Here is an 88715-nt window from a genome sequence, read left to right as displayed (position 1 = left end):
AATCTGATATCTTTCTGTCTCGGTCAGTTGTGTATAGGCCATAGCGCATTCTCCTGTGGCGGGAAAGATGCCTACTATAGCAACTGACCGCCTTTCTGAAAAATTGCGCTTATTAGTCGAATCCGCCCCTTAAAATAATAATATTTCTATAATCATAGAATTCACTTACTTTTTCAATTGTCAAACAATTAATAAGATATAATTTTGAATAATATAAAAGTGGCCATGAATTATAAATTTCAGGCCACCATTTCATTAAATTTTATTTAAATTGACATTAATACCAAACACTAATATCAAATTAATAGATTACAAGTCAACCCTGGCAAAACCGATATCCTATTACTCCTGAATTGGAGATGGATTGGCAATACTTTTCAGTGAATCTGGAATAGTTTCGCTGAGATACATGTCGCTGATTTTTGGTAAATTCTTAACATAGAGATCATATGGCATCCAGAATGATTTCCCCTCAAATCGGCTATTCTGGAATATATTATTTTGCACGTCTTCTGGAATATTTTCCCATTCAGCAGAACCGGGAGAATATGGACCTTTATATTTAACGACATTCCACGGATTATGCAGTCGTACTAACTTAATATCATTCCATTGCTGAGCATCTAATATTAAATAAGCATGGCCTGATACCAAATCCGTAGAGGAACCCGTTCCTTGATAAGTCACATGATGTTTTACTTTAAATATATCGACAAATTTCTCATCCCAAATATGATCTTTATTATTCTGATTAATACTCGTATTTGCTGTCGATTCTATACCAAAATAGATTTCATTACCACCGCCTAAATTCTCATAGCCTCCATGCAATTTTGCAAATGCTTTTTCAATCAGGTAATACCAAAACTCATTTTTATCTTCCATAGCAGAAAAATTAACTCGCGGCAGATCATCGTCAATCAATAAATAACCAATCTTAGATTGATTGATGATTCTGATCGAATAAACGCCCGTTGAATTATAAACTGGCGGATAAATGGAAGAGAATAACAAATTATGCCCCTCAGGATGGGAAGCAATTGCCCCAATGGTGCTAACAAAGCCGCAATTGCCAAGATAAAGCTGCCCCATATCGATCATCTCTATCCCTTTAATAAACATACTGGGAGATTCAATAAAATCTTTAATACGGCTATGCTTATCAACTCCCCCACTTTGCCATTGTTCAGGAGGATATGAATCATCCAACAAATAACCATTTTTCTCTGATAATGCTTTAATTAAGGCCAAGACCGGATCTTTTGCATATAAAGTGACGCCGTTAAAGTCAAAAGGTTCACAGGTGGCCAGAATATCATTTAACTCACTTAATTTTACCGCCTTATCAGGTTCCCCGTTCAATGCTTCTTGCACTGATTTTTCAGCATATGCGTCACGTCCACATGCGATTAAATCCCTATCTGGTGATTTTGGCCATGTATAAACATTAACGACATCAACTGGTTTATCGGAGAAATTAACAACTGACATTTTCAATATCCCTTGATTTTATAATGAATGGATAACCTTACGCTGTTATTTATATTAAATATCCAGCCAGAAGGCTTTATACCTAATAGTATGATCAAATAATGAGTGAATAAACTTACCTTAGGTGAGGTAAATATTTCCTTATTACGTCATTAAAATCAACTTAATTATTAAATAGATGATGGTTCTATTTTATTGAGTCAGTATTAATAATTCGAAATAATAATAACCGTTTCGATTCAATTAAAAAATCAAAAATATAAAGCCTGCATATAATATACAAGCTTTATATAAATTCCGAAAATAATTACTGCGGAGCTTATAAGAATGGCGTGATATTGCCAGCCCCTTCCCGTATGACAACCGGCGTATCCTCAGTTAAATCGATTACGGTTGTAGGCTGTTGCCCTAAATAACCCCCGTGAATAATCAGATCAACCAATTTTCCCAAATTATCTTTAATTTCTTCAGGATCAGATTCAGCAAAATCATTGCCCGGCAAAATTAGGCTAGTAGACATCAATGGCTCGCCCACTTGTTCAAGCAGCGCCAAGGCAATTGGATTGGATGGAACACGTAACCCGATAGTTTTTCGCTTATCATTCATCAAACGACGAGGTACTTCTTTCGTCGCACGCAAAATAAACGTGTAATTGCCTGGCGTATTATTCTTAATCAGACGAAAAGCTGAATTATCGACATAAGCATAGGTCGATATTTCTGACAAATCCCGGCACATTAAGGTGAAATTATGATGACTCTCTAACTGACGGATACGGCATATCCGAGTCATCGAATCTTTATCTTCCAGACGACAACCAATCGCATAACCGGAATCAGTTGGGTAAACAACCACTCCACCCTTTTTAAGCACATCCACACTTTGCCCTATTAAACGCGGCTGCGGATTATCAGGATGAATATAAAAAAACTGGCTCATAAATTACCTCTTAATTTTATGCAGCCCCTACAGTGACCAGTTACGCCATATTGGTACCACATCACCGGGCAACCACAATTTACGCCCTAACTCTATCCATGAACAAGGCTGGTGAAAATCAGAACCTAACGAAGCCATCAAATCATATTCCCGCGACAATTGACCGAGATATTGCCGCTCGTTAGGCGCCTGCTGGCACTGTGCAACTTCCATTGCATCACCACCATGTTGTTTAAACCAGACAATCAGACGCTTCAACCATTTGGTCGATAAATCATATCGTCCCGGATGAGCAATGACTGCTTGACCACCTGATTGATGAATGGCATCAATAGCTTGTTCAATTGTACACCATTGAGGTGGAACGTATCCGATTTTTCCTTTTGCCAGATACTTTTTAAATATTTTCGCCACTGTTGGCTCTTTGCCTATTTCAATTAAATAACGGGCAAAATGGCCTCGTGTCACCTGCCCGCCATTTGCTAACCGATTAGCCCCTGTCCAAGCATCGGGAATACCCACCTTTGCCAATTTACGACCTATCTCAATTCCTCTCTCTTTTCTGAGTTCAGCTTGCTTTCCGAGTAATGTGACCATTGCATTTGACTGAATATCAATGTTTAAACCAACAATGTGAATCTCCATATTCTGCCACAGAGTAGATATCTCAACACCTGATATCAATTTTAATGGCAAGTTGTGCTGGCTGATATGTTCATTGGCGGGTAAAATAGCCTCCGTTGTATCATGATCAGTCACTGCCAATACATTAACACCCATTGCCACTGCCCGTTCAACCAACTCTGATGGTGAAAGTAAACCATCCGATGCAGTCGTATGGCTATGCAGATCATAAATTGTCACCCATTCAGTCGTTGAATTTGTCATTATTCCGTTCTCTGATTAAATAGCTTAGGTACAGCTTAGCGATAAACGGTGACATTTTACAGAATATAACCCTATTCAGCCCTAAAATATCAGGCTGAATAAGATTATTTTAAGAACGAAGAAATTTACGGATGAGAAACGCAATATCCCTCTTTATTGACAAAGACGAATTAATCAGCGTTTTTCTTCATTTCGCCAATAGATTTTAAATAATAGGGCTTACCCGGATTATAGAGTGGCCCCATGTCGATGGTCTCATCATTAGATTTGGCAATATACCCCATTCCTTCTCTGGCTGCATTCGCCAACAAGCCACAATCCTGATCGCCTGACCAAGAAAATATACCGCCCAGTTTATTTTTAGCGACATACTCCGCTTTCTGCTTCACCGTACGTGGTGTATCTAATGAGATAAAGTGTCCTTCCGTTTCACTAAACAAGAAATCGGCATCAGCATTAGTATCCGTCATTAGCACAAAACCATTTTTCCCGGTCGCGAGGGTGTGTTCGCTATCCAGATAATTATTAACAATATCAAAGAATTCAGGTGAACCTTTTTCCATTGTTCCTAACGCATTGCCCGTTTTATTATATTCGCGCGTTTCAAGATTTGCCCCTTTACCTGCACGACCATAGTTAGCATAACCTAAATGAATTTTCTCCAAAGGTATGCCAAGCTCCTGATGTAAGTAATTGATAGCAACTTCCGCAGATAAATCAGACGCATCTGATGGATCAGGATCTTTTGGCGAATAGAGATTAGTATGATGGCCGATATAAGGCGCCCACCCGGTGCCAAAATAGTCGTAACTCATTAAATAAATATTATCCAGACCATTCTTAACTAATTCGGCAATATTGGATGTTTTTAATTTCGCTTTTACACCACTACAAGCAATGGAGATCTCTTTTCTATCCCCTCGCCCAAATCGGCTATCCAAAGATTCACGTAATTCTTTAATTAACAGAGCGTAATGTTCTCCATCTTTATCACTAATAACATTACCTTCCTCGCCCGGACTTCCGGGATATTCCCAGTCAATATCGACACAACTAAACATAGGAAAGCGCTCAAAAAAATCAACAATACTGTCAACAAAAACGCCACGTTTTGTTTCATCAGCCGCCATCACGGAGAAATAACCGGACATACTCCAGCCACCAATACTAAAAGCCAGTTCAAGTTTATGACCCGCTAAACGCGCCGTTTTCTGTAATTCGCGTAATCCACCTAATAAACCGGATGCTTTCTTTTGTTGGTAAAAAGGCAAAAATGTTCCTGCATTAATATCCGTATTAGCACTTTCCTTAGGTAATCCCACATTACGGGCAGTACCTAAATCACCATAAGGATCAAGAGGAACAATATGGCCTTCGGTAATTTTGATTTCACTCTGGCTATTCCAGCCATCGGCAACTTCTGTAATCTTCTTCCCTTTTACACCAGTATCACCGTAAATACCCAAGAAGCTGAATATTAATTTATCATAGGCAGTCACATTGATAGTGCTTAAATCAAATCCTCTTCCCCGCTGATCAGCGTCTTCATTTTTACCATCTAAGCGCGCATCATATTGACACCAATCAGTAATATAAGCAGAAAGCTTTGGTCTGGATTTATCGCTTTCATATTCATTATACATCGGGCGACAAACACGCGTCGCAGTATAAGAAAGGTTGCCCGCTGAACCATCAGGTTTAAAATTAACATCCGGCCGTTGATAGGTCTGTTCTGTAATAGCATCCGGTTGTAAAACCGGTGAAGGAATATCTTCTGTCGGATCAACGCGCCCATCGGTAGGGTTTCCGTGTTGTTTTATCTCTTCTTCCGTCGCTTGACGAATATATTTCCAGGCATTATGAGGTGTTCCCTCTTTAACAGTAGGATCGGGAATATGCCAGCGCTCAACCCAATAGGTATTGGTATAAACACCGCCATTAAAAATAACATTATAAACTTGGCCGCCTGCCTGATTATTCCATGCGGTTAATGGTTCACCAATAATATCACTTATGTCGGACATGGATTTCGATGAGGTATAAGTATATTTGTTTACCATTTATAAACTCCAATGAAATTTATATTTAGCCTCCACATGGATAGAAGAGGCTAATTTGAATGTTAATGATAACGAGTAAGAATTTTAAATTCAGATGACTGATTCATTTAATTCTTAATTCTCGTCATACCAAATCTGGGTATTCCTTGTTCAATAATGCTTTAACAGCCGAGCCAAATGATGCAGACCCTTCTTGCGCGGTATATCGAATATGAAGAATCACATCGGTTAGACTTTCTAAATCCTGCGATGTATTGGTAAATTGGAAATTCCAACTCGATCCTACCCCCATTCCCTCAAAGGGTAAGAAACGTTCATCATCGAAATTAAGCGTAAACATTCCGCTGTCATTAATCCCCGTAGATAAAGCGATTTGTTGATTGGGTTGTATGCTGCGGACCATATAAGGCGTTTCCGCACGAGTTCCCTCTTTCAACATTTTTTCAACCGTTTTAAGATCCGCTTTTGTCGTATAACTACTCACACCCGACAAACTTAATTTAGCGCAAATATCTTCATAAGGACCAATTAACATCGGCAGCGTCACTGAAACAGATTTAATCCGCCGATTAAATAAACCCGGATAATCCATACCAAATTGTTTTAATTCATCCAAATTAAAGGTAATTACGTTATGCGCTTTTAAGGCTTTGAGATTATCTTCCCAAGACTCACCCAATAAAGATTTAAGCGAAATCGTTTTGATAATTTCCAATTTACGTGAATTTTGCTCAACATAAGTGCGTTCCATGCGTTGCAACGCTAATTTCAGATTTTCGCCGACTAACAACCCTTGATAGAGATCATTCCAACTCGCGCCATCAATAAAATTCTGTTCGCCTAGCCCAAGCTCATATTGTAAAGAGGCTTGTGCAGATAAACACAACGAAGAAACAGCATCATAAGCCTGCAAATAGAGGCTTGAGATCTGGCTAATCATCCAAGTATATAAACTTTCATTAGTAAAACGGCTAGAGAAATACGCCAACAGTGCCTGAGATTGTTGCTGCTGCGCTTCAACTTGCGCCAAACGCTTACGTGCGGCGCTAACCTGCAACTGCTGAATATTAATTTGCTGATCAATAGACTTTACTTCCCATTCAGCTTGTTTATATTGCAGTTCCCACTCCTGTCGGCGGCGACGATAAGATTCAGAAACACTGAGGCTATCAGCTTTAGTACTATCGGACTGATGTTTCAAAGTTGCTATTTCAGCAACAGCATTTAAAGCCGCTCCCCAATGTGATCCCCCAACTGCCAATCCATAAATATTGGGAACTAAATCCAGTGCTGCCGCAGCCGTTCTTGACACTTGTGAAGCTAACAGAGCAGAAGATGCCTGAGCCTGTAATTCAATAACCTGCTGTTCCGTGGACGAAATATTTTCATCATAAAGACTTTTATAATGTTCGTACCGCTCCTGAGCAGATTGTTTGCTCACCTGCAATGCATCAAGACTGGCCTGATTAATATTGATATCTTGTTGCTGGAGGTCAACCGCAAAACGGTAGAGATCATTATTCTGAACCATCTGGAATGATTCAAAACTTAAATTATCTTTCCGTTCCAATAGACTTAACAACGTGCTGCCAAATTGTATCAACGTATCGACACCCGATTTCGCTCGCGCCAACATCGGTTCAAAACGATAATTGGGTACTCTGAAATTCATTCTGCTGGCATTTCTGGCAGCAACAACCCGCTGATAACGCTGATCCATTAATCCACGAGGAGAAATTTTCGAATCATAAAGATCCATCGAAATTTCTTTACCATCCAGCGTTAAATTATGCCGTAAATTGTAAATCCGGTTTTCTATTTTATCCCACAGTGCCGTTAACTCTTCATTAATCGGTTTCATAAAGAGATCATTATCCAGCGCACGAATAGTTTTATCATGAACCACCGGGGCATAAGGCAAAGGATAACTTATCATCTCCAATGCACGTACTGCGCTACTCTTCTTATATGATGCATCCTCAAGAGTTATTGGCTGCCAGGAACTGGCTAATTGGAGATCAGGACGCGCACCTAATAATGAACTTGCCGTTGCATAACTCAGACGTGCTACCGTTCTGGCAGTAGGCTGTAACTTGCGATACTCCATATCACCTTGATCGATAATATTCTTAACGTAGAAATTAAAAATCGCTTTACGATAATGAATAGGTTCACTGGCAGAAATTGCATCAGGATCAGCCGGTTCTACCAGACTACGTAATCTCTTAGGTTCGTCAATTATTGGACGACTATTCCAATAACGTGGCTTATTTTGTTCCAGAGCCGGTTCGTCATTACTTTCAAAAGGATTAAAAACAAACTTAATCCAGCGACTGGCTTCCTCATAACGCTGTTCCACATTAAACCGCCAGGCCACCATAAATGGCATATGGAAGAATAATTCCCAAAAATAAATACCATTTGCCCCTTTAAGGTCGATAGGTTTTGAAACATTGTCGGTAATCGGCTCTTCATGAATATTTTGCGTTTCCCAACTGAGAACTTTGTCCAGTTTTTGACTCGCCTTACTAATTAACTCTTTCGCAAAAAGGGTATTTAAACGAATCGCCTTATCAGAATACCAACTTTCTAATGGTTCCTCTGGTTGATCTTCTTTTGGAAATTGCAAATACTGAGTTTGTTTAGTCTGTTTAATTTGTATCTTGTCACGAAGTAGTTTACCTACACTGAGTTTAGTTTTAATTCTACCAGCAACATCTCCCGTTTCTGACGGCAAACTGAAACCCGTAACAACCGTTACATCATTTCTATCACAACGGTTCAATGTGACACTCAGTTTTGGATCATAATCTTCTGGAGTAAGTATCTTATAATCAAGCCAACACCGCTCACCCTTGCTATCTTCCAGCCAAATACAATAAAGGATATTTTTACTTCTGCTAAAATCATATTTATACGTTGAAGTGGACGTAAGATACATATTTAATGTCCCGTCAACATAAGTCGCATCCAACTTGAAATCGTCTATTTTACCCAGTTGTCCTTCAAATGTTGGTGGTTCGGCTATCGGCCATTTCATATTATTATTAACGGGATAAAGCACCAATTGCTTATATTCTTCCGGCCCGCCATTTGCAGGTTCCCGGAAATAGAACCAGACTAAAGCAGCGCCATATGCATCCAAATCAGATAACGTCGAAGTGGATTTGGGCAAATCCGTGGCTTCCATTAATAAGTTGTCACAAACGTAGGTGAAAACTTCATCATAATCGTATGGTTTTTTATCATTATCTGTACTTTGCATACGAACAAATGCGACCAAAGCCAGGCGTTCAACGTCTCCGGTACGATCGAGAACCGCAATCAATTCTTTCATGGCGTGGTCAAGTAAATCTTCTCGAACGGTAGTGCCTGTACTCCAGGTACCATCAAACGCTAAATGAGCCAGATTAAGTTTGGTACGATACTTAATACTATTATCTTTATCTTGTTTTTCTTCAGAAACTTCAAACCAACTAATATATAACCGGTTATTTAGGATAATTGGACGAACAACACCGTTATACGCATTTTCTAAAGGAACATTAATCAGCTTCCACTCACTCCAGGCGGTAGGATAGAGTTCGTCAGTCTGATTATTACGCTGTTTAGCATCTAATGTTCGCCAAAAATAACGGTAAGGTTGAGTTCGTGTTTTAGCAATGAAATAGATCTTATCATCGGCAATATCAATACCATCTTCATAACCAGCAATAACCTCTAAATTACTGACCTCTTCGAAGTTATTCAAATATCCCAATATCGCTTTCTGAGCAACATCATCGGTGAGCTTACCTTGATTAAGCGCACTTTCCAATTGGAAAAAGAATTCGGTTTTGGTTAAACGTAAGGTAGGATCAACATAGACCTCTGGATAAATAGCCAGTTGTTGATTTGCCGCCCAATAACCATAACGATTAGCAAACTCCTGCCAATTATCTGCCTCTTCCTGAGTCATCGATAAACCTGACTCTAAATTCAAAACAATACGGTTAATATATTGTTGTACAGACTGAGTAACATGTGCGACACGAGCTGTTTTTACTTTAGAAGAAACCTGAGTATCTAATAATAGAAAATCATATAAATCATCTACATTTTGAATTCTTTCACGCAAGGATTGAAAAGCGGTATCATGCGGAACAATCTGACCAAGATAATAATCAACTAATGCATCCCGCAAATTTTCCTGTAATTTTGCTTCAATTAAATTAGACATTCTCATCATCTCCTTGCGCTTTTAATGCAGCCATTACCGCTTCCCCGATATTTTGGAAAGCTTCAAAATCTGAATTAACGTCAAGTGCGCCAGCACCTAATAAAGGCTCAACAGACAAATTGGTTTTTACAGAAAATTGTTGCAATCGTCGTATCCAATCTATTTGAGATAAGGTCATTGCCCGTTCTTTATCTAATCCTCCTTTTTTGCAAGCAAGATAAATTTCATCAGGGTCCCAATCTAGAATTTCAGCCAATAATTGCGCACATTTATAATTGTCATCATCCTCTTCTCTTGTCTTCGGTGAAGTTTCACTGTTAGCAAAAGTAAAATATTCTTGAATTTTATCTTCATTTTGCTTCGCATTTTCCAGTAAATCCTGATAGCGATTCAGCAGGAAAATTTCATCTAATGATAATGATATTTCCGTTGTTTCTTCCACGCTTAACCCCAACCATTTAGGATTAGTCAGACGCAATAACAACAAATTATTACTTACGCTCAATGTATTGATTAATTGAGTATAAACTAACAGACTGTAGGTCAAGTCCAGAAACTCTTGTTTAATATCTTCAACTTTTTCTGGCGTATTATCTAATACCAATTTCAGTACTGAATAGACACTACTTCCTAACCAACGCAGTTGTAATGGAACAATATCCCTTGATACTCCATATTCTCCCGCAATAGCGCTAGATAATAGACTCTCCTGTGCGGTTTTAGCTTGCAATATGATCTGCACAACAATATTAATTTGATTATTATCTGGACTTATCCCTTTCTCCTTTACAATATCTTCAATCTCTTTCCTTAGAGATTCTTCATCTGTTTTCCCCCATACTAATGGAATATCTTTGATTAAACCATTTTCCTTATCGAAAACGCCATTTTCATCTGACAGAACGTTCCACCAATCTATATTATTTATTTCTTGCCGATTAAAATCAGATTCTTGTAAACGTACATTATCAGTCAAACCGTCAGAAATTCCCTTATAGAAACTTAACATGCCACTTGTTGGCACCACTGGGAGCTGAGTTTTAGCTAATAATAAGGAAAGTTTGATAGGAGTCAGTTTTGTTTTAGCCAACCAAGAAGTCAAAACTTCCATTTGAGTAATAACACTGAGAATGTCATCTTTCTGCTCATCTTTTTCTCTAAAAATGGGTATATCTGCCAAATATCCCTCTTCACCTGTTAAAATATCCGCCAGAATTAATCCATCTTCCGCAGAAAAACCAAATAATCGTGGAATAGTTACCAGACGATAAAGACTAGACACGACATCAAGATTACGCACCAATTTGCCAGAAGAAAGTTTCAGTGCTGCCTCAACGATAGGTGCAATCACTTGAAACGTGGATAAAGAAATAGCTAACCCTGCACACAATTGTTTAACTGTTTTCGCGCCTTCTCCTTGATTTTCTTTATAACTAAATTCTTTCCCATCCAAAATTAAAGGCTGATCAAAAAGTTTAGACTGATTAAAAATTTGATCAAAAAATGGAATATTATTACTGATAGTAAATGGCGTAATTTGATATATCCATCCAGCAAACGTCTCCGGTAATACTTTATATTGTGTTGATAAATGGCGGAATAAACCTAATGCTCTTAATGTATTATTGGATATAGTCAGATCGGTATTATTTGGCTCAGCTTTTATTGCTGAAATTATTAATAAGTCAAGCTGATGATAAGGTAACGCTAACCAACGCTGTAAACGAATAAAACGATTCATTCGATCATAACGGAAATCAGAAACTGCGTTTATTTCGCGTCCATTATCCGTTCTCACAATGCTTAATGCATCTAATTGCCCCGCATTTATATAAACACCACCATAGTGATAAGGTGCAGGAAAGTGTTCTGACGTTTGCCCACTATCGAAGATAGGGTTAGAAAATAGCACATTTGGCGAAACTAAAGGCCGGAAATCGCCACTACTAAACAAGTGTTCGAGATCTGTCACTTTCGATCCTGTCTGCTGACCAAAAGATAGAATCCCTTTTAATTTCACACTTTCATCCGCAGAAACACCATAGTTATCCTGGAAAAATTGTTCCGCTTCCGGCAATAACTCCGATTGTGCAGTACCTTGTTTAGCAATAGCGAAGCGGTAAGTCATAGTGAGGAAGTTAATACCTTCAATATTTACCGAAATACTATTTTCGCTCTCTTTTGGTATCGCCGCATAAACTGTCATTTCACCAAAGAAAGGACCATTATCTAAATTACCAATTTCACTATTATCACTTTCTACATAAGTTAACTTTAATTGTCGACTAAATGGTGATGAATTATTAAAAGGCTCCATCCTCGCTTTTACGCGATTGTAAGTCAGAACATTTTCACCACGAAGCTTAATCTTAATCGTCTCTTTAGCTTTATTTTCGCAAGTAATGACAATTTCATCATAGGCTTTATCATCATTATCACTCAATAATGTCGGGCCAGTAATATTTGCATCAGCATGAATAATATAAGCATGTTTTGCCACATCACGCTCAGGTAATACTTCTGTTGTGCTGGCACTGAAATAACTCTTAATCAGTTGCTCACGTGATAAAAAGTTTTGCGCAAACGGGCTTTTCTCTGTCAGTAAAGTCATTTGCTCCTGACTTAATTGAGCATAGGCAAGCAAAGCCTGATCACGTTTTTCAGTTAAGATATGCCAGGGAAATTGCTGATCCACTTGCTGAATAATCGTACCTAATTCAGTCTCTTTTTCGGCCAAGCCTTTATTAATCTGTTGAGAAGGCAAACTATAAGGTAATGTAAATGGAAAACGAGTCTCCCCCAAAACCTGATTAACCGGTTTTTCTGCATGGCCTGTTTGATCAATATATTCCCTGGCACTTTTCGACAAAACATCATTCACAATAGATATTGCCGTAATCTCTTTGTAAAGATTATCACTATTAAGTAATAAGTCAGGAATATCAGCACGCCTTTGCTCTAACCCTACGGCATTATTGGAACCATCTAACTCTATTTGTTGTACAAACTTATAAAGATCAAGCAGGTAATTTACCGGACTATCAAGAGCCTCAATCGCGTCTGGCTGACAGAAATCATCCCAAGGTTCAGGAAATAAGTTGCTATAATCAGGCAATTTTTCTTTTTCGTTGGTATTGTCACCACTATAAAAAGAATATCTTGCCTGATGACTCGCTTCTGTCAATGATGCGCTATCGTAATCTCTCAATTGTCTTTGCCGATAACTTTGTACCAATTGATTAGCCGCACTCACTGCTTTATCAAAAATTGCCTCGGCATGACCTGATAAAGATTCGTTATGGCGTTTAATAAAACGCTGTTTTGATACTTCAATAATATCAAAAATTGAGTGATACCCTAGGCGTTGGAGTGTATTAAGTAGCGTGACAGTAGAATGGTCTTCCTTCTGTTCTGAATTTGCCAACATATAAGGTGTAGGCAATATTGGCGATGCTGATGATTTTATTTCTGCCACCGCAGCTAATAATGGTGATACTTTTGTTATATCCTGTTTTTCACGAGAAATGCTTTTATATTTATCCATTGTATTATTCCCAACCTAATTAATCGGAAACACCTGAATAGCACAGTTATAGAAACTATAACCACTTTAAGTAGTGAGATTTTTAAAGCGTAAACTCAATTTAATTTAATTTACATGCTTCACACTGCTTCTCTTTCGGTTTATCGTAAGAAGGAAGGTCGCCTTCAAAATAAAACGGCTCCATGTCAATGACTTTTTTAATTGCTTTGCGGCCTAATCCTTCATGAGCAGCATTGGTTAATAAGCCATTATCCTGATCTCCGGTCCAAATAAATAAACCACCAAGTCCATTTTGTTTAACATAGCGGCCTTTTTCTCTGACTGAACGAGGCGTATCTAATGACATAAATACTTTAAGATCTTTATTGTAAATATAATCGGCTTTCGCAACCGGATCATGGAAAACTGTAAACCCATTACGGCCTATTTGATTTTCATAATCAACATAGTTATAGATAATATCTGTCCATTCAATGACGCTGTGTTCAAAACTCCCTACCGTGGATGTTCCATCAGTGTATCTCCCAACCAGTTGTTCATTATCCTTACTCTCTAACTCCGCAGTTTTGGCATTACGAGTATAACCAGAATAACCGATATAGATAAATTTCTTATTAATACCTAAAGAAATAAGATATTTAACTGCATCATCGACTGAATATTTAGAATACTGGTCATCCTTATTACGATAAAGATTGGTATGATGAGAAAGTTTCCCATCGCCCAATGTAAAGAAATCATAAGTCATTAAGTTGATTTCATTGACACCAGCAGCAATCAATTCTGGAATATGCGCTGCTTTCATTTTTTCTATATCAGCAGAAGCGGCAATACTAATTCCTTGCAAATTACTGATATTTGCATTTTTTAAATCCTTAATAAGCTCAGCAAAATGCTCATAATCATCTTCACCAAATTGATTACCTTCCCCCGCAGAACCAGGATATTCCCAGTCAAGATCAATGTGAGTTAGCATGGGGAATTTGGTATATAAATCTTTAACCCCCTCAACAAATCGCTTACGAAGATTCTCATTACGGCATACTTTATAAAAAGCACCACTCATTGACCAACCGCCAACACTGACAGAAATTTCCAGATCTGGATTTTCTTCTTTAAGTAAACGCAACCCTCCTAATACCCCTTGGGCTTTATCTTGATGATATAAGTCTACAGGCTCGCCCGCCCACTGAGTAAAACCACAATTAAGATAGGCTGCAACATCAGCCCAAGGATCTATTGGAATAGGTTTGCCTTCGTGATTCTCTAGAATATCTTGTTCAGCATCCCCCATTTGCCATCCATTTTTACCCGCAGCAGCAATGATAGTTGCTCTCTTCTCCCCGGGATCGCCAATAATTCCTGCAAAGCTAAAGATAATTCTCTTAAACGGCTTTCCTTTTTCTTTATCGCCTTTAAAGCGCATTAAATCAGCGCTTCTGCCGCCATTCTTTTTAAAATCATCTTCACTTGCTGTGTCAACCAAACGCGCATCATAGATTGACCAATCAGATAAATAACAGAAAACACCAAAATCATCTTTCTCCTCGTAAGTATTAAAAACAGTTTTAGCAAGCCTTGTCGGTGTATACGATAATAATCCATCGGTTGTTTTAGGATCAAAGCCATTTAACCGATAAGTTTTTTGCGCCGCACCTTCTTCCGAATCTTTAACCTTATGTGGATCAGTTTCATACACCAATTGGCTATCTGCTTTTGGTTTATTTTCACTCATATCTTACTCCACTAATAGTACAATTGTTTTAAACATCACAGAGTTTAATCATGACAACCTATGCCAGAATTAAGTAGAGCTTTAATAAGTATTCAGATTACAAATCGTTCCCCCTGGAATACTTATAACGTATTAGATACAAAATATTACATAGCTTTAACTTATAAAGATCTAATTTCTAGATAACACGATATGTTAGAGCCATGAATACTACTTCTCATAGTAACACTAGCTAAACCTCTTTTTTTCATATACAGATATAAAAATTAATAATCTCTTTTTTTCTCCCGCCTATTGACTCAAACAAAATACACCAAATTATTCTTCTTAACCAAAATTTTCTATCGCTAAATTCTCTTTTTATTAAATGTGATTTATATATTTAATATTATCAAATATATATCATAAAATGAAAATATGAGTTATTTATGACAGAAACATAATAATCTTATTAAATTTCAATAATCACTTTCTAACTATTAATTATTTTTTGTTACACCGTAACTAAGATATCCACCAATTAACTTTCAACTTTCTTTAGCCATATTAAACTAGGGTTAAAAAACGACCTTTGATCAGATTTTCTCAACTGGGTATGTGGGAAATTAATTATCTGTATGTTGATCGTTCTTTTTAGTACCACTTAGTGACTAAAGTTCTACCTCTAATTGCACAAATTAATAAACGTGCTAAAAAATACTTGACACACCAATTTCGTTCCAGTTTACTAGTACACAAGTGAGTGAGAATGCTATTACCTTGTATACCATCTATATCAATACTAAAGAGGCACTGAAAATGGCTGTATTTATGACGTCTATCCGTTGGTGGCATAACTTCCCAGTAAGGGCGGTATGGTCACGCACATAAATCAACAGTGCCAAATTACCAAAACCCGCCTAACAAGCGGGTTTTTTTATATGTGTAACTAATTGACAGGACGAAAAAATGACGGATAAACAACCCAAAATCACAGTAATTGAGCAGGAAACCGCTTATCAACCCGATCCTACTCTACTATTCAACCAACTCTGCGGTGAGCGACCAGCAACTTTATTGCTGGAATCGGCGGAAATTAACAGCAAAAAAAATTTAAAAAGCCTGCTGATTATCGATAGTGCCTTGCGTATCAGAGCCAACGGCAACCAAGTTACTTTCGACGCTTTGACAGAGAATGGCCGGAATTTATTACCCATTTTAGCCAACAAATTGGCCAGTAACGCCCAATCTGAAATGACACATGATGCTCTTCAAGTTACCTTCCCGCCAATCAATCACAATATAGATGAAGATAATCGCCTAAAAGCTGTATCCGTGTTTGATGCACTACGTGCTCTGCTTTCACTGGCGGAAGGGCTATCACCACACAATTCGTCAAGCGCAGAAGCGATATTCGTTGGCGGCCTTTTTTCTTACGATCTGGTGGCCGGATTTGAACCATTGCCAGCCGTAAAAACTGTTCAACGCTGTCCTGATTTCTGCTTTTATCTCGCAGAAACATTATTGGTGATCGACCACCAGAATAAAAATGCACGTTTGCAAATCTCTCTTTTCAGCAATTCTCAAGCAGAAGAGCAACGCCTTAAGCAACGATTAAAAACATTAGCGACGCTCATTACCGAACCCGCTGAACCCGTAAAACAAATCTCTCTGCCAACCATGAAAGTTTCATCCAATCGGGATGATAAAGCCTATGCAGAAATGGTGGCACAATTGCAGCAATACATCCGTCAGGGAGATATTTTTCAGGTGGTGCCATCAAGACGCTTCTTTCTGCCCTGCCCGGCACCGCTTCATGCTTATCAAAAACTTAAGTACTGCAATCCCAGTCCCTACATGTTTTTCATGCAGGACAAAGATTTCTGTCTGTTCGGCGCTTCTCCTGAAAGCGCACTTAAATATGATGCATCCAATCGCCAGATTGAAATTTACCCGATCGCCGGTACCCGCCCCCGTGGGCGCAATGCTGTCGGCGAGCTGGATGCCGATCTGGACAGCCGAACCGAACTAGAGATGCGCACAGATGATAAAGAATTAGCCGAACACCTGATGCTGGTTGATTTGGCCCGTAATGACCTGGCTCGCATTTGTGAACCGGGAAGCCGCTATGTCGCTGACTTGACAAAAGTTGATCGCTACTCCTTTGTTATGCATCTGGTTTCCCGCGTAGTGGGAACATTACGCCATGATTTGGACATCTTTCATGCTTATCAAGCTTGTATGAATATGGGCACCCTTACTGGCGCGCCGAAAGTACGCGCAATGCAACTTATCGCTCACTATGAAAGTGAACGCCGGGGCAGCTATGGCGGTGCGGTCGGTTATTTCACCGGCAAAGGGGATATGGATAATTGTATCGTTATTCGCTCTGCCTATGTGGAAGATGGTATGGCGACGATTCAGGTTGGCGCAGGTGTTGTGCTGGATTCCGAACCTTTAGCCGAATCCGAAGAGACTCGTAACAAAGCAAAAGCCGTCATTCGAGCAATTATTGAGGCTCATCAGGCCGAGGAGATTTTCTAATGGCAAATATTCTTCTACTCGACAACGTGGATTCATTTACCTATAACCTCGTCGATCAATTACGTAATCATGGTCATCAGGTGGTTATCTACCGCAATACTGTTGCAACTGAAATGATTATGCAGCGATTAAGTATGCTCTCTTCTCCGTTATTGATGCTTTCACCGGGGCCGGGTAAACCATCTGACGCAGGTTGTATGCCTCAATTACTGCAAAAAATCATCGGCAAAATCCCAGTAATCGGCATTTGCCTTGGGCATCAAGCCATTATTGAAGCCTATGGCGGAGAAATTTCCGCTGCGGATGAAATCCTACACGGTAAAGCTTCTTTGGCAGAACACGACAATCAGGCTATGTTCGCTAATCTGGAAAACCCTCTGCCGGTTGCCCGTTATCACTCTCTCGCGGGGAACAAAATTCCATCCGAACTGACTATTTCTGCCCGTTGTGGCGATACTGTTATGGCGGTTCGTCACAACAAACACAAGGTTTGTGGATTTCAATTTCACCCAGAATCGATTCTCACAACTCAGGGCGCTAAATTACTTGAACAAACTCTGGTCTGGGCACTAAATTAAAGGGAAGATGAAAATGCAGACTATTTTCAATAAATTGTTTAATGCGCAGACACTGACACAGCAAGAAAGCCAGCAACTATTTGCAGCTATTATTCAAGGAGAATTAAGTGAATCACTACTCGCTGCTGTACTTATCAGCATGAAATTACGCGGTGAACAACCCCAGGAGATCGCCGGTGCAGCCCAAGCATTACTGGCAAATGCCCTGCCATTTCCACGGCCGGATTACACTTTCTGCGATATCGTCGGAACAGGCGGCGATGGTACAAACAGTATCAATATTTCAACCGCCAGTGCTTTTGTCGCCGCGACTTGCCAGATTAAAGTCGCCAAACATGGCAACCGCAGTGTTTCCAGTCGGTCAGGTTCTTCTGATTTATTGGCTGCGTTTGGTATCACCCTTGATATCAGCGCGGAATGTGCCCGTAGCGCACTCGATGAAATCGGCATCTGTTTCCTATTCGCACCGCAGTATCATCTTGGATTCCGTCATGCAATGCCGGTACGTCAACAACTGAAAACCCGAACGCTATTCAATATACTAGGTCCTCTAATTAACCCAGCCCGCCCGCCACTGGCTTTAATTGGCGTTTACAGCCCTGAGCTCGTTGAGCCGATTGCCCGCACTTTACAGGTTCTCGGCTATCAACGGGCAGCGGTTGTTCACAGCGGCGGCATGGATGAAGTCGCACTACATGCACCGACGCAAGTTGCAGAACTTAATAATGGAGAAATTATCCATTATCAATTAAACGCTGAAGATTTTGGTTTACAACATCATCCAATATCCGCTTTAAAAGGAGGTTCTCCAGAAGATAATCGTGAAATGCTCAGTTTATTGTTACAAGGACGAGGCAAGAAGGCTCATGCTGATGCCGTTGCGGCTAACGTTGCCCTGTTAATGAAAATTCATGGACAGGAAAATTTACGTCATAACACCCAACAAGCTCTCGAAGCCATTCACAGTGGTCGAGCTTATGAACGAGTCATAGCACTTGCAACAAGGAGTTAATCATGCAAGCCACTATTTTACAGAAAATAGTTAATGATAAAGCCGAATACCTTATTAATCGCAAACAGCAACAACCATTGGAAAGTTTTATCGATGCCGTTGTTGCCAGCAATCGTCATTTTTATCAAGCGCTAAGCAGTCAACAGACGGTTTTTATTCTGGAATGCAAAAAAGCCTCTCCTTCTAAAGGCGTTATTCGTCAGGATTTTGATCCTGTTCAAATAGCGAAAATTTATCAGCCTTATGCTGCCGCCATCTCTGTATTAACTGATGAAAAATATTTTCAGGGTAGCTATGAATTTCTTCGTTTAGTCAGTGATGCCGTTCACCAGCCGGTATTGTGCAAAGATTTTATTATCGATCCTTATCAAATTTATCTTGCTCGTTATTATCAAGCCGATGCAATTTTACTAATGCTTTCTGTTCTCGATGATCAACAATATATTGCACTGTCTCAACTTGCGCATAGCCTGAATATGGGCGTACTGACGGAAATCAGCTCAGAGGAAGAGCGAGCCAGAGCGGTTGCGCTGAAAGCTAAAGTTATTGGCATCAATAACCGTGACTTGAGAGATCTTTCTATTGATTTAAACCGTACTAAACAACTTGCGCCACAATTACCGGAAGGAACAATTGTTATCAGCGAGTCGGGCATCCACCAGCATCAACAAATTCGTGATCTTAGTTATTATGCTAATGGCTTTCTCATTGGCAGTGCTTTAATGGCTCAATCCAATCTGGACTTAGCATTACGTCAACTGATTCTGGGTGAAAATAAAGTCTGTGGGTTAACTCGTCCACAAGATGCTAAAGCAGCATTACAGGCAGGTGCTGTTTATGGTGGTTTAATATTTGCTGAGCATTCACCGCGTAAGATTAATATCCAACAGGCCCAACAAATTATTAATGCAGCAAATCTCAAATATGTAGGGGTATTTCAAAATCAATCATCTGCATTCATCAGTCATATCGCCCGTATCCTTTCTCTGGCTGCGGTGCAATTACATGGCGCAGAAGGCGAAGTTTATATTGCTGAACTGCGAAAAACCCTGCCTGAAAATTGTCAAATCTGGAAAGCAGTTGATATGTCGAAAGATGACTTTCACGCCCAAGCCGGAAATATTGACCGTTATTTACTGGATAACGGCAAAGGTGGAACCGGCCAAAGTTTCGATTGGCAATTACTTGAAAAGCAATTACTCGCCAATGTCATGCTAGCCGGTGGGTTAAATGAAGAAAATTGCCAACAAGCAGCAAAATATGGCTGTTGCGGACTTGATTTTAACTCTGGCGTCGAAAACGCACCTGGCATTAAAAGCAGTCATAAACTAAATAAAGTGTTTCAGCTTCTACGCTGTTACCAGTAAGTAACAATTTTCCGATTCATATAAATGGACAAGTAGAACAATGAGTAAACTTAACCCTTATTTTGGCGATTTCGGCGGACAATTTGTACCACAGATCCTTATTCCAGCCCTTGAACAATTAGAAGCCGCATTTATTGCAGCTCAACAAGATCCCGAATTCCAGCAAGAATTTCAGGATCTACTGAAAAACTATGCCGGCAGACCAACAGCATTAACGTTATGTCGTAATCTGACGAAAGGCACCAAAACCCGCCTTTATCTGAAACGTGAAGATCTATTACACGGCGGCGCTCATAAAACCAATCAGGTACTTGGTCAGGCATTATTAGCGAAACGCATGGGTAAAAACGAAATTATTGCGGAAACCGGCGCTGGTCAACATGGTGTAGCAACCGCCCTCACCTGCGCACTTTTAAATATGAAATGCCGCATTTATATGGGCGCTAAAGATGTGGAGCGCCAATCCCCTAATGTTTTCCGTATGCGTCTGATGGGAGCCGAAGTGATTCCGGTTCACAGTGGTTCTGCTACTTTAAAAGATGCCTGCAATGAAGCATTACGTGATTGGTCTGGCAGCTACGATAAAGCCCACTACTTATTAGGGACTGCCGCTGGACCCCACCCGTATCCGACGATGGTTCGAGAGTTCCAGCGTATGATCGGCGAAGAAGCCAAATCCCAAATTCTGGCAAAAGAGGGACGCCTGCCCGATGCGGTGTTAGCTTGTGTCGGTGGAGGCTCCAATGCCATTGGCATGTTTGCTGAATTCATTCCTGAAACCTCGGTCCGCCTCATTGGTATTGAACCTGCCGGGCTCGGTATTGAAACCGGTAAGCATGGCGCTCCACTGAAACATGGCAAATTGGGCATCTATTTTGGTATGAAATCGCCAATGATGCAGACAGATGAAGGCCAGATTGAAGAATCTTATTCTATTTCCGCCGGTCTGGATTTCCCTTCCGTTGGCCCTCAACATGCCTATCTGAACAGTATTGGACGGGCTGATTATGTTTCCATCACCGATGATGAAGCATTAGCAGCATTCAAAACCCTTTCCCGTGAGGAAGGCATTATTCCAGCCCTCGAATCCTCTCATGCGCTGGCTTATGCTCTGAAAATGATCCATCAAGCTCCTGATAAAGAGCAATTACTGATCGTTAATCTATCCGGTCGCGGTGATAAAGACATATTTACTGTCCACGATATTTTAAAATCCAGAGGGGAAATCTAATGGAACGTTATGAGCAGCTATTTAAACAACTGGAAAGTCGTAAACAAGGTGCTTTTGTCCCCTTTGTCACCCTAGGCGATCCAAACCCGGAATTATCATTGGAAATTATTGATACTCTGATTGCAAGCGGTGCTGACGCTCTTGAGTTAAGTATTCCCTTTTCTGATCCGCTGGCTGACGGCCCAACTATTCAAAACGCTAATCTACGCGCCTTCTCCTCAAATGTGACCCCCACACTCTGTTTTGAGCTATTAACAAAAATTCGGGCAAAATATCCTGATATTCCTATTGGTTTATTAATGTATGCCAACCTGGTTTTTCATCATGGAATAGACGAATTCTATCGCCGTTGCAAAAATGCAGAGGTCGATTCGGTACTCGTTGCAGATGTTCCTATATCAGAATCACGGCCATTCCGTATCGCGGCCATGAAACATGGTATTGCCCCTATTTTTATTTGCCCACCCAACGCGGAAGATGAGCTATTGCGTGAAATTGCCTCTTATGGCCGCGGATATACCTATTTATTATCAAGAGCAGGAGTGACCGGTACAGAAAGACGAGGTGAAAAACCGTTAAATCATTTAGTCAATAAACTACGAGAATATCATGCGGCACCACCGTTACAGGGATTTGGGATTTCAGAACCTGAGCAGGTCAAAGAAACATTAACGAGTGGCGCAGCGGGAGCCATTTCCGGATCTGCCGTCGTTAAAATTATCGAAGAAAATCTTTCCCAGCCAGAAATAATGCTGAAAAAGCTGGCTGAATTTGTATCAAAAATGAAATCTGCCACTCAACTTTAATACAAAAAATGGGGCAAAATCTGCCCCATTTTTTTATTAAAAGTGATAACCAACCCCAAACATAAATACCCACGGATCTAGCCGGGTATCAATTTTATATTGCTGATCACCTGCTTTAAATTTCACATCCGTTTCAATGTTTACCCACCATACAGAGGCGTTCAACATCCAATTCTGATCTAACTCATAATCCAGACCAACCTGCCCCGCAACACCCCAGGAGTCCTTCAAGTCCAGACTATGCAAGTTATTATCTTTAACGGCCGAATTACCATTGAATTTTTCATTAAAGAAAGTGGTATAGTTCAGACCAACACCAACATAAGGGCGGAAACTACTTTCTTTAGAACCGAAATAGTACTGTGCCATTAATGTCGGCGGTAGATGTTTTACTTTAGCAATGTCACCAACACCCGGTAAACTTACCCGATGCTGGAAGGGTGTCCCTGCCAGTAATTCAAAACCAATATTATCAGTAATCATATAACTGAAGGTTAAACCCATCTGGGTATTATTATCCGCACTCAAAGAGCCCACCCCTAATACATTATCAGAACCCGTATTAGGTCTTACTGTTGCAGTACCTGTGCGGAAAATAAAATCACCTGCTTCATGCGCAAAAGCAAATGATGGTGCTAAAGTTGCCGCTGCTAATACAAATGCAGAAATTTTTTTCATTATTCATCCCATTACTGTGATTTAAAGTCAATTAAAATATACTCATATATTAGAATCTATGATCCAAGACAGATCACATCTTTCAAAGAATTTCAGTAAAACCGCATATTTATAATATTATTATTTCAATTAGGTATTATTTTAAATTGATCCAGATCAAAGTTTATTTATTATTAATCAGTTAGAAATCCTTTATTTATATACTCATTCCGATGTTTTATCTTTCCTTATCATTATATTTCCATTATGTTTTAATAAGGTTAATTTTATGTTTATTTTTATCTTAAGAATATAATGTGAAGAACTTTTTTCTACCATCAACAATCACTGTTAACCATCAATTTATCCGCATCATCTTGTTTCTACTATCCACGTTTCCCCATAACAAGGTACAATCATCCCCTATGCATTGTTGTTTAACCTGATAGGAGCTGTCTTCATGCCAATCACGGCGAATACCCTGTACCGTGACAGTTTTAACTTTTTCAAAAATCAACTGTTAAGTACCCTGACCCTAGCCGTTCTGGCGGCTCTAGTTACCACTTTATTGGGGCACCTGTTTATTCCTGACAGCGAACAGATGAAGTTGCTGACAGAAGCAGAATTCACGTTTGCCACTTCAGGCAAGGCCGGTATTCAGGAGCTGGTGTCTCAAATGACCCCAGAGCAACAGTCAATGATCATGCGGGCGGGAATCGGGACCATTTTCTCAAGTATGATTGGCAGCGTGCTGCTGGTCGGTGGTGTACTGACGCTAGTCGCGGCAGTTTCAGCGGGAAATCGTATTTCTTCATTACAGGCAATTGGTTTATCAGCAAGCCAATTACCGAAACTGTTCCTATTACTGCTTATCTGCACCCTGCTAATTCAATTGGGCTTGATGCTGATGCTAGTACCCGGCATTATTTTGTCGATCGCACTAGCTCTATCACCCGTTATTATGACTGCCGAGCGTTGCGGCGTTTTTGCTGCTATAAAAATAAGCTGGAAACTGGCATTTGCTAATATTCGTCTGCTGGTTCCGGCAATTCTTTTGTGGCTGACCGCAAGGCTGTTGCTGGTATTTATTATTGACCGCCTAACATTCATTCACAGTGAGATGGCAGGGATTATTCTTGGTGTGTTTAATAACCTCATCTCAGCCATTTTGCTGATTTACCTGTTCCGGTTGTATATGCTGGTTGCCTCTTCACAACAAAAATCAATATAAAACAAAACCCCATAGTGATAACACTATGGGGATAAACAGAATAAGCTGTTATATCTGGATTGATCTAAAATGCAAAAAAATTCCCTGTTTTTCAACAGGGAATTCTATAGAAAAGAGAGCTAATCAAATATTAATTAGCGAATTTAGATTAGAACCGATAACCTACGCCAACTACCCAAGTGCCTACTTTAGTTTCACCCAGTTTTGAATATTCATAGGATGTATCAATAGTCCAATTTGGCATAGGGTTAAACTGTAATCCGAGTCCGTAGCCAATAGATGTTTTACTATTACTTTCTGACTCTGAATGAACAAAATCAGAGACCTTAACCTTTCCACGTGCAGCACCAACCATACCGTATGCACTAACATAGTCATTAAAACGATATGTAGGACCCGCCATCAGAGAATAATAATCTATATCAGCTTTAGCTACTTTTCGGCCACCACTATAAAACTCGTAACCCAAATATGTATACGTAAACGAGCTGATAACACCCCAATTATTATCCAATTCGTAGCGATATTTTAAGTTGAGGCCCTTTGGATGATCATCAACCTTATCATCTCCAAACTTCATATGACTCTGAGCATAACCACCCGAAATTGTGTGTTCATCAGCATTTGCCGCAAATGCAAACACAGATAAACCTGCTGCCACCACTGAAGCTACCAATGTTCTTTTCATTAAAAAGCCCTAATTATTGTATAAAATATAGAAAAAACTTAATTGCGGGCCGTGATTATTTATCAAAAATCAATATAAAACAACTCAATTTTGTTTTTTGTTAAGTTTCTATTCAACAAGATCAAGTAATAACCACTTTCCATCCTGTAACAGAAGAATCTTTTCATCTTAATCGGATATTTTTTGTACTTATTAGCATTTCATCACTTCACTGCTGAGATAAAAGCAAAAAAATTCCCTGCCTTACAACAGGGAATTTTGTCTAGAATATAGTGATAACTAATAAAGGAATAATCTTCAGATTACATGGCTAAACATGGACTAACAATTTCAACTAAATAGACATATGGACACTAAACCAATAGTCAAAAACATATATCCGGTTTTAATAATCCCTGATGAAAATCCATACTCTCTATCTTCATTATTTCGACAGCCTTGATGAATAAACTATCTAATAAGCTAACAGAGAGGTTGGTGCTAACATTAATTTATTATCTTCAGTCACTTAATGAGATTACACAAATCGCAAAAGTTGGACTGAATTCCCTTTAAAGGAACGACTACACTAGAAAAACTATTTAGAATCGATAACCCGCACCAATTACCCAAGTGCCTACTTTGTAGTCACCTACTTTTGAATATTCATAAGATGCATCAATAACCCAATTTGGCATAGGGTTAAACTGCAATCCTAAACCATAAGCAGCAGAGGTCTTACTTTCTTTATATTCAAAGTTATAGCCATAGGCAGAAAATTCACTCTTGTCCTTTCCATGTGCAGCACCAACCAGACCGTATACACTCACGTACTCATTAAAGCGATATGTAGGACCCGCCATCAGAGAATAGTAATCTAAATCACCAGTACCAATCTTGCTACTACCATAATAGTAATCATAACCCTGATGTGTCATCGTGAATGAGCCAACAACACCCCAATTATTATCCAGCTCGTAACGATATTTCAGGTTAAAACCTTTTGGGTTTTCATCGAGCTTTTCACCATCATATTTCACATGACTCTGAGCATAGCCACCAGAAATCGTGTGTTCACCGGCGTTTGCTGCAAATGTGAATACAGATAAACCAACTGCCACTGCTGAGGCTATCAATGCCTTTTTCATTGGAACGTCCTAAATAGTTATTGTACAAGTAATAATGATTTGCTTTGTTAAAATATACTTATCGAAAAACAGAATGTAACGTGGTATTAAATACTTAATGCTTCAATCATATTGTTTTTTAACAAGAAATCTTAAAATAATACAGGTATTCAGGATCTGATATCTCAGTTAATAGAATAGCGACGGTCAATAATCATACGTTCGGGAATTAAGAACTATTTTCCTCAATTATAATTATCAATGTGATTATTTTATTTCTCACATTTATTTATTGATCTCAATAACGCGCTATTATAGCTGAATAATCGTTCAATCAGACCTCACAGTGATAAAACCATGAGGCTGAAAGTTATAAACAAGTTTACGTTGTATTCATTTACATGGTGTTAAATTTACTATTTCAAGCTGCTATATTTTTAGCCCCACAAGATGACATCACCCTTTCACTGATTTCCTGCTCAATTTTTATTTCAAAGTCAGTAAACAGCGCCTTTGGTTTTACACTTTTATTACTTTTTTCAAGCGTGACAAAACCATGTCGGCTAAGTGTCTTTAATGTGACTGACAAGTTGCTTGGTTTCCTTCCTGATAGATTAGCCAGCTCTGCGATTGTCTCTGGTTTGTGCTCATCGATAAGACGCAGAAGCGCAATATTATCACTGCTAAGTACTTGAGCAAGCGCAATCATGGAAGTAAACCAAATCTTAGGCTCATCAGGTTGAACAATATATTCACCCTTAATAATAGCCAATGTGCGCTTGCGTATAAGTTCTTCATTCATCACGCCAATGAGTGCTTTCATCGTATTACCCTCTTTTTTCGCGTTCAGCGATAATTTCATCAATTTTAGTAAAGAAATCCTCAATTAACTGATATGCAGAAGTAAATTCATACGGAACACCTTTATCTATGGAGTTTCTGTGAACATGGTCATACACCAATCGTCCTCGATACTGACTTCTCCTTGGTGAAATAATTGCGTGCGCATTATCCATGCCAAATACTCGCGTGTTGTATTTGTCATGTAGCGTTAAGTTATAACGAATACCATGTGGAATGAAATTCGTCGGCTTAACTGTCCATACCTCAATTTTCCACCAATAACCATCATCTCGATAAACTCTCTGACCATGCAACCCAAGCAAGACGTCCAAACCTGAATCAGATTGCATTACTAAAACCTCCTTGTTTATTATGATCTAATCATATGCTTTTATTCAACGAACTTCAAGTGAACAACCAACTGTAAATTATTATCTTTTAATGTAATTAGAGTACCATTCAGGCTTACTTTGGATCATTCGTACCGCAAAATAGAGATCAGGTACCACAATCAGATCGTCATCACTACTTTTCAGTTTATTCTGTCTTATCCAGCGAGTAAGTTCTGTCCGGCGCCCGGCAAGCACCAATGTGATATCTCTTACTTTCAATTCACTAATCAACTCATCAATCGCGGCAAATACGCTGACATCATCGTAGGTAAAACTCACAGCCGCATCGACAACCAACCAACCCGGACGTTTTTGCGTCTTGTTAAGTTTTTGAATCCTGTCAACATGCTGTAACACCCGCTTTTTAAAATAGCTGACATTGAAATAAGTCAATGGTGAATTAAACCGATACATCATCACACCATCTATTGGCTTAATATCATTGCCATGATTAATTGAATGAATCATTCCTTGGTCATTCACCCCTAAGAGCTGATCTGTCGGGCGGAATATAATCCGCAAAAACTGTAATAAACCAAGCAGAACGGCGAAACCAACACCATTAATCAAGCCAACCACCAGCACGGCAATTAATGTAAATAGTGATAAAGTAAATGCCTGATGATTTCTTTTCCTCAGTGACCAGATCCGCCGTAAGCCCAACAGTGACGATGCCGAATAAATCAGCACCACGCCAAGAGATGACAACGGGATATAAGCCAGGAAACTTGTCATAAATAACAAAACCAGCAAAATAATGGTCGCTGCGATAACAGAGACCAATTGCGTTTTCCCACCAATCGCATCATTAACCGCAGTACGACTACTAGCAGCACTAACAGCAAATCCTTGTGATAAAGCAGAAGCAATGTTCGCAATGCCTAAAGCTCTAAGTTCACAATCTGCATCAATCTGATAACCGTTTTTACTGGCAAAGCTACGGGCCGTCATCATAAAACTGACAAAACTGATAACAGCAAGGTTCAACGATGGGATAACTAGCTCACGCATAATGCCTGGCTGGAAATCGGGCATTGGCACAACAGGTAATCCCCCACCGCTGACACTACCAACAATCTGAATGCCATATTTCTCCAGACCAAATTGCCAGCTTACATACGTCGTTAATACCATTGCCAACAAAGGTCCCGGCCAAGTCGGACGCAAGAAACGCACAGCAAACAAAATCAACACCGTAGCAACAGACATTGCTAGCGTCGGTAAATGAGTACTCATTAGCTTAGCAGGCAATGCGATCACTCGTTCAATCAATCCCGCCGGAAAGCCAGCAAAACCAAAAACTTGAGCTAACTGATCCACAATGATTGTCAATGCAACACCGTTCATTAATCCTTTCAAAATCGGTTTGGAAAGAAAATCAGCAAACGCGCCTAATCGAAAGTGACTGGCGAGAACACACCATATTCCGGTCATTAAGGTCATTACAATCGTAAGCTGCCAGCGGACATCTTCATTATCAAACACCAATGGCGCGACAGCCGCGGCAATAACGGCACACGTTGCTGCATCTGGCCCGACAATCAATTGTCTTGAAGTACCAAATAATGCATAAGCAAACATGGGTAAAATGCATGCATAAAGACCGATAATTGCACTTATTCCCATCAATTCGGCGTAAGCAATAGCAACCGGTAGAGCAACCGCGGCGACAGAAAGCCCGGCTCTTAAATCATGACTAAACCATTCCTTGCGATAATGAGAAAAATTGCCCAACCCTGGCATCCAACGCTGTAGTTTTTTCCACTGCATCTGGTTTATGCCCTCTTATTTTTCAACGGGTTTTAGTTATAATGCTGCGTTATATGCCCACTGACAACCGGAAGTTAATTACGCCGCTCTTTATGATAGAATTATGCGAAACCGATCGATAAAAATCTTTTTTATTGAGAGATAAGACCATACTGTTGCTGCTAGTTCATTCAATGACTAAAGTCGGATGATCATTAAACGCCGGAATTACAATAGGTTCAAATATGAAACAACTTTTAGACTTTCTACCTTTAGTCGTCTTTTTTGTCGTATACAAAATGTATGATATTTTCTACGCTTCTGGAGCGTTGATCGCCGCCACCGGTTTAGCTGTCGCTATTACTTATTTCATCTATCGGAAAGTAGAGAAATCCTCTCTGATTACTTTTATCATGGTGGCTGTTTTCGGTACTCTAACTTTAGCTTTCCACAGTGATCTATTTATCAAATGGAAAGTGACAGTGATCTATGCATTATTCGCATTAGCCCTGCTAGGCAGCCAATGGTTTATGAAAAAACCTCTGATTCAGAAAATGCTAGGAAAAGAGTTAGTTTTACCCGATTTTGTTTGGAACAAACTCAATATGGCATGGGCTCTGTTTTTTACCGCCTGTGCACTGGCTAATATTTATGTCGCATTCTGGTTGCCACAAGATGTCTGGGTTAATTTTAAAGTATTTGGTCTGACTGCCCTGACTCTGGTTTTCACCGTGCTCAGTGTAGTATATATTTACCGTCACCTGCCACGCGAACAGAAGTAACCCCATTCAAATGGATACCTGCCTGCTATCGTCTGTAGGCAGGTATTGTTTTTTCATCAAATAAAGTAAAGTTTTCAATGACACAACAACAATTACCTAACGGAGAGTTAGTCCTCCGCACACTGGCTATGCCCGCTGATACCAACGCCAACGGAGATATTTTTGGTGGATGGTTAATGTCACAAATGGATATTGGTGGTGCAATTCTGGCAAAAGAAATTGCGGAAGGCCGTGTTGTCACTGTCAGAGTAGATGGTATTACTTTCCTCAAACCTGTCGCCGTTGGTGATGTCGTCTGCTGCTATGCACATTGTCTCAAAACCGGTAACAGTTCGATTACCATCAACATCGAAGTCTGGGTGAAGAAAGTCGCTTCTGAACCTGTCGGTCAACGCTATCGTGCAACCGAAGCAGTATTCACTTATGTTGCGGTTAATGAAGATAATACCTCTCGTCGATTGCCAGAAGGCAAAACCCACTTTCAACTCACCAGCAGCACTCGCGAATAAGGCCGATTATTAATGGAAAAAGGAGCGTGTTAATCAGGCTCCTTTTTTATTTGCATATCCCCGACAATCAGGATTGAGATATACCCGTAATTTTAAATTCGACGGTTGTGATATAACCAATCGCCGGTATTTTTTCAAAGCGCCATTTTCTCATGACTTTTTTCACCTCCCTTTCAAAAACATTGGGTGGATTAGCGCCAATGACTTCTATATTTTTTACCCGTCCATCTTCATCAATATCATATTTGACTTTTACATAGCCTTCGATACCCAATGCTGAAGCTCTGGATGGGTAGACAGGTAACGCTTTACTTAATGCCCTTGGCCCATTCTGCGGTTTAACCACCGGTTTATTCTGATTATTATCAGTACGGTTAGCCAACGCATTCTGATTAAACTGCGGTTTTTCCGGTTGTTCAGCTCTCTTTTCAATGGGTTCAGATTGCTTTTTAACAACCTTTTTCTTCACTTCCGGTTTCTTCACCTCTGGTTTTGGAATTACCGGTTCCGGAATAGGCTCCGGCTCCTCCGGCTCTGATTCAGGCTCAGGTGCTGCCGGCTCCGAAACAGGAGCTTCTTCAGCCGCTAACTGAATCATAGCGACAGACATAAATGCAATATCAGACTGCTTTTCCGGTATTGCAGAACAAAAAAGGGCAACAGCAACAGAAATGTGCAAACAAATTGATAACAGTATTGGCCAACGTATCCAGCGCATAAGGGAATTCTTGATTAGCAGCATAATAGTCAATCCTCGAATGACAGCTAGTTTAAATGCAAATAGCAATCATATTCAATAAAGATTGTAGGTGAGCGTGAATATAAGGCCAAAAATATTATTTTTTCAATGTATCCATTCGCCATGCTGAACAAACAATAAAGCTCGACGCTGTTTATAACCATTTAATTTACGTAGTGAATAAATACGTAAATTACGTCTTGATTGCCCTTCCAGCCAACGGCGCCGACGGTTAAGATTCTGGCGTAACATCCGCCACCGCCCTACTTCATTCCGACCACGTTTCATAAAGTCATACCTATAAAAACATCACGCTCATTATAAGCCTTTAAAAAAGATATCCAAGGCGTATCTGGATAGTACTTTTTATATCAATAATGCGAAATGACCAATATCAAGTATGATGCTTGCAGTATATTTGCCGATTTTTTGGTAAATTCATCGGGTTAATTAGATCGTTTATATCCCGTGTCTTGAGGAAACCGTGTCAAACGCCACCAAAGATGTTCGAACAAAACAGGATTGATTGCCGAATATGACAACCTTTTATTCCGTCCTAAGTTGGCTTGCTATTTTCTTTTATTGGCTGATTGTTGCCAGTATCACCTTACGCATACTGATAAAACGCCGGCCGGTCACTTCTGCTATGACCTGGCTGTTGATTATTTATATCCTTCCCTTAGTTGGAATCATTGCTTACCTGTCGTTTGGTGAGTTGCATTTGGGAAAACGCAGAGTTGAACAAGCAAAAGCCATGTGGCCTTCAACAACCATATGGCTTGAAGAACTGCGTAAATCTCGTCATATCTTCGCCACGGAAAATAGTGAAGTCGCGACGCCTTTATTCCAGCTTTGCGAACGACGGCAAGGGCTTGCAGGCGTTAAAGGTAACAAGATCCAACTACTGACAACCTATGACCATTCACTGAAAACCATTATCAAAGATATTGAGAATGCCAAACACAGCATTGATATGGTGTTTTATATCTGGCAATCCGGCGGCTTGGTTGAGCAAGTGACTGATGCTCTTATGGCCGCAGCACACCGAGGAGTCAGATGCCGTATTATGGTGGATTCAGCCGGTAGCTGGTTATATTGCCGTAGCCAATACCCGGATATCATGCGCCAAGCGGGAATTGAATTTGTTGAATCTTTGCCAGTCAACATATTCCGTCTATTTTTACGCCGAATGGATCTGCGCCAGCATCGTAAAATTATCTTGATAGACGATTATATTTCTTATGCCGGCAGCATGAATATGGTCGATCCGCGCTTCTTTAAACAAGATGCCGGCGTTGGGCAATGGATAGATATCATGGTGCGTATGGAAGGACCCGTCACCACGACGATGGGAGTTATTTACGCTTGTGACTGGGAAATGGAAACAGGTCAACGTATCTTTCCGCCATCACCAGATAACAATATTATGCCATTTGAACAGGCCAGTGGGCACACAACTCAGGTTATTGCATCCGGCCCCGGATTCCCTGAGGAATTGATTCAACAATCTTTAATGACGGCTATTTTCTCTGCCCGTAAGCAACTGATTTTAACTACCCCTTATTTTGTTCCCAGTGATGACCTGATACATGCTATTTGCACCGCAGCTTTACGAGGGGTTGAAGTCATTATTATCGTTCCACGCAGAAATAATTTCTTCTTAGTTCGTTGGGCAAGCCGCGCATTTTTTGCTGAACTGTTAAATGCCGGTGTTAAGATTTACCAGTTTGAAGATGGCTTACTACATACCAAAAGCGTTTTAGTTGATGGTCAACTCAGCATGGTGGGTTCAGTGAATCTCGATATGCGGAGCCTGTGGCTAAATTTTGAAATTACCGTAGTAATCGATGATGAAAACTTTGGTAATGATCTGACTCTGGTGCAATACGATTATATCGCCCATTCTACATTGCTGGAAACCAAGGAGTGGGAACAGCGCCCTTTGTGGCATCGTATAATTGAACGTATTTGTTACTTTTTTAGCCCACTACTGTGACCAACACCCTCGTCTTGTAAAGACGGGGGTACCAATCAACGCTGCAACATGTTTTAATTCTTCATCATGACCTACAAATAAATCAATATGGACAACAGATCCTCACAAACTATGGATTTAGACCTCAATAACCGAATGACAGAAGATGAAACCCTTGAGAAAGCCTATGACATCTTTCTTGAACTGGCTTCATCTAACCTCGATCCCGCGGATATTCTACTGTTTAGTTTACAATTCGAAGTACGTGGCGGCGCAGAATTACTGCCCCCTTCTGATGAGTGGCTTGGACTCGTGGATTTTTATCCGAATCCTGATTTTTTTGCCGAAGTGATTATCGGGCTAGCAGAATCTGAAGACGCTGAGATCAACGATGTTTTTGCCCGTATCCTCATTTGCCGGGAAAAATCTCACCCGATTTACCATATTTTGTGGAAAGAGTAAAAAATCAAAGTTAGTCACTCTCTATCAAGTTACCCCCTGTTGCCAATACAGAATATCATTACGGGACAAATCTTATTAGCAAAAAACTTCCTGATTACCATCGAATCTCAGCTAGCTTGAGTAAATACTCAGGTATAGGTGCTGTCCGGATACATGAATAAATAAGCTGTTCGAATGTTTTTTTAAGGTTAAAGCGCCAATTGAACTTGAAACAGAATTCGGCAAGATAACGAGGTAAATACTTTTTGCTAATCGAATGATATGTTCCGCGTATCGAATTTTTTACATTACTTATCATTGTGTTAACCCACTGAAAATAAGGAAGCTTAACACTCTGCGCTCCACCGCCAGTAACGAGGGGCAAATGGAAAGTCCCGGCTTGCTCAATCCCCCGAAAGCAAGCTAATCCATCTGAAATAACAAGAGATTCTGGTTTGAGATGCACTTTAGCCCAACGGGTCAGTTCCCCGGTCTTAAACCCTTTCACAACGCTGAAACGCATGAACATAGGGTGGCCCTTTTCATTCATTGAAACTGCCGCAACGAAAGGGCATTTCCCTTTTGCCCCTCGCCCTCGGGGGCCATGCTGAGCCCCTCCCCAGTATGCGTCGTCAAGCTGAATAAACCCGCCGAGAGGCTTTTCGTCATCCCGTTCTTTCATTGCTTTCATGAGCTTGTGTTTCAGACGCCATGCCACGTTGTAGGAAATGCCCAGTTGACGTGACAATTCAAGTGCAGAAATCCCATTTTTCTCCTGAGTCATGAGATAAATCGCCAAAAACCACACAGTTAAAGGTAATTTTGACGCAGAAAACAATGTGCCGGCTGTCAAAGATGTCTGATGATGGCATTGATTGCACTGATAAAGGAGACGAGATTTTAACTGGCAATACTTATCATGCCCACAATGAGGGCAGTGATACCCCGTAGGCCAGCGCATATCGAACACCTGTTTCTGGCATTGTTCTTCATGACCATATAATGAAATAAACTCATGAATAGAAATGCCTTTTTGGAATTGAATCTGATTTTTAGCCATTTTCATTTACCTCCACACAGACTTATTTTAAGTATACGCCTATGGGAGCTGAATTTAAGTGATAATCAGGAAAAACTTTCTACATTGTTCTTCAAAAGAATAAATATTAGCGAATAAAATGATAATATGAAAAATAATAAAAATGGTTATTATATTATTGTTAATTTTTAGAAATAAATTCATATTTTCGACGTGCATCACAAAAAATAATAATTATTGTTGATGCGTTAAAAAATAATATTTATATTTTCAACCGCAGTAACAATTAATAATCAATCAATCATAATGTATAACATTTAACCCACAAATAAATTAAGGAGTTGCTATGCAAGATTTCGAAAGTAAAGAATTTCGTTCTTATACGCCAAACTTGGCACAAGAAATTGATATGGATGTACAAGTTTCCTTCGAAAATATTCAACTTGCTGAAATTGAAATCGAGAATGATTTGTTACTAGCCGTCCATCGTTGTTAATAAATTAACTAAAAAATATGGTCATATCTAAAAATATGGCCATTTATCCATTTTAGAAGGTGAAGATATGAATATAGAAAATCCTAATATCATTGACATAAACTCCATAACCAGAGATAAATTCGAAGATATTTATTTCAATCAAACATTACCTGTCCAATTCTCTGGCATGAATATGGATATGGAAATATATAAAAAATGGTCATTCGATTTCTTTAAGGAAAAAGGAAGAGAAATTTTATGCCAGGTCAGCGATGATTTAAATGATCCAGCCAATATTACCAGAAAGATCCCCATTAGCGATTATATAGAAATAATACAAAAAGGTGAAGATTGCCCATATATGACAGGATGGAGCTATCAAAAAACTTTACCAGAATTAGACAATGATTTTATTCTACCGAACTGGCATCCAGAGGACTTTATAAATAAATTACCAAAGCACATGCAATTTCGCAGAAGATGGATATTCTTCGGTAAGAAGGGAATTAATTGTGATCTTCATATTGATTGTTTTTCTACTAGCGCCTGGATATTAATGGTCAAAGGAATAAAAATATTCAGAGCAATCTCCCCGTCAAGCAGACATAATATTAAAATGGGTGATTCTTTATTTGATGATAAAATTATCAAAAGATTACATAAAAAACAAATCAGAATATTAGAATTTATTCTAAAACCAGGAACTATTCTTTATATTCCAACAGGATGGGTTCATGAAATACATAACGCAGAAGATAATATTATGGTAACAGGTGGATTTACTGCAAAACAACACTCTATAAGATTTTTCCATAATTATCAAAGTTATATTTCAAAAGATACATATTCCAGTGAAATAGCATTCAAGAACTATATCAATGATATCTATCATCCAGAAATTGTTATATCTAAAGAAGTAAAAAATTCAATAGAAGAAGATCTAGAGTTTACCAAAAAACATATATCTTTACTTAATGAGAAAATGGAGCTTTACAATAAGATGCTCAATAAAAACATTGACTAAAATTGATTATCATACAATATAAAATATTATAACTGGAGTTAATATGAAAACCAGCATTAATATCGGAGTAGATAGCTTTCCATATAATCCAGAATTATTTTCCGTCAGTGATTACAGTGGTGAGCAAATATTTCTAAAAACTGCTTTGCCTCTATTTTATGAAAAAGGAAAAGAGATCATTTGTCTCGCCGCAAGGGATTATTTCATGAATAAAAGTGGTAAAATCATAACCATAAATATCCGGAATGATATTTATTGGAGTAATGGTGAAAAAGTTACAGCAGAAGATTATTGTCATTCAATAAGGACCATCTGTAGAGATAAAAACAATCGCTATAATAAATTACTTACAGCAATAAAAGGTTATGAAAAATTTTCTAATTTTGAATCAAATTACTTGGGAATCAAGAGCATAAAAAAATATACTCTAACAATAGAGCTTAAATATAAAGACGTCTTCTTCTTAAATTATCTATGTGTAATAAATATATCTCCAATGCACAAAAAACATAAAGATATTACTGCCGGCCCATATAAAATATCTGAAATTAACAACCAAAAATATAAATTAACAACAAATAGATTCTACAAGTTATGTGAAAATAAAAATATTATCAGCACTATAAATTACATGCTTATTGAGGATGATAAATATGCCGAGAGATTTCGAAAAAATGATATAGATGTTAGCTGTGATACAGGGCTTGACTTAAATTTTTATAGAAATAATTGTCATGATATTAATTTCAAAAAAAACGAAGAGAAATTAATTACATTACTCACGCCAGGCACTGAATTCTTCATTCTAGATGAAAATGTTAAACATATATTAACAACATGTATTAATAAAAAAGCTATAGATGAAAAGTTTAACAATATGTTAAACCCTATAGATTCATACCTTTATATCTATGATATTCCCTACATTGAAAATAAATCAACATCCGCTCAAAAATTAGATTTACCTTTTCATCTTAGTATAGCCTATGAGGATTTTTATCCTAACAAAGAAATACTATTATATCTAAAGAGACAACTTTCAGAGTTTAATATAATTTTAGAAATAAAGGAAGATAATTATGGTCAATGGGTATCTAGAACTCACCTACGATTTGAGATAAGAAAATCACTAAGATGCTCTCCTATACTATTAATAAAAACAGACATAAGTCGTGGTATCACCTCAGAAAAACACCTTAATAAGATAAAAAAATATTATTCACAACTCATATTCTGTAGTGACAGATTAATTCAAGAAAAGATATTTTCTTTGATTGATCTACATCTGAGACAACAATGCGCATATATTCCTCTTTTTATTTTTCCAACAGGATATTTCTGCACAAAAGATCTATCCGAAGAAACTCTCATGACTATAGGTGAATATATAACACGAAAGGTAAATTCAAATGATATATAAACTTAACGCAGCCATAATAATAAAAGATAATTCATTGCTTCTTCACGGCAAGAATTCTTATGAATTAAAAATTCAAGAGAAATCAGAAAAGATAATTTCTTTTATAGAGTCTTTAAGGCAAGGAATAGATGAAGAACATATAAAGAAACTTGTCAGCAAAGATAATTTAATCCAAAAAATTTATAGTAAACTAAAAGATACAAAATTGATTATTTCGTACTTAGATGATTATAAAGAAACCTCAATGGAAAAAAGCTATGAATTTTTAAATTATCATTTATCCACTATCGAAGTTCCCTTTAAATTTAAAAAAGACTTGCATGCTCTTATTATTGGGTGTGGTGGAATTGGATCTCATATTGCTATCTGTCTTGCCACATCAGGTTTTAGTGAAATAACGCTGATAGATTATGACAAAGTTGATATAACTAATTTAAATAGACAATTCGCATTTGACAATTGCGACATTGGTGAATTCAAGGTAACAGCTCTTAAAAAAAAACTGAAGAAAATAAATTCAGAATTAAAAATAAATATCCATATAAAAAAACTAGACTCAGAAGAATCTCTTGATTTCTTTTCAAAAAAGGTAGATATAATAATTTCATCCATAGACACTCCTGTTATCATTTCTTCTATATATACAGCCAGATATGCACTAAAGCATAACATTCCAATTATCTATGGGGCAGTTGGTTATGATATCGTTAGTGCAGGGCCCTTATTAGACAACACATCATCTATAGAGAATTACATATCATCAATATCAGAATACAAAAAAATAAAAGCCACCACAATTCAGGGCTCTATCGCTTCAACTAATTCTTTACTTGCATCAATATTATCGAATAGCATCATTAGCTATTTCTACCCTTTTACTCCTGTAGAATTACTCAACAAAAGAAAAATATTAAATCCTACGAGTTTGGAACTAATTGGAGAGCAATATTATGACTGTCACTAAACGCGAGCTGTTTTCTATCATAATTAATAAGAATGTGATAGATTTTCAGGTTAATCTCTGGAACAAATATCAGCAATATAGCTTAAACTCAATTAATTGTGATACTGCTTTGCTAGATAATAAAGGAGAAGAATGGAAAAAAAAAGTAAAGCTATACTCATTAGAAAATAAGAATAAATATGATTATACCATAAAGTTAATCAACAAAAATATGGTTGAACAAAATGATAACTTATCAAAATTCGAGTATTGTGATGACGAAGAAATATATAAAAAAACTCTGGTGGCAATAAATAACATTTGTATGAGTAATGAAAATTTATCTTATGCAATGAATTTGTATATTAATGATATTTTGATTGTGAAATGTGATAATTTTATCGCATCCTCTTCAATTAAATTTCTCGGAACCATTATTATAGCCCCCAAGAAACACTGGGAAGTCATTGATTATATGGAAAATTTAATTCATGAAATGTCCCATATTGATCTGTATATCAAACAATTAGTAGATCCATTAGTAATATCAAAAAATTTAATAAAAAGTCCATTTAGGAACTATGATAGGCCAGCAATAGGCGTATATCACTCCGCTTTTGTTTTATCAAGAATAATACTCTATACAAGACACAAGAATATTAATGAAAGTAACCCAAAAATAGACTGCTGCAGAATAGAAAGTCATAAGAAAAAACTGATTGAAACTTTACATCTTTTTAATGACTCAATCAACTTAACTGATATGGGCTCATTTTTACTTCACCAAATGAAATTTGTAACTCTTGAAGGATTTGAGGTATTTCATGAATAATACAATTTTACATTTCGAGTCAGAAGAACACTATAATATAACTAAAGATTGTAGAAATCTCCTTGCCGACTGTTTCCTAATAAAGAAATATTGCTGTAAATGGTCTTTATTTCATGAAGATATGTTTCAGTATATTAGTGATACATTCGGCGAAGATCGTATAATGATTGAAGATAAAATTAATGGTTCTCATTTAGAAGAAATTGATATCAAAGATTATATATTTCGCATAAAGAATGGTATCAAAAACCTAGGAAATTGGTCATGGCAGCCTTTTTATACTTATCCAGATCTAAATACCAGTTATATTTTACCGGAACATACTGAAATAAAAAACATTTCTCTATCTTTAGTTGGTCAATTAGCTATTTGTCCTTGGTTACTTATGTCATCCAAAGGTACAATAACAAATATGCACCAAGACATGATGAATGTTAATGGAGTAGTAGGCCAATTAGAAGGAATAAAAGAATTTATACTTGTACCACCGGAATTCAAACTAGAAGAAGGAAAATTTTATCATGAGGATGAGCTAGCTATATTGAATATTCCCTATTATATCGTTCGTCTTGAAAAAGGAGATTTCATCTACTTTCCACAAAAATGGTGGCATCAAGCAAGAACGATAGAAGCGTCAGTGACTTTTATCCATAGCACCGTAAACGAACATAATCTGAAAATGTTTCTGGACGATATAGTTACATCAATGCCACAATTTATTCAAAGATTGCAATTCGGTGCAAAGAAAAAAAAGTATTTTGGATCAAAAATCTTCTGGCTCAGCAATGGATTCAAAAAAATAGGATAGTTTCATGTTAAAAAAAGAACTAAGTGATAGATTGCACCTTTTCACCATTCAACCTTACCTTCTCTTTTCTCTGAGTGGTTTTTTAGCCACCGTAGGTAATGGATTGAATTATATAACTTTATCATGGTTAGTCTATCATCGGAGTAACTCAATCAGTGACGTTGCGTTAATGATGTTTTTTATCTGGATGCCCAGCATAATTTTTGGGCCTTTTTTTGGTGTTTGCGCTGATAAATTCAACAGAAAGACTCTCCTTATCATATCTAATGCTATTAGAGGCGCTGCCGTTCTTATCTTTACGATTTTTGAAGGTCTTGGTTTCGAACCCAATATTTTCATTCTTTTTTCAATATTAGGGATCTTTATTTCTTTCTATATGCCAGCGGCGATTCCTTTAATACGTGGGGTTGTGCCAGAAAAAGATCTTATCAACGCAAACGCTACCGTCGATATGATTTATGAATTTGGAACAATCATCGGCATGGGTATAAGCGGTTTCTTAATAATACATCTTGGAATGACAGGAACATTAGCTCTTGGTGGATTATTCTTCATTATTTCTGGTATACTGAACCACTTTATGAAATGTAATAACAGTGCATGTTATGGAATAGATCAGTCACAAAAATCTTCTTTCATCAATGACTACATTGAATCTATCAGATACATTAGCCAAAAGAAAGAACTGATCAGCACCTACACAATACAAATGTTTATAATGGTAATTTTAATGACTGTTCCAATTTTGTTGGTTCCTTACACCAATGAAGTATTACATGCTGGTACAGATATATTTGCCGTTCTCGAAGCACTGTATTCCACTGGCGTTCTGTTTGGTGGCTTCTTCTCGCCTATTCTATGCCGCATAATATCCATGAAGAACACCATTTTTTGCCTGTTGGTAATAATGGCATTTTCATTATTTTTCTTATCAAAAAACTCAAACACTTTTTTGGCATATCCTATTTATTTCCTAGTTGGGTTTGGTTTATCCAGTTGGGCACTATCAATTACCCTAGCTCAAATAATGAGTGATCCAGCCTATCAAGGGCGGCTACAATCAACCTTCAATGGGCTATCCGGCATAGGCATATTGGCCATATACTTATTGATGAATTACCAAGGTAAAAACATTGATGTCCAAAATATCTATTTTTGGGAATTCTTACTGGCTATTTTTGCGGCAATATTTGTGGTTTTTTTCAGGAATAAAGAGGCTGTTCATGAAAAATAAGAATCAAACATTCATTACTGCTGAAAATATACATTACCAAAGCTCAGAAAACGAGCTGTTTAAGGGGTTATCTGTATCGTTAAACCAGAATGATAAAGTAGGTCTGATCGGGTTTAATGGCTCTGGCAAATCTACTTTGCTAAAGATTATTTCTAAAAATCTTTCACCTAATAGCGGCACAGTAACACATGCCAATAACCTGAAATTCTATATGATTGAGCAACATTTTCCCGATTCTTTATTGGATTTCAGTTTACTAGACGCTACATTATCCGTGTTGCCTTGTGATGAAAGTTATTCCAGTGGCTGGAAAGCTGAAACTGTACTTACTGGCATTGGTTTCAGAAGTGAGCATTTTCATATGAAATGCTCAAGCTTGAGTGGTGGACAAAAAACGAAAATTTTGATTGCACGGGCTTTGCTTCTGGAACCAAATACTCTTTTACTAGATGAACCATCCAACCATCTTGATTTACCCACCATGCTTTGGCTTGAACAATTTTTATCAACTTGGAAAGGATGCTTAATCACCGTATCACATGACCGAAGACTGCTAGACAACGTAACAAATTGCAGTTGGATTATTTCCAATAATACCCTTTATAAATACGGCTACCCATGTAGCAATGCACTAATCGAACACCAGAAACTTGAAGACACCTTACAATTACAACATGCCGCTGAGGAGCAGGAGATACGCCGACTCGAATCAAGCGCAAAACAGTTGGCTACATGGGGTAAAAACTATGACAGTAATAGCCTTTCCAAAAAAGCTCAATCTATGTTTAAAAGAATTGATAAATTAAAAGAACAACAATGCGAAACGATAGATGACTATCCTTGGTATTTAACATTCCCTGGAAGATCTCTCCCTGCCAACAAGATTATTGATATAAACAATTTTAATGTCCAACTTAAAAACAGCACATTAAAATTATTCAATATTACTGACTTTACTGCAACATCAGGTGATCGTATTGCCATCCTTGGTGAGAATGGATGTGGGAAATCTACCTTTTTAGAATATGTTTGGCATAATTATATTACTCCTGTTGATAACATTTCAGAAATCCAGATCCATCCTAAAGCAATAATGGCCTATTACGATCAGACGTTACACAGACTCGATGATAAATATTCATTAATTGATGCTTTAATAATGTACTGTGATTTTGCTGGTGTATCAGTTGATAATGAAACCTGCAAGAAAGCATTAATAAAAGCCGGATTCACTTATAACCGTTTATTTTCCAAGATTGAAACATTAAGTGGTGGCGAAAGAGCTCGAGTCCTATTATTGGGGATATCTCTAATTGATAGTCATATCATTATGCTGGATGAACCAACTAACCATCTCGATTTTATTGGCAAAACTGAGCTAGCAGAACAGCTTCGAGCATATCCAGGAACACTCATTTTGGTTTCCCATGATCGTGAGTTTCTGGAAAAAGTGTGTAACCGTTTTTTTGTCATCAATAACGGTAAACTTATCGAGTACAACGATTCAAATTCAGCTTACAAAAGTATGTATTCAGATACGTCTATCAATAATCACTATGAACCTAAAAATTCATCAGTTCAGTCTGTGCCAGTTAATGACAAGAACGACGATGAATTATTAAAACGCCTCTTTGAGCTTGAAGAATTGTTGCAAGAAGATAAGAAACGAAAGAATAAGCATCAGAAACCTGATCTTCAAACTATATGGCATAAGGAAATCAATGAAATCAATAAATTACTGAACTTGAATTGATTACGGCTAAACCAGCGAGAGTTGCCAATTTTGATATATGCCTGAATCCCAAGCAGAACCAAAAAAGCAACTCTCATATTTATGGTTTATCAAGGATGCCTCAATGTAAAAACCCAGTGAAGCACACCATCTAATATGGCAACGTCATCAGCAATTACAACGGATCAACCTTCAAACAAGACACGGCATGGCGGAAACTCCCTTCCATCAATGGCCGTGTTTTAGCACATTCAGGATCTGCCATTGGACAACGAGTACGGAAAACACATCCTGATGGCGGATTGATGGGTGACGGCAATTCACCTTCCAACAATTCAATGTGTTTATTTCGTTCTTTATCTGGATCAGGCACCGGCACTGCTGACATCAACGCTTTGGTATAAGGGTGCTGTGGATTATGATAAACCTCATCATAAGTGCCCAATTCCACCGCATGCCCTAAATACATCACGAGTACACGGTCAGATATGTGCTTAACCACCGCCAAATCATGGGCGATAAAAATCAGCGACAGCCCCATTTCCCGTTGTAATTCCTGCAACAGATTCACTACCTGAGCCTGAATGGATACATCAAGTGCAGATACCGGCTCATCACAAATCACCAACTTAGGTTCAAGAATAAGTGCACGAGCAATCCCGATACGTTGACACTGACCACCAGAGAATTCATGCGGGTAACGGTTAACCAGGTTCGGCAGTAATCCAACTTTCATCATCATTGCTTTTACCCGCTCTTTCATTTCCGACTCTTTCATCTTTGGATGATAAGTGCGCAGTGGCTCAGCGATAATATCGCCAATCGTCATTCGCGGGTTTAAGGATGCTAATGGATCTTGGAATATCATCTGGATATCACTGCGAATATCCCGCCACTGTTTATCATCCATATCCAGCAGGCTTTTTCCCAACCAAGTTACTGAACCACCAGAAGACTTGACCAATCCGATAATTGCACGAGCAAAAGTCGATTTACCGCAACCGGATTCACCAACCACACCAAGAGTTTCCCCTTCATATAACCTTAATGTAACGCCATCAACCGCTTTCAAGGATTTTGTTGGTTGCCAGAACCACTGTTTGCCATCTTTGATATCAAAGTAAACTTTTAGATCTGCTACTTCCAGCAGCACACGTCTTTCTTCAATCGGGCTCATACCAATTCCTCCGGTGCCTTAAAGCAAGCTCGCAAACGCCCGTTGCCAAATGTCTCTAACCCCGGTTCACAATCTACACAACGGCCTACTGAAAACTGACAGCGTGGCTGGAACGGACACCCTTTGGGCAATCGTAATAAGTTAGGAGGATTTCCGGGAATAGTCGTCAACGACGCTTCATCACCATCAAGACGTGGAACAGCACTAAGCAGGCCTATGGAATAAGGATGGGTTGGTTGATAAAACACTTCACGAGCTGAGCCATATTCCATTGTTCTCCCTGCGTACATCACCAACACTTTGTCACAAATACCGGCAACTACCCCCAAATCGTGAGTAATCATAATAATCGCGGTATTAAACTCCCGTTTCAGCTCATTCAGTAAAGTCATAATCTGAGCCTGAACTGTGACATCAAGTGCGGTTGTCGGTTCGTCAGCAATCAATAATTTTGGACGACATAACAACGCCATCGCGATCATCACACGCTGACGCATTCCACCAGAAAATTCATGCGGATACATCCGCATTCGCTTAAGCGCTTCTGGCATTTTGACGGCATCCAGCATCCGAATCGATTCAAGGTATGCCTCACTTTTACTCATATGCTTATGCAACATCAAAACTTCTGTAAGTTGATCGCCGATACGCATATAAGGATTGAGAGATGTCATTGGGTCCTGAAATATCATTGATATCTCTTCCGCTCTCATGCGGTTAAGCTGTTTTTCTTCCAGGTTAAGAATTTCCCTGCCATTAAAAATAGCGGAACCGCCAATTTTGCCGTTTCTGGCAAGTAGCCCCATCAAAGCGAAAGCAGTTTGTGATTTGCCAGAACCGGACTCCCCTACAATTCCTAATGTTTCCCCTGCGCGTAAATCAAAATTTAGCTTGTTCACCGCTGTAACATCGCCATCTGGGGTACTAAAAGTCACGTCCAATTCTTTAACAATTAACAACGGCTCAGAACTTTTCTGGTTTTTAACGCTGTCCATGTTACCTCCTTAACGATCTTTCGGATCGAGGGCATCACGCAAGCCATCGCCGATAAAGTTAAAACAAAACAGTGTCACCACCAGAAAACCGGCAGGAAACAACAGCAACCACGGGGAAACCTCCATCGAATTCGCACCATCGCTTAATAATGCACCCCAACTACTTAACGGTTCTTGAGTTCCCAATCCCAGAAAGCTAAGAAACGATTCAAACAGAATCATACTCGGCACTAATAAAGATGCATAAACCACCACCACTCCCAATACATTAGGGACAATATGACGCAGCACAATCTGACGGGTTGATACACCACACACCAGCGCCGCCTCAATAAATTCCTTACGTTTTAGGCTCAATGTCTGACCACGGACAATACGCGCCATATCCAGCCATGACACCATACCGATAGCGACAAATATCAAAAAAATATTCTGTCCGAAGAAGGTCACCAACAGAATCACAAAGAACATGAATGGAAATGAGTTCAAAATTTCCAGCAGACGCATCATTACTGAGTCTATTTTTCCACCCAAATAACCAGATAATGATCCATATAAGGTTCCGACGACTACCGCCACCAAAGCGGCTGCAATCCCAACCATCAACGAAATGCGTCCTCCAATGGCAACACGCACCAGCAAATCACGTCCAGAAGAATCTGTACCAAAATAGTGACCTGACTCAGAATCAGGTGGCATCGACATCATGGCCCAATCAGTATCGTCATATGTGAATTGAGCTAACATCGGCGCTAGGATCACAAACAAGGTAATCAAAGATAACAGGCACAAACTGGCAATCGCTGCCCGGTTGTGAATAAAACGGCGTCGTGCATCCTGCCACAAACTGCGCCCTTCAATTTCTAATTGCTCAGAAAAATTTTCCAGAGCTTCGCTGTTTTGTTTATTAACTATCATTGCGTGCTCCAGTCTTAATAACGAATCTTCGGATCGATAACAGCGTACAACACATCAACAATCGCATTGAAAAAAATAGTCAAACTACCAACTAAAATAGTCAGACTTAACACTAACGAATAATCACGGTTCAATGCGCCATTAACAAACAACTGCCCTATTCCCGGCAACCCGAAGATCGTTTCAATCACCATCGAACCGGTAATAATGCCGACAAAAGCAGGCCCCATATAAGAGATAACCGGTAACAATGCGGGCTTTAAAGCATGGCGGAAAATGATGACACGTAATGGTAAACCCTTGGCACGCGCAGTACGGATAAAGTTAGAGTGCAACACTTCTATCATCGAACTACGGGTAATACGGGAGATACTGGCGATATAGGCCAAAGAGAGTGCTACCATCGGCAAAATCATATATTTGGGCGCACCGCCATTCCAACCTCCTCCCGGCAACCATTTAAGATGAATAGCGAACCCCAGCACCAGTAACGGTGCCACGACAAAACCTGGGATAACAACCCCCGTCATGGCGAACCCCATCACCGTATAATCCCATTTTGTATTTTGGTTAAGTGCAGCAATAACCCCAGCGCTAATCCCCAAGACAACCGCCATGATAAATGCCGCAGCCCCTAATTTAGCCGATACTGGAAATGCCGTTGCTACGAGATCGTTAACTGAGTAGTCCTTATATTTGAAAGAAGGCCCAAAATCTCCTTTAGTGAGTTGAATTAAGTAATCAAAATATTGTTTATAAATTGGGTCATTCAAATGATATTTCGCTTCAATGTTTGCCATCACTTCTGGCGGCAATTTCCGCTCACCGGTAAATGGGCTGCCTGGTGCCAACCGCATCATGAAAAACGAAATAGTGATAAGAATAAAAAGTGTCGGGATCGCCTCTAAACAACGGCGTAAAATAAACTTAAGCATCGCCCGTTCCTATGTGTTGGCCCTTAACCCTGGCCTTAAAATAATTTGACACTAAAGCAGCCCTTTCCGGGCTGCTTTACAACGATTAGTGTTTGATAATATAAAAATCTTTGGTGTGTAAATTATCCAAAGGATCTTTCCCTGTATAGCCACCAACATAGGGCTTCACTAACCGGGTATTCACAAAGTAATAAAGGGGGACAATAGCAGAATCTTTATCTAACTGCGCTTCTGCTTGCTGGTAAACAGCAGCACGTTCATCATCTGTTGCTACTTTCAGAGATTCTTTCATCAGTTTATCAAACTCATCACTCTTATAATGAGCCGTGTTATTACTACTATAAGAAAGCATTGAATTCAGGAATGAAGAAGGTTCGTTGTAATCCGCACACCAAGCAGCACGGGCCACGTCATAATTCCCTTGATGTCGAGTATCAAGGAAAGTTTTCCACTCTTGGTTTTCTAAACGAACATCAGCACCTAAATTTTTCTTCCAAACAGAAGCTACCGCGATGGCAATTTTTTTATGTAGATCAGAGGTGTTATAAAGCAGGTTAAATTTCAATGGATTATCTTTATTATAACCTGCTTCAGCCAGTAATTTTTTAGCTTCTTGGTTGCGCTGTTCTTGACTCCAATCAGTAAACCACACCGGTTTCATCTCTTTCATACCATCAGTAACCGGCGGTGTATAACCGGAAGCAGGGATATCACCCTGTGCTTTTACTTTATTGGTCACAATGTCTCGGTCCATAGCTAATTTCAGTGCAGTACGGACGCGGGGATCATTAAATGGGGGTTTTTCATTATTAATTTCATAGTAGTAAGTACATAAATGTGGGTTAATATGCAGCTCGTTCGGGATCTCCTTTTTCAGTTTCTGGAACAATTCAATCGGCAAATTGGTATAAGTCATATCAATTTCGCCACTGCGGTAGCGGTTTACATCCGTGACCTCTGACGAAATTGGCAGGAAAGTAACCTGATCAATAACGGTATTTTTGTTATCCCAGTATGTCGGGCTGCGTTCCATCACAATACGCTCGTTGACTATCCAATTTTTCAGTTTATAAGCCCCATTACCGACAAAATTCTGCGGCTGAGTCCATTTTTCGCCATATTTTTCCACCGTAGCTTTATGTACCGGCGACATTGAAGAGTGAGCCAAAAGCCTTGGCAGATAGGGAACCGCTTCGCTCAATGTAAGCTGCAATGTATAGTCATCCAACGCCTTTACTCCCAGAGCATCTGGTTTCTTTTTACCACTGATGATGTCATCAATATTGGTGATATGGGCATACTGGAGGTAACTTTCATAGGGAGAAGCAGTATTAGGATCGGCCAGACGTTGCCAACTGTAAACAAAATCGTGCGCCGTGACAGGATCGCCATTAGACCACTTAGAATCTTTACGCATATGGAATGTCCAGACGGTAAAGTCTTTATTTTCCCAACTGGTCGCAGAACCTGGCAAAATTTCACCATTCGGACCAACGATGACAACACCTTCAAACAGATCACGAGCCAAATGTGCTTCTGGTACTCCTTCAATCTTATGTGGATCTAACGATTGCGGTTCAGAACCGTTATTACGGACTAAAACCTGTTTATCAGCTAATTGAACGCCATCAGGCACTTTTGCAGCAAAGACCTGACTTACCATTACCATACTCAGTGCAGCGCTGATGCTGACAGTAAGTAGTCTCTTTTTCGTTGTGTTTATCATCTTTTTCTACTCCAATTTTATACCGTCAGATTTGTTATCAGCCGACGGCCCAGAAATAAGGGGTGGATTACTACCCGCATACAAAAGGAACGATTTCGTTTGCAGGATCTCAGTAACTCTTTTGAATAAAGCTACTGTTTAGTTTTTTTCATATACAGTCGCTTAATATCCATATAATCTAATGGGTCTTTCCCTGAAAACCCTCCCACTGATGGGCTAACAAGCCGTACACTCACCCGGTAATAAACGGGAATCAGCGCCGAGTCTTTATCCAGTTGAAACTCAGCTTGTTGGTATAATTTCTTACGCTCAATAGCGTCTTTAGCAATTAACGCTTGCTCCAGATAACTATCAAAACTCTTATTCTGGTAGAAAGCCGTGTTATTACTGCTATCTGACTGCAACATGTTTAAAAACGCCGTAGGTTCATTGTAATCCGCGCACCAGGTTGCTCTAGTCACCTCATAATTCCCCTGATGGCGGCTTTCAAGAGAAGTTTTCCATTCCTGATTCTGCAAAATCACATCCGCTCCCAGATTCTTTTTCCACATGGAAGCGGCGGCAATAGCTTGCTGTTTATTTTGCTCAGATGTGTTGTATAACAATGTGAACTTCAATGGATTCGCCTGATTGAAACCGGCCTGAGCTAACAATTCTCTCGCTCGTTTATTACGCTGCTCCTGTGTCCAATTAGCCCATTCTGGCTTAACAAAATCGCCGCCACCGATAAACGTTGGTGTAAAACCATAAGCCGGTATTTGCCCCTGCCCCATAATTTTCCCCGCAATAATATCCCTGTCGAGACTTAACTTGACGGCTTCACGGACTCTGACATCAGTAAACGGCGGTTTTTTATTGTTAATTTCGTAATAAAACGTACAAAGGTAAGGGCTAACGCGGACCTGATCGGGGATATCTTTTTTCATTTTCTGATACAGAGTCGGCGGAATGACGCTGTGGGTGATATTTATCTCTCCACTACGATAGCGGTTAATATCACTGGTTTCAGATTGAAGGGGTAAAAGAGTTGCTTGATCAATAACTGTTTTTGCATTGTTCCAATATCGCGGGTTGCGTTCGATCACTATCCGCTCATTGACCACCCATTCTTTCAACAGATACGCCCCATTACCGACATAGTTTTCTGGCAGCGTCCATTTATTGCCTAATTTTTCAACCACATCCTTTTTCACGGGTTTCATTGCCGTATGACCGAGCATACTGACGAAATAAGGCACGGGATGCGTTAAAGTAACTTGTAAACGATGATCATCCAGCGCTTTTACGCCCAACTGATCAAGCGATTTTTTACCCCTCAAAACATCACCAACATTTTCAACGTAAGCATATTGAAGATAGCTGGCATAAGGTGAACCCACTTTGGGATCAGCTAATCGTTGCCAGCTATAGACAAAATCGTGGGCAGTGATAGGCGTTCCATCACTCCATTTAGCATTATCACGCAGATAAAAAGTCCATACCTTGTAACCCTGATTTTCCCAATGGGTGGCAACGCCTGGCACAACTTCTCCCTCAGGGCCGGTACTCACTAACCCTTCCAGGAGATTAAGGATAATGTTGGTTTCTGGTACACCTTCAACTTTATGTGGATCAAGCGAGGCAACCTCTGTGCCATTATTAATAATAATCTGCTGTTTATCCGCAAGTTTCACACCCTGTGGAAGTTCAGCGGCAGACACGGCTGTAACAGGAAATGCTGATAATAAAAATATAAAGGAAATAAACTTATATAATTTTAATTGTTTGATCTTCATTTTTTTCCTCCAGTTTGATGGGCTTGCTCATTCCACATATCCCATCAAGGCCGGGATCTTCACATTATTTAGCCCAAAGTAACGGATTAAATATTAAAGCGGACTTATCATATCAGTCGTTAAAATATCACTCTCATATTGCAAAAATCATCCTTACAAACAACTTAGTGCGACCTATTACATTAATTGATAAAACACGCCAATAACCATTATAACTAATTGATATGTATGAAATTACCAATTTTAAACTTAACTAAAATAGTAAACAAAGCTAGACCAAAGATGAAAATAAACATAATTTTAACAAATTGCAATCAATGCAAATTAAAAACCTACATTCATCACAAAACAATGGTGGAAGCAACCAGTTACACATAGAGCTAATAGGGAAGAATAATTTAGAAAAATATTAGGTTATTTGTATAAAATTCAGGGAGTACCGGCAAAAAAAGTGGGGAAAACCTATGATATAAGCTTTATAATAAAAATGATAAGGATATTATAATTTGTAATTTCACCAGAAAGAAAACTAACACCTTTTATTGTAAATCGTATCAAAGCAATCCTGGGAATAGTGCTTTGACCCCTGTCACAATCAGTTCAATCCCCAAAGACATCAACAGTAGCCCCATAATTCGAGTGATAACGTTAATGCCCGTTTGCCCAAGGTATTTGACGACTAAAGGTGCAGATCGAAACAATAACCAGCAGCAAAAAGCAAACAATGCACTAGTAAGCGCCAACCCAATAAAATTCTGCCATCCCTGATAACGAGAACTCCAAACAATACAAGAACTGATTGCGCCGGGACCTGCCATTAACGGCAATGCCAGCGGCACAACACCAACACTCTCCCTAATGGCGGTTTCTGATTTTTCCTGCTTATTCTGTTTGTCTTCTCCGAGCTTACCGTTAATCATCGACATCGCGATGGTAACAACCAAAATCCCACCAGCAATACGAAAAGAGTCAATGGAAATGCCAAACATACGCAGTATCGAATCACCCAACAACAAAGCCGTCCATAAAATGATGGCAACAGAAATATTGGCAATAAAGTTGGTTCTATTGCGAGCCGACTGCGCTTGATAATGCGTCATACTGATAAAAACCGGCAAAATACCAACAGGATTGACCAGCGCAAACAGCCCAACAAAAAACTTAATGTAACCAGAAAAATCTAGCAGTAAGTCATCCACAAATAACCTCTACAGAGTTACGTCGTGTTATTAAAAACACTCTCATGATCGCTTACCTAAGAATCATAGAAAACTTAATTTTTTCTTCACTTTATACTGGTAAAGCTCCATTTTCCATCGATCGTAACGCATTTTCCAATTTAAAATACCTTATATAACAATCTGTTAACCCAATATTTTCATTAGATTAAAAATTCAATCTCTTAACTCTATTTACACCCCACCCAATAATAATTATCACTGACTTAGCTGAAAGGAGTCAGCTTGGAATTTATGTGATTTAGATCAATATATCTTTAATACCAAATGGTAATCTTTAGCTACCAAAAAATCACCAAACTAAATAGTCTAAAAAATACTTATTCATTGATATTAAAAGATTTTTAATATTTTCAGGAGTACTTCTTTATGGCTGTAACTCATGTTACTGAACTGGATGAACTGGTTTCCAGGGTAAAAAAAGCACAACGTGAATTTGCTAATTTTTCTCAGGAGCAAGTTGACAAAATCTTCCGCGCTGCGGCCCTTGCAGCAGCAGATGCACGTATTCCTTTAGCAAAATTAGCCGTAGCAGAATCCGGCATGGGCATTGTCGAAGACAAAGTAATCAAAAACCACTTTGCCTCCGAATATATCTATAATGCTTATAAAGATGATAAAACCTGCGGCATTTTGTCTGAAGACAAAACATTCGGCACCATCACTATCGCTGAACCTATTGGCTTAATCTGTGGTATTGTGCCAACCACCAACCCAACATCTACCGCTATTTTTAAGGCCCTTATCTGCCTAAAAACCCGTAACGGTATTATTTTCTCCCCCCACCCTCGCGCTAAAAAAGCAACAACCAAAGCAGCAGAATTGGTTCTGTCCGCTGCGGTTGCGGCGGGTGCGCCGAAAGATATTATTGGCTGGATTGATGAACCCTCTGTTGAACTTTCCAATGCATTGATGCATCACCAGGACATCAATCTAATTCTGGCGACTGGTGGTCCAGGTATGGTAACAGCGGCATACAGCTCTGGTAAGCCCGCAATCGGCGTCGGTGCAGGCAACACCCCAGTTGTCATTGATGAATCGGCTGATATTAAACGTGCTATTGCGTCTATTTTGATGTCTAAAACCTTTGACAATGGCGTCATCTGCGCTTCAGAACAATCCGTTATCGTGGTGGATGCTGTTTATGAACAGGTTCGTAAACGATTCTTGACACATGGCGGTTATCTGTTACAAGGCGAGGAACTGCAAGCTGTTCAAAATATCATTCTAAAAAACGGTTCTCTAAATGCGGAGATTGTTGGTCAACCTGCAACAAAAATTGCTGAGATGGCAGGCATTAATGTTCCTGAAAGGACCAAGATCTTGATTGGCGAAGTGAGTTTGATTGATGAAACAGAACCTTTTGCTCACGAAAAACTCTCCCCATTGCTCGCTATGTACCGAGGTAATAGCTTTGAAGATGCTGTAGAAAAGGCAGAAAAATTAGTCGAAATGGGTGGAATTGGTCACACTTCCTGCTTGTATACCGACCAGGACAATCAGGCGGCACGCATCAAGTATTTCGGCGATAAAATGAAAACCGCCCGTATTCTAGTGAACACACCTGCTTCTCAGGGAGGGATCGGTGATCTCTACAACTTCAAACTTGCTCCATCTCTGACACTAGGTTGCGGCTCTTGGGGAGGAAATTCCATCTCTGAAAATGTGGGGCCTAAACATCTCATCAATACCAAAACCGTAGCGAAAAGAGCAGAAAATATGCTGTGGCATAAACTTCCGAAATCCATTTACTTCCGTCGCGGTTCCCTGCCTGTGGCATTAGAAGAAGTTGCAACCGACGGTGCAAAACGCGCCTTTATCGTAACAGATCGTTTCTTATTCAATCATGGTTATGCTGATCAAGTCACTGATGTGCTGAAATCCCACGGGATAGAAACAGAAGTTTTCTTTGAAGTTGAAGCAGATCCGACTCTAAGCACTGTTCGTAAAGGTGCGGAACAAATGCACTCATTCAAACCGGACATCATTATTGCCCTGGGGGGAGGCTCCCCAATGGATGCGGCCAAAATCATGTGGGTGATGTATGAACATCCTGAAACTCATTTCGAAGAGCTAGCTCTACGATTTATGGATATCCGTAAACGTATCTATAGATTCCCGAAAATGGGGGTTAAAGCGAAAATGGTAGCCATTACCACAACTTCCGGCACTGGTTCTGAAGTAACGCCATTTGCGGTTGTCACTGATGATGCAACCGGTCAGAAATATCCACTGGCTGATTATGAATTGACTCCTAATATAGCCATCGTTGATGCCAATCTAGTAATGGATATGCCTAAATCACTCTGTGCTTTTGGTGGACTAGATGCCGTCACCCACGCTCTGGAAGCTTACGTATCAGTCTTAGCAAACGAATACTCTGACGGACAAGCACTGCAAGCGTTAAAACTACTAAAAGAGTTCTTACCTGCTAGCTATCACGAAGGGGCCACCAATCCAGTTGCCCGTGAACGGGTTCATAATGCAGCCACTATTGCAGGGATTGCATTTGCTAACGCCTTCTTGGGTGTCTGTCACTCAATGGCGCATAAACTAGGTTCTGAATTCCATATCCCTCATGGCCTGGCTAACGCACTACTAATTTGTAACGTTATTCGCTATAACGCTAACGATAACCCAACCAAACAGACTGCATTCAGCCAATATGACCGTCCACAGGCTCGCCGCCGTTACGCTGAAATTGCCGATCATCTTGGTTTATCCGCTACTGGTGATCGTACTGTTACAAAAATCGAAAAATTGTTAGCTTGGCTAGAAAAGCTCAAATCTGAGCTAGGTATTCCAACATCTATCCGCGAAGCAGGCGTTCAAGAGGCTGACTTCCTGGCAAAAATTGATAAGTTATCTGAAGATGCTTTCGACGACCAATGTACCGGAGCTAATCCACGCTACCCGCTGATTTCTGAGCTGAAACAATTGCTGTTGGATTCATACTATGGGCGAGAGTTCAGAGAAACTGTTGCAATAGCGGAAAGCCGGTAAGAACAAATTTATTAACTGATTAAATACTACTTAAGGGTGCTGACATCAGCGCCCTTTAACTTACCTCTGCCTATCTAATACAAACTCTCAAACAGAACATCTGACCGCTTCACAGAAAAGCTATCCATTACATGTTGCTTCTCTTTTGCTTTTCCGCGCCTCACTGACAGCATCCATATAGTGCTTACGGCAAACAGAAACATATTTTTTATTGTCGCCGATATCAACTTGTTCGCCATCATAAATGACCACACCTTGGCTATCCAAACGTAATGTACGGTTTGCTTTGCGTCCACAGTGACAGATAGTTTTCAACTCAACTAACTTATCAGCCCACGCCAAAAGATACTGGCTTCCGCTAAACAGCTCGCCTCTAAAATCAGTTCTCAGCCCATAACAAAGAACTGGAATATCATCATAATCAGTCACCTTACATAGCTGTTCAATCTGTGCTTTCGTGAGAAAATGGCACTCATCAATCAGCACACAATGCACTCTTGCCTGCTTATTTTCATTTCTGATCAACTCGCCAATATCCGTCTGTTGACTAAACAGAAGTGCATCAGCAGATAATCCAATCCGAGAATTGACTTTTCCCTTTTCAAACCGGGTGTCAATTTCTGCGGTAAACACCAGCGTTCTCATCCCTCTTTCATTATAGTTATAAGAGGATTGCAACAGGGATGTCGATTTCCCAGCATTCATTGCTGAGTAATAAAAATAAAGTTGAGCCATCAGCCCTACCCCTTAACAAAATTTATAAAGCCATATAGTCAGATGAGTTTACCATAAACTTTAGTCGTGATTATCCATCTCAGTAAGCCGCACCGGTTGATATAGCGAAATATTTAGCTTAGTGATGTCTTAATGATTCATGACCTCCATCACACCAGCCGAGTAATAAAGCGCATTTGAATGACAAATGTTCATGTCTAAATTAAGAAATGAAAGCCCGGATGATTTGTTGCATATGGTATGCAAATTAATAATGTGCGTGATTTACTTCCAGAAAACGGTGACAGTAAATCAGCGATAACTCATGGATTAGTCATAAGTTTTTTTTAACTTAGTATTATTCTGCTTTAGCAGGTATGATAAGAAACAGTTAAAATTACTTACCGATTTAGTATATACCTGGTTTATAAATTAGAGAGATTATCATGTCCCCTCTTTGTTAAAGGTACCCTGAACATGTTATTGGGGAATGACAATCGAAATAGCTGTATAAAAAGCGCTATATAACTTTTGTAAAGAAATTACGTTTAAAAAAAAGAGCCATTTTATCCGAATATGATAAATTGACTATTGCAGAAAATAAAATAGCATTCTATTATTATATCCACATCAGCCATCATCATTAATAATTTGAGACCAGGACAATGAGCGATTTAAAAACCCTAAATAACATCCGTACTTTACGAGCTCAAGCAAGAGAATGCCAACTTGAGTTCTTGGATGAAATACTTGAAAAACTGACCGTCGTTGTTGAAGAACGTCGTGAAGAAGAAAGTCAGGTACAAGCTGAATTAGAGGAACGTACACGTAAATTGGAAGAAGTTCGTAAAATGATTCTTGACCAAGGAATTGATCCAAGCGAATTACTTCAGACAATGAGCGCCGGCAAATCTGCTGGTAAAACAAAACGCCCTGCTCGTCCAGCTAAATACCAATATGTTGATACAAACGGTGAAACTAAAACTTGGACTGGCCAAGGACGTACACCTGCTGTTATCAAAAAAGCAATTGAAGAAGAAGGAAGAACCCTGGAAAGTTTCTTACTCTAATTCATTGTTTTTAAAGTTAATTTAATTAAAAACACCCTTTTAAAATAGAAGGGTGTTTTTATTATTAAACAGCTTAGATAACAAAAGAATTAATGTCTATCGAATGAGCGTGTATAAGTATCCTTGGGAAGGATTTAGTCGGATTGCACGTTTTTCTATCATTTCTTTACGATAAAGCAGGCTAGTTACTCGTTTAGCCAATGCCTAGGTAAATTAATAGTCAAACAGGCGCAACTATTTACTTCCCGCTGGTCACTGTCGTTGATTCAATAGAAAAGGAGCCAATGGCTCCTTATCTTATTTAGACTTATGATAGAAACTCAAATACCACTCTACAAACTGCTTCACACCCTGCTTCACAGGTGTATTTGGGGAAAACCCTATTTTTTGGAAAATGTCACTTGAATCAGCACAGGTTGACAGAACATCACCATCTTGCATGGGCATAAAATTTTTCTTAGCCTGGATGCCTAATGATTCTTCTATTGCCTCAATAAAATCACCTAGTCTAGTTGGTTGACCATTACCAATATTATAAATACAGTAAGGGGCAGAGCTGGCAGATATTTGTCCATCTTCAACCGTCCAGCTCTCATTTGGTACGGGAATGACGTCCTGCAATCTGATTATTGATTCAACGATATCATCTATATAAGTAAAATCTCTAACCATGTTACCGTGGTTATAAACATCAATAGGCTGCCCTGATAACATCGCCTTGGTGAACTTAAATAAAGCCATATCAGGACGTCCCCACGGGCCATATACGGTAAAAAAACGCAAACCTGTCGTTGGCAACTGATAAAGATGAGAGTAACTGTGAGACATTAATTCATCTGACTTTTTCGTTGCTGCATATAGTGAAACTGGATGATCAACTGAATCGTTTGTAGAAAACGGTTGCTTTCTATTTAATCCATAAACAGAACTAGAAGAAGAATATAATAAATGCTCAACATTATTGTGACGGCAACCTTCCAAAATATTGATATGCCCTATTATATTCGAATCAATGTAAGCCATTGGGTTTTGCAACGAATAGCGAACACCCGCCTGAGCTCCCAGATGGATAACCCGCTGAAATTGGTGTCGAGAAAAAAGATCGGGAATGGCTATTCTGTCAGCTAAATCCAGCTTTTCAAATTTAAAACCTGGCTTATCAAATAATAGATCTAACCGTGCTTGTTTGAGACTCACATCATAATAGTCATTTAGGTTGTCGATACCGACAACCTCATGCCCCATTTGCAATAATCTCTGGCTAACATGGAAGCCAATAAAACCAGCAGCACCTGTGACTAAGAATTTCATTGTATTACTCAGATAACTGGATTAATGGATGCGCCACGACCAATCCCATAATAAGTAAAACCCCGGGATTGCAGACGTTCAGGATCATAGAGATTCCGGCCATCAAAGATAACCGGCGTTTTGAGAGACTCTTTGATAACATCAAAATCTGGTGCGCGAAAACTTTGCCATTCAGTACAAATGATCAAGGCATCGGCCCCCTTAAGTGCTGCTTCTTTAGTCCCCATCAATAATAAATCATCGCGCTGACCATAAATACGCTGAGCTTCCTGCATCGCCTCAGGATCGTAAGCCTGTATTTTGGCTCCTGCCTGCCATAATGCTTCCATCAAAACACGGCTCGACGCTTCACGCATATCATCGGTATTCGGTTTGAACGATAATCCCCAGACAGAAAATGTCTTACCGGACAAATCTTCACCGAAATGGCGCGTAACAAAAGAAGGCAATTTATGCTTTTGCAGTTCGTTCACTTGCTCTACAGCACGAAGAATTTTAGGCTGATAACCAATTTGCTCTGCGGTACGAATCAATGCCTGCACATCTTTTGGGAAACATGAACCACCGTAACCACAGCCTGGATAGATAAAATGATAGCCAATACGGGAATCAGAACCAATTCCTTGACGAACATGCTCAATATCAGCGCCAAGCATCTCAGCTAAATTAGATATCTCATTCATAAAACTGATTTTCGTTGCCAACATACAATTAGCAGCATACTTCGTCAGTTCTGCGCTACGGATATCCATCACAATCATACGATCATGATTACGGTTAAATGGTTCGTACAATTCATACATCAGGTCAACAACTCTTTCATTGTCGCACCCAATAATAATCCGCTCAGGGCGCATACAATCTGCAACAGCCGCTCCTTCTTTAAGGAACTCAGGGTTAGAAACCACATCAAATGGAATATCAATATTACGTTGACACAGAGTCTCATTAACAACGGCATTAACTTTATCTGCGGTACCGACAGGAACCGTCGATTTATCAATAATAACCTTATAGCTATCCATATGTTCCGCAATAGTACGGGCCACCGCTGTCACATACTTCAAATCTGCTGAACCATCTTCATCAGGAGGAGTGCCAACAGCAATAAATTGTAATTTACCGTGCGCAACACCGGCCTTTGCATCCGTACTAAAATTCAGGCGGCCTTCTTCATAATTTTTTTTAACCAGTGGAGCTAAACCAGGTTCAAAAATGGGAATTTGACCATTTTTCAAATTTTCGACTTTATTTGCATCTATATCAATACAAAGAACATCATGACCGACTTCAGCTAAAACCGCCGCCTGAACTAAGCCAACATAACCGATACCAAATACCGTAACTTTCATATAATACCTAAATTTCCGTAAAATTATTCTTCAACCCGATCCTGCAAAGCCATTAACCAATCAGTAAACTCTTTGCCCAAAGTATGATGTTTCATACCATACCGGACAAATGCCTGCATATAACCAAGCTTATTGCCGCAATCATGGCTTACACCCTGCAAGTGATAGGCTTCTACAGACTCCTTTTCTATTAACATCGCAATTGCATCAGTAAGTTGAATTTCATCACCAGCACCGGGCGCTGTTTTTGCTAATAATGACCAAATTTTCTCGGACAACACATAACGGCCAACAATAGAAAGATTTGATGGTGCTTCTTTCGGTTTAGGTTTTTCAACTACACGCTTAATTGGTTTGCTGTCACCGGGTTGCAGATTTTCTCCCTGGCAATCGACAATACCATAACTAGAAACCTCTTCATGAGGTACAGGTTCTACTAATATTTGGCTAGCACCGGTTTCATTATACCGAGCCAACATTTCGCTCAGATTATATTTAGTCAGATCTGTACTAAACTCATCAAGAATAACATCAGGGAGTATCACCGCAAAAGGTTCATCACCAATTAAAGGCTTGGCACACAACACCGCATGCCCTAATCCTTTAGCAATTCCCTGACGAGTTTGCATAATGGTGACATGACTTGGACAAATAGATTGAACCTCATCCAATAACTGACGCTTTACCCTTTTCTCAAGGATAGCTTCTAACTCAAAACTGGTATCAAAATGGTTTTCAATTGAATTTTTTGATGAATGAGTCACCAAGATAATTTCATTAATACCAGCGGCAATACATTCATTAACAACATACTGAATAAGAGGCTTATCCACTAAAGGCAACATCTCTTTAGGAATTGCTTTGGTAGCTGGCAACATCCTCGTTCCCAAACCCGCTACAGGAATAACGGCTTTCTTTACGATTTTGTTTACTGATGGCATTAATCTTTCTCCCGATGTTTTTTGGCTGAAACAAATCCGTCTTCAACTCAAAATCAGTGCCGATTCTTTAATAAGGCACTATTATTACTGATTATTTTGTGTCAATAAACCGCGCACAGAAACCGATGCATACACATAGTTCACTGTTTCGTTTACCTCTCTGACTACTCAAAAAGTTATCACTTTTACCTGAGCAGCGCTAAACCCGCTCTTTGTACTAAAGAGCGGCAAATAAAATAGCCTGATTAGATAGACTTCAAGCATAATAGGCGGAGTATACCAGCTAACTCTCCCTGATAAACAGCGCCATTCTGTTTAATTACATTACCGTGACCTAATGTTTAAAATCCATTTTAAACAAAATTCCACCTTGGTAATATTCACCCAGAATACATTGAAGAAAGCATCAAATTTATTTGACTATTTGTATTCCAAATCCGGCATTGCCATTCAGCACTATGAGAACAAACTTGATTCGAACAAATCGTTCTCAACGTTCCAAGAGGAACGCCACTATCTAATTGGATTTGACGATTACCCGACTTAATACTGGCATGTAACCCTGCGGAAGTGAGCAGAACCGTTTTATTGATTGTATGATAATACCCAAGCAGCAATGGAAATTGCCCTTGTAATCCTGCACCTGCCAACAAGTTATTAATTCTATTTAGAATACCTGCCATACTAGGTAAACGCCGGGAATGGTGGACGATATGCTCTTGTAACAAACTATTAAATACGACTCTAAGTAATAATGCTGAAATCACACCATACTCTTTTGAACGGCTAATATCTAGACAATAAAAAGCTAATTCATTGTCAGATAACGCCGCCATATCGAGAATCAATCCCGGTTTATCAATCATATTCAATTTTCGGTAATTGACTTTACAGTGAGCGATCACTTGAGAAACAGGAGGTTGTAACTGCTTAAGCATATTTAATGCTTCATCTGAATTATGCTTTAGGGTTAACCAATCTTTATTCAAGTTATTCTGTTCAATCGCACCAGACACAAAGACCGTAGGATGTAAATAGGCCAACACCGATTTTTTTATCTCATTAAGATCCGAAACAGGTTTCAATAAAACATCTTTTGCTCCCAAACGAAGCACCTCATCAATTTCAGCCATCTTGTTAGTTGCTGAAATAATAATAACCGGAATACTAATACCCTCATTCGTCAATTTCGCAATAAATTCAATGCCATTCATAACCGGCATATCTAAATCACATAAAATAAGTTCAATATGAGCTTCGCGTCCTAGCACCTGTATTGCAACGGCGCCATTAGATGCGACTAATACCTTAGCGCCCAACGTTTGCAAGTATCCTGCCAGCAAAGAACAAAAAACAGGTTCGTCCTCCACAATCAGAATTTTTTTGCCTGCCAATGCCTTTTCCATAAATGCGCTCCCTTACCTTAATATTGCGACCTTCACCTTTTCTTAGGTACTATCACTCATATTAGTTCAATTAAGTGACTATCATTTGTTCTCTTACGTTTCTTTGCAATAGAAAACCCATAAAAATGGTATTTCACTCTTTAAAACTGGAGTTATTTTGACAGAGCTATGTCCTTGTGGTAGTGGAATAGATTTTGCGGATTGCTGTTCCCCTTATCTCCAAAACATAAAATTTGCCCCGACTGCCGAATCACTGATGCGTTCTCGATACAGTGCCTATGTAAAGCACAACGCCGATTATCTTATTACCAGTTGGCATCCTGACTGCCAGGCTGAAAAATGGCGTTTAGATATAGAGCAGAGTTTTTTTGTTACTCAGTGGCTTGGACTAAATGTCATTACAACTGAAAAAGGCAAAAATGATAACGAAGCCTATGTTGAATTTTCAGCTTGCTTTCTTGATCAGAAATCCCAAGATAAGCAACTTATTCATGAGCGTTCACGTTTTCTCCGTATAGACCAGCGTTGGTACTATATTGATGGTGTAAAACCTATTGATGGCGTAAAACCTCAAATTGGCCGTAACAGTCCCTGCCCATGTGGTTCAGGTAAAAAATACAAAAAATGTTGTGGTTAAGGCCCACAAACAGAAAACGAAAAATATTTAAGGATAATCCCATCTATGCAACATCAACATATACAAAAGAAAATTCTACGCACTATTTGCCCTGATGCCAAAGGACTGATCGCCAAAATTACGAATATTTGCTACAAACACCAACTGAATATAGTTCAGAATAATGAATTCGTCGATCATCGCACTAGCCGCTTTTTTATGCGCACAGAGCTTGAAGGAATTTTCAATGATGAAACATTTCTTGCTGATTTAGATGATGCACTTCCGGTGGGTTCACAACGGGAATTAAATAGTGCGGGGCGTCGTCGCATTGTTATTATGGTGACAAAAGAAGCGCATTGTCTTGGGGATTTGCTCATGAAAAGCGCTTATGATGGGCTTGATGTTGAAATTGCTGCGGTTATCGGCAACCACGCAACATTACAATCGTTGGTTGAGCAATTTGGCATTCCTTTCCATTTAATTAGTCATGAAGGTTTAACCCGTGAACAACATGATGAAAAACTGATTGCCCAGATTGACCAATACAAACCTGACTACGTGGTATTAGCTAAATACATGCGAGTATTGACACCAGAATTTGTCCAGCATTATCCAAATCAGATTATTAACATTCACCACTCCTTTTTACCTGCATTTATCGGGGCGCGTCCTTATCATCAGGCTTACGAGAGAGGGGTAAAAATCATCGGAGCGACAGCGCATTATGTAAATAATAACCTGGATGAAGGTCCAATTATTACTCAGAAGGTCATTAACATAGACCATACATACACTGCTGAGGATATGATGAGAGCGGGCCGGGATGTTGAAAAAAATGCTCTGAGCCATGCTCTATATTGGGTCCTTGCTCAACGAGTTTTTGTTTACGGCAACCGTACTGTAATCCTTTAAAACTGAATTAATTGGGTCCAAAAGCAGCACACAGTAGCTTCTTTTCAAGCACATGCTTTACAGCGGCGATTTATTTAATGTGATTCTGGCCGCTGTAAGCAGTACATATACAAGTACAGATTTAAACGCTGTTCAATTAAGCCTCATAAAAAACATGAGGCTGATTGATCATAATTATTGCTAAATACCATTTTGTAATTCATGCAAAGCAGCTACTTGCAAAAAGTGGCTACGATTCTTGTACAGGTTTGGTCTTGCTTTAACTTGATCATCGATTTTCTTAGATAATAAATCAGGCAGAGTGACATTGAATTTTGTCGATTTACCTAAATATGGTTCAACATCAATGTCAATTACGGCCCATGCCCACCCTGAGTATTCCTCATCTTTGATCCAGTAATCCAATGGCTTTGCTTCAGGGGGTAATTGGTTCATTTCGGCCAACAACTCTAAATGCCCAGAGATAGCTTCCTTGGCGTTTTTTATTGTATCCTCCATTGAATCACCCGCCGAGAAACAACCTGATATATCGGGCACAACCACGCCGTAAGCGTGGTTCTCATCACCAATTTCAATCGCAATAGGATATAACACGTTATACTCCTCCAATAATTTTAAAAAATTTGATTAGTGCAGATGCAGATAAGGAGGCTTATAGCCCCACTTGCTTCTGTATTTTCCTAAGCAATCCCACTTTGATTTCCTGTTTGGGATGCGGAATTGTCAACAAATCATTACGTCCAGGGTGCTTAAAATGATGATGGCTCCCGTTGATTCTTACCAGCACCCACCCTTTTTTCTCAATTTCTTTGATTAAATCTGCACTTCTCAAATCAACTCCTATCTGTTTAACCTGGCAATAAACATAACCCCAATAACTCCAATTATCAATAAAAAATAACCTCAATAACTCTATTTAAATTAAAGCACGATTAGGTGTAGCATAGTGAAGAGTCATCCTTCCCCCGCCACCGCCAACAGACCACTTATTTGCTCACAACAAGATCAACAAGGGTATAAAACCAGCATGTAGTCACTTATTTTTAAATATCTGCTTTACCGCAGCGATTCATCTGATGTGATTCTGGCCGCTGTCAACAACAGTAATACTTCTCAAAATCGAGTGAGGTTTCCCGAGCGGCCAAAAGGAGCAGACGGTAAATCTACCGTCACAGACTTCGAAGGTTTGAGTTGAGCGCAGCGAAACAACAATGCGGCGCTTGCGACGCGTTGGCCCGCAAGGGCGAGGAACGCAGTGACGAGTCATCCTTCCTCCGCCACCGCCAACAGACCACTTATTTGCTCACAACAAGATCAACAAGGATATAAAACCAGCATGTAGTCACTTATTTTTAAATATCTGCTTTACCGCAGCGATTCATCTGATGTGATTCTGGCCGCTGTCAACAACAGTAATACTTCTCAAAATCGAGTGAGGTTTCCCGAGCGGCCAAAAGGAGCAGACGGTAAATCTACCGTCACAGACTTCGAAGGTTTGAGTTGAGCGCAGCGAAACAACAATGCGGCGCTTGCGACGCGTTGGCCCGCAAGGGCGAGGAACGCAGTGACGAGTCATCCTTCCTCCGCCACCGCCAACAGACCACTTATTTGCTCACAACAAGATCAACAAGGATATAAAACCAGCATGTAGTCACTTATTTTTAAATATCTGCTTTACAGCGGCGGTTCATTTGATATGATTCCGTCCGCTGTAAGCAACAGCGATACATTTCAAAATCTGGTGGGGTTCCCGAGCGGCCAAAGGGAGCAGACTGTAAATCTGCCGTCACAGACTTCGAAGGTTCGAATCCTTCCCCCACCACCACAAATACTTCTTAGCATCTGATATACCCTTATTCCTCCGAAAGCAGCCTACTATATACTCCTCTGAATTATCTGCTCTTAAACAGCTCCAGAGACTAACTAACACCTTTAAAAAAGCGCTACCCAAAGCTGAATATATTCACAATCATATTTCTCATCACACCATTATGTGAAACTCAACATTCCACAACGACCCAACATAAACCATAAAAATCAAATAATTAAAATAAAAACCACCTTCAAACAGCGGGCTTTCGAATGTGATAACCATCGTGTATTTGTGAAATTGTGTGCGAAATAATTATAAAAAATAACAAATTATAACAACAACACCAGGGAACCATCATGAACCAATCAACACAAAAAATAGGGATTATAGGATTGGGGGCTATGGGGATGGGGATAGCCCGTTCATTAATACGCGCAGGTATTCCCACATATGGATTTGATTTAAATCCAACAGCCTGCGACCAGCTTTTGCAAGCGGGCGCTAAGGCGGCAGCAAGCAACGCCGCAGACTGGGCATCAGAGCTAGATGCTATCCTACTCATCGTCGTCAACGGCACTCAAATAGAAAACATACTGTTCGAAGGCGAAACACCGCTAGTCAACCAACTAAAAGCCGACACAATCATTGTGCTTCACAGTACCGTTGCCGCAGAACAAGCTAAAGATTTTGCCCATCGCCTTAACCAATACAACCTCAACATGCTGGACGCGCCTATTTCAGGTGGCGCACTAAAAGCCGAACAAGGCCAACTCACTGTTATGGCTTCCGGCGACCCCACATTATTTGAACAACTAAAACCCGTATTTGATGCCACCACCGAACGCCTTTACCATGTCGGAAATGAAATTGGTCAAGGATCTACCGTCAAAACAATTCATCAATTACTTGCAGGGATACATATTGCCGCCGCGGCAGAAAGTATGGCATTGGCAGCCAAAGCCGGTATTTCCTTAGAATTGATGTACGATATTGTCACCCACGCTGCCGGTAACTCTTGGATGTTTGAAAACCGAGTTCCCCATATTCTGGCGGGAGATTACACCGCCAAATCCTCTGTAGATATTTTTGTCAAAGATCTGGGATTAGCATTAGAAACAGGTAAGAATCTGAAATTCCCATTACCATTATCAGCCACTGCACATCAAATGTTCCTTGCTGCCAGTAACGAAGGTTTCGGCCAATGGGATGACAGCGCGCGGTTATCAAAACATTTAAAGGCATCACATTGCCGGAGAAAAAATAATGACCATTAAATTGGGCGTTATCGCTGATGATTTTACCGGCGCAACCGATATCGCCGGTTTTATGGTGCAAAGCGGCTGGCGAGTCATCCAGTTACTGAATATGCCTGATGACAATACCGCTATTCCACAGAATATTGATGCTATTGTTATCAGCCTGAAAATCCGCTCCTGCCCGATAGACGAAGCTGTGAATAACGCGGTGAAATCCTGCCGCTGGTTACGTCAGCAAGCCGGTTGTCAGCAAATATTCTTCAAATACTGCTCAACTTTTGATTCTACCAGTAAAGGCAATATTGGGCCGGTTACTGATGCCTTGATGGATGAACTACAAACAGACATCACGCTGATCTCCCCTGCCCTCCCAATTAATGGGCGAACAGTTGTACATGGACATCTATTCGTCAACGGTCAACTACTTAATGAAAGCGGCATGCAGCACCATCCCGTAACACCGATGACAGATGCCAATCTGCTGCGTCTAATGGAACAACAAGCTCAAGGGAAAGCAGATCTAGTGGATCTGGCATGTGTACACCAAGGAGAACAGGCAATCCGCGTCAGACTAAATCATTTACAACAACAAAACATACGTTACGCGGTAACAGATACCTTCGCCATGAACGATCTGCTGCCTATTGCCAGAGCGGCGTCAAAACTGAAATTAATCACTGGTGGCTCCGGTCTTGGCGCTGCCCTTGCCAGCACAGACACCGGTAAGTCACTGATGCCATGCCAACTGGAAGGAGCAACCCCACCCGCCGAGAATAGACGCACTGTGATCCTTTCCGGCAGTTGTTCCGCCATGACCAACAAACAAGTTGCCCTGTACCAGAAACTGGCCCCTGCTAAGGCCCTGAATATTGATTCATGTATCCATGATCCGCAATATGCCGAAAAACTGGTTGCGTGGATTATGCAGCAATCCCAGAACCCTCTGGCCCCCATGCTATACGCAACTCAGCCCCCAGAAACATTACAGAAAATTCAACAACAATATGGCGCGGCTACTGCCAGTGAAGCAATAGAAAACACCTTTGCCAACGTTGTAAAAGACCTGTGTCAGCTCGGATTTAATACCTTTATTGTCGCAGGCGGCGAAACTGCCGGTAAGATAGTACAAAGTCTGGACATCAAACAGTTCAATATCGGTGCACCAATTGCTCCAGGCGTACCTTGGGTGCACGATCGACAACACAATTATTGGCTGGCATTAAAATCAGGCAACTTCGGCAATATTGATTTCTTCCTGCATGTACAGGAGATGTTTCATGACTGAACACACACTACGGACCGAATTAGTCGAATGGGCTCGTTCAATGTTCTACCGGGGTTATAGCAGTGGCGGTGCAGGCAACATCAGCGCCAAACTGGAAGATGGCGCGATTATCATCACGCCGACCAACTCCAGTTTTGGCGACTTGCAAGCTGAGCGCCTGAGTAAGTTGGATGCAGAGGGCAACTGGCTCTCCGGCGACAAACCCACAAAAGAAGTTTCCATGCACCTGGCAATGTATCGCAACCGCCCCGAATGCCGTGCAGTGGTTCATCTACATTCCCCTTGGTTAACCGCCCTTTCCTGCCTACCCAATCTGGATAAAAGTAACTGCCTGCCACCTATTACACCCTACTATGTAATGCGAGTTGGAAAGCTGCCTCTGGTCAAATATCTACCACCAGGAGATGAAAGAATCGGCGAGGAAATTGCGAAGCTGGCCGCAAAACACAACGCAATCCTCCTATCCAACCACGGACCTGTTGTCGGCGGCAAAACTTTACGGCAAGCTTTTTTCAATGCAGAAGAATTGGAAGATACCGCACGGCTCTATTTAACGTTACTGCCACATGGCTTCACCACATTAAATGAAGAGCAAGTACAAGAACTTGAAACTCGTTACCCCAAGAGTTGAGTAAACAAACAAGGAATTCATCATGGCTAAATTTGCGGCAAACTTGAGCATGATGTTCAACGACGTACCTTTCACAGAACGTTTTGCCCGTGCAGCTAAAGCTGGATTTAAAGGCGTTGAATACCTGTTTCCTTATGAAGTGGCAGCGGAAGAACTTGCTGCCCTATTAAAACAGCATCAATTAACCCAGGTTCTGTTCAACATGCCCGCCGGAAACTGGGCTGCGGGAGAAAGAGGGATAGCCTCTATTCCTGGCCGTGAAAAAGAGTTTGCCGAAGGTGTACAAACCGCGCTGAAATATGCACTAGCACTGAACTGCAAGCAAGTTCATGCGATGGCCGGGAAACTGGACACACAATTTACGCCAGAACAACAATTTACTCCGATACAACAACTTACTCCGATACAACAAGTTACTTCGATACAACAATGCGAATGTTATATCAGCAACATTCAACATGCCGCTGATGTGATGGCAGAACATAACATTAACGTATTAATTGAACCGATTAATACTCGTGATATGCCAGATTACTTTCTGACAACTCAACATCAGGCTGAAACATTACTCAAAGCAATTGACCGTCAAAATGTTTTTATCCAGCTAGATCTTTATCACTGCCAGATTATGGAAGGGGATTTGCTCCGCACCATTGAGCGTCTATGGGGTAAATTCAGTCACATCCAGATTGCCTCCGTGCCCGAACGCCATGAACCCGATAGCGGCGAAGTGAACTATCCGTGGCTATTTAATAAATTGGATAAAATGGGCTATCAAGGGTGGTTTGGTTGTGAATATCACCCCGCTGGCCGCACGGAAGATGGTCTGGATTGGTTGACCAAAGCACAGAAATAATCAGGAGAAAATATGCTCCCATCAGAGCGTAGAGACTTTATTTATCGCTACGTACATGAATATCAGACAATTTCTATCAGTGCACTGGTTAAACTGATGAACGTCTCGCATATGACAGTACGGCGGGATATCCGTACTTTGGAGGAGGAAGGAAAGGTCATTAGTGTCAGTGGCGGCGTGCAACTTAGTGATGTTTTACGTCAGGAATTGCCTTGGGATGAAAAAGCCCGGCTTAATCATCGTCATAAGCGGGAAATTGGTCACTATGCAGTATCTATGGTTGAAGATGGACAAGTAGTCTATCTTGATGCGGGCACCACCACATTTGAAATTGCCAGGGTTCTAGCTGAACGTTTTAACCTCACTATCATCACGAATGATTTTTCCATTATCCAGTACCTGATGAACAAACCCCAATTAAATCTGTTCCATACCGGAGGGCAGGTAGATAAGAGAAATCATTCCTGTGTTGGCCCTATCGCCGCCATGTTGCTTCGCAACTTAAATGTGGATATTGCCTTCATTAGCACCAGCTCATGGGATCTGGAGCATGGTGTCTCCACGCCACATGAAGAAAAAGTTTTAGTCAAACAAGCAGTATTGGACATCTCCCGCCGATGTGTTTTGGTGTCTGATAGCAGTAAATATGGCAAATACGGCATGTTTCGCATCTGCCCGCTTTCAAGTTTGGATGATATTGTCTGTGACAGCCAGCTTCCACCGAAAGTGCAGCAACAATTACGAGAACATAATCTGACATTACATACCGTCAGCGTATAAAGGATAAGAACCCTACTATACCCTATGGATTTCAAGATTCATCGCGACGGCAAGGGAGTGAATCCCCGGGAGTATAGATAACGATGTTGCCGGGATGAGTGAGCGCAGCCAACAAAGAGGCAACTTGAAAGATAACGGGTATATAAGCAAATAGCCTAAAGCTATTAAACAAGGGAGTCGCAATGAAAGTAATCATCACTGGTGGAGCAGGTTTTCTGGGCCAGCAACTCGCCAGCGCTTTACTAAACAACCATCAAACATTAAATTTCGACCAGCTTATATTGACCGATATTCAATGCCCTGTATCTCCGGTTAATGATCCCCGCGTCCAGTGTCTGGCACTGGATTTAACTCAATCAGGAGCCGGAGAAAAGCTGATCGATGAAAACAGTACGGTATTATTCCATCTCGCCGCCATTGTCAGCAGTCACGCTGAAAGTGATTTTGATCTCGGCTTGCAAGTTAACTTTGATGCTACTCGCAACTTATTAAACGTTGCACGGGCTAAAAATCCAAAATTGAAATTTATTTTCACCAGTTCCTTGGCCGTATTTGGCGGAAAATTACCAGCAACCATTACCGAACAATGTGCGGTTAATCCTCAATCATCCTATGGCGCACAGAAAGCCATGTGTGAATTGATGATTAACGACTACTCCCGCAAAGGATATATCGATGGCCGAGTCCTTCGTCTACCGACAATCAGTATCCGCCCAGGGAGACCAAACAAAGCTGCCTCCTCTTTTGCCAGTGCTATCATCCGAGAACCTCTGTGCGGAGAAAGCAGTATCTGCCCAGTTTCCCGCGATCTTACTTTATGGCTTTCCAGCCCTGAAACCGTGATCCGCAACTTTATCCATGCGGTTCAAATTCCGGCAGAAAAATTTGGTCATTCCCGCACAGTTAATTTACCGGGTATTAGTATCACGGTTCAGGAGATGATTGATGCACTGGCAGAGGTTGCCGGGCAAAAAACCGTGGATCTCATCCGCTTCGAACCAGACGAAAACATTAACCGTATTGTTGCCAGTTGGCCGGGTCACTTCGATACCAGCCGTGGCTTATCACTGGGTTTTCACGCTGATAATACTTTCAGTGATGCAATCCGTGCTTTTATCTCCAACAACCTGTCCCCAGCAGGAGGCTAATTATGGAACTCTACATTCCGGTCATTGGTCTGGGTGTAGCCGTATTTACATTGATCTTTCTGGTGCTACGTACCCGTGTTCATGCTTTATTAGCAATGCTCATCGCAGCGGCGATCGCCGGGCTCTCTGGCGGCTTAACCGCAGCAAATACCATTGATGTTATGACTAAAGGTTTTGGCTCCACACTAGGCAGTATCGGAATTGTTATTGGTCTTGGGGTCATGATGGGACGAGTGCTGGAAGTTTCCGGCGCCGCGGAACAGATAGCCTACAGCTTTATCCAATGGTTAGGTAAAAAACGCGAAGAATGGGCATTAGCGATCACCGGTTATATTGTCAGTATTCCGATTTTCGTCGACTCTGCCTTTGTTATTCTCTATCCACTGGCAAAGGCCCTCGCGAAAAAGGGAAAACGCAATCTTCTGACACTCGGCGTAGCACTGGCTGGCGGATTGGTTGTTACCCACCACGCTGTTCCGCCAACACCGGGGCCGCTGGGGGTTGCCGGCATTTTTGGTGTAGATATCGGCGCCATGATGTTAACCGGTATGGTTCTGGCGGTGCCTTGCGTTATTAGCATTGTATTTTATGCTAAATGGTTAGCAGTAAAATATCCTGCATTTCAACCCATTGATGAAGCAGAAGAAGCGCAAGATCTACAAACAATCCACCAACGCTACATGGAAGAGAAGGCGAACAAACCACTACCGAGCCTATTTCTCTCCTTGTTGCCGATTATTGTCCCTATCGTTTTGATCTTCATTAAAGCCATTAATGGCCTGTTATTAAACACTGAAATTTTTACCGGCCAAGAAAACCACTGCTATTTCCAGACATTTGATTTCCTTGGCGCACCGGTTATTGCCTTAGCGATCAGTGTATTGTTGGCGGTTTATACCTTGATGCCAAAAGTCAATAAACATGAAGTGATTGATCGTCTGGAAGAGGGTTTACAGGCTGCCGGTATTATTTTATTGGTGACAGGAGCAGGCGGTGCGTTAGGAGCGGTACTGCGTGAAAGTGGTACCGGCGCCATTCTGACGCAGTATATAGCCAATCTCCCACTAACACCGGTGCTGATTCCATTTATCATCGCAACACTGGTTCGCTTAATTCAAGGTTCCGGCACTGTGGCAATGATTACCGCCGCTTCTATTTCTGCGCCAATTATTAGTCAAATTCCGGGGATTAACATGCTAGTTGCCGCACAAGCAGCAACGATGGGCTCGTTATTCTTCGGTTATTTTAATGACGCCTATTCTGGGTCGTTAACCGCATGATGGGAATTAAAGATGCCAAACAACAGATGATCGTTTGGTCAATACCAACCACTATTGCATGGGCGATTGGCTTATGTGGCGTCATCATTCTGGATCTGGTGTTATAAACACCAAATCATTAGCAAAATTACCATTTAGCCTCTTTAATAATTAAGAGGCTAAATTTATATATTGGCCACACTATAAGCTTTTATAAAATTTCATTTATCAATTATCGAAATTTTAGCTCAGACTGAAAAACATTACCCCTATTCAGATTGCTGACGAACTCCATCCAATAAAGTGGGGTTCTGTTGATGTTAATCGTATTGTTGTGGTGTGGGATCTTTTAGTATAAGCGCCTCTATTAGATCAAAGATTTAAGCCGATGGCTAGACCTTTGTCATTAATCCGATAAGGTTATTAAGACCCTACATGATGTTTACTGACTTCATTTTCTAGCGCTCGATTCACGAAAGCATTAACCGTCACATCTTCTTCAAGTGCTAATTCTGCAATTTTTCTATGCAATTCTGGATTAACTCTAACATTAAAAACCCCTTTGTATGGCACATCAGGGTTTTTATTTAATTCCTTGCAGTCTTGCAAATACAAATCAATTGAGATCTTAAATTCATTTTCCAATTCTGCAATTGTTTTGGCTTCATAAGTCACTAAATCGCGGATATATTCCAGTTTACCAAAAAGAGTATTGTTTTCCAGGTTAAATTCAATTGTACCTAAATAACCTTTATATTTTAAATATTTCATATCAACCCCACTTCTTTTAGAGTCTGTTTCACCGCTTTTAGCGTGCCACCTTTAATGTAATTTTCAGGATGAGGGCGGTGCATCAAAATTGTGTGATTCAATTATTCATTGAAGAATCGTACCCTTGAATCTTGCTTTTCTTGTTTCTCATAATTTAATAGACTTAATAACACAACAAGTTCAGACCATTCAAAAGTTTTTTGGCTATTAAGAAACTTTTTATCAGTTTCTCCGCTTTGCTCATGTACTCGTTCTTCCTCTCAATAGTGTAACTAATGATAGTTACACAAATCAAATTAAGTCAAGTTCATTGTGCAACAAAAAAGGGCGTTAGTACCTTTCAGATCGATTAAATGATACCATTATTATATATCTTAATAATATTATTCAATAAAATTGGAATATAATCTTAGATATTTAATATTTTTCTATTTTTCTTGACGCTATTAATTTCAATAATATTTTTAATGACCAAAAATAAATCATACATTTAATTAAATCCAATTAAACAATAAGATGTAAGATTACTTACACTTGCTTGTTAATAATATTAAAAAAACCTTATCCATATTATAAAACCCAAAGTTATTTAATAAAAATTTATTTTTATTGATTCTAAATAATAAAAACCCATTAATTATAAATGAGGTAAAAATATACATATAATTGTTATTCTGCCAGACCATATTGATATAGAATATAATGGAGTTTTATCTCTGTCATCATATTATACAAGGATTATATTATGAAAGAAAAATTGCTTTTCATTATAGCTTTTATCAGCACGCTCTCATTCTCATTAATGGCAAATGGCACCGGAGAAATAGAGATAATAAATGGTGAACCTGCCGAACCAGGTGAATTCCTATTTTATTCAGCACTTAATACAAAAGATGGAAACATTGAAGGGCATCATTGTGGCTCTATATTAATCAGTAAACGTTGGGTTTTAACAGCAGCTCACTGTGTTGAAGATAATAATATTAAATCAAAAATTTACGTAGGATTAGAAAGATATAAACCTACACCAATTTATAAGGATCAAGTTGATATTGAGAAAATAATTATTCATCCAAACTGGTTCACATCACCAGAAAATACTCAGCATAAAACAGGGACGAAAAAAGAAACACGAAAACGAGGACAATATGATATAGCACTAATTAAACTCAATCGGGATGCAAACAGTAATACTTTTGCAAAATTAAACGGCATAAATGAAACTATCGACCTGCCAATTGGCACAGAATTAACAGTTATTGGTTTTGGAAGAACAGAAAGTGTATCAACCCCAAATATGTTAATGAAAACCAATGAATATATTCTTGAAGATAAGAAATGCATCGAAGTGCCTCCTGGATATCCTGACACAAATTATGATCCAAAAATAAATATTTGTTCCGGCAATCCAAATGGCGGTGTCGGCGGTGGAGATTCAGGCGGGCCATTGATGATTAAAACAAATAACGAAGATTATGTCATTTCTGGGCTAGTGTCTCGTTCACTGTTAAAGCCAGCAGAACAATTTACGAAGGTTAGTTTTTTCAATAATTGGATACTTGAAACTGTAAAAAATAATTGATTATTATTAGATCTACCTAAAAATTATCCTTATATTATTAAGCTGATCTTCGCATAAAAAACTAATAAGAGGAAAATAAAATGCCTGAGAAATAAAACGCTCAGGCATAAAAGGGATATTATTTTATATTGGTGATTCTTGTGATGTTTTAAATCGTCCTAATGTTGATGAAAAATTACTTCCTGCACTTTCTACTTTGCCGGTAATAACATTCACTGGCGATGACAATATTCCCGAACAGTTATGACAAGCAGCAAAATCATCTCCAGCTTGTCTGGTTGTCAATCGCTGAGTAAAAATAGATGATTTCAACATGTCCCGCATATATTCACCTATTTTCCGACTGCCAACAGCTTTCCCTGCCCTTTCATCTTCTAAAGTCAATAAATTATTCAGTGCCTGTACCTCTGCATGCAAGCCAGCAATACCTGCCATCGTCGGTAATATATAGTGATTATTAATAATATGATTTCTAATCAAAGATTCTACTACTGGATGCAAAGATGTATTTGTCCTATCATACATACTTCTTATCCCTGCAATAAAAGAATCAATATCAGTGATCTTATAAGCTTCAGCCTCGTCACTTTGCTGTATTTTCCATTCATCTTTATCTTTTACTATTGATAATTTAGGACGTTTAATCAGGCTAATGCCCGGGAATAATCTTCCATCCGCTAAATTTCTATCATTATCCTTAAAATTGACAAATTCATCGTCATAATTGTCATTATGCACATATCCTGCATGAGCTGCGAAATCTTGCAAAGATTTTTTTGAATAAATAAAATTTCCACCAGAAACGCCACCATTTTTTAAACCCGGTTTAGAGAATTTACGCTGTTTCGCAAATTTCAACTTTCCAAACTCCTCCGAAAAATTGAGAATTAATTTTGTTTTTCTATCAAAATTATCAAATTCAGGAAGCTGTTTCTTATAAGCTAACATAACTGATTTTATATCAGGTAGTTCCAAATGTAATGCATCCAATAACCCTTCACCCGAAGTTTTACTTTTATCAGATCTAACTGCTCTTTCGCGAATATCATTCTTGAACATTTCTACGCTCTCTATAATGGCTGAACTTGTGATACCTGATATTATTATTTTATGCCAAACAACATTGCCATGCTTTTTTTCGATCTACAAAATAAATCAATTAATTTCTGACAAATCAGATAGTAAACAATATTGCTGAATTTAAATAAAAAAACTATTAAACAAACCTACTATATTATAACAACCGTTTTTTAAGTGAATTAATGACCTCAATAGTATTACCTTTCTTGCCGGGTGAAACAGTAGCATCTTCCGACAATACTTTGACATTCATCTTTCCTTTATCATCCCTGGCCAACAACGCATAACTATAGCCAGCCCTAATAGCAGGTTTCGCAGGCTTCTTTTCGTCATAGTTAAAAACACCAACATTTTCTGCCACATTATCAATCACCACACCCGGTTTGCCCATATAGGTAATGACGCTCTGATCATACTTTGCAAATATATTCACCAGATCGTTATTCTGTTCGCTAACCGTCACCGGCTCGCTGTCTGGCGAAAGGGCTTTATGACTCTCATAAGTAGCAACAACACCCTGCCGACCTGTTTTCCATTCATTATCACCTGGCCTCTGCCCCGTATGATAAGCAAAAAAATAGCCGTTCTTCACGGCATACACCATAGTGCAACCACTTAATGCGCCAGACGTAACAATAACCGGATGCCCCGCCTGAATATCCTTCAAAGCAATTCTAATCCCCACGGTTCCCGATGCACCATTCACCACATTAATACCGGTAATATTGGGATCTAACGTATTTTTCCCCCAATGTACTCCTATCGCTCCTGAACCCGATTCTGATGATGTAACTTGATCACCAAGAAATCCTATCACAACATCATGAAAAGGATTTTCCTGACGGGGAACATCATTTCTCAAAGGTATTGCCTGTGCAAGTTCCCGATTACTGTCATAACGATGGGCCACGACAGGCACGTTAATTGGCGCCTCTTCACTCCCCACCAATAACCCTTTATTCCTCAACGGGGAAATATATCCCTTATTAAGGTTTCTATCCGCAAGAAATTGCTTTGATCCTTTGGTTTGACTTCTCTTATAACCTTTTCGAGGCTCACTCTTATTATTTGAAAGCTCAAGATGTCCATCAGAAAAACTTGATAATGGCAACTGTATGGCGCTATTTCTAGTACGTTGTGTAGATATTGTCTGAGGATTAGTATGTTTTAACATTAATAGCCCTGCTGTATCGGTTAAATTTATTACATATAATATTTTGATTTACCTAATATTATTTTCGCAATCCTAATATAAATATTTGAATAATACAATTCACTCTGGTTTACTAAATTTTCTATCATCATTATCAAGTTTAGATTTTAATGTTTCAATATTTTCATAAAAATCATTAACATCGTATTCAGTTAAATAAATGTCCACGCCTTGATCTCTCTTCACTCTATCCAACTTAACATTAGATACATCTTTATGTATATCAAGCGTCTCTGAAATTAACGTTTTCTTTTCGTCATCAGATAATAGATTAAACTCATGACTTAATAATTTCTTTAATTTATTAAGGTCAACGGGATCTTTTCCTCTGGAATTTAACCAATCTGCTATTTTAAGCGGAGGTAATGCCCCTTCTCCTAAATCTGATTGATAGATATACCCTACTGTTTCCTGATCATTGGATGGAAGATCAATTAGAAACATATGCCCAAGTCGACGATCATTAACTAATGCAACATAATTTTTTGTACCACTGAGCTGATCAACTCTTTCAGCAAATTCATTGCCATCTATTTTTCTTGTCTGGGCCGTTTTTACTGGATCAACAGCATGTTCCCCCTCGGTCATCAATTTAAATATATTTTGGGCGGATAAACCACAAACTGGGTCAGTAGGATCATAAGGATTTGCCTGAACGATTTCTTGATAAGCTTCAATACCACCTAATTCAGAAACACTTTCATCAATCTTTTCAAATATATTCGCCAAATCCCGATCAATGATTTTATCTTGCCAATTATCATTCCAAAGTAATTTATTTCCTTTTGGATCATTATGTAGTGCAATAATATCATCTATCAATTTTACGGCATTTACATTATGTTTTTTTAATTTTGAGCTATCCTTTGATCTCGATAAGCCAGAAGAAGGCCCTATTTCCAAATGATTACCGGTTTCTATATTTTTACATGCTCTATCCTTTACGGTACGAGCTTCAGATTCTTTTGCAAAGCCGCTGATTGGCATAATATTATCACCCAAGAATTATAAGTAAGTAATATATAGATTAAAACATTACTAATAACAAGATGCTTTTATATAAAGCAATCAATAAAAATATTGTTATCTTCTATTACTTGCCATCCTATTATGGGTAATTAAGTGATTATTTTTCAAAGTTAATTAATTTATTAGAATCTACTTTATCAACAATAATACCTATACCATTTATCTTAACAACCGCTTTACGGCTGTTTACCCACATTGAAACAATCTCTTTTATTTTAGAACAATAGGTTGAAAAAGTCATACCGGAAACCTCAAGAATAATTTTTTCATTTTCTTGCTTATCATTATTGTCCGTGACTGGTACAAATGGTTTAGTTGTCAGATTCACTTTAATAAGCGCCAAACGCACATCTTCTGTGCCACCTAAATCAGTACATAATTTTTCTAACAAAACCTGCCTTATTTGTGAACTAATAGGATTCAATTTTTGATTCACAGAATGGGAAATCTCCATAACTGGCTCCATCGTATTTTTAATATCTTGAAGTTCTACCGGCGCAGTAACTGAATATAATAAAGAAAGCCGTGGACGATTGCCGAGAGCCTGCCAAAAATTACCCAAACTATTTAAGTTTTCCTGTGGCGGAATGACTCTGGTGTAGGCACCAGGAATTTTAGGCAATTGACGATGATTAATCAATGCATTCAAAATAGATGTCATTATTTTTGCCGCCTGATTATCAGGCTGACTATCCGGGCTACAGCCATCAACTGAGGGTTTGTTTGAATGCCAGTAAGTAATTAAATAATTATAATTAATATTTACCCATCCAGGTAGCAATAAATTCGTTACAGGATTATAACGCTTTGGTTCCGCAGAGCGGAATTGTAAATCTTCATGTATATCATAGAGAAATACACTTATTGTCGGCTTAGATGGAATTGAGTCTATTTCTGGCAAATCAAAACGAATATCAATATTATTTAAATGTTGAGATAAAATATCTTTCAATGCGTTATTAACTTCCACAATAGCATTATTAGGCTCAATGATATTTTTCATATCGACTCCAAATTTGATAATTATTTAAAAAATCACTCGACCACTCTTATTTAATTCGAGAATAACCGCCCGCTCTATATGTTGATTCTCAATTTTTTCACTATTATTGTCTGCGGCTAATATTGATGCCAATAAGGCAATATTTCTAATATTAGCCCCAGTCAAATCAGCCCGTTTAGCTAGATGGGCAAAATCAATTTCGTCGGATAATTTCAGTTGTTGAGGCCAGATGGTTTGCCACATTTTTTTACGTAATGTTTCATCAGGATAAGTAAAATGGGTAATAAAGGTAAAACGGCGATTAAAAGCGCTATCCAGATGGTTACGGTTATTAGTAGCTAAAATCACCAATCCCGGATAATCCTCCAGCCGTTGTAATAGATAAGAAACTTCAATATTGGCATGTCTGTCTTGAGCATTTTTGGTTTCACTACGCTTACCAAACAGTGCATCGGCCTCATCAAAAAATAGCACCCCGGAATCTATCTCAGCCAAATCGAAAATGCGGGCAATATTTTTTTCCGTTTCACCAATATATTTATTCACCACGGTAGAAAGATCGACTTTAATCAAATCAACACCAAGATGCCCAGCAATCACTTCTGCGGCCATTGTTTTACCCGTCCCCGATTCACCGTAAAACAGTGCACTGATACCGGTACCATAGCCTATTTTTTGCTGAAAACCAGCATCCAAAATCTGGTCGCGGTAATTAATCGCCGCAATAATCTCTTTCAATTGTTGCACTAATTCATCAGAAATCACCAAGTCATTAAAATTTCGTTTTGGCGTTATTCGTCGAGCTAGTTTACCTAAACTCTGTTGAGCACGGAAATTTAATGCTTTACGTAAATCTATTTCTTCTAATTGACCATCCGGTTGTCGTAATATTTGATATTGATAAGCCTCTTTAAGAATTAACGGTAAAGTTTCCGCGGTGAATGAGAAACGCTGGCACAATTGAACAGTATTAATTCTCTGAGCAGCATCATCCGGTAAATTCTCTTCCAATATTGTTTTCTTATCCACCAACGTTGCTATGGGCATATTAATTTGCACCATTGGAAGATATTTAATCCATACTAATGCATCTCCCGGCTCCATTAAACAAACCACCCGTAACTTTGGTTGATTCAGCAAAACAGATGGAAGGACTTTGTTAGGATCAATACTGACACCTTTATCATCAACCTTAATACCATTACCCGCTTTGACTTTTACACCATTTTTACTCAGGCTCAAACCACTTACACCACTCCAAGCATTGTTTGTATTTCCTCCCTCTAATTTTAAATAGAGACCGGCATTATCAGTTACCACAATACCGCCCCCGTCCCAACATTTAACAGCTATACCATCCGAATCAACGGAAATACTGCCTTTATCTTTGGCCTTAACTTCTACCCCTTTTTCACCAACCGAAATACCATTACCCGCTTTAACTGAAACACCTTTGCCATCAACAGTAATACCATTATTAGGCTTGACATATATCTTATCTGTATCTACAACAATACCATTACCCTGCTGCAAAGATAAGGTATTTTTTCCACTATTAAATGCAAGCGTATTGTCTTTATTATCGAATATTAATGCCTGCTGATTCTCTCCCTGTTTAATCACTAATGTTTTCACCAAATTCTTTTCACTCGGTTCTAACGGTGATCTATTTTTAGGGTTATGCATGGCGCCTAATATCACCGGAAAACGAGGATCACATTCAAAGAAACCGATTATCACTTCATCCCCCGGTTCCGGGTAGAAGCAGAATCCACTTTCATGACTGGCGTAAGGTTTACCTAAGCGGGCAAACAACGTGCCGTTGGTTAAGTTTAAGGCCGCTATTTTGACCGGAATACGACCTAGCGATTGGCTATCTTGTTGGTATTTTTCCACGATCCCAATATGCAACTCTTTAATCGGCGGTACCGACTGTTCTACATCTGATTGCATACCTAACATTAACCGAGTGCGCCAACCTTGCCGCTGGTTGATGGTCTGGCTGACGCCAGTGATAATCGCCTGACCATCCATTCCCTGCCCGAAGCCAGTTAATGCCAAAACATCACTCGGCTGATAGCGATCATCACCTGCAACCTCAAAACTACCGGATATATTATGGCTACGCCGATTGCCCATGATACTTTGAGTAAACTGCCTGGTTTGTTCATTATCCAATGGGTAACTGAAAATCCATTGCCACTCTTGATCGGTCAGCGATTTCAGCGTGTCGGTAGCAAGTTGACCGCCGCCAAACCCACTATGCTTTGCCTGAACTGCCTGAGACAACTTTTGTTGGTTAATGTCCCAAGACTGTACGCTTACCGTTTTAGGACTGCGCTGATTATCCCATTGCAGGTTAGCTTCAAACAGCACAATGTCCCGCAGGTCGCCGCGCTGACGAATGGTGTGTACCGTTGATCGATTAAGTGATTCCGGCGTGACCAATGTAACGGCATCATGGCCGGGAATCAGCCAGGTATTCGTAGCACTCAGTCGGCTCTTTAAGAATGTCCAATCATTGCAACGAAACTGCACCATTTGCTCATGCGCCATTTTAAGTTGAGGTGCTTGTTTTATCGTGACAGACACACCGGCCTGACTAAACAGCTTCTTGATAATCGCCTCATCGCTCTGTTGACTGAATAGCTGCGAGTGAAAACTATGGGTTAATTTTTGCAGTGGATGCTTTGCCGTCAGAATCATCAAACTGTCCTGGCCTTTAAGCCTCAATGTCTGCTGAACGATGATCCCTTTAAACGCCACACTTTTTTTGATCTGCACAATAAGTTCATGATTCGGGCGACAACTTGCCAACTCAGACTGCGCTTTGGCATCAAAAATGTGGCTGCTCTCACCACTAATACCCAAAGTGACGTTAGCCGAAGGAATGCCATTGATAGGGTAATTTATTGACAGGCTGATAACCGTAAACTGATTGAGTATTTTGCCATCTATCTTAATCGCGATCGGGGGTATCTTCATGCTTCCCTCCGTGCTTGTAGCGTTTGTCCTGGGGTGAAATCATCAAGATTATCCAGATCGTTTTGCCAGGCCAGCGAAAGATAATCGATACCGCCCGCCAAAACAGCACCAGCGCCTAGTGCAATCAATGGTAGAGAGAGCATATCGGTTACGCTAACCGCAGTAGCCGGTGGCGATTTTAACTGCTGCTCAGTGGACTGAATAACAAAGCTCTCATCCGCCACCAGCGATAAGGTCGCGATTGCCCGCAATGGCATAGCATCTCGGTCAAACAAGGTGTAATGAATACTGAGACCGCTGGCCCGGCAGGCAAAATAACCTTTGTTTTCCCAACGCATTTTGCCCCATTTGATTTTAAGAAAATGAGGGACTTTGGTACTGGCATCAACGGCACAGAGGGTTTTCAGCGTCGACAGTTGAGTTTCTATCCGCGTATTGTTGCCGGGCATAGACGCATCAAACAATAGGTCTAATGACAGGCCCGCAGGCTGAGACGACACATGGTGGTTGCTTTGGTGAATATGGGTAATGCTTTCATCGCTTTTATAATTGGCTTGATAATTGAACTGGATCGCATCAGGGTTATACATCACCGGTAAACTGCCCACCAAGATTTTCCCTTCCCGATCTTTAAAAGCCGTCAGCGTGAGTTTAGATAGGCTGCGTTCAATTAAGCTCATAATGGCCCCCTGTTTCACGTAATGCCTCTAACACCTCCCGTTTAATCCTCTCAATCAGGAGAGCGTCATCTAACGCTTCTTGGGCTAATGTTCGCATAGATGATAAATCACTCGCAGAATCGGTGACTTTGGCCTGAATAATCAGTTCCTTAATTTCTATAGTCATACTTTCACTCCTAACCAGCGCATATCCTGATAACGTAACTCCAGGGAGTTCACTAAAATGGCATTGCTATTAGCATCAAAGTCACCGGTAGACCAACGAACCGGTAACGCATTACTCACAGTCCAGCTTGCCACGGGTAAAAAATTTTCATTCAGCAACATAATGACCACATCGGCATAAATCGCTTTTTCCCCACGCAAGACACGATCAAATATCAGAGTAAGTGGCGTCACCGTCATAACACCACGTTCCAATACCAAACTACCGTGCTGAATCTTCTCGGCCAGCCAAACATTTCGGGCATTTTCCCCGCCTTGGCTGTGTTGGGTGGCTTGCAGTTCACGGCTAAGTCCCGATATGCGCTGAAAGGCGATATCAAGCGGACTGGGAATGTTGTTAAACAGAAAACTGGCGATAAAACGATGTGACACCGACGGGGTGTATAGATTGTTCATATTTTGCCCCTGTTTAATTTAATCCTGTTATCCCGGTGCGTGTATCAAACGTCAAACTCAGCTCAATAAATTCCGCCGGAATGAGCAGAGCCAATTTGATTTTCATGATCATTTTCCCGGCTCGCAAATCCGTTTCACTCATTGATTCGTCAACACCGAGTAATATTTCAAACGCTCGGTCCTCCTGCGTACCTAACAGTCCGCCTTTTAGCCATAATTGATGCAGCCAGTTGTAAGTTTGACCCTTAAGTTTCATCCAGGTGATGGCGTTGTTGGGTTCGAAAACAAAAGCCCGACCTAATCGGGTGATATGCGCTTCGATATAGGAAACCAAGCGGCGAGTTTGGATATAACGCCAGGGAGAACCGGGGATATTGTCCAGAGTTCGACATCCCCAAACTTTAATCCCTTTACCGGGGAAGCTGCGAACCAGATTCAACGAAGTGCCATTCTGATTAAAGAGCGCGTCAGCTTCAATAAAAGAGCGCATTGGGCTGACCACCTCAGCTAAAGCCACATTGGCCGGAGCGGTCCAGATACCTTGCTGATTATCATTACGCTGGATAACCGCAGCTACCGCTGAGGTAGGCGAAAGGATGATATGTTGACCATTTTCTTGTTCTTGGTATGTGGTTTTCAGCCCCGGCCAATATACTGCGCCCCATTGCCGATCACTTGAAGCAAACTGTGTTAAACATGCAGCGGCCAGTACCGGATCATCCGGGGCATCCAGCAATCCCATGATGCCTCGCCGACTCTTGCAAAGGTCGAGTATTGACTGCCAAAACTGTAGCCAAAGATCGATGTCAGCACCGGGCTCACCCGTCTGATTAAAGCGGACAATATCAGGGACGATAATCAGTGTGATAGCACTCTCTGCGGCAATAGCCTGTTTAAGCCAATCCTGTTGCAGTGCGATGATCAATGATTGAAAATCGTTCAGTGGTTCATCAATGGTCAGCGGCAGCACATAGGCTTGTTGACCGCCATTTTCAAAAAAGTGACGCACGGAGTAGTACATTAATGAGTAGTACATTAATCCTGACTCACGAAAGTTTAGGGTAAAGTCGGTCAGACTGTTTAATTTGAATATGGTTTTACTGCCCGAACTGGTTTTATTGGCTGAAATTTTTGGAATATAACCAATAAAAACCGGGACACCAATAAATGCATCATCTGACTTCTGGGATATCAGGTTCTCCGCGATTGTTACGCCCGGCTGTTTTATTTCCATTATCGTTTCCTCTACAGGACAGGCGCGGCAAACCGCGCCCCAGTACGGTTACTGTGCTACTTTTTGCGAAAATTGCAGGATAATAAATTCAGCCGGACGGACCGCCGCCATGCCAACCTTGAGATCATTCTTCCTTGCTTAATATCCACTTCGGACATGGTGATACCTTGACCAATTTGGACAAAATAGGCTTCTTGAGGGTTACTGCCGACCAGCGCCCCTTGTTGCCAGAGTTGATGGAGATAGTTGTCAATGGCTGACCGTACTCGCTCCCAAGTCGGTTGGCTATTGGGTTCAAAGACAGCAATTCGCATTGCCTGTTTGATATCCCGTTCCGCCGCATTAAATAGACGCCGTACCGGAATATAGCGCCAGTTATCATCATCTTTCAGGGTACGTGCGCCCCAGACGACAAAACCTTTGTTGCTGAAATAACGGATGGCATTAATGCCTTTCGAATTCATGACTTTTTGATCATCATCAGTGAGTCGTTCAGCCACATCGCTAATGCCACTCAGAACATGGTAGACATCCGGGTTTTTCTCTTTGAGTTCTGCCAAATTAGTAACATTATTTGCTTTTGCCTCCTTATAACCTGAAACTGCTATAAGGCTCTCTTCCGTTTGCATAAGCTGCGAAACTTTTACCGCAGGATAATACGTTGCAGTTTGTGAGGATACATTAGTGCTGATAGCGGATGTTTTATCCTGATTGTCAGCGATAAGGAAATAGCCGGTATTCAATAATGAAGATGTCAGGCTGTTATATATCTTGCTTTGGTAATCAGAATCTTGTTCAGGGCAGACGATTAAAGTAATTTCTAAAGCCTGCTCAATTAACTTTGGGATTAATGCCAGAGTAGTATTATTGGTATCAGCAATTGGTAGGATATAACAAGGCCCACCGCCATTTTGGAAATAAAGTTTTAAAGCATCACTGCTTGTCGTATAAGTACCGATAGTCACCTCGTAACTGTAATCAGCTTTTTTTTCTTCTTCTGTTTCTGTATTGCTATTAACCTCTTTATTTCCTTCTTTGGCGGCTTTGTTTTCGGCTGATATATCACCTTCAACTTTTTCAACTTTCTTAGGTTTTTTAGCGGCAGGCAGAGATGTTGATTTAATCGCTATTGACGTAACACAACCCACATGAAACTGGTTAGTGAAATCTAACCAACTACTAACACGTATTATTTTTGGCGTCGTACTGGTTTTTTTCGGTAAAAAGCACCCAATAAAAACAGGGATTGCTGTGCTTCCTTGACTAACAGAAAGCGCCAGTGAAGCATCTTCTTCAATATAAACACCCGGATAATCATAAGTTGTCATAATATTCGCCTTTAAAAAGCACTGCGTTGAAGTGCCAGACTATTTCTGACAACAAACAGTCCTGACACCAAACAGTGTATTAATGGAATTCAACAGTCACCCGATCGGCTTTCAAACTTATTTCCTGCACCGCAACTTCATTACTGGTGGCATCAAAACTGGGGGCAGTTAGTTTTTCTGGGAAAGCATTAGCAATATTCCAGGTAATCAGCAAATTTGAACCTGTTTCATCGGTGAGGCTAATAGAAATATCTTTCTTCTCTATCTGATTAAGCGAAATAGAATTAATCCAATCGTACAATTTAGATTGCCCTTTAAAAATACCGCGCTTTAAGGTAATGGCTGGTCTCTGGCGCTGACCGGGCATTTGTAACCAATTACCAATTCCATCACGATATTCAATCGTGTCATAGCTGATATCTAATCCCGATACACTTTGAAAAGACATTTGCTCATCACCAACAGTCACGACAAAACGGTAAGTTGGAATGGGGTATTGAACAGCGATTTGATCGGCAGTTGTAGACATTGTTATTTCCTTAAGAATTAAATTCATAACCGATCATAACCGAATTGAAATACACATCATTTTAGGTACGCTACCGCCCTTAGGTATCATGCCTAATGCCTGACTTGTGTATTCACCGTGCTTTAATATCCAAACCCTCATTCAAGGCAACGAATGAGGCCACCTGACTACTGACTAACGTAAGTTAATACGTGATAAACATCACACTGCTGGAGCTTTAAACTATTGTTGAACAGTAATCACTCAAATACCGCCAAATAAAAGTTAAAAATAAAAAATAATTATTTTAATCAATTTTTTATCTATTAATTCAATTACATAGAAAAACCACCTTCAATTCACAACGTTATTTCTCGTGGATATTTATTCACCTATTTTTACAAAATGAATTTATAAATATTCAATAATACCTAAAAAGATTTTATCTATATTTATAATATCCTTTATCATTTCATAGACAACAAAGGCACAATCATCACAATATAAGCAAAACTAATAATTAATTACCATTAATTTTATTTCTTGATAAAAAACAAAAAAATCACTCATATGACAAAATAAAATAAAAGATTTTAAATTATTTATTTTCTTGCATTACTCATGGGAAAACTATATAAGTTCTAACAGGCATAAGCCTAATTGAGCCCTCCTGGCTATAGCGAATAGACAAACACTAAACAGAGGCAGAGAATGCGTTATGTTGAAAATAACTAGAGATGTTTATTTAGACTGTGACTCAAACAAAATAATTCATGGTAAAAATATATTTATCATTACGGAAAAAGAGAAGCGCCTGCTACTTGCCTTGTGGGAACATGCCTCACAAGGCAAGACATTAAACCGGGAACAATTGATCCCTCTGGTTTGGCCCGAACGCAAAAATGGCGTAGCAGAAACCAATTTATTGCAATTAGTCTGTAAGTTACGCCGGACATTACGCTATTGTGATCTAGATGAAGCCATACACACTGTATACCGACAAGGCTATCGTTTTATCCTGCCATTTCAAGATAACGAACAAAATAATCGTCAGCCCCAAAATACCAAATTACCTATTCCCATCGCTACACCTTCAAAACCATTTTATTGGCGTTTCACCAGGATGATTGTCATGTTTATCACTGCAATCATCTGGATATCAACTATCCTATATACAGCCCCCTTTCTGGCTAAGAGATAATGGTGATTTTTACTTACAAAACAATTAAATCCCGGTCAATGGAGATCCATTAAATTAAACAACATACAATCGAGTTATCCACTTCTTCTCTGCGGCCCATTTCAGCAATTTATGGGCCGCTTTAATAAGCAAAATCTTAATTTTGAGGAGAATCCCATCGTAATGCCATACGATTATTAAGAGACAAGCCTGACAACATTATGTTTACCTTATTCCTTTTACGTCACTGATAAATTTCAATATTTAACTGCTCATGGAAAGTGTTAAGTTAAATGTCACAGGTGAAATCACCTGATTATATATGCCAACAAATAACAGCAATAATAAGGAAACCAATATGATATTAACAGATTTCAAAATATTCCTAAACCCTAACCAAGCTATCGAAGCTTATAAAAATGGGAATATAGCCATTCCTATTCGATGGAGAAATATAGCAATAAAAAACAAAGGCCAAGCAGCAATGAGGGTTTTAAATTTCTGGGCGTCCCCATTTGGGGAGTATGAATTCTATAATTCTATTGATGTCTGGCCTGGAGAAACTAAAATACTCAACGCGCCTCCTAACGCTATTTATTACTATAGAATTACAGCCGTCAATTTAGACGCAACCCTGACCACTGAAGCTGAATTCAATTGGGTATAAAGATTCTTAAGAGTTAGCTATATATCTCTCGTATATAAAAAGATTTAGTTCAATATAGCTCAAACTTCACTACGCAGAAAGTAACATCTTCATTCTCTGCTAAATACTTATCAACTACCGAGGATTACTCGGTAGTTGAAATTGAATGCTACATCAGACATTATTAAATTACTCCCCATCACTCCCGGCGGGAAAATTACTGGGATCACTTTAGAAGGCGACCTGAATATTGTTATAATCAGGTCACTATGATAATAATTCCTATTTTCATGTTATCCAATAGATTATCGCTGTTCCAATCTCATCACTCCTTTTTAAATCTCAATTACCCCATCACGATAAAGAAGAATAATTCTCATTCATGCCATACGAATAATAAGATAGCCAATAACATCAAGAAAACTGCATAGCAATACTCCCTCTTTACTGAGAAAAGTATAATCATAGTTCTCACCCATATAGCCAAACATCTCCATCGGAATATCTGTAGTGATATTTATCCTGACAACCATTCTGTTAACGAAAACAGTTAGCGGTTACGCTATTTTCTCATTTATCCCTAATCGCATGTACTATTCCTCTATCAAATCATCGTCATTTATCGCTGATATTGCCGTATGCTTACCCGGCTTCGTCACAAAGATATTTTTCGGCAATTTAAATCCGCGCAGTTTTAATAACGCCAGCGGCCCTTCGCC

The 88715-nt window shown here is 39.6% G+C and carries 72 protein-coding genes, 1 tRNA gene, 2 other RNA genes, 3 pseudogenes and 1 other annotated feature; of the genes and pseudogenes, 36 read left to right on the top strand and 42 right to left on the bottom strand.

The window, feature by feature from the left end; genetic code table 11:
- Positions 1–342 precede the first annotated feature (342 nt).
- The 7 genes from EAE90_RS15675 to EAE90_RS15645 all read right to left on the bottom strand — a co-directional run bounded on the left by EAE90_RS15675 (position 343) and on the right by EAE90_RS15645 (position 14877).
- Positions 343–1491: a C2 family cysteine protease gene (locus EAE90_RS15675; RefSeq protein ID WP_246550826.1), complete on the bottom strand. Its 1149-nt coding sequence runs from the start codon at positions 1489–1491 to the stop codon at positions 343–345.
- 319 nt (positions 1492–1810) lie between these two features.
- Positions 1811–2431 carry an L-threonylcarbamoyladenylate synthase gene (locus tag EAE90_RS15670; protein ID WP_214054247.1) on the bottom strand — a complete coding sequence of 207 codons (621 nt, stop codon included), beginning with the start codon at positions 2429–2431 and terminating at the stop codon, positions 1811–1813.
- Positions 2432–2458: 27 nt separating this feature from the next.
- Positions 2459–3319, bottom strand: coding sequence for an RNase RNM (rnm, locus tag EAE90_RS15665; protein WP_214054246.1), 861 nt, complete (start codon positions 3317–3319; stop codon positions 2459–2461).
- 170 nt (positions 3320–3489) lie between these two features.
- A complete protein-coding gene (locus tag EAE90_RS15660) occupies positions 3490–5379 on the bottom strand; it encodes a glycoside hydrolase family 18 protein (RefSeq protein WP_214054245.1) in 1890 nt (629 codons plus the stop codon).
- Between the two features lie 124 nt (positions 5380–5503).
- On the bottom strand, positions 5504–9598 hold the full coding sequence (locus tag EAE90_RS15655; RefSeq protein WP_214054244.1) for a Tc toxin subunit A-related protein: 4095 nt from the start codon (positions 9596–9598) through the stop codon (positions 5504–5506).
- Positions 9591–13142, bottom strand: a complete 3552-nt coding sequence (locus EAE90_RS15650) for a Tc toxin subunit A (protein WP_214054243.1) — start codon at positions 13140–13142, stop codon at positions 9591–9593. Before EAE90_RS15650 ends, EAE90_RS15655 begins: the two co-directional genes overlap by 8 nt.
- Positions 13143–13242: 100 nt before the next feature.
- Entirely contained in the window at positions 13243–14877 is a 1635-nt protein-coding gene (locus tag EAE90_RS15645; protein WP_214054242.1) for a glycoside hydrolase family 18 protein, read from the bottom strand.
- Positions 14878–15696: 819 nt separating this feature from the next.
- Positions 15697–15797: a sequence feature (Trp leader region), on the top strand.
- A gap of 28 nt (positions 15798–15825) precedes the next feature.
- On the opposite strand from EAE90_RS15645, the gene EAE90_RS15640 reads away from it, so the two are divergent.
- The 6 genes from EAE90_RS15640 to trpA are packed head-to-tail and all read left to right on the top strand — an operon-like array spanning position 15826 to position 22394.
- On the top strand, positions 15826–17400 hold the full coding sequence (locus EAE90_RS15640) for an anthranilate synthase component 1 (protein ID WP_214054241.1): 1575 nt from the start codon (positions 15826–15828) through the stop codon (positions 17398–17400).
- Positions 17400–17978 carry a glutamine amidotransferase-related protein gene (locus EAE90_RS15635; protein ID WP_214054240.1) on the top strand — a complete coding sequence of 193 codons (579 nt, stop codon included), beginning with the start codon at positions 17400–17402 and terminating at the stop codon, positions 17976–17978. The genes EAE90_RS15640 and EAE90_RS15635 overlap by 1 nt, the downstream gene beginning before the upstream one ends.
- Positions 17979–17991: 13 nt before the next feature.
- Positions 17992–18990, top strand: a complete 999-nt coding sequence (trpD, locus tag EAE90_RS15630; protein WP_214054239.1) for an anthranilate phosphoribosyltransferase — start codon at positions 17992–17994, stop codon at positions 18988–18990.
- Between the two features lie 2 nt (positions 18991–18992).
- Positions 18993–20357: a bifunctional indole-3-glycerol-phosphate synthase TrpC/phosphoribosylanthranilate isomerase TrpF gene (gene trpCF, locus EAE90_RS15625; protein ID WP_214054238.1), complete on the top strand. Its 1365-nt coding sequence runs from the start codon at positions 18993–18995 to the stop codon at positions 20355–20357.
- 40 nt (positions 20358–20397) lie between these two features.
- Positions 20398–21588 (top strand): tryptophan synthase subunit beta, encoded by a 1191-nt coding sequence (trpB, locus tag EAE90_RS15620; RefSeq protein ID WP_214054237.1) that lies wholly within the window; start codon positions 20398–20400, stop codon positions 21586–21588.
- On the top strand, positions 21588–22394 hold the full coding sequence (trpA, locus tag EAE90_RS15615; RefSeq protein ID WP_214054236.1) for a tryptophan synthase subunit alpha: 807 nt from the start codon (positions 21588–21590) through the stop codon (positions 22392–22394). Before trpB ends, trpA begins: the two co-directional genes overlap by 1 nt.
- A gap of 36 nt (positions 22395–22430) precedes the next feature.
- Here the strand turns inward: trpA and ompW are convergent, their stop codons facing one another.
- Entirely contained in the window at positions 22431–23072 is a 642-nt protein-coding gene (ompW, locus tag EAE90_RS15610; protein ID WP_036805710.1) for an outer membrane protein OmpW, read from the bottom strand.
- A gap of 439 nt (positions 23073–23511) precedes the next feature.
- On the opposite strand from ompW, the gene EAE90_RS15605 reads away from it, so the two are divergent.
- Positions 23512–24282, top strand: coding sequence for a YciC family protein (locus tag EAE90_RS15605; protein ID WP_214054235.1), 771 nt, complete (start codon positions 23512–23514; stop codon positions 24280–24282).
- Between the two features lie 148 nt (positions 24283–24430).
- On the opposite strand, the gene EAE90_RS15600 is transcribed toward EAE90_RS15605, so the two are convergent.
- From EAE90_RS15600 to EAE90_RS15580, 5 genes are all read right to left on the bottom strand, one after another.
- A complete protein-coding gene (locus tag EAE90_RS15600) occupies positions 24431–24970 on the bottom strand; it encodes an Ail/Lom family outer membrane beta-barrel protein (protein ID WP_214054234.1) in 540 nt (179 codons plus the stop codon).
- A 581-nt stretch (positions 24971–25551) separates the two neighbouring features.
- Entirely contained in the window at positions 25552–26097 is a 546-nt protein-coding gene (locus tag EAE90_RS15595) for an Ail/Lom family outer membrane beta-barrel protein (RefSeq protein ID WP_214054233.1), read from the bottom strand.
- Positions 26098–26497: 400 nt separating this feature from the next.
- Positions 26498–26899, bottom strand: a complete 402-nt coding sequence (locus EAE90_RS15590; RefSeq protein WP_036777240.1) for an HVO_A0114 family putative DNA-binding protein — start codon at positions 26897–26899, stop codon at positions 26498–26500.
- A gap of 4 nt (positions 26900–26903) precedes the next feature.
- Positions 26904–27269, bottom strand: a complete 366-nt coding sequence (locus EAE90_RS15585; protein ID WP_214054232.1) for a toxin-antitoxin system TumE family protein — start codon at positions 27267–27269, stop codon at positions 26904–26906.
- 81 nt (positions 27270–27350) lie between these two features.
- Positions 27351–29081 (bottom strand): SulP family inorganic anion transporter, encoded by a 1731-nt coding sequence (locus EAE90_RS15580; protein ID WP_214054231.1) that lies wholly within the window; start codon positions 29079–29081, stop codon positions 27351–27353.
- Positions 29082–29305: 224 nt separating this feature from the next.
- On the opposite strand from EAE90_RS15580, the gene EAE90_RS15575 reads away from it, so the two are divergent.
- Positions 29306–29842: a septation protein A gene (locus tag EAE90_RS15575; protein ID WP_036777126.1), complete on the top strand. Its 537-nt coding sequence runs from the start codon at positions 29306–29308 to the stop codon at positions 29840–29842.
- Positions 29843–29919: 77 nt separating this feature from the next.
- Positions 29920–30351: an acyl-CoA thioester hydrolase YciA gene (yciA, locus tag EAE90_RS15570; RefSeq protein WP_214054230.1), complete on the top strand. Its 432-nt coding sequence runs from the start codon at positions 29920–29922 to the stop codon at positions 30349–30351.
- A 67-nt stretch (positions 30352–30418) separates the two neighbouring features.
- Here the strand turns inward: yciA and tonB are convergent, their stop codons facing one another.
- Both tonB and EAE90_RS15560 read right to left on the bottom strand, forming a co-directional pair.
- Positions 30419–31093 carry a TonB system transport protein TonB gene (tonB, locus tag EAE90_RS15565; protein ID WP_214054229.1) on the bottom strand — a complete coding sequence of 225 codons (675 nt, stop codon included), beginning with the start codon at positions 31091–31093 and terminating at the stop codon, positions 30419–30421.
- Positions 31094–31195: 102 nt separating this feature from the next.
- On the bottom strand, positions 31196–31378 hold the full coding sequence (locus tag EAE90_RS15560; protein WP_214054228.1) for a YciY family protein: 183 nt from the start codon (positions 31376–31378) through the stop codon (positions 31196–31198).
- Positions 31379–31625: 247 nt separating this feature from the next.
- Here EAE90_RS15560 and cls point away from each other — a divergent pair, with 247 nt between their 5' ends.
- Together cls and EAE90_RS15550 are read left to right on the top strand one after the other, a co-directional pair.
- A complete protein-coding gene (gene cls / locus EAE90_RS15555) occupies positions 31626–33086 on the top strand; it encodes a cardiolipin synthase (RefSeq protein ID WP_214054227.1) in 1461 nt (486 codons plus the stop codon).
- 111 nt (positions 33087–33197) lie between these two features.
- Entirely contained in the window at positions 33198–33527 is a 330-nt protein-coding gene (locus tag EAE90_RS15550) for an HI1450 family dsDNA-mimic protein (RefSeq protein WP_214054249.1), read from the top strand.
- Between the two features lie 94 nt (positions 33528–33621).
- On the opposite strand, the gene EAE90_RS15545 is transcribed toward EAE90_RS15550, so the two are convergent.
- Positions 33622–34566, bottom strand: coding sequence for an IS1595 family transposase (locus tag EAE90_RS15545; protein ID WP_214054226.1), 945 nt, complete (start codon positions 34564–34566; stop codon positions 33622–33624).
- A 325-nt stretch (positions 34567–34891) separates the two neighbouring features.
- Here EAE90_RS15545 and EAE90_RS15540 point away from each other — a divergent pair, with 325 nt between their 5' ends.
- From EAE90_RS15540 to EAE90_RS15505, 8 genes are all read left to right on the top strand, one after another.
- Entirely contained in the window at positions 34892–35041 is a 150-nt protein-coding gene (locus tag EAE90_RS15540; RefSeq protein WP_214054225.1) for a hypothetical protein, read from the top strand.
- A gap of 67 nt (positions 35042–35108) precedes the next feature.
- A complete protein-coding gene (locus tag EAE90_RS15535; RefSeq protein WP_214054224.1) occupies positions 35109–36047 on the top strand; it encodes a cupin-like domain-containing protein in 939 nt (312 codons plus the stop codon).
- 43 nt (positions 36048–36090) lie between these two features.
- Positions 36091–37467 (top strand): ABC transporter substrate-binding protein, encoded by a 1377-nt coding sequence (locus EAE90_RS15530; protein ID WP_214054223.1) that lies wholly within the window; start codon positions 36091–36093, stop codon positions 37465–37467.
- Positions 37457–38431 (top strand): ThiF family adenylyltransferase, encoded by a 975-nt coding sequence (locus EAE90_RS15525; RefSeq protein WP_214054222.1) that lies wholly within the window; start codon positions 37457–37459, stop codon positions 38429–38431. The genes EAE90_RS15530 and EAE90_RS15525 overlap by 11 nt, the downstream gene beginning before the upstream one ends.
- Positions 38418–39242 (top strand): aKG-HExxH-type peptide beta-hydroxylase, encoded by an 825-nt coding sequence (locus EAE90_RS15520; protein ID WP_214054221.1) that lies wholly within the window; start codon positions 38418–38420, stop codon positions 39240–39242. The genes EAE90_RS15525 and EAE90_RS15520 overlap by 14 nt, the downstream gene beginning before the upstream one ends.
- A 163-nt stretch (positions 39243–39405) precedes the next feature.
- Complete coding sequence (locus tag EAE90_RS15515) at positions 39406–40050, top strand: JmjC domain-containing protein (protein WP_214054220.1); 645 nt, start codon at positions 39406–39408, stop codon at positions 40048–40050.
- Between the two features lie 4 nt (positions 40051–40054).
- Positions 40055–41284: an MFS transporter gene (locus EAE90_RS15510; protein ID WP_214054219.1), complete on the top strand. Its 1230-nt coding sequence runs from the start codon at positions 40055–40057 to the stop codon at positions 41282–41284.
- Positions 41274–43037 carry an ABC-F family ATP-binding cassette domain-containing protein gene (locus EAE90_RS15505; protein ID WP_214054218.1) on the top strand — a complete coding sequence of 588 codons (1764 nt, stop codon included), beginning with the start codon at positions 41274–41276 and terminating at the stop codon, positions 43035–43037. The genes EAE90_RS15510 and EAE90_RS15505 overlap by 11 nt, the downstream gene beginning before the upstream one ends.
- A 154-nt stretch (positions 43038–43191) precedes the next feature.
- Here the strand turns inward: EAE90_RS15505 and oppF are convergent, their stop codons facing one another.
- The 7 genes from oppF to EAE90_RS15470 all read right to left on the bottom strand — a co-directional run bounded on the left by oppF (position 43192) and on the right by EAE90_RS15470 (position 51741).
- Positions 43192–44193: a murein tripeptide/oligopeptide ABC transporter ATP binding protein OppF gene (oppF, locus tag EAE90_RS15500; protein ID WP_214054217.1), complete on the bottom strand. Its 1002-nt coding sequence runs from the start codon at positions 44191–44193 to the stop codon at positions 43192–43194.
- Positions 44190–45188 carry an ABC transporter ATP-binding protein gene (oppD, locus tag EAE90_RS15495; protein ID WP_214054216.1) on the bottom strand — a complete coding sequence of 333 codons (999 nt, stop codon included), beginning with the start codon at positions 45186–45188 and terminating at the stop codon, positions 44190–44192. The genes oppF and oppD overlap by 4 nt, the downstream gene beginning before the upstream one ends.
- Positions 45189–45197: 9 nt before the next feature.
- Positions 45198–46106 (bottom strand): oligopeptide ABC transporter permease OppC, encoded by a 909-nt coding sequence (gene oppC, locus EAE90_RS15490; RefSeq protein WP_214054215.1) that lies wholly within the window; start codon positions 46104–46106, stop codon positions 45198–45200.
- Between the two features lie 14 nt (positions 46107–46120).
- A complete protein-coding gene (oppB, locus tag EAE90_RS15485) occupies positions 46121–47041 on the bottom strand; it encodes an oligopeptide ABC transporter permease OppB (RefSeq protein ID WP_214054214.1) in 921 nt (306 codons plus the stop codon).
- Positions 47042–47126: 85 nt separating this feature from the next.
- Complete coding sequence (gene oppA / locus EAE90_RS15480; RefSeq protein WP_214054213.1) at positions 47127–48767, bottom strand: oligopeptide ABC transporter substrate-binding protein OppA; 1641 nt, start codon at positions 48765–48767, stop codon at positions 47127–47129.
- Positions 48768–48898: 131 nt separating this feature from the next.
- A complete protein-coding gene (locus EAE90_RS15475; RefSeq protein WP_214054212.1) occupies positions 48899–50542 on the bottom strand; it encodes an ABC transporter substrate-binding protein in 1644 nt (547 codons plus the stop codon).
- Positions 50543–51096: 554 nt separating this feature from the next.
- Positions 51097–51741: a YchE family NAAT transporter gene (locus EAE90_RS15470; RefSeq protein ID WP_214054211.1), complete on the bottom strand. Its 645-nt coding sequence runs from the start codon at positions 51739–51741 to the stop codon at positions 51097–51099.
- A gap of 408 nt (positions 51742–52149) precedes the next feature.
- Here EAE90_RS15470 and adhE point away from each other — a divergent pair, with 408 nt between their 5' ends.
- Positions 52150–54783 (top strand): bifunctional acetaldehyde-CoA/alcohol dehydrogenase, encoded by a 2634-nt coding sequence (adhE, locus tag EAE90_RS15465; RefSeq protein WP_214054210.1) that lies wholly within the window; start codon positions 52150–52152, stop codon positions 54781–54783.
- 120 nt (positions 54784–54903) lie between these two features.
- Here adhE and EAE90_RS15460 read toward each other — a convergent pair whose 3' ends face one another.
- Positions 54904–55518, bottom strand: a complete 615-nt coding sequence (locus tag EAE90_RS15460; protein ID WP_214054209.1) for a thymidine kinase — start codon at positions 55516–55518, stop codon at positions 54904–54906.
- Between the two features lie 644 nt (positions 55519–56162).
- Here EAE90_RS15460 and hns point away from each other — a divergent pair.
- On the top strand, positions 56163–56567 hold the full coding sequence (gene hns / locus EAE90_RS15455) for a histone-like nucleoid-structuring protein H-NS (protein ID WP_036777152.1): 405 nt from the start codon (positions 56163–56165) through the stop codon (positions 56565–56567).
- A gap of 297 nt (positions 56568–56864) precedes the next feature.
- Here the strand turns inward: hns and EAE90_RS15450 are convergent, their stop codons facing one another.
- The 4 genes from EAE90_RS15450 to rssB form a co-directional block, all read right to left on the bottom strand.
- Positions 56865–57878, bottom strand: coding sequence for an NAD-dependent epimerase (locus EAE90_RS15450; protein ID WP_214054208.1), 1014 nt, complete (start codon positions 57876–57878; stop codon positions 56865–56867).
- Positions 57879–57886: 8 nt separating this feature from the next.
- Positions 57887–59230 carry a UDP-glucose dehydrogenase family protein gene (locus EAE90_RS15445; protein ID WP_214054207.1) on the bottom strand — a complete coding sequence of 448 codons (1344 nt, stop codon included), beginning with the start codon at positions 59228–59230 and terminating at the stop codon, positions 57887–57889.
- 23 nt (positions 59231–59253) lie between these two features.
- Positions 59254–60171, bottom strand: a complete 918-nt coding sequence (gene galU / locus EAE90_RS15440; protein ID WP_214054206.1) for a UTP--glucose-1-phosphate uridylyltransferase GalU — start codon at positions 60169–60171, stop codon at positions 59254–59256.
- Between the two features lie 380 nt (positions 60172–60551).
- Positions 60552–61577, bottom strand: a complete 1026-nt coding sequence (gene rssB / locus EAE90_RS15435) for a two-component system response regulator RssB (protein WP_214054205.1) — start codon at positions 61575–61577, stop codon at positions 60552–60554.
- A 157-nt stretch (positions 61578–61734) separates the two neighbouring features.
- Between rssB and EAE90_RS15430 the strand changes: the two genes are divergently transcribed.
- The gene (locus EAE90_RS15430) at positions 61735–62214 is read left to right on the top strand and encodes a YchJ family protein (RefSeq protein ID WP_214054204.1); all 480 of its coding nucleotides are present in this window, start codon (positions 61735–61737) and stop codon (positions 62212–62214) included.
- Between the two features lie 45 nt (positions 62215–62259).
- Positions 62260–63108, top strand: coding sequence for a formyltetrahydrofolate deformylase (gene purU / locus EAE90_RS15425; protein ID WP_214054203.1), 849 nt, complete (start codon positions 62260–62262; stop codon positions 63106–63108).
- Positions 63109–63288: 180 nt separating this feature from the next.
- Here purU and EAE90_RS15420 read toward each other — a convergent pair whose 3' ends face one another.
- Both EAE90_RS15420 and EAE90_RS15415 read right to left on the bottom strand, forming a co-directional pair.
- Positions 63289–63702, bottom strand: a complete 414-nt coding sequence (locus tag EAE90_RS15420; protein WP_214054202.1) for a type II toxin-antitoxin system HicB family antitoxin — start codon at positions 63700–63702, stop codon at positions 63289–63291.
- Between the two features lie 58 nt (positions 63703–63760).
- Complete coding sequence (locus tag EAE90_RS15415; protein ID WP_214054201.1) at positions 63761–63940, bottom strand: type II toxin-antitoxin system HicA family toxin; 180 nt, start codon at positions 63938–63940, stop codon at positions 63761–63763.
- A gap of 322 nt (positions 63941–64262) precedes the next feature.
- Between EAE90_RS15415 and EAE90_RS15410 the strand changes: the two genes are divergently transcribed.
- The 10 genes and pseudogenes from EAE90_RS15410 to EAE90_RS15365 all read left to right on the top strand — a co-directional run bounded on the left by EAE90_RS15410 (position 64263) and on the right by EAE90_RS15365 (position 72264).
- Positions 64263–64385, top strand: a non-coding RNA gene (locus EAE90_RS15410) — RtT sRNA.
- Between the two features lie 186 nt (positions 64386–64571).
- Positions 64572–64694: non-coding RNA, RtT sRNA (locus EAE90_RS15405), on the top strand.
- Positions 64695–64848: 154 nt separating this feature from the next.
- Positions 64849–64933 (top strand) — tRNA-Tyr (locus tag EAE90_RS15400).
- Between the two features lie 344 nt (positions 64934–65277).
- Positions 65278–66185, top strand: a pseudogene (ltnD, locus tag EAE90_RS15395) (L-threonate dehydrogenase).
- The gene (gene otnK / locus EAE90_RS15390; RefSeq protein ID WP_214054200.1) at positions 66185–67462 is read left to right on the top strand and encodes a 3-oxo-tetronate kinase; all 1278 of its coding nucleotides are present in this window, start codon (positions 66185–66187) and stop codon (positions 67460–67462) included. Before ltnD ends, otnK begins: the two are co-directional and overlap by 1 nt.
- Positions 67455–68093, top strand: coding sequence for a 3-oxo-tetronate 4-phosphate decarboxylase (gene otnC, locus EAE90_RS15385; RefSeq protein ID WP_214054199.1), 639 nt, complete (start codon positions 67455–67457; stop codon positions 68091–68093). Before otnK ends, otnC begins: the two co-directional genes overlap by 8 nt.
- A gap of 22 nt (positions 68094–68115) precedes the next feature.
- Complete coding sequence (gene otnI / locus EAE90_RS15380; RefSeq protein ID WP_214054198.1) at positions 68116–68949, top strand: 2-oxo-tetronate isomerase; 834 nt, start codon at positions 68116–68118, stop codon at positions 68947–68949.
- Positions 68950–68961: 12 nt separating this feature from the next.
- On the top strand, positions 68962–69729 hold the full coding sequence (locus tag EAE90_RS15375) for a DeoR/GlpR family DNA-binding transcription regulator (protein ID WP_214054197.1): 768 nt from the start codon (positions 68962–68964) through the stop codon (positions 69727–69729).
- Between the two features lie 182 nt (positions 69730–69911).
- Entirely contained in the window at positions 69912–70877 is a 966-nt protein-coding gene (gene denD, locus EAE90_RS15370) for a D-erythronate dehydrogenase (RefSeq protein WP_214054196.1), read from the top strand.
- 2 nt (positions 70878–70879) lie between these two features.
- Positions 70880–72264 (top strand): annotated as a pseudogene (locus tag EAE90_RS15365) (GntP family permease).
- A gap of 295 nt (positions 72265–72559) precedes the next feature.
- On the opposite strand, the gene EAE90_RS15360 reads toward EAE90_RS15365, so the two are convergent.
- Entirely contained in the window at positions 72560–72907 is a 348-nt protein-coding gene (locus EAE90_RS15360; protein WP_214054195.1) for a type II toxin-antitoxin system HicB family antitoxin, read from the bottom strand.
- A 745-nt stretch (positions 72908–73652) separates the two neighbouring features.
- Between EAE90_RS15360 and EAE90_RS15355 the strand changes: the two genes are divergently transcribed.
- Positions 73653–74489, top strand: a complete 837-nt coding sequence (locus EAE90_RS15355) for a S1 family peptidase (protein ID WP_214054194.1) — start codon at positions 73653–73655, stop codon at positions 74487–74489.
- A 123-nt stretch (positions 74490–74612) separates the two neighbouring features.
- Here EAE90_RS15355 and EAE90_RS15350 read toward each other — a convergent pair whose 3' ends face one another.
- The 11 genes and pseudogenes from EAE90_RS15350 to EAE90_RS15295 all read right to left on the bottom strand — a co-directional run bounded on the left by EAE90_RS15350 (position 74613) and on the right by EAE90_RS15295 (position 86191).
- Positions 74613–75548, bottom strand: coding sequence for a YwqJ-related putative deaminase (locus EAE90_RS15350; protein ID WP_214054193.1), 936 nt, complete (start codon positions 75546–75548; stop codon positions 74613–74615).
- 175 nt (positions 75549–75723) lie between these two features.
- A complete protein-coding gene (locus EAE90_RS15345) occupies positions 75724–76743 on the bottom strand; it encodes a cytotoxic necrotizing factor Rho-activating domain-containing protein (RefSeq protein ID WP_214054192.1) in 1020 nt (339 codons plus the stop codon).
- Between the two features lie 99 nt (positions 76744–76842).
- Positions 76843–77769 (bottom strand): cycle-inhibiting factor, encoded by a 927-nt coding sequence (locus EAE90_RS15340; protein WP_246550820.1) that lies wholly within the window; start codon positions 77767–77769, stop codon positions 76843–76845.
- A 139-nt stretch (positions 77770–77908) separates the two neighbouring features.
- The gene (locus EAE90_RS15335; protein ID WP_214054190.1) at positions 77909–78814 is read right to left on the bottom strand and encodes a Pvc16 family protein; all 906 of its coding nucleotides are present in this window, start codon (positions 78812–78814) and stop codon (positions 77909–77911) included.
- Between the two features lie 24 nt (positions 78815–78838).
- Positions 78839–81799 (bottom strand): AAA family ATPase, encoded by a 2961-nt coding sequence (locus EAE90_RS23895; RefSeq protein ID WP_246550818.1) that lies wholly within the window; start codon positions 81797–81799, stop codon positions 78839–78841.
- Positions 81796–82479 (bottom strand): CIS tube protein, encoded by a 684-nt coding sequence (locus EAE90_RS15320; protein WP_214054189.1) that lies wholly within the window; start codon positions 82477–82479, stop codon positions 81796–81798. The genes EAE90_RS23895 and EAE90_RS15320 overlap by 4 nt, the downstream gene beginning before the upstream one ends.
- Positions 82466–82645 carry a DUF5908 family protein gene (locus EAE90_RS15315; protein ID WP_214054188.1) on the bottom strand — a complete coding sequence of 60 codons (180 nt, stop codon included), beginning with the start codon at positions 82643–82645 and terminating at the stop codon, positions 82466–82468. Before EAE90_RS15315 ends, EAE90_RS15320 begins: the two co-directional genes overlap by 14 nt.
- A complete protein-coding gene (locus EAE90_RS15310; RefSeq protein ID WP_214054187.1) occupies positions 82642–83100 on the bottom strand; it encodes a phage tail protein in 459 nt (152 codons plus the stop codon). Before EAE90_RS15310 ends, EAE90_RS15315 begins: the two co-directional genes overlap by 4 nt.
- 13 nt (positions 83101–83113) lie before the next feature.
- Entirely contained in the window at positions 83114–84334 is a 1221-nt protein-coding gene (locus EAE90_RS15305) for a phage tail sheath family protein (protein ID WP_214054186.1), read from the bottom strand.
- A gap of 48 nt (positions 84335–84382) precedes the next feature.
- Positions 84383–85665: pseudogene (locus EAE90_RS15300) on the bottom strand (phage tail sheath family protein).
- 76 nt (positions 85666–85741) lie between these two features.
- Positions 85742–86191, bottom strand: a complete 450-nt coding sequence (locus EAE90_RS15295) for a phage tail protein (protein WP_214054185.1) — start codon at positions 86189–86191, stop codon at positions 85742–85744.
- Positions 86192–86888: 697 nt separating this feature from the next.
- Here EAE90_RS15295 and EAE90_RS15290 point away from each other — a divergent pair.
- A complete protein-coding gene (locus EAE90_RS15290) occupies positions 86889–87371 on the top strand; it encodes a winged helix-turn-helix domain-containing protein (protein WP_246550816.1) in 483 nt (160 codons plus the stop codon).
- 337 nt (positions 87372–87708) lie between these two features.
- Positions 87709–88017 carry a hypothetical protein gene (locus tag EAE90_RS15285; RefSeq protein ID WP_242685524.1) on the top strand — a complete coding sequence of 103 codons (309 nt, stop codon included), beginning with the start codon at positions 87709–87711 and terminating at the stop codon, positions 88015–88017.
- Positions 88018–88715 lie beyond the last annotated feature (698 nt).

The organism is Photorhabdus caribbeanensis, from assembly GCF_018448885.1.
Lineage (GTDB): Bacteria > Pseudomonadota > Gammaproteobacteria > Enterobacterales > Enterobacteriaceae > Photorhabdus > Photorhabdus caribbeanensis.
This window is presented reverse-complemented; position numbering and strand designations above follow the sequence as displayed.

What these genes read in the sequence shown, in the direction of transcription:
- EAE90_RS15675 (WP_246550826.1), bottom strand. Translation starts at nt 1,491, where the DNA reads ATGTCAGTTGTTAATTTCTCCGATAAACCAGTTGATGTCGTTAATGTT.
- EAE90_RS15670 (WP_214054247.1), bottom strand. Translation starts at nt 2,431, where the DNA reads ATGAGCCAGTTTTTTTATATTCATCCTGATAATCCGCAGCCGCGTTTA.
- rnm (WP_214054246.1), bottom strand. Translation starts at nt 3,319, where the DNA reads ATGACAAATTCAACGACTGAATGGGTGACAATTTATGATCTGCATAGC.
- EAE90_RS15660 (WP_214054245.1), bottom strand. Translation starts at nt 5,379, where the DNA reads ATGGTAAACAAATATACTTATACCTCATCGAAATCCATGTCCGACATA.
- EAE90_RS15655 (WP_214054244.1), bottom strand. Translation starts at nt 9,598, where the DNA reads ATGTCTAATTTAATTGAAGCAAAATTACAGGAAAATTTGCGGGATGCA.
- EAE90_RS15650 (WP_214054243.1), bottom strand. Translation starts at nt 13,142, where the DNA reads ATGGATAAATATAAAAGCATTTCTCGTGAAAAACAGGATATAACAAAA.
- EAE90_RS15645 (WP_214054242.1), bottom strand. Translation starts at nt 14,877, where the DNA reads ATGAGTGAAAATAAACCAAAAGCAGATAGCCAATTGGTGTATGAAACT.
- EAE90_RS15640 (WP_214054241.1), top strand. Translation starts at nt 15,826, where the DNA reads ATGACGGATAAACAACCCAAAATCACAGTAATTGAGCAGGAAACCGCT.
- EAE90_RS15635 (WP_214054240.1), top strand. Translation starts at nt 17,400, where the DNA reads ATGGCAAATATTCTTCTACTCGACAACGTGGATTCATTTACCTATAAC.
- trpD (WP_214054239.1), top strand. Translation starts at nt 17,992, where the DNA reads ATGCAGACTATTTTCAATAAATTGTTTAATGCGCAGACACTGACACAG.
- trpCF (WP_214054238.1), top strand. Translation starts at nt 18,993, where the DNA reads ATGCAAGCCACTATTTTACAGAAAATAGTTAATGATAAAGCCGAATAC.
- trpB (WP_214054237.1), top strand. Translation starts at nt 20,398, where the DNA reads ATGAGTAAACTTAACCCTTATTTTGGCGATTTCGGCGGACAATTTGTA.
- trpA (WP_214054236.1), top strand. Translation starts at nt 21,588, where the DNA reads ATGGAACGTTATGAGCAGCTATTTAAACAACTGGAAAGTCGTAAACAA.
- ompW (WP_036805710.1), bottom strand. Translation starts at nt 23,072, where the DNA reads ATGAAAAAAATTTCTGCATTTGTATTAGCAGCGGCAACTTTAGCACCA.
- EAE90_RS15605 (WP_214054235.1), top strand. Translation starts at nt 23,512, where the DNA reads ATGCCAATCACGGCGAATACCCTGTACCGTGACAGTTTTAACTTTTTC.
- EAE90_RS15600 (WP_214054234.1), bottom strand. Translation starts at nt 24,970, where the DNA reads ATGAAAAGAACATTGGTAGCTTCAGTGGTGGCAGCAGGTTTATCTGTG.
- EAE90_RS15595 (WP_214054233.1), bottom strand. Translation starts at nt 26,097, where the DNA reads ATGAAAAAGGCATTGATAGCCTCAGCAGTGGCAGTTGGTTTATCTGTA.
- EAE90_RS15590 (WP_036777240.1), bottom strand. Translation starts at nt 26,899, where the DNA reads ATGAAAGCACTCATTGGCGTGATGAATGAAGAACTTATACGCAAGCGC.
- EAE90_RS15585 (WP_214054232.1), bottom strand. Translation starts at nt 27,269, where the DNA reads ATGCAATCTGATTCAGGTTTGGACGTCTTGCTTGGGTTGCATGGTCAG.
- EAE90_RS15580 (WP_214054231.1), bottom strand. Translation starts at nt 29,081, where the DNA reads ATGCAGTGGAAAAAACTACAGCGTTGGATGCCAGGGTTGGGCAATTTT.
- EAE90_RS15575 (WP_036777126.1), top strand. Translation starts at nt 29,306, where the DNA reads ATGAAACAACTTTTAGACTTTCTACCTTTAGTCGTCTTTTTTGTCGTA.
- yciA (WP_214054230.1), top strand. Translation starts at nt 29,920, where the DNA reads ATGACACAACAACAATTACCTAACGGAGAGTTAGTCCTCCGCACACTG.
- tonB (WP_214054229.1), bottom strand. Translation starts at nt 31,093, where the DNA reads ATGCTGCTAATCAAGAATTCCCTTATGCGCTGGATACGTTGGCCAATA.
- EAE90_RS15560 (WP_214054228.1), bottom strand. Translation starts at nt 31,378, where the DNA reads ATGAAACGTGGTCGGAATGAAGTAGGGCGGTGGCGGATGTTACGCCAG.
- cls (WP_214054227.1), top strand. Translation starts at nt 31,626, where the DNA reads ATGACAACCTTTTATTCCGTCCTAAGTTGGCTTGCTATTTTCTTTTAT.
- EAE90_RS15550 (WP_214054249.1), top strand. Translation starts at nt 33,198, where the DNA reads ATGGATTTAGACCTCAATAACCGAATGACAGAAGATGAAACCCTTGAG.
- EAE90_RS15545 (WP_214054226.1), bottom strand. Translation starts at nt 34,566, where the DNA reads ATGGCTAAAAATCAGATTCAATTCCAAAAAGGCATTTCTATTCATGAG.
- EAE90_RS15540 (WP_214054225.1), top strand. Translation starts at nt 34,892, where the DNA reads ATGCAAGATTTCGAAAGTAAAGAATTTCGTTCTTATACGCCAAACTTG.
- EAE90_RS15535 (WP_214054224.1), top strand. Translation starts at nt 35,109, where the DNA reads ATGAATATAGAAAATCCTAATATCATTGACATAAACTCCATAACCAGA.
- EAE90_RS15530 (WP_214054223.1), top strand. Translation starts at nt 36,091, where the DNA reads ATGAAAACCAGCATTAATATCGGAGTAGATAGCTTTCCATATAATCCA.
- EAE90_RS15525 (WP_214054222.1), top strand. Translation starts at nt 37,457, where the DNA reads ATGATATATAAACTTAACGCAGCCATAATAATAAAAGATAATTCATTG.
- EAE90_RS15520 (WP_214054221.1), top strand. Translation starts at nt 38,418, where the DNA reads ATGACTGTCACTAAACGCGAGCTGTTTTCTATCATAATTAATAAGAAT.
- EAE90_RS15515 (WP_214054220.1), top strand. Translation starts at nt 39,406, where the DNA reads ATGATTGAAGATAAAATTAATGGTTCTCATTTAGAAGAAATTGATATC.
- EAE90_RS15510 (WP_214054219.1), top strand. Translation starts at nt 40,055, where the DNA reads ATGTTAAAAAAAGAACTAAGTGATAGATTGCACCTTTTCACCATTCAA.
- EAE90_RS15505 (WP_214054218.1), top strand. Translation starts at nt 41,274, where the DNA reads ATGAAAAATAAGAATCAAACATTCATTACTGCTGAAAATATACATTAC.
- oppF (WP_214054217.1), bottom strand. Translation starts at nt 44,193, where the DNA reads ATGAGCCCGATTGAAGAAAGACGTGTGCTGCTGGAAGTAGCAGATCTA.
- oppD (WP_214054216.1), bottom strand. Translation starts at nt 45,188, where the DNA reads ATGGACAGCGTTAAAAACCAGAAAAGTTCTGAGCCGTTGTTAATTGTT.
- oppC (WP_214054215.1), bottom strand. Translation starts at nt 46,106, where the DNA reads ATGATAGTTAATAAACAAAACAGCGAAGCTCTGGAAAATTTTTCTGAG.
- oppB (WP_214054214.1), bottom strand. Translation starts at nt 47,041, where the DNA reads ATGCTTAAGTTTATTTTACGCCGTTGTTTAGAGGCGATCCCGACACTT.
- oppA (WP_214054213.1), bottom strand. Translation starts at nt 48,767, where the DNA reads ATGATAAACACAACGAAAAAGAGACTACTTACTGTCAGCATCAGCGCT.
- EAE90_RS15475 (WP_214054212.1), bottom strand. Translation starts at nt 50,542, where the DNA reads ATGAAGATCAAACAATTAAAATTATATAAGTTTATTTCCTTTATATTT.
- adhE (WP_214054210.1), top strand. Translation starts at nt 52,150, where the DNA reads ATGGCTGTAACTCATGTTACTGAACTGGATGAACTGGTTTCCAGGGTA.
- EAE90_RS15460 (WP_214054209.1), bottom strand. Translation starts at nt 55,518, where the DNA reads ATGGCTCAACTTTATTTTTATTACTCAGCAATGAATGCTGGGAAATCG.
- hns (WP_036777152.1), top strand. Translation starts at nt 56,163, where the DNA reads ATGAGCGATTTAAAAACCCTAAATAACATCCGTACTTTACGAGCTCAA.
- EAE90_RS15450 (WP_214054208.1), bottom strand. Translation starts at nt 57,878, where the DNA reads ATGAAATTCTTAGTCACAGGTGCTGCTGGTTTTATTGGCTTCCATGTT.
- EAE90_RS15445 (WP_214054207.1), bottom strand. Translation starts at nt 59,230, where the DNA reads ATGAAAGTTACGGTATTTGGTATCGGTTATGTTGGCTTAGTTCAGGCG.
- galU (WP_214054206.1), bottom strand. Translation starts at nt 60,171, where the DNA reads ATGCCATCAGTAAACAAAATCGTAAAGAAAGCCGTTATTCCTGTAGCG.
- rssB (WP_214054205.1), bottom strand. Translation starts at nt 61,577, where the DNA reads ATGGAAAAGGCATTGGCAGGCAAAAAAATTCTGATTGTGGAGGACGAA.
- purU (WP_214054203.1), top strand. Translation starts at nt 62,260, where the DNA reads ATGCAACATCAACATATACAAAAGAAAATTCTACGCACTATTTGCCCT.
- otnK (WP_214054200.1), top strand. Translation starts at nt 66,185, where the DNA reads ATGACCATTAAATTGGGCGTTATCGCTGATGATTTTACCGGCGCAACC.
- otnC (WP_214054199.1), top strand. Translation starts at nt 67,455, where the DNA reads ATGACTGAACACACACTACGGACCGAATTAGTCGAATGGGCTCGTTCA.
- otnI (WP_214054198.1), top strand. Translation starts at nt 68,116, where the DNA reads ATGGCTAAATTTGCGGCAAACTTGAGCATGATGTTCAACGACGTACCT.
- EAE90_RS15375 (WP_214054197.1), top strand. Translation starts at nt 68,962, where the DNA reads ATGCTCCCATCAGAGCGTAGAGACTTTATTTATCGCTACGTACATGAA.
- denD (WP_214054196.1), top strand. Translation starts at nt 69,912, where the DNA reads ATGAAAGTAATCATCACTGGTGGAGCAGGTTTTCTGGGCCAGCAACTC.
- EAE90_RS15360 (WP_214054195.1), bottom strand. Translation starts at nt 72,907, where the DNA reads ATGAAATATTTAAAATATAAAGGTTATTTAGGTACAATTGAATTTAAC.
- EAE90_RS15355 (WP_214054194.1), top strand. Translation starts at nt 73,653, where the DNA reads ATGAAAGAAAAATTGCTTTTCATTATAGCTTTTATCAGCACGCTCTCA.
- EAE90_RS15350 (WP_214054193.1), bottom strand. Translation starts at nt 75,548, where the DNA reads ATGTTCAAGAATGATATTCGCGAAAGAGCAGTTAGATCTGATAAAAGT.
- EAE90_RS15345 (WP_214054192.1), bottom strand. Translation starts at nt 76,743, where the DNA reads ATGTTAAAACATACTAATCCTCAGACAATATCTACACAACGTACTAGA.
- EAE90_RS15340 (WP_246550820.1), bottom strand. Translation starts at nt 77,769, where the DNA reads ATGCCAATCAGCGGCTTTGCAAAAGAATCTGAAGCTCGTACCGTAAAG.
- EAE90_RS15335 (WP_214054190.1), bottom strand. Translation starts at nt 78,814, where the DNA reads ATGAAAAATATCATTGAGCCTAATAATGCTATTGTGGAAGTTAATAAC.
- EAE90_RS23895 (WP_246550818.1), bottom strand. Translation starts at nt 81,799, where the DNA reads ATGAAGATACCCCCGATCGCGATTAAGATAGATGGCAAAATACTCAAT.
- EAE90_RS15320 (WP_214054189.1), bottom strand. Translation starts at nt 82,479, where the DNA reads ATGAGCTTAATTGAACGCAGCCTATCTAAACTCACGCTGACGGCTTTT.
- EAE90_RS15315 (WP_214054188.1), bottom strand. Translation starts at nt 82,645, where the DNA reads ATGACTATAGAAATTAAGGAACTGATTATTCAGGCCAAAGTCACCGAT.
- EAE90_RS15310 (WP_214054187.1), bottom strand. Translation starts at nt 83,100, where the DNA reads ATGAACAATCTATACACCCCGTCGGTGTCACATCGTTTTATCGCCAGT.
- EAE90_RS15305 (WP_214054186.1), bottom strand. Translation starts at nt 84,334, where the DNA reads ATGGAAATAAAACAGCCGGGCGTAACAATCGCGGAGAACCTGATATCC.
- EAE90_RS15295 (WP_214054185.1), bottom strand. Translation starts at nt 86,191, where the DNA reads ATGTCTACAACTGCCGATCAAATCGCTGTTCAATACCCCATTCCAACT.
- EAE90_RS15290 (WP_246550816.1), top strand. Translation starts at nt 86,889, where the DNA reads ATGTTGAAAATAACTAGAGATGTTTATTTAGACTGTGACTCAAACAAA.
- EAE90_RS15285 (WP_242685524.1), top strand. Translation starts at nt 87,709, where the DNA reads ATGATATTAACAGATTTCAAAATATTCCTAAACCCTAACCAAGCTATC.